General features: G+C 29.8%; 105 protein-coding genes, 1 tRNA gene and 1 pseudogene (2 of these 107 running past the window's edge). 19 read left to right on the top strand and 88 right to left on the bottom strand.

Going from position 1 to position 115,343, the window contains the following annotated elements:
- The 3 genes from BLU40_RS04250 to BLU40_RS04235 all read right to left on the bottom strand — a co-directional run.
- On the bottom strand, nt 1–302 hold the beginning of the coding sequence (locus BLU40_RS04250; RefSeq protein ID WP_090120046.1) for a M13 family metallopeptidase. The gene continues 1,795 nt to the left of window position 1, outside the view; only the first 302 of its 2,097 coding nucleotides appear in the window; it begins with the start codon at nt 300–302; its stop codon lies off the left edge, out of view.
- A 74-nt stretch (nt 303–376) separates the two neighbouring features.
- The gene (locus tag BLU40_RS04245) at nt 377–766 is read right to left on the bottom strand and encodes a pyrophosphohydrolase domain-containing protein (RefSeq protein ID WP_090120045.1); all 390 of its coding nucleotides are present in this window, start codon (nt 764–766) and stop codon (nt 377–379) included.
- Nucleotides 767–1,040: 274 nt separating this feature from the next.
- Nucleotides 1,041–1,958: an ion channel gene (locus tag BLU40_RS04235; protein ID WP_090120043.1), complete on the bottom strand. Its 918-nt coding sequence runs from the start codon at nt 1,956–1,958 to the stop codon at nt 1,041–1,043.
- Between the two features lie 68 nt (nt 1,959–2,026).
- Between BLU40_RS04235 and BLU40_RS04230 the strand changes: the two genes are divergently transcribed.
- Complete coding sequence (locus BLU40_RS04230) at nt 2,027–3,037, top strand: SRPBCC family protein (RefSeq protein WP_090120042.1); 1,011 nt, start codon at nt 2,027–2,029, stop codon at nt 3,035–3,037.
- Between the two features lie 37 nt (nt 3,038–3,074).
- Here the strand turns inward: BLU40_RS04230 and BLU40_RS04225 are convergent, their stop codons facing one another.
- Complete coding sequence (locus BLU40_RS04225; protein ID WP_090120041.1) at nt 3,075–3,638, bottom strand: DNA-3-methyladenine glycosylase I; 564 nt, start codon at nt 3,636–3,638, stop codon at nt 3,075–3,077.
- 67 nt (nt 3,639–3,705) lie between these two features.
- On the opposite strand from BLU40_RS04225, the gene BLU40_RS04220 reads away from it, so the two are divergent.
- Nucleotides 3,706–4,107: a DUF6146 family protein gene (locus tag BLU40_RS04220; RefSeq protein WP_090120040.1), complete on the top strand. Its 402-nt coding sequence runs from the start codon at nt 3,706–3,708 to the stop codon at nt 4,105–4,107.
- Between the two features lie 53 nt (nt 4,108–4,160).
- On the opposite strand, the gene pckA is transcribed toward BLU40_RS04220, so the two are convergent.
- The gene (gene pckA, locus BLU40_RS04215; RefSeq protein WP_090120039.1) at nt 4,161–5,780 is read right to left on the bottom strand and encodes a phosphoenolpyruvate carboxykinase (ATP); all 1,620 of its coding nucleotides are present in this window, start codon (nt 5,778–5,780) and stop codon (nt 4,161–4,163) included.
- A 297-nt stretch (nt 5,781–6,077) separates the two neighbouring features.
- A complete protein-coding gene (locus tag BLU40_RS04210) occupies nt 6,078–6,452 on the bottom strand; it encodes a DUF423 domain-containing protein (protein ID WP_090120038.1) in 375 nt (124 codons plus the stop codon).
- Nucleotides 6,453–6,528: 76 nt separating this feature from the next.
- On the opposite strand from BLU40_RS04210, the gene BLU40_RS04205 reads away from it, so the two are divergent.
- The 3 genes from BLU40_RS04205 to BLU40_RS04195 are packed head-to-tail and all read left to right on the top strand — an operon-like array spanning nt 6,529 to nt 8,702.
- Nucleotides 6,529–6,762, top strand: a complete 234-nt coding sequence (locus tag BLU40_RS04205) for a putative signal transducing protein (RefSeq protein ID WP_090120037.1) — start codon at nt 6,529–6,531, stop codon at nt 6,760–6,762.
- 46 nt (nt 6,763–6,808) lie between these two features.
- Nucleotides 6,809–8,179 carry a saccharopine dehydrogenase family protein gene (locus BLU40_RS04200; RefSeq protein WP_090120036.1) on the top strand — a complete coding sequence of 457 codons (1,371 nt, stop codon included), beginning with the start codon at nt 6,809–6,811 and terminating at the stop codon, nt 8,177–8,179.
- Nucleotides 8,180–8,231: 52 nt separating this feature from the next.
- Nucleotides 8,232–8,702, top strand: a complete 471-nt coding sequence (locus tag BLU40_RS04195) for a hypothetical protein (RefSeq protein ID WP_090120035.1) — start codon at nt 8,232–8,234, stop codon at nt 8,700–8,702.
- Between the two features lie 2 nt (nt 8,703–8,704).
- On the opposite strand, the gene BLU40_RS04190 is transcribed toward BLU40_RS04195, so the two are convergent.
- The 3 genes from BLU40_RS04190 to BLU40_RS04180 all read right to left on the bottom strand — a co-directional run bounded on the left by BLU40_RS04190 (nt 8,705) and on the right by BLU40_RS04180 (nt 12,855).
- On the bottom strand, nt 8,705–9,421 hold the full coding sequence (locus BLU40_RS04190; protein ID WP_175454742.1) for a tRNA1(Val) (adenine(37)-N6)-methyltransferase: 717 nt from the start codon (nt 9,419–9,421) through the stop codon (nt 8,705–8,707).
- A gap of 108 nt (nt 9,422–9,529) precedes the next feature.
- Nucleotides 9,530–12,268: a phosphoenolpyruvate carboxylase gene (locus tag BLU40_RS04185; protein ID WP_217633381.1), complete on the bottom strand. Its 2,739-nt coding sequence runs from the start codon at nt 12,266–12,268 to the stop codon at nt 9,530–9,532.
- 383 nt (nt 12,269–12,651) lie between these two features.
- Entirely contained in the window at nt 12,652–12,855 is a 204-nt protein-coding gene (locus tag BLU40_RS04180; protein WP_090120032.1) for a hypothetical protein, read from the bottom strand.
- A 159-nt stretch (nt 12,856–13,014) separates the two neighbouring features.
- On the opposite strand from BLU40_RS04180, the gene BLU40_RS04175 reads away from it, so the two are divergent.
- Genes BLU40_RS04175 through BLU40_RS04165 form a run of 3 tightly spaced genes read left to right on the top strand, consistent with a single transcriptional unit; the run spans nt 13,015 to nt 14,408 of the window.
- A complete protein-coding gene (locus BLU40_RS04175; protein WP_090120031.1) occupies nt 13,015–13,770 on the top strand; it encodes a hypothetical protein in 756 nt (251 codons plus the stop codon).
- Entirely contained in the window at nt 13,770–14,165 is a 396-nt protein-coding gene (locus BLU40_RS04170; RefSeq protein ID WP_090120030.1) for a DUF5675 family protein, read from the top strand. Before BLU40_RS04175 ends, BLU40_RS04170 begins: the two co-directional genes overlap by 1 nt.
- Before the next feature lie 3 nt (nt 14,166–14,168).
- Nucleotides 14,169–14,408 (top strand): hypothetical protein, encoded by a 240-nt coding sequence (locus BLU40_RS04165; protein WP_090120029.1) that lies wholly within the window; start codon nt 14,169–14,171, stop codon nt 14,406–14,408.
- A gap of 248 nt (nt 14,409–14,656) precedes the next feature.
- Here the strand turns inward: BLU40_RS04165 and BLU40_RS04160 are convergent, their stop codons facing one another.
- From BLU40_RS04160 to BLU40_RS04000, 33 genes are all read right to left on the bottom strand, one after another.
- Complete coding sequence (locus BLU40_RS04160; RefSeq protein WP_217633380.1) at nt 14,657–15,112, bottom strand: type II CBASS E2 protein; 456 nt, start codon at nt 15,110–15,112, stop codon at nt 14,657–14,659.
- On the bottom strand, nt 15,093–16,337 hold the full coding sequence (locus BLU40_RS04155; RefSeq protein ID WP_090120028.1) for a nucleotidyltransferase domain-containing protein: 1,245 nt from the start codon (nt 16,335–16,337) through the stop codon (nt 15,093–15,095). The genes BLU40_RS04160 and BLU40_RS04155 overlap by 20 nt, the downstream gene beginning before the upstream one ends.
- On the bottom strand, nt 16,331–17,353 hold the full coding sequence (locus BLU40_RS04150; RefSeq protein ID WP_217633379.1) for an SAVED domain-containing protein: 1,023 nt from the start codon (nt 17,351–17,353) through the stop codon (nt 16,331–16,333). The genes BLU40_RS04155 and BLU40_RS04150 overlap by 7 nt, the downstream gene beginning before the upstream one ends.
- 317 nt (nt 17,354–17,670) lie before the next feature.
- Complete coding sequence (locus BLU40_RS04145; RefSeq protein ID WP_175454741.1) at nt 17,671–18,024, bottom strand: DUF2493 domain-containing protein; 354 nt, start codon at nt 18,022–18,024, stop codon at nt 17,671–17,673.
- A 64-nt stretch (nt 18,025–18,088) separates the two neighbouring features.
- The gene (locus tag BLU40_RS04140) at nt 18,089–18,493 is read right to left on the bottom strand and encodes a DUF6943 family protein (protein WP_090120369.1); all 405 of its coding nucleotides are present in this window, start codon (nt 18,491–18,493) and stop codon (nt 18,089–18,091) included.
- 1,603 nt (nt 18,494–20,096) lie between these two features.
- Entirely contained in the window at nt 20,097–20,360 is a 264-nt protein-coding gene (locus BLU40_RS04135) for a heavy metal-binding domain-containing protein (protein ID WP_090120026.1), read from the bottom strand.
- Nucleotides 20,361–20,396: 36 nt separating this feature from the next.
- Nucleotides 20,397–22,163, bottom strand: coding sequence for an efflux RND transporter periplasmic adaptor subunit (locus tag BLU40_RS04130; RefSeq protein WP_090120025.1), 1,767 nt, complete (start codon nt 22,161–22,163; stop codon nt 20,397–20,399).
- Between the two features lie 4 nt (nt 22,164–22,167).
- Entirely contained in the window at nt 22,168–24,660 is a 2,493-nt protein-coding gene (locus BLU40_RS04125) for a heavy metal translocating P-type ATPase (protein WP_090120024.1), read from the bottom strand.
- A 9-nt stretch (nt 24,661–24,669) separates the two neighbouring features.
- Nucleotides 24,670–25,032: a heavy-metal-associated domain-containing protein gene (locus BLU40_RS04120; protein WP_090120023.1), complete on the bottom strand. Its 363-nt coding sequence runs from the start codon at nt 25,030–25,032 to the stop codon at nt 24,670–24,672.
- 10 nt (nt 25,033–25,042) lie between these two features.
- Nucleotides 25,043–26,269, bottom strand: a complete 1,227-nt coding sequence (locus BLU40_RS04115; RefSeq protein ID WP_090120021.1) for a TolC family protein — start codon at nt 26,267–26,269, stop codon at nt 25,043–25,045.
- On the bottom strand, nt 26,269–30,027 hold the full coding sequence (locus BLU40_RS04110) for an efflux RND transporter permease subunit (RefSeq protein ID WP_090120019.1): 3,759 nt from the start codon (nt 30,025–30,027) through the stop codon (nt 26,269–26,271). Before BLU40_RS04110 ends, BLU40_RS04115 begins: the two co-directional genes overlap by 1 nt.
- 105 nt (nt 30,028–30,132) lie before the next feature.
- Entirely contained in the window at nt 30,133–30,549 is a 417-nt protein-coding gene (locus BLU40_RS04105) for an HYC_CC_PP family protein (protein WP_090120016.1), read from the bottom strand.
- A gap of 60 nt (nt 30,550–30,609) precedes the next feature.
- Nucleotides 30,610–32,565: a heavy metal translocating P-type ATPase gene (locus tag BLU40_RS04100; protein ID WP_090120013.1), complete on the bottom strand. Its 1,956-nt coding sequence runs from the start codon at nt 32,563–32,565 to the stop codon at nt 30,610–30,612.
- A 29-nt stretch (nt 32,566–32,594) separates the two neighbouring features.
- Nucleotides 32,595–33,179 (bottom strand): methyltransferase family protein, encoded by a 585-nt coding sequence (locus BLU40_RS04095; protein WP_090120011.1) that lies wholly within the window; start codon nt 33,177–33,179, stop codon nt 32,595–32,597.
- Between the two features lie 60 nt (nt 33,180–33,239).
- Nucleotides 33,240–33,656: a Fur family transcriptional regulator gene (locus BLU40_RS04090; protein WP_090120009.1), complete on the bottom strand. Its 417-nt coding sequence runs from the start codon at nt 33,654–33,656 to the stop codon at nt 33,240–33,242.
- A 3-nt stretch (nt 33,657–33,659) separates the two neighbouring features.
- Nucleotides 33,660–34,859 (bottom strand): efflux RND transporter periplasmic adaptor subunit, encoded by a 1,200-nt coding sequence (locus BLU40_RS04085; protein WP_090120007.1) that lies wholly within the window; start codon nt 34,857–34,859, stop codon nt 33,660–33,662.
- Nucleotides 34,860–34,863: 4 nt separating this feature from the next.
- Nucleotides 34,864–39,198 (bottom strand): CusA/CzcA family heavy metal efflux RND transporter, encoded by a 4,335-nt coding sequence (locus tag BLU40_RS04080; RefSeq protein ID WP_090120004.1) that lies wholly within the window; start codon nt 39,196–39,198, stop codon nt 34,864–34,866.
- Between the two features lie 123 nt (nt 39,199–39,321).
- Nucleotides 39,322–39,633, bottom strand: a complete 312-nt coding sequence (locus tag BLU40_RS04075; protein ID WP_090120002.1) for a DUF6660 family protein — start codon at nt 39,631–39,633, stop codon at nt 39,322–39,324.
- A 298-nt stretch (nt 39,634–39,931) separates the two neighbouring features.
- Entirely contained in the window at nt 39,932–40,606 is a 675-nt protein-coding gene (locus BLU40_RS04070) for a P-loop NTPase family protein (RefSeq protein WP_090120000.1), read from the bottom strand.
- A gap of 53 nt (nt 40,607–40,659) precedes the next feature.
- Entirely contained in the window at nt 40,660–41,331 is a 672-nt protein-coding gene (locus tag BLU40_RS04065) for a hypothetical protein (protein ID WP_090119998.1), read from the bottom strand.
- Between the two features lie 47 nt (nt 41,332–41,378).
- Nucleotides 41,379–41,657 (bottom strand): helix-turn-helix domain-containing protein, encoded by a 279-nt coding sequence (locus BLU40_RS04060; protein ID WP_090119995.1) that lies wholly within the window; start codon nt 41,655–41,657, stop codon nt 41,379–41,381.
- Nucleotides 41,658–42,023: 366 nt separating this feature from the next.
- Nucleotides 42,024–42,869, bottom strand: coding sequence for an RteC domain-containing protein (locus tag BLU40_RS04055; RefSeq protein ID WP_090119993.1), 846 nt, complete (start codon nt 42,867–42,869; stop codon nt 42,024–42,026).
- Nucleotides 42,870–42,925: 56 nt separating this feature from the next.
- Nucleotides 42,926–44,194 carry a site-specific integrase gene (locus BLU40_RS04050; RefSeq protein ID WP_090119991.1) on the bottom strand — a complete coding sequence of 423 codons (1,269 nt, stop codon included), beginning with the start codon at nt 44,192–44,194 and terminating at the stop codon, nt 42,926–42,928.
- A gap of 335 nt (nt 44,195–44,529) precedes the next feature.
- Nucleotides 44,530–44,617 (bottom strand) — tRNA-Ser (locus BLU40_RS04045).
- A gap of 6 nt (nt 44,618–44,623) precedes the next feature.
- Nucleotides 44,624–45,154, bottom strand: coding sequence for a ribosome maturation factor RimM (gene rimM / locus BLU40_RS04040; RefSeq protein WP_090119988.1), 531 nt, complete (start codon nt 45,152–45,154; stop codon nt 44,624–44,626).
- A gap of 16 nt (nt 45,155–45,170) precedes the next feature.
- Nucleotides 45,171–45,749, bottom strand: coding sequence for a 30S ribosomal protein S16 (locus BLU40_RS04035; RefSeq protein WP_090119985.1), 579 nt, complete (start codon nt 45,747–45,749; stop codon nt 45,171–45,173).
- A 190-nt stretch (nt 45,750–45,939) separates the two neighbouring features.
- Complete coding sequence (locus BLU40_RS04030; protein ID WP_090119982.1) at nt 45,940–46,515, bottom strand: electron transport complex protein RnfA; 576 nt, start codon at nt 46,513–46,515, stop codon at nt 45,940–45,942.
- Complete coding sequence (gene rsxE / locus BLU40_RS04025) at nt 46,515–47,123, bottom strand: electron transport complex subunit RsxE (protein ID WP_090119980.1); 609 nt, start codon at nt 47,121–47,123, stop codon at nt 46,515–46,517. Before rsxE ends, BLU40_RS04030 begins: the two co-directional genes overlap by 1 nt.
- A gap of 2 nt (nt 47,124–47,125) precedes the next feature.
- A complete protein-coding gene (locus BLU40_RS04020) occupies nt 47,126–47,722 on the bottom strand; it encodes an RnfABCDGE type electron transport complex subunit G (RefSeq protein WP_090119978.1) in 597 nt (198 codons plus the stop codon).
- A 2-nt stretch (nt 47,723–47,724) separates the two neighbouring features.
- Nucleotides 47,725–48,735, bottom strand: coding sequence for an RnfABCDGE type electron transport complex subunit D (locus BLU40_RS04015; RefSeq protein ID WP_090120365.1), 1,011 nt, complete (start codon nt 48,733–48,735; stop codon nt 47,725–47,727).
- Nucleotide 48,736: 1 nt separating this feature from the next.
- Entirely contained in the window at nt 48,737–50,065 is a 1,329-nt protein-coding gene (gene rsxC, locus BLU40_RS04010; protein ID WP_090119976.1) for an electron transport complex subunit RsxC, read from the bottom strand.
- Complete coding sequence (locus tag BLU40_RS04005) at nt 50,058–51,062, bottom strand: Fe-S cluster domain-containing protein (protein WP_090120362.1); 1,005 nt, start codon at nt 51,060–51,062, stop codon at nt 50,058–50,060. The genes rsxC and BLU40_RS04005 overlap by 8 nt, the downstream gene beginning before the upstream one ends.
- 4 nt (nt 51,063–51,066) lie before the next feature.
- Complete coding sequence (locus BLU40_RS04000) at nt 51,067–51,513, bottom strand: SoxR reducing system RseC family protein (protein ID WP_090119974.1); 447 nt, start codon at nt 51,511–51,513, stop codon at nt 51,067–51,069.
- A 269-nt stretch (nt 51,514–51,782) separates the two neighbouring features.
- On the opposite strand from BLU40_RS04000, the gene dnaE reads away from it, so the two are divergent.
- The 4 genes from dnaE to BLU40_RS03975 are packed head-to-tail and all read left to right on the top strand — an operon-like array spanning nt 51,783 to nt 59,362.
- Nucleotides 51,783–56,426 carry a DNA polymerase III subunit alpha gene (gene dnaE, locus BLU40_RS03990; protein WP_245729891.1) on the top strand — a complete coding sequence of 1,548 codons (4,644 nt, stop codon included), beginning with the start codon at nt 51,783–51,785 and terminating at the stop codon, nt 56,424–56,426.
- An 11-nt stretch (nt 56,427–56,437) separates the two neighbouring features.
- Nucleotides 56,438–57,535, top strand: coding sequence for an acyloxyacyl hydrolase (locus BLU40_RS03985; RefSeq protein ID WP_090119972.1), 1,098 nt, complete (start codon nt 56,438–56,440; stop codon nt 57,533–57,535).
- 3 nt (nt 57,536–57,538) lie between these two features.
- Complete coding sequence (locus BLU40_RS03980) at nt 57,539–58,609, top strand: acyloxyacyl hydrolase (protein WP_090119969.1); 1,071 nt, start codon at nt 57,539–57,541, stop codon at nt 58,607–58,609.
- Between the two features lie 3 nt (nt 58,610–58,612).
- Nucleotides 58,613–59,362 (top strand): head GIN domain-containing protein, encoded by a 750-nt coding sequence (locus tag BLU40_RS03975; RefSeq protein ID WP_090119967.1) that lies wholly within the window; start codon nt 58,613–58,615, stop codon nt 59,360–59,362.
- Here BLU40_RS03975 and gldA read toward each other — a convergent pair.
- Nucleotides 59,355–60,248: a gliding motility-associated ABC transporter ATP-binding subunit GldA gene (gene gldA, locus BLU40_RS03970; protein WP_090119965.1), complete on the bottom strand. Its 894-nt coding sequence runs from the start codon at nt 60,246–60,248 to the stop codon at nt 59,355–59,357. The two genes, BLU40_RS03975 and gldA, sit on opposite strands and share 8 nt — an antisense overlap.
- 99 nt (nt 60,249–60,347) lie before the next feature.
- On the opposite strand from gldA, the gene BLU40_RS03965 reads away from it, so the two are divergent.
- The 3 genes from BLU40_RS03965 to lipB are packed head-to-tail and all read left to right on the top strand — an operon-like array spanning nt 60,348 to nt 61,937.
- The gene (locus BLU40_RS03965; RefSeq protein WP_090119962.1) at nt 60,348–60,506 is read left to right on the top strand and encodes a YqaE/Pmp3 family membrane protein; all 159 of its coding nucleotides are present in this window, start codon (nt 60,348–60,350) and stop codon (nt 60,504–60,506) included.
- 4 nt (nt 60,507–60,510) lie between these two features.
- The gene (locus BLU40_RS03960) at nt 60,511–61,245 is read left to right on the top strand and encodes a hypothetical protein (RefSeq protein WP_090119960.1); all 735 of its coding nucleotides are present in this window, start codon (nt 60,511–60,513) and stop codon (nt 61,243–61,245) included.
- Entirely contained in the window at nt 61,245–61,937 is a 693-nt protein-coding gene (gene lipB, locus BLU40_RS03955; RefSeq protein WP_090119958.1) for a lipoyl(octanoyl) transferase LipB, read from the top strand. Before BLU40_RS03960 ends, lipB begins: the two co-directional genes overlap by 1 nt.
- A gap of 70 nt (nt 61,938–62,007) precedes the next feature.
- Here the strand turns inward: lipB and BLU40_RS03950 are convergent, their stop codons facing one another.
- The 3 genes from BLU40_RS03950 to BLU40_RS03940 all read right to left on the bottom strand — a co-directional run bounded on the left by BLU40_RS03950 (nt 62,008) and on the right by BLU40_RS03940 (nt 64,329).
- Nucleotides 62,008–63,057, bottom strand: a complete 1,050-nt coding sequence (locus tag BLU40_RS03950) for a nucleoid-associated protein (RefSeq protein ID WP_090119956.1) — start codon at nt 63,055–63,057, stop codon at nt 62,008–62,010.
- Between the two features lie 55 nt (nt 63,058–63,112).
- The gene (locus BLU40_RS03945; protein ID WP_090119953.1) at nt 63,113–63,715 is read right to left on the bottom strand and encodes a ribonuclease HII; all 603 of its coding nucleotides are present in this window, start codon (nt 63,713–63,715) and stop codon (nt 63,113–63,115) included.
- A gap of 143 nt (nt 63,716–63,858) precedes the next feature.
- The gene (locus BLU40_RS03940) at nt 63,859–64,329 is read right to left on the bottom strand and encodes a RidA family protein (RefSeq protein WP_245729890.1); all 471 of its coding nucleotides are present in this window, start codon (nt 64,327–64,329) and stop codon (nt 63,859–63,861) included.
- Between the two features lie 277 nt (nt 64,330–64,606).
- Here BLU40_RS03940 and BLU40_RS03935 point away from each other — a divergent pair, with 277 nt between their 5' ends.
- Nucleotides 64,607–66,733 carry a putative porin gene (locus BLU40_RS03935; RefSeq protein ID WP_175454740.1) on the top strand — a complete coding sequence of 709 codons (2,127 nt, stop codon included), beginning with the start codon at nt 64,607–64,609 and terminating at the stop codon, nt 66,731–66,733.
- Here the strand turns inward: BLU40_RS03935 and nhaC are convergent.
- Nucleotides 66,726–68,213, bottom strand: coding sequence for a Na+/H+ antiporter NhaC (gene nhaC, locus BLU40_RS03930; protein WP_090119949.1), 1,488 nt, complete (start codon nt 68,211–68,213; stop codon nt 66,726–66,728). The genes BLU40_RS03935 and nhaC overlap by 8 nt on opposite strands.
- 111 nt (nt 68,214–68,324) lie before the next feature.
- Nucleotides 68,325–69,524 carry an aminotransferase class I/II-fold pyridoxal phosphate-dependent enzyme gene (locus tag BLU40_RS03925; RefSeq protein WP_090119947.1) on the bottom strand — a complete coding sequence of 400 codons (1,200 nt, stop codon included), beginning with the start codon at nt 69,522–69,524 and terminating at the stop codon, nt 68,325–68,327.
- Nucleotides 69,525–69,679: 155 nt separating this feature from the next.
- On the opposite strand from BLU40_RS03925, the gene BLU40_RS03920 reads away from it, so the two are divergent.
- Nucleotides 69,680–70,144: an Lrp/AsnC family transcriptional regulator gene (locus BLU40_RS03920; RefSeq protein ID WP_090119945.1), complete on the top strand. Its 465-nt coding sequence runs from the start codon at nt 69,680–69,682 to the stop codon at nt 70,142–70,144.
- Nucleotides 70,145–70,192: 48 nt separating this feature from the next.
- Here the strand turns inward: BLU40_RS03920 and BLU40_RS03915 are convergent, their stop codons facing one another.
- The 6 genes from BLU40_RS03915 to rsgA form a co-directional block, all read right to left on the bottom strand.
- Complete coding sequence (locus tag BLU40_RS03915) at nt 70,193–70,828, bottom strand: YceI family protein (RefSeq protein WP_090119943.1); 636 nt, start codon at nt 70,826–70,828, stop codon at nt 70,193–70,195.
- 45 nt (nt 70,829–70,873) lie between these two features.
- Complete coding sequence (locus BLU40_RS03910; RefSeq protein ID WP_090119940.1) at nt 70,874–72,892, bottom strand: transglutaminase domain-containing protein; 2,019 nt, start codon at nt 72,890–72,892, stop codon at nt 70,874–70,876.
- A 147-nt stretch (nt 72,893–73,039) separates the two neighbouring features.
- Nucleotides 73,040–75,055, bottom strand: coding sequence for a transglutaminase domain-containing protein (locus tag BLU40_RS03905; protein ID WP_090119937.1), 2,016 nt, complete (start codon nt 75,053–75,055; stop codon nt 73,040–73,042).
- A 6-nt stretch (nt 75,056–75,061) separates the two neighbouring features.
- Nucleotides 75,062–76,972 (bottom strand): DUF3857 domain-containing protein, encoded by a 1,911-nt coding sequence (locus tag BLU40_RS03900; RefSeq protein ID WP_090119934.1) that lies wholly within the window; start codon nt 76,970–76,972, stop codon nt 75,062–75,064.
- A gap of 77 nt (nt 76,973–77,049) precedes the next feature.
- The gene (dtd, locus tag BLU40_RS03895; protein ID WP_090119932.1) at nt 77,050–77,499 is read right to left on the bottom strand and encodes a D-aminoacyl-tRNA deacylase; all 450 of its coding nucleotides are present in this window, start codon (nt 77,497–77,499) and stop codon (nt 77,050–77,052) included.
- Between the two features lie 9 nt (nt 77,500–77,508).
- The gene (gene rsgA, locus BLU40_RS03890; protein ID WP_090119930.1) at nt 77,509–78,447 is read right to left on the bottom strand and encodes a ribosome small subunit-dependent GTPase A; all 939 of its coding nucleotides are present in this window, start codon (nt 78,445–78,447) and stop codon (nt 77,509–77,511) included.
- Between the two features lie 140 nt (nt 78,448–78,587).
- Here rsgA and BLU40_RS03885 point away from each other — a divergent pair, with 140 nt between their 5' ends.
- Nucleotides 78,588–79,049 (top strand): hypothetical protein, encoded by a 462-nt coding sequence (locus BLU40_RS03885; RefSeq protein WP_090119927.1) that lies wholly within the window; start codon nt 78,588–78,590, stop codon nt 79,047–79,049.
- Nucleotides 79,050–79,091: 42 nt separating this feature from the next.
- Here BLU40_RS03885 and BLU40_RS03880 read toward each other — a convergent pair whose 3' ends face one another.
- The 7 genes from BLU40_RS03880 to BLU40_RS03850 form a co-directional block, all read right to left on the bottom strand.
- Nucleotides 79,092–79,460 carry a hypothetical protein gene (locus BLU40_RS03880; protein ID WP_090119924.1) on the bottom strand — a complete coding sequence of 123 codons (369 nt, stop codon included), beginning with the start codon at nt 79,458–79,460 and terminating at the stop codon, nt 79,092–79,094.
- Between the two features lie 9 nt (nt 79,461–79,469).
- A complete protein-coding gene (locus tag BLU40_RS03875) occupies nt 79,470–80,177 on the bottom strand; it encodes a YiaD family glycine zipper/OmpA-like lipoprotein (protein WP_090119922.1) in 708 nt (235 codons plus the stop codon).
- Between the two features lie 7 nt (nt 80,178–80,184).
- Entirely contained in the window at nt 80,185–80,655 is a 471-nt protein-coding gene (locus tag BLU40_RS03870) for a lipocalin family protein (RefSeq protein WP_090119919.1), read from the bottom strand.
- Nucleotides 80,656–80,888: 233 nt separating this feature from the next.
- Nucleotides 80,889–81,962 (bottom strand): bifunctional 3-deoxy-7-phosphoheptulonate synthase/chorismate mutase type II, encoded by a 1,074-nt coding sequence (locus BLU40_RS03865; RefSeq protein ID WP_090119917.1) that lies wholly within the window; start codon nt 81,960–81,962, stop codon nt 80,889–80,891.
- Between the two features lie 22 nt (nt 81,963–81,984).
- Nucleotides 81,985–82,842, bottom strand: coding sequence for a prephenate dehydrogenase (locus tag BLU40_RS03860; protein ID WP_090119915.1), 858 nt, complete (start codon nt 82,840–82,842; stop codon nt 81,985–81,987).
- A gap of 1 nt (nt 82,843) precedes the next feature.
- Nucleotides 82,844–84,001 carry a pyridoxal phosphate-dependent aminotransferase gene (locus tag BLU40_RS03855; protein ID WP_090119914.1) on the bottom strand — a complete coding sequence of 386 codons (1,158 nt, stop codon included), beginning with the start codon at nt 83,999–84,001 and terminating at the stop codon, nt 82,844–82,846.
- Complete coding sequence (locus BLU40_RS03850) at nt 84,001–84,819, bottom strand: prephenate dehydratase (RefSeq protein ID WP_317040117.1); 819 nt, start codon at nt 84,817–84,819, stop codon at nt 84,001–84,003. The genes BLU40_RS03855 and BLU40_RS03850 overlap by 1 nt, the downstream gene beginning before the upstream one ends.
- Nucleotides 84,820–85,199: 380 nt before the next feature.
- On the opposite strand from BLU40_RS03850, the gene BLU40_RS03845 reads away from it, so the two are divergent.
- Nucleotides 85,200–86,594 (top strand): capsule assembly Wzi family protein, encoded by a 1,395-nt coding sequence (locus tag BLU40_RS03845; RefSeq protein WP_090119910.1) that lies wholly within the window; start codon nt 85,200–85,202, stop codon nt 86,592–86,594.
- Here the strand turns inward: BLU40_RS03845 and BLU40_RS03840 are convergent, their stop codons facing one another.
- From BLU40_RS03840 to BLU40_RS03710, 27 genes and pseudogenes are all read right to left on the bottom strand, one after another.
- Complete coding sequence (locus BLU40_RS03840; RefSeq protein WP_090119908.1) at nt 86,595–87,986, bottom strand: undecaprenyl-phosphate glucose phosphotransferase; 1,392 nt, start codon at nt 87,984–87,986, stop codon at nt 86,595–86,597.
- A gap of 163 nt (nt 87,987–88,149) precedes the next feature.
- The gene (locus BLU40_RS03835; RefSeq protein ID WP_090119906.1) at nt 88,150–89,208 is read right to left on the bottom strand and encodes a mannose-1-phosphate guanylyltransferase; all 1,059 of its coding nucleotides are present in this window, start codon (nt 89,206–89,208) and stop codon (nt 88,150–88,152) included.
- 39 nt (nt 89,209–89,247) lie between these two features.
- Complete coding sequence (locus tag BLU40_RS03830) at nt 89,248–90,330, bottom strand: GDP-L-fucose synthase family protein (protein ID WP_090119904.1); 1,083 nt, start codon at nt 90,328–90,330, stop codon at nt 89,248–89,250.
- A 5-nt stretch (nt 90,331–90,335) separates the two neighbouring features.
- The gene (gene gmd, locus BLU40_RS03825) at nt 90,336–91,469 is read right to left on the bottom strand and encodes a GDP-mannose 4,6-dehydratase (protein ID WP_090119902.1); all 1,134 of its coding nucleotides are present in this window, start codon (nt 91,467–91,469) and stop codon (nt 90,336–90,338) included.
- 34 nt (nt 91,470–91,503) lie between these two features.
- Nucleotides 91,504–92,268 carry a glycosyltransferase family 2 protein gene (locus tag BLU40_RS03820; RefSeq protein ID WP_090119900.1) on the bottom strand — a complete coding sequence of 255 codons (765 nt, stop codon included), beginning with the start codon at nt 92,266–92,268 and terminating at the stop codon, nt 91,504–91,506.
- 4 nt (nt 92,269–92,272) lie between these two features.
- Nucleotides 92,273–92,824, bottom strand: a complete 552-nt coding sequence (locus BLU40_RS03815) for a WcaF family extracellular polysaccharide biosynthesis acetyltransferase (protein ID WP_090119898.1) — start codon at nt 92,822–92,824, stop codon at nt 92,273–92,275.
- 15 nt (nt 92,825–92,839) lie between these two features.
- Entirely contained in the window at nt 92,840–93,868 is a 1,029-nt protein-coding gene (locus BLU40_RS03810; protein WP_090119895.1) for a glycosyltransferase, read from the bottom strand.
- A 6-nt stretch (nt 93,869–93,874) separates the two neighbouring features.
- The gene (locus BLU40_RS03805) at nt 93,875–95,137 is read right to left on the bottom strand and encodes a hypothetical protein (protein WP_090119893.1); all 1,263 of its coding nucleotides are present in this window, start codon (nt 95,135–95,137) and stop codon (nt 93,875–93,877) included.
- 20 nt (nt 95,138–95,157) lie between these two features.
- Nucleotides 95,158–96,306 (bottom strand): glycosyltransferase family protein, encoded by a 1,149-nt coding sequence (locus BLU40_RS03800; protein WP_090119891.1) that lies wholly within the window; start codon nt 96,304–96,306, stop codon nt 95,158–95,160.
- A 5-nt stretch (nt 96,307–96,311) separates the two neighbouring features.
- The gene (locus BLU40_RS03795; RefSeq protein WP_090119889.1) at nt 96,312–96,989 is read right to left on the bottom strand and encodes a CatB-related O-acetyltransferase; all 678 of its coding nucleotides are present in this window, start codon (nt 96,987–96,989) and stop codon (nt 96,312–96,314) included.
- Entirely contained in the window at nt 96,970–98,229 is a 1,260-nt protein-coding gene (locus BLU40_RS03790; protein WP_139170913.1) for an oligosaccharide flippase family protein, read from the bottom strand. The genes BLU40_RS03795 and BLU40_RS03790 overlap by 20 nt, the downstream gene beginning before the upstream one ends.
- Before the next feature lie 12 nt (nt 98,230–98,241).
- Nucleotides 98,242–98,832, bottom strand: a complete 591-nt coding sequence (locus BLU40_RS03785) for a CatB-related O-acetyltransferase (RefSeq protein WP_175454739.1) — start codon at nt 98,830–98,832, stop codon at nt 98,242–98,244.
- A 144-nt stretch (nt 98,833–98,976) separates the two neighbouring features.
- Nucleotides 98,977–99,552 carry an acyltransferase gene (locus BLU40_RS17825; protein ID WP_090119882.1) on the bottom strand — a complete coding sequence of 192 codons (576 nt, stop codon included), beginning with the start codon at nt 99,550–99,552 and terminating at the stop codon, nt 98,977–98,979.
- A gap of 1 nt (nt 99,553) precedes the next feature.
- Nucleotides 99,554–100,501, bottom strand: a complete 948-nt coding sequence (locus tag BLU40_RS03775; protein WP_090119880.1) for a glycosyltransferase family protein — start codon at nt 100,499–100,501, stop codon at nt 99,554–99,556.
- A 2-nt stretch (nt 100,502–100,503) separates the two neighbouring features.
- Nucleotides 100,504–102,057 carry a hypothetical protein gene (locus BLU40_RS03770; RefSeq protein ID WP_090119877.1) on the bottom strand — a complete coding sequence of 518 codons (1,554 nt, stop codon included), beginning with the start codon at nt 102,055–102,057 and terminating at the stop codon, nt 100,504–100,506.
- Nucleotides 102,058–102,062: 5 nt separating this feature from the next.
- Nucleotides 102,063–103,082, bottom strand: a complete 1,020-nt coding sequence (gene pseI / locus BLU40_RS03765; RefSeq protein WP_090119875.1) for a pseudaminic acid synthase — start codon at nt 103,080–103,082, stop codon at nt 102,063–102,065.
- A gap of 3 nt (nt 103,083–103,085) precedes the next feature.
- Nucleotides 103,086–104,552: a UDP-2,4-diacetamido-2,4,6-trideoxy-beta-L-altropyranose hydrolase gene (gene pseG / locus BLU40_RS03760; protein WP_090119872.1), complete on the bottom strand. Its 1,467-nt coding sequence runs from the start codon at nt 104,550–104,552 to the stop codon at nt 103,086–103,088.
- Nucleotides 104,536–105,372, bottom strand: coding sequence for a cytidylyltransferase domain-containing protein (locus BLU40_RS03755; protein ID WP_090119870.1), 837 nt, complete (start codon nt 105,370–105,372; stop codon nt 104,536–104,538). The genes pseG and BLU40_RS03755 overlap by 17 nt, the downstream gene beginning before the upstream one ends.
- On the bottom strand, nt 105,353–106,132 hold the full coding sequence (locus BLU40_RS03750; protein WP_090119868.1) for an SDR family oxidoreductase: 780 nt from the start codon (nt 106,130–106,132) through the stop codon (nt 105,353–105,355). Before BLU40_RS03750 ends, BLU40_RS03755 begins: the two co-directional genes overlap by 20 nt.
- The gene (locus tag BLU40_RS03745) at nt 106,120–107,004 is read right to left on the bottom strand and encodes an aldo/keto reductase (protein WP_175454738.1); all 885 of its coding nucleotides are present in this window, start codon (nt 107,002–107,004) and stop codon (nt 106,120–106,122) included. Before BLU40_RS03745 ends, BLU40_RS03750 begins: the two co-directional genes overlap by 13 nt.
- A complete protein-coding gene (pseC, locus tag BLU40_RS03740; protein ID WP_090119863.1) occupies nt 106,994–108,142 on the bottom strand; it encodes a UDP-4-amino-4,6-dideoxy-N-acetyl-beta-L-altrosamine transaminase in 1,149 nt (382 codons plus the stop codon). Before pseC ends, BLU40_RS03745 begins: the two co-directional genes overlap by 11 nt.
- On the bottom strand, nt 108,142–109,155 hold the full coding sequence (gene pseB, locus BLU40_RS03735) for a UDP-N-acetylglucosamine 4,6-dehydratase (inverting) (protein WP_090119860.1): 1,014 nt from the start codon (nt 109,153–109,155) through the stop codon (nt 108,142–108,144). Before pseB ends, pseC begins: the two co-directional genes overlap by 1 nt.
- An 11-nt stretch (nt 109,156–109,166) precedes the next feature.
- Nucleotides 109,167–110,279 (bottom strand): Wzz/FepE/Etk N-terminal domain-containing protein, encoded by a 1,113-nt coding sequence (locus tag BLU40_RS03730; protein ID WP_090119858.1) that lies wholly within the window; start codon nt 110,277–110,279, stop codon nt 109,167–109,169.
- A 9-nt stretch (nt 110,280–110,288) separates the two neighbouring features.
- Nucleotides 110,289–112,700 (bottom strand): SLBB domain-containing protein, encoded by a 2,412-nt coding sequence (locus BLU40_RS03725; protein WP_090119855.1) that lies wholly within the window; start codon nt 112,698–112,700, stop codon nt 110,289–110,291.
- A 14-nt stretch (nt 112,701–112,714) separates the two neighbouring features.
- Nucleotides 112,715–114,037: a UDP-glucose dehydrogenase family protein gene (locus tag BLU40_RS03720; protein WP_090119853.1), complete on the bottom strand. Its 1,323-nt coding sequence runs from the start codon at nt 114,035–114,037 to the stop codon at nt 112,715–112,717.
- Between the two features lie 53 nt (nt 114,038–114,090).
- A pseudogene (locus BLU40_RS17730) lies at nt 114,091–114,481 on the bottom strand (adenylyltransferase/cytidyltransferase family protein).
- Nucleotides 114,482–114,507: 26 nt separating this feature from the next.
- Nucleotides 114,508–115,343: the 3' portion of a Gfo/Idh/MocA family protein gene (locus tag BLU40_RS03710; protein ID WP_090119850.1), read on the bottom strand. Its footprint extends 133 nt past the window's final position; the window shows 836 of its 969 coding nt (coding positions 134–969); the start codon falls outside the window, past its right edge; it ends in the stop codon at nt 114,508–114,510.

Here is a 115,343-nt window from a genome sequence, read left to right as displayed (position 1 = left end):
GGAAACTCACCTTCAGCAATTGCTTCATTTAAGATTTTTAATACATCTTCGTCTGTTTTTTTACGTAGTTCGTTAAAACTTCCCCAAGAAGTTCTATCTGCCGGGATCTCAGTTTTATCTACCCAAGCTCCATTTACATACCTAAAAAAATCGTCGTTTGGACGAACAGATGTATCCATGTTTTCAACAATAATTCCAGGTATTTTTTCTTCTTCAACTTGTTTTTCACCTTTACAAGAAAAGGTTAAAGACAAAGCCGCTACTGAAGAAAACAGTACTACTTTTTTGATTGAATTTTTCATAATATTTGATTGATGATGTTTGAATTTAATTACTAAAATAGAAAGAATAAAATAAATTACCCTTCTAAATCATATTAAGATTTTTTTAATATAGCTTCAATATTTGGTTTAAAATAGCTTGGTCCTTTCATAACTTTACCATCTTCTCGATAAATTGGGTTTCCATCTGCGCCAAGTTTACTCATATTACTACGTTGTATTTCATTAAAAACTTCTTCTATTTTATGCTGCATACCATGTTCTAAAATAGTACCGCATAAAATATACAACATATCTCCAAGAGCATCTGCCACTTCAACTAAATCATTTGCTTTAGCAGCTTCTAAATATTCTAAATTTTCTTCTGCCATTAAATTGAACCTCAAATCTATTTTGTTAGCTGATAAGTTTGCAATTGGTTCATTTTTTACGCCCAATCCAAACGCGTTATGAAAAGTTTCTACTGCTTTTAATTTATTTTTCATTTTTTAGTTCCTAAATATTAATTGATTCTTTTTTTTAATGTATGTTATTTTAAAAAATAATGTACATTTGACTTTAAATATACACTTTTAATATGTTTACAAAAGGTCAGCTTTATTTTGCTGCTTGTTTTATAGTAGTATTCACATTAGCAATGATTTGGAGCTATAGAAAAGATATAAAAATTCACAAAAAACATTATAAAAATTCTTTTATAATACTGATATCTCTATTTTTAATAATAGCTGTATTTGCCATTATTACATTTTCTTTACACTAATTCATTTTCTCTACATCACTTAAAATACTGTGATCTAAAACTGTATAACCTTCTTCATCAAAAGAAAAAGATTTTTTAAACTTAACATCTACCAATAATCGATCTGCTTTATAAGAGTGCATTTGATTTACTTGTTGCGAAAAAGTTTCATCGTGATATTGAATTAAAACATATAATTCTGCGTCCAACATTTTAATTTCTGCTTTAGTCATTCCTGCAAACGGACTATCATTATCTATTTCATGAACAATTGTCCAAGTAGTAGTTAGGTACTTTAACTTATCCATTTGTAATTTTAATCTAAAATAATCCTTTTTAAAATTACCGTCTTCAGCTTTTATTGTATTTGAATATATTACTGTTACTTCTGGATCTATCATTATACTCGGACGATAATTCATTAACTTAAACATTACAGCCATACCGCCTTCATAATCTCTTAAAACAACATTATTACTAAACTTAACTGCTGCTTTGGGTTTAGAAAATCTACCATATAACAATCCAGTTATAAAAGAAAAACTTAACAAACCTGTTAAAGCTTGAAATGTTGATATTACATTACCAATAAAACCTTGAGGAGAAAGACCTCCATAACCAACCGTAGTAATTGTTTGTGCACTAAAAAAGAATGCATTAAAAAAGTCATCTATTTTACTTCCTGTTGAATTTGTTATTTGCTCAATACCAACTAATAAATATATAGTTGCAAAAATTGTATTAACTATAATGTATGAGATAAATACAAAAATGAAAAACTTGAACCAAGAAATATCTATCAAATAGGCATACGTATCATTAATACTTAACGACTTATTTTTATGTATAACATTTGAATGTCCTTTTTCATTAATCATACTTTGCGAATTCTTACTAGAAGAATACCCAAATCCAGGATCTTTAATTCTTTTCATTATAGAAATTGTAAATTATACACTAAAGTAAATTAATTTATTAAATTTAACACTTAATTCAAAAATTTATGAAAGCACTTAAGTATTTACTTCTTTTAATTTTAGTTTTAATTATTGGAGGCTCCATTTATATAGCAACTTTAAATGGAAATTACGATGTAAAAAGAAGCAGAACTATGAAAATACCTGCGGAAGTTATTTACAACAATGTAAACGATTATAAAAACTGGCAACATTGGGGACCTTGGTATGAGATGGACTCAACAATTGTAGCTTCATACCCAGCTAAAACATCTGGAGTTGATGCATCTTATACTTGGACAGGAAAAGATGGAGCTGGCTCAATGAAAACACTATCTTTAATTCCAAACAAACAACTAATACAAGAACTTCAATTCTCGCAAGGAAGCCCTTCTGAAATTACTTGGAATATTGAATATACAAATACTGGAAATAAAGTCACTTGGGGAATGAAGGGTGAAAATTCATTCAGCGAAAAAGCTTTTTGGTTAACTCAAGGTGGTATAGAAAAAAATATGGCTCCAATGTTTAGCCGAGGCTTAGAATTATTAGAAAAACACCTATTAAAAGAAATGGATAAACATTCTTTCGAATTTGTGGGTGAAGTTGACCACGGTGGTGGTTTTTATTTATACCAAACAACGTCTTGTAAAATAAACGATGCCGATAAAAAAATGGGAGAAATGTTTCCAGCAGTAGCAGAATATATTGAAAAAAACAAAATAGATACTTCAGGTAAACCATTTTTATTAACTCATAATTGGGACGAACAAAATAAAACAACTATGTTTTCTACTTGCGTTCCTGTAAAAGAAAGAATTGAGACTGAAGGAAATGTTTTAACTGGCTATTTACTACCTCAAAAAACATTTAAAACAGTATACAAAGGTAGCTACACAAATTCTTATAAAGCTTGGGAAGCTGCTTACAAAGAATTAGCTAAAAAAGGTTTTAAAGAAGTTGAAAAAGGCGAACCTTTTGAAGTTTATAAAATTAGGCCAACTGATAATTCGAATCCTGCAGAATGGATAACAGAAATTTATATACCTATTGAATAGTTATAAAAAAAAGGAGGAACTAAGTTCCTCCTTTTTTTTATACTTCATTATATCTAAAACAATCTGTTACGTGATCGTTAACCATACCTGTAGCCTGCATATGCGCATATATTACAGTTGAACCAACAAATTTAAATCCTCGCTTTTTTAAATCTTTAGAAATTTTATCTGATAGTTCTGTAGTTGCCGGAACTTCATCTAACGATTTTGCTTTATTTTTAATAGGCCTTCCATTTACAAAACCCCAAATGTATTTAGAAAATGAACCAAACTCTTTTTGTACCTCCATAAATGCTAAAGCATTAGAAATTGTTGCTTTAACCTTTAATTTGTTTCTAATAATACCTGCATTATTTATTAATTCGGTAAACTTAGCATCATTATAAGTTGCAATTATTTTGTAATCAAAATTATCAAAAGCCTCTCTAAAATTTTCTCTCTTTTTTAAAACAGTTATCCAGCTTAAACCTGCTTGAAACGTTTCTAAAATTAAAAACTCAAATAATTTAGCATCATCATACACAGGCACTCCCCATTCAGTATCATGATATTCGACATATAAAGGGTCATTACCACACCAAGCACATCTGTTTTTTTCCATGGTTCTATATTTACTGTCAAATATAATGGAATAATTTTTGTAGCTTTATTTTTAAAACATACTTATTATGAGAAACTTAATAGCAGCTTTTATTCTCGGGTTTATTCTTTTTGCTTGTGGTACAAGCAATAAAACTATAAACACTAACAATTTACCAGAACATGCAGTTAGAATTGCTAACGATAGTTTAGAGTATGAAATTATAATAGTTGATATTGGTTTTGACACTTATTTAGCAACAATTGCACAACCAATGAACTTCTATTCGCAAAACTACTACGAAGTAAAAAATAGATTTTATGTTACCGAATGGAACTATAGAGCAAGAACACCCTCAAGATTTAACACTTCAATTTATGAAAATGAAATAGATTACAATTCTCATACCGATTACGGATTAGAGGTAAACTATAAACTATTTAATTACTTTAAATTTGTTGAATATAAATATAAACAACAATTTAATTAAAAAAAAAGGCGGCTCATAAATGAACCGCCTTTTTTATTAAATAAAAACTACAATTATAATTGTGGACCAGCCGCAACTAATGCTTTTCCTTCATCGTTTCCAGTATACTTAACGAAGTTATCGATAAATAAACCAGCTAGTTTTTTAGCGTTAGCATCCCATTCAGAAGCATCAGCATAAGTATCTCTTGGATCTAAGATTCCAGTATCAACACCTGGTAAAGAAGTAGGTACTTCTAAGTTGAAAATTGGCATAACTTTAGTTTCTGCTTTTTCAATTGAACCATCTAAAATTGAGTTGATAATTCCTCTTGTATCTTGAATAGAAATTCTTTTTCCTGTTCCATTCCATCCTGTGTTTACTAAGTAAGCTTCAGCTCCGTGCTCTTCCATCTTTTTAACTAATTCTGCACCGTATTTAGTTGGGTGTAAAGTTAAGAAAGCTTCTCCGAAACAAGCAGAGAATGTAGGAGTTGGTTCAGTAACACCTCTCTCAGTACCAGCTAACTTAGCTGTAAATCCTGATAAGAAATGGTATTGAGTTTGCTCTGGAGTTAATTTAGAAACTGGAGGCAATACACCAAATGCATCAGCAGATAAGAATATTACTTTTTGTGCGTGACCTGCTTTAGAAGGTACTGCAATATTTTCGATATGGTTAATTGGGTAAGAAACACGAGTGTTTTGACTTACAGAACCATCAGTAAAATCAATTTTACCATCAGCATCAACAGTTACGTTTTCTAATAAAGCATTTCTTTTAATAGCTCCGTAAATTTCTGGTTCAGCATCTTTATCTAAATCGATAGTTTTTGCGTAACATCCACCTTCAAAGTTAAATACTCCATTATCATCCCATCCGTGCTCATCATCACCAATTAATTTACGTGAAGCATCTGTAGATAAAGTAGTTTTACCAGTTCCTGATAAACCAAAGAAAATAGCTACATCACCATCTTTTCCAACGTTAGCTGAACAGTGCATAGAAGCCATACCGTTTAATGGTAAGTAGTAGTTCATCATTGCGAACATACCTTTTTTCATTTCACCACCATACCAAGTACCACCAATAACTTGCATTTTTTCAGTCATGTTGAATACTGTAAAGTTTTCAGAATTTAATCCGTGCTCTTTCCAGTTAGCGTTAGATATTTTAGATCCGTTCATTACTGTAAAGTCAGGCTCTCCGTATACCTCTAATTCTTCAGCAGTTGGTTTAATAAACATGTTTGATACGAAGTGAGCTTGCCAAGCAACCTCTACTACGAAACGTACTTTTAATCTTGAATCTTCGTTAGCTCCACAAAAAGTGTCAACTACAAATAATTTTTGTCCTGATAATCTGTCAACAACTAATTTTTTTAAGTCATTCCAAACAGCTTGTGTAGTTGGTTTGTTATCATTAACAGCTTGTTCTGATGTCCACCACATTGAATCTTTTGTAGCATCATCCTTTACAATAAACTTATCTTTAGGAGAACGACCTGTAAATTTACCTGTCATTACATTAACAGTATCTAATTCTGTTAATTGAGCTTTCTCGTAACCTTCTAATGAAGGATTCATTTCTTCTTCGAATAATTCTTCGTAAGAAGGGTTGTAAACTATTTCGTTATTGTCTGTTAAGCCTATCTTTTTTAAGGCTTCTACAACTGAATCTCTTAATACTTGCATCTCGTTGTGTTTTTATTTATTGTTATTATGTTTAATTTTCTTATACAAATTTAAGGCATAATAGGGGGTATTTCATATGATAAATATCATCAAAAACCCACTATTTACTAAAACGTTTTCATAGATTAAAAACCTAAAAAACAGCTGGTTAACCACTTTTTCAAAACCCTATTTTTTCCGAAAACCTTTTCGAAAAACGCCTTTTACCACAATTATTTATTAGATTAATAAATATTCCACTAATATTTTACAATAATAGTGTTTCAACTTTAAAAAAAAGAGGTTATTTTATTAAATTTACATTTTATAACTTCGAAAAAGGCTAAAACCTAAGTAAATCCAACCTATAAATAGAAGCATACCTCCTAAGGGCGTAACAAACCAAATTTGTTTAGCACTTACACCAAAAGTTATTGCATAAATAGATCCTGAAAAACAACCAATACCAAGTAAAACTATTAGTGTAATTCTATTTTTATTTCTTTCTGATATTTTAGCAAATGAATTAACAAAAAGCAACATTAATACATGGTACATTTGATAACGCACAGCTGTTTCAAAACTTTTTAACTCTAAAGCAGAAAGCACTTTTTGTAAGGAATGTGCTCCAAAAGCGCCTAATAAAATAGTTATAGCACCTAACAAGCAAACAATTAACAAATTACGATTCATTTTTTTCAAACATTTTGATACAAATATATAATATTTATTTACTAATATTTTGTATCTTTAATTAAACACTTAAGTTATGGAAAACTCTAAAAAAACATTAATTACCATATTAGACACTAGTTTTATTCATAAAATTCAAATTGCAAAATCTTTACTAGAAAGTAAGGGGATTACAAGTTATATTTTTGATGAAAATATGACATCGATTATTGGTACTGCAATAAGTGAAGGTTACAAATTAAAAGTTAACCATCTAGATGCAGATTTAGCAATTACATATTTAGAATCTCTAACTGAGGTCGAAGAATAATACTCTTAATCTTTTTTGTACATTCGTAGTACCTAAAAATTAACTAATGCGAAATATATTAATAATTGGAGCTGGTAAATCATCAGCTTCATTAATTGCATATTTATTAAATAAATCGAATAGCGAAAATTTTACAATTACTATTGGCGATGTAAATTTAGATGCTGCAAATACTATAATAAACAATCATTCTAACGCAAATACTGTTCTTTTAGACATTTTTAATGATGAACAAAGAGAAAAAGCCATAAATAACGCCTCCGTTGTTATTTCTATGCTTCCTGCTCGTTTTCATTTAATAGTTGCTAAAACCTGCTTAAAACTAAAAAAACACTTGGTTACAGCTTCATATGTTTCAAATGAAATGAAATTATTAAACAAGGAGGTTATTTCGAACAATCTTGTTTTTATGAATGAAATAGGTTTAGATCCTGGAATTGACCATATGAGCGCAATGAAAGTTATTGATAGCATTAGAGATAATGGAGGTGAAATGCTCCTTTTTGAATCTTTTTGTGGTGGTTTAGTAGCTCCTCAGTGCGATGATAATTTATGGAATTATAAATTTACTTGGAACCCTAGAAATGTTGTACTAGCTGGTCAAGGTGGAACAGCTAAATTTATTCAAGAAGGAAAATATAAATACATACCATATCAAAAATTATTTAGAAGAACTGAAATTTTAAATATTGATGGTTATGGAAAGTTTGAAGCCTATCCTAATAGAGATTCTTTAAATTACAAATACGAATATGGGTTAGATAATATTTCTACTTTGTACAGAGGTACAATACGTCGTGTTGGTTTTTCTAGAGCTTGGAATATTTTTGTGCAATTGGGAATGACAGACGATACTTATACTATCCAAAACTCTGAAACTATTAGTTACCGAGAGTTTACAAATTTATTTTTAGCTTATAACCCGTATGACTCTGTAGAACTTAAACTTCGCCATTACTTAAAAATAGATCAAGACGATATTGTTTGGGAAAAACTTTTAGAATTGGATATTTTTAATTCAAAAAAAATTGTTGGACTAAAAAATGCTACTCCCGCCCAAATTCTTCAAAAAATATTACAAGACAAATGGACTTTAAATAAAAATGATAAAGACATGATTGTAATGCAACACCTTTTTGGATTTGAAAAAAACGGTAAAAAACAACAAATAGAAAGTAGTATGGTTTGTATTGGAGATGACCAAACTTATACTGCAATGGCAAAAACTGTTGGGTTACCGGTAGGTATTGCTGCATTAAAAATTTTAAATGGCGAAATAAGCTCACCTGGAGTTCAAATACCAACTAACAAAAATGTTTACAATCCTATTTTAAAAGAACTTGAAGAAAACGGAATTATTTTTAAAGAGAAAATGGTTCCTTATTTAGGTTACAATCCCGAACATATAGGTGGATAATTTTTTTTAAAAAGCTCTAAATAAACTATATTTGAGTAAATAGCCCTACACAATGAAAAAACAAACTTCTTTAATAATTGGCAGTATAATAATATTGGTACTAATAGTATCTCCATATCTATTATATATTAACCAATTTATACCCGAAGATTTAAAAACATACCCAACAATATTTGGCGAAATATCACCTGGTTATTTTGGTTCTATTAAAACTTTTGTTTATTGGATATTTGCCAAATTAGTTCCAATAATTCTGCTTTCAATATTATATATTACAAATAAAAACTGGTGGAGTTTAGCAATTCTAGTTCCAATATCCGTATACGTTTTTCAATTAATTAGTGTTATAAATGATAGTGCAGAAAACATAGATGAAATTGAATTTATTTACACATTACCATTATTAGTATTTGTTTCTATAGCACTTTTTTTAATTAGAAGAAAAATAATTATTTACATTAAGGCCAAAGATTTAAAAACTGAAATGGAAGAAGTAATTGAAAAATCAAATCGTAAAGAGTAAAACTACATTTTTAAGTAAAAATCTTCAACTAAATTTATATAATCTTTTGTATAAACGTGGCGATCTATTTCTATAATAAGTTCATTTAACTTTATTTCAACTTTATTAAATGAAAATTGAATTAAACTTCTTTTAATTTCTGAAGTTGGAGTGCCTTTTACTCTAGTAATTTTTGCTGGATACAAACCTATTTGTTCAGCTAATTTAATTATATTACTTTCTTCTGAATTTGGAAAAACAACACAAAAAGTTCCATTTTTTGAAAGTAAATTTACAACACCTCCAAATAACTCTTTATAATTTAAACTTTCAGAATGTCGCGCCATAGCTCTATCGCTATCAAGTTCTTTATATGTTGAAGTATAAAATGGAGGATTAGAAATTATTAAATCATATTCTTCACCTTCCATCTCATCTACAAATTGCTGAAAAGAAGCATGGTAGCAAAACAATCGATCTCCCCAATCGCTTTGTTCAAAATTTTCTACAGTTTGAATATAAGCTTCATCATTTAATTCTACAGCATCAATAGTTTCAGCAAAACTTCTTTGAGCCATCATTAACGAAATTACTCCTGTACCCGAACCTATATCTAAAATACTATTTACAGAATCTTCAATAGTTGCCCAAGCACCAAGAAGTACTCCATCCGTTCCAACTTTCATAGCTGTTTTATCTTGTTGAACCGAAAATTGTTTGAACTGAAAAGGTTTACTCATTTGGATACTTTTTTAAATAATGTGGTAAAATTAAATATTAACTACTATCTAGAACCAAAAAAGCTGAATAAAATTATTCAGCTTTCTATAAATTATATTTATTAAATATCAACCTGTTCCTTTTAATCCACCAGATAGTGCGTTTACTAATAATAGCAATTCCATTAAATAGTTATCGCTTTCTTTTGAATTTAACTCTTTAAGCGCTCTCCACTTTGTTAAATAATCTATTTGAATACTATGCAAAGCCTTTAGTGAGTTATTTCTTAACTTATTATCATCTAATTTAGAAATTCTTCTTAATTCAACAGAAGTTCCCATAATTTTGGCAATTTCATCTAAACCATTTTCATAATCAGATAAAACTAATCCCATCAATTCTTTTTTAACTTCAAGATTCTTAACAAAATCAGCAAAAGCATTCATTATTTCACTGTCAGAATTTAATAAGTTAGATTCAATTTGAATTAAACTATATTTTAAAAACGGCCAATCTTTAGCCAATTGTTTTAATTGATCAAAATCTTTTGGGTGTTGCTTTTGAAATTCAACTAAAGCAGTTCCAGTTCCAAACCAACCTGTTATATTAAACCTCGACTGGTTCCAACTAAATACCCAAGGAATTGAACGTAAATCTTCTAAAGATCGTTGCCCAGTTCTACGTACTGGTCTTGAACCAATTTTACTCTGCTCTAAAACATCAATTGGTGTTACAGCTGTATAGAATTCAATAAAGTTTGGATGCTCTAATAAACTAACATATGTATCTCTAGTAAGTTCAACTATTTGATCCATTATTTGGTAACGTTGCTCGTTTTTAACTTCAACCTCTTCTACCATAGATTGCCTTGCAGTTCCGGCAACAAACATTTCTAAATTATAAGTTGCAGTAAGCCTATTTGCAAATAAATTGGCAATAGTTTCTCCTTGAACTGTCATTTTTATATGCCCACTCATTGAACCTTCTGGCATACTATCTAAAAATCTATGAATTTTTCCTCCACCTCTACTAATTGTACCTCCTCTTCCGTGAAAAAAGCAAAGTTTAACATCAAACTCTTTTGCTGCTTTGGTAAGGTTTTCTTCTGCCTTATAAATACTCCATCTACTTGTTAAAATTCCACCATCTTTATTACTATCGCTGTAACCTAACATTACTTCTTGCGTAAAGCTTTCAGAATTCTCTCGTTGTTTCTTAACTATTGGATGATTTAAAAATCCTTTTAATATTTCTGGCCCAGCAATTAAATCATCTACAGTTTCTAAAAGTGGTACTACAGGTAGATTCGAATCTTGTAAACCAACTTCTCTTAGTAATAAAAATACAACTAATAAATCGCTTAAACTACGAGTCATACTAACAATTATAGAGCCTATTCCTTCTGTTCCATAAAGATCTACATATGTTTTAATTTCGCGTAAATAACCTAATACATTGTCTGCTTCTACTCCACAAGGTACACCTGCAACTAAAAAAGGACGCTTACTTTTTAACTCTTCATTTAAAAAAGCTAATCGCTTTTCTTCATCCCAACTTCCATAGTTACAATCAGTAAAACCAGAAGCTGTTAATATTTGACTAATTGCTTTTTCATGATATGCACTATTTTGTCTTATATCTAGCTTTGTTAAATAAAAACCAAAACACTGCACCAACCTTTCAATTGGAAATAACCATTGTTTTGCTATTTGTGTAGCTCCTAAATCTATAAGCAATAGCCTTAATTCTTTTAACTCAGCAGCTAAATCTATAGAAGATTTAAAATAACCTTTTTCACCTAAATTAAAATTACCTTTAATGGTATTGTTTAACCTAACCAGTAATAGATTTATATATTGACGTAAAGGTTCGGATGGGTTTCTGTCTAATGCTTTTTTCCCTTTTGAACCAAATAATTTTGCTTTTACTTCAAGTTCTGCAAGAAATACTTGAGAAATTGAATTTTGATAACTAGAGAAACTCAATTTCGCAGCTAAATCTATTAACTGTTTTTTTATCATTTCTAGAACTAACTTACGGTGTAAACGTAATGTTGATGCCGTAAATTCTGGAGTAACAAACGGGTGCCCATCTCTATCTCCACCAACCCAGCTACCAAACTGAATCAAAGGAAAATGCTCTGGCCATTCTAATAACTCTGGAGAAAACTCCATTTCTTTCCAGGCATCTTTTAATCGTTGATCTGTTAATTTAACAGCTTCAGGAAATACATTATTAAAATAATGCATTAAATTATTACGTTCATCTTCCAAGCGTGGCTTTTCTAGATAAATTTCACCCGTACGCCACCAACGCTCCATTAAACTTGTTATTTCTTCTTTTAGAAGAGACTGCTCTGAAGTAGACCAATTAGGATTCTCCTTTTTAACTAATAATAAATATAACTCACGGTGAATATCAATTACCGTTAATCGTTTTGCTTCTGTTGGGTGAGCAGTAAGCACTGGCGAAACCTTTACAGTTCTTAACTTCTCTGCAATTTTACACTCGTTTATTCCTTCTGTTTTCCATTTATCTAATGTATAACCCCAAGAACCTTTAGTAGATTTTATTCCGAATTGTGTTTCAGATTTTCTTCTATATTGGGTTGCCGCATTTTCTTCAACTAAGTTTAACAATTCAAAGCACATACCAATTGCTTGTGTAAACTTTTCATTAGAATAATTAGTTGTCTTTTTTACTGAAAAATTATCTATAGGTAATCCTTCTGCCAAATCCTGTTCTCCAATAGAAATTAGCATTTCTTTAAACAGTTCTATAAGATACTTATAGTCTTGTCGAATTTTTGTTAATCCTTCTTTTTGAAGTAGTTCACTAGTCATTTCTTTTAGTTTTGTAGTTTTCAAATAACTTAATAGAATTTTTACTTAGATAAATCAAGTAATAAACCCCTGATTAAGAATAGTTCAAAGTTATTGATTGCTAATCAAATTAACAATATTTGCAAAGTGTAGTTACTTAAATGTTTTCGTAGATTATAATAGATTTTAGAATATAATGAGCTATTATTAAAAAACCTCACATAAAATGTAAGGTTTTCTAGCAGAGAAGAAGGGATTCGAACCTTTGGAGATTTCTCTTTATTTATAAGGACTTCCCTACTCCATTAAATTTTTGTTGACCGATTTGTTGACCTAACCATTGATATCCATTGATTGGTTTTAACTCTCAATCTCACTAACAAATATACGATTTTAATACTACAAATAGCACCAAACAATGTCAAATACTATGATACTTTTCTCAAATAATCGTTTACAATTTCAAGCTTAATACCACTATATTCTGCAAATTCTTCTGAAGTAATGAATTGATGTTTTTGTTTTCCGAAATGTAATTTGATTGTATTCAATAATTTTCTTCCATAGCGTTCACTACGTCCAGTGATGCATTGAATGTCTTTTGGGTAAATACAAGCTCTTACTATCTTCATTTTAATACTCTATCTATACTTTATCCTACTAGTATTTATACTTTACCTATACACCCTTATTTGTTATAAAAAGGATGTTTTCGGAATGGATGGATTTCGGTTTTTTAATTCCTTTATAAAGATAGCTTCATTTGTTGAGAATTTAAAATTTATAACATTATGGCTAAACAAACCGGTATTATTAAATTAAAAGGAACCATTGGTGGAATTTCCTTTTACAAAACGAGTGATGGACACCTTGCTCGCGAAAAAGGTGGTGTTGACAAATCTAGAATTGCAAATGACCCTGCGTTTCAAAGAACGCGTGAAAATGGTTCTGAATTTGGAAGAGCAGGTAAAGGTGGTAAAGTTCTACGTAATGCAATTCGTATTCTTTTGCAAAATGCAAAAGACAAAAGAGTGGTTAGTAGATTAACTACTGACTTATTAAAAGTAGTTAAAACAGACACAACTAACGCTCGTGGATTGAGAACTATTCAAGATGGTGTTTTGAGTTCTTTGGAAGGATTCGAATTTAATTTGAATGGTAAACTTGGTTCTACGTTGTTTGCTCCATTTTCAACAACTTACGACAGAGTAAGTGGGGATATCTCTGTTGACTTGGCTGCTTTTGCTCCTGCAATAAGAATTGCTGCACCTTCTGGAACAACACATTTTAAAGTAGTTACAGGAGCTGCTGAACTTGATTTTGAAAATGAAGTTTCTTCTTTTGAAAATGATGAAACTGCTATTTTACCTTATGACAGTGCTAACACAGCTGCTATTGCTTTAACTGTTACTGCTCCAGCAAATTCAACACACCCTGTATTTATTGTATTGGGAATTGAATTTTATCAAGAGGTAAACGGACAAATGTATTCGTTGAAAAACGGAACCTACAATGCTTTATCAGTTGTAAAAATTGATACGGTATAATGGAATTGGTTTTACATAGAACCTATTTTGAAAAGGGCACGAATAGTGTCCTTTTCTTGAATTCTAAATTTCTAGGATTTACCATTGAATTGCCCTGGAGAAAAAACCAAAAATCTGTTTCGTGTATTCCAGAAGGAACTTACGTATTAAAACCTCGATTTTCTGAAAAGTTTAAACATCATTTAATCCTTGAAAATGTAATTAATAGAAGCTTAATATTAATTCATCCAGCAAATGATGCTTTAAAAGAATTACGTGGTTGTATTGCTCCGGTTACCTATTTATCTGGTATTGGAAAAGGAACTACTTCAAAACTATTATTTAAAAAAATTGTATCGCTATGCTACCAAGCATTTGAGCGAAAAGAAAAAGTAATATTAACTATTAAATCATAACTTATGAAACTTAAAGAACGATATAAAAAACCGACTCCTCCATTTTTTAGAAAATTAAGAAACATTGGAATTGCATTGGCCACCGCAGGTGGTGTTATTATTGCTGCTCCAATTTCATTGCCAGCTGCAGTAGTTACAGTTGCAACATACTTAACAGTTGCCGGAACAGTTGCTACGGCTGTAAGCCAAGCTGTTGTTTCTGATAAAAAGAAAGAAAAGGATCTAGATTCTAAAATTGACTAACTCTTAAATTTAGAAATTGAATTGGAAAACAATATTCAAATAAAGTCTGGGGTTATTGGTGGGACTTTGCTATCCACTGCACTAAACATTAGCATAAACGATGTAATTTTTACCGTTGTTATGGCTGTTATTGGTGCAGTGGTTAGTTTTTTTGTTTCTTATTTTTTGAAGCGATTATTTTCTAATAAATAAAAAAGCCTAGTTATTTTTTTAACCAGGCTTTTTTAAATATTGTTGTATGCAGTTTTTTATTCTTTTTCTGTTTTATCCTTTTCTTTATTTTTAGGCGGATGCTTTCCTCCTCCATTCCAAAACCCTGTAATTAACCATAATTCATAATGCATTAACCATTCAGAAGTCCAAGGTATAATAGAGTCAGTATATAACTGCTCAACAGTCCATTCTCTATACTTTGGGAAATATAAGCACAGTTTTTGCTTTTTTGTTGAGTAGACGTGTGGCAATTCTTTTTTACCATTGTATAACATTAATTCTTTAGGATTTGTAATATAAACGTCAACTCCTTTATTAATACGATAAACTAATTTAACCTCATATTCTTGACTCAATGGAGTTGGTTTTATAACGCCAACCCATTTTAAACTATTTTCTCTATTTCTACTTATTTTACTATTTGGATAAACAGATTTCAATTTACCTTCTTGTATAATTAGTGATACTCTTTTATTCTTTCTCTTCTGCACCGTAAAAATTATGATTTTTAATTTTAGTGCCAACAGCACCTATTGTTCCTGTAATAGAAGATACTTTTAGATTTCCATTTTCTCTATTAATTCTTTGTCTTTCGCCATAACTACTAAAAGTTTTAGTGGTCAATTTTTCTCCAAAAGGATTTTGCATCGATTCATTGATAAACTGTAATCCTTGACTTTTAGATAAAATATTTGAAAAATCAGCTTTAACTTTATCCAACCATAAATAAAAATTCTTTTCTCTTTGTGGATATTGAATCCATTTGTCAGCAAAATTCTCTTCTTCATTTACTGGATTTGGGATGTATTTTATTGTTTTGTTTAAATCATTATTATATCTCTCTTCGATATGGAGATGCATTTTATTAATTATATTTTTAATTGCATCAATCAAGTTTTCTTCTTGGTTATATGATTTACCTGATAGCGTAGTTATAATAATTGATATTGGTTTATCCTCATCACCATTAAACATTATATCTCTATGTCTTTTTAATATCTGTACTGCTCTTTGTAATGGGAGTTTATTCTGTTGATATTCTGGAGCAGGTTTTATAGATTCATTTAGAGAAAACATTTTTTTGATAGAAATTTCGGCTCTATTAAAAAACCATTTACCATAACCAAAAGGATTACTTTTTAACCAATTTTCTGTATTTGAGTCAAAATCATAATTATCAGACTCATTGTCCGTAATCCTTATTGCTAAATTGTCAACATTGCTAATATCTGTATGCGAAAATGCTTTTTCTAATATCATTGAATAGCCTTCACTAATAATTGAAGGAAGGATATCCATATGATACTTTTCCTTTAGGTTATCAGATTCTTTTCTGTATTCTAAAGTCCAACATCTACGACCTTCTTTGTCGAGCATTTCCTTATAAACATCATTTTGCTTTAATCTTGCTCCAACTATTCTTTTTAAGTCTTTTTGCGACCAATCTGCATTTTTCCCTGTTAGTTCACAAACAAGGTCAATATCAATATCATCAGTATCATTTATTGGTTGAATTACTGTGCCTAATAAAAAAGAACCTTGTGTTAATATTTGAGGTTTATATTTAGCCAATACAGTACCCTCTTGTGATAACCAATTTCCAACCGCTTGATAACTTTTAACAGCATTATTATGTTGAGTTTCCGAAATATCAAGATTATTACTTAATTCTTCGAAAATATCATTGAATTGTTTTTTTTGTTCTATTGTTAGCATATTTTTATTGTTTTATTAAAACCATCAAAAGTTTTGTTTTCATCATATATTGTTAAAGGCATATCTGCTTTTGGCATCCAAATTCTCCCTAATTCAATTGCTATAGCTATAGGCATAGCAGGGAATATGTGTAATTCAGTTTTTGAAGTATAATTTGATTTGATTTCATCAAAAAGATGCCTCATAGCAATACTAAAATCTTGAAGTTGTATTTTGGATTGCAAGTAATCATTAAATGGCTTATCAATTGTTAATGTATAAATTGAACAATCATCACCTAGTAATTTTGTAATTCTTTCGTTGTTGATTGTTGCACTTAATGAAATGTTTAAAGCAACTATCGGATTAATAGATTTTGGTTTGATTATTTTATAAATCGTATCAATTGAATCATTGGATAATTTCCAAGTCTTTGGATTACGGATTGGTTGATAAATCTCAACATTCTGTATGTCATTGATTAAAGTTCCTAATTTGACAAGTAAAGGCATTGGAGCAAATGCGAATAATGATATATGTTTAATATTTTGTTGTCTAATTGAATTTACTAAACGCTGATTGAAGTTTTCAATTAAAACCTTTACTTCAGTTATCCAAAATTCCTCATCTTTATCTCTAATGGGACTATCTGTCAGACCTAAATCAATTGTTTTAGATTGTGCAGGATAGTGTTCAGGCAGAAGGTATTCTACTACAGTTTCATATAGTAAAACAGGAGTATGTTCTCCTACATTTGCTTTGTATGTAATTATATGACTTTGGTTATTTGGGTTTATAGCTGTTATTCGTTCAATTCGTTCTTCTTGTTCTTTTTTCATTTCTAACAAAAGTGACTCTGGATGTTCATCAACTTCTATTCTGTCAATGAGTCTATGGTGTGTATCGCAAAGCAACATTATATTCGATAATTCTTTTGCAAGTAAGGTTGACCGAATTATATCTCCTCTTGGTCCATCTGGAGAATCTGCAACAATATGTGCTAAATATGCTTTATTGAAAAATCGTTTTGTTACCAAGTCCTGATATAATGAAATATTACAACCTTTATATTGACATCTTCCTCCCGATTTTATCAGAAGAAGTTTTATAATTTTATCAGGTATTTTTGTTGTACTCATAGTTTTTTTTCAAATAGAATAGAACTTGTTAATACAAATTAATTCCATTAGTTATTAGGTTAAAACCAGATATACATCTAGGCTACCTATTTTATTAAATTAATATGATATAGTTAGCAATTATTTTTCTACTAAATTACAGTAAATGAAATTATATAACAATAGAATCCGTTTATTTAAATTGATTATTAATATGGGTTATTTTAAAATGCTTATTAATAACAACTAATTTTCAAGTATAAACCCAATTGTTTCGATAAATCAATCATATTTTTTGTGCCTCTACTTTTTCCATCCCAAAAGGCAATTAATGCGTCAGCATAATTTGCCATTTGTTGGTTTCTCTTTGGTCCTGCAGCTCTTCCGTATTTATTCCAGTCTGCAGGAAATCTTATTATTTTATATCCTCTTTCTTTTGCGTATTGTTCTCCAAGTTTATCGGCTCCTCTGTAATAGGCTCCAGAAACAATTTCAATATTGTTTTGATCTTGGAGAATGTTGTCACATTCGGTGCATAGTTTTTTGTAGTCGTTGAAGGTTCTGGTTCCTGCAATTATTAGTTTCATCATTCTAGTTATTGGTTTTTTGTTGTTGGTTTGAATTCCTGCCTACGCAGGAATGACAAGAAAAAATTCAAGACCTCAACAAGGCAATTTTTAATTTTGAAATCGCTTGCAATTGCAATTCTAGATTTTGCTCAAAGGCTGTAATTTTTTTAAGCTTTTCAACTTTTAGTTCCCATTGCTGCAGCTCGTAATTTTGTAAGGCTGTATTTATTACCGTTTTTGCATCTGAAATACAGATAAACGGAATAACACTACCTTTTAAATAGTAGCCAAAGAATTGACCTGTTTTAAGTGATAAACATAGGTAATACAAAGACTCCCGAGTTTCTTCTGAAGCGGTTGTGATTACAAAACAGTTTGGGCAAGGTTGCTCCATTGGCCTACCACTATTTAAACCTTTGTTTAAAATAAAAAAGTGTGGTTTGTTGTAGGTTCTTCCTTCCTGGTGTGTCTTGATTTCATAAGTTGACATAGTTCTCCATTTAAAATTATGCGCTTCGCGCACATAATTTTTTCAGAAAACAAAAGAAAAAAGATAGCCACAGCTAGGTTGTGTGGATATGACTGTCAAGGTTTTTTGTAAAAAACACTACCTAAATTGATAGTTGAAATCATTACTAAAAATATTGTGAGGTGGAGGTTTTTTTCAAAACCCAACGGGCTTGACCTTGAAAGGCAGAAAGCGGCTGGAGATGGTAACAACCGATATTTGCTATGTTTTTTATTTTTACTTTGAACCTAAATACTTGTTTTATGTAAGAGATATTTTGAAGTTGTTTTTTAAAAAACTAACTGCTATTGATTGGAATCAAAAATATGTTTTTAACTACATTGAATAAATGTTGAAGAATTTAGATAATTTGTAATTATGTTATTTGTAGTATCGTTTTATATAATGTTTTTAAGTTTCTTTTAGCAGGTAATCGCGAAGCATTAAAGCGAGCCGCAGCGAGTTGAACGAGGGTGTTGGAGCAAGAGTACGTTGCCATCGGCATAAGTACGTGCTACGACTACGTGGAACACGCAAGGTTGGCGGAGTTTTTGAAGCGGTTGGAAAAACAAGTGCAATTTATGTAGTGATATTAATTGTTAGTCATATTCATTTTGCCTTGATGCAAAACGAAACAAAAAATCAAGACTTCTTAAAATAGCTTTGAATACTACGCTACCTCACTTTCGACTCCAGGCCGCTTCGCTCTTTGGATTACTCATACGTTTCGATAACTTGTATTTCTACAGCTATTTTAATAGGTCGTTTTTGTGAGTGTATTTTAAATACTAAATAATTATTAATCCTATAAATTTAATGGAATACTTTGCTCTTGTGCGTGTTTGCAATATGTAATAAATCCGCTAAATACCTATCGATGTAGAATCAAATAAAATTGAAGAATACATTTATAAGATACCCACATTCGTGAGGACAGGCGGTTTATTTTATATGCAAAATGGATGCCTTCAAAAACTGTGACAACCTGATTAGCCCGAAGTGAGCAGCAGGCGAGCGAAAATAGTGTAATAGCGGTTTACCCCTAATAAAAATGCATTTATACCTTATTGGGTTTTAGGGGTAAAAGATAGCTATGCGTGAGTGATGCGTGGAATGTGTGAAGTAAAATAAATGAACTAGTGCTAAATGAGGACTGTGGACGAATTAGTGCTATTTATGGTATATGCAAGGTTTTAAAACTATATCTATACTTATAGTGATGAGATTCTGAAACAAGTTCAGAATGACGTACTTTTCTGGATTTACCTTGCAGATATATTTTATGTAACAAAATGGTGCGTATTGCGAACACCTTATTACCTGCACGAATGTTTCTATTTTGTTCTATTGTTACTTATGGAAACGGATTTGAAAAGCGCAAAGGCAAAAAGTAAGTGCTTTTTTCAAGCTCTTACTGTGCGGAATTGGAAGCTGTATTTTTGGTTTGTTGTGAACTTGACTAACTTTTAAAGATGAGATTCAAAACAAGTTCAGAATGACGTAAAGATTAAAAAAATACTGCTGTAGATGGGGTGTTTATTATTTTATGAAAAAGAGCCCCTTTTGAGGACTCTTTTTATAGTTTCTAATGATTATGACCTGAATGATCTTCATCATTATGTTTAGCGTGTTTCTCTACCTTTTTTAAATCCATTTTACAAACTGGACAATTTCCTTTCTCATCGTATGTTTTGCCTTTTTCACAATCCATAGGACATTGGTAAACTTCCATTGCCATTTCTTTTTTGGCTTCTGTTTTTACAGGCTCTTTATCTTTTTTTGTTTCTGTTTTGCAGCTTGTAGCTACGAATAAAGCTACTACAGTTATACTTAAAATTACTTTTTTCATTGTTTTAAAATTTAAAATATTAATAATTGTTTTAATTTATTCTATTACTTGTTTTACTTCACCACATTTAAGCATTGCATCTCCAAAATAAGGGTTAAGAACTTTTTCTTCTTTGCTTAACCAATATGCACCGTTATTGTTATCTGCCATTGGACAAAATTCTACATATACTATTTCGTTGATTCCAAATAGTTGAATTGCCTTGGTTAAATGAGAAGATAAATGCTTAAAATGGTCTCTTTGAACTTTTATATCATCAGTATTTGAAATAGCGATTGTTGAAGATTTAATTTCTTTTTCTACAGTCATCCAATGCTTATGTGCTTCGCCTTTTAGTAATTTCATATTTATTTTATGAATGCTTGAAATTAACTTTTTGGCACTGTTTGTAGCTTCTTTTGAATTGTCTTCTACCAATGCATCTTTAAGAATGATATAGTTCTCATACACTGTTTTTAATTGATTTTGAAATTCTTTTGGAGCTTCTAATCGTTTATTAATTTCATAATGTTCTGTAGCATCTGAAATGTTATTTTCCATACCAAGATGCCCTTCGTGACCTGTCATTGTAGTTCCGCCAGTTTTATTCATCATACTTTTTTTACCTTGTAGTTGGGCAGCAGCATCTATGGTAAACGTACCATTTGATACTATTTCATCACCATTATTTAGACCTTTTAAAACTTGATAATTTGTTCCAATTTGGTTCCCTAAAACAATTTCTTTCATTTCAAAAACAGGTTCGTTAGGATTGGTTTTTACATAAACTATAGACCTTTCACCAGTCCAAAGAACTGCCGATGCAGGTATCATTAGTATATCATTTGTATTTGATGTGGCATTATTTACTTTACCTTCAACAAACATTCCTGGCTTAAATTCATTGTTTTTATTTTTTAATACAACTCTTAAAGTTACCGTACGGGTTTTAGTATTTAAAACGGGGTCAATAAAACTTACTTTTCCTTTAAACTCTTTATTAGGGTATGCGTTAGAAGTTATCGTAATTTCTTCACCTATTTTAAATAAGCCTATCTGGTTTTCATACACATCGAAATTTGCCCAAACTGTACTTAAGTTTGATATTTTCAGCAAAGGTTGTCCTTGTTTTATTGCTGAACCTTGTTCAACCAATTTTTCAGATACGGTACCTGAAACTGTTGCATACACAGGGAAAAATTCTTTTGCTTTTCCAGAGGCTTCAATTTGGTTTATTTGATTATCTGATAGTTTCCAGAATTTTAATTTGTTACGAACGGCATTGTACAATTCTGGTTGAGATTCTTTTAATGAAATTGCAGTTAATAATTCTTGTTGAGCAGCATATAATTCAGGTGAATAGATAGTTGCTAATAATTGTCCTTTACGAATTTCTTCACCAGTAAAATTTACATTTAGTTTTTCAATTCTTCCAGAAAAATAACTGACTTGAATTGAATTAACTTCTTCGTTTACTGCAATTTTACCAGATAATTTAAGCACATTATCTTCAGCTAAATGCTTACCAACTTTTGTTGTTTGAATGTTGGCTAATGCCATTGCATTTTTTGTTAACTTGAATTGATCTGCAGACAAACCATCAGCACCTGCTTCGGCAGGAATTAAATCCATACCACAGATAGGACAGTCACCTGCTTCTGGTTGCATTATTTGTGGATGCATTGAACACGTCCACATTTGATTTGTTTCTGTTGTGCTAGTATGATTATGTTCTGTTTTATTTTTTGAAGAATCATTGAACAGGAACTTTCCCAGAAGAAGTCCAACAGCTAATATGCCTATATAAATTATATATTTTTTCATTTTTTTAAATTTTAATATTTCTTAATCTTAATGCGTTTACAATTACCGAGACCGAGCTAAAACTCATAGCTAAAGCTGCAATCATTGGTGATAGTAATAATCCAAAAAATGGATATAAAATACCTGCTGCAATAGGAACACCTATAACATTATATATAAATGCAAAAAACAGGTTCTGTTTTATATTTTTTACAACAGCGTGACTTAATTTTTTAGCTTTTACAATACCTTGTAAATCGCCTTTTACTAATGTTATTGATGCACTTTCAATAGCAACATCAGTACCTGTACCCATTGCAATTCCAACATCAGATTGTGCTAAAGCAGGTGCATCATTAATACCATCTCCTGCCATTGCAACTATTTTCCCTTTATTTTGAAGCATTTTTATTTCATTTAATTTGTCTTGTGGAAGACATTCTGCTTTAAAGTGTTTTAGGTTTAGTTGTTTAGCTACAGATTTTGCAGTATTCTTATTGTCACCTGTTAGCATTATTACGTCAACGCCATTATTTTGTAATTCTTTAATAGCATTTTGACTTGTAGTTTTAATAGCATCGAAAATTGTGACATATCCTACTGCTTTATTATCTATTGCTATGTATGAAACTGTTTTACCTTGCTCTTGTTCTACTATAACTTTATTCGATAAACTTTCAGAAATAGTAATTGTGTATTGCTTTAATAAATTATCATTACCTAAAGCAATATTTTTATTTTCGACTTTACCTATAACTCCTTTTCCTGCCACAGCTTCAAAATCACTTACTTTAGTAATTGAACTGTTTTTTGATTTACCATAGTTTACGATTGCTGCTGCTAACGGATGCTCGCTATATTGGTTTAAAGATGTTATGTATTGTACTAAAATAGATTCATCTATAGAGTCTGTTGCTATTACCTTTTCAACTGATGGTTTTCCTTCTGTAATCGTGCCTGTCTTGTCAACAATAAGTGTATCTACTTTATTCATTTTCTCTAATGCTTCCGCATTTTTAATCAATACACCAGATTGAGCACCTCTACCAACACCTACCATTACAGACATTGGCGTAGCCAATCCTAATGCACAAGGACACGCAATAATTAATACAGCTATTGCATTTACAAATGCAAAAACATAAGCAGGTTCGGGACCAAATACAGCCCAAATGATAAATGTTATTACTGAAACAATCATTACTATTGGAACAAAGTATTTTGATATTCTATCAGCTAACTTTTGAATAGGTGCTTTAGAACGACTTGCGTTATTTACCATATGAATGATTTGAGAAAGTAAGGTCTCTGAACCGACTTTTTCAGCTTTCATTATAAACGACTTTGTACCGTTGATTGTACCTGAACTTACTTTGTCATCTACATTTTTATCTACAGGAATAGGTTCTCCTGTTATCATAGATTCATCAATACTACTATGGCCTTCAATAATACTACCATCAACAGGGATTTTTTCACCTGGTTTAACTCGTAATAAATTACCCTTTTCAATTTTATCAATAGCTATTACTTTATCAATTCCATCAATTACTAATGTTGCAGTGGAAGGAACTAATTTTAATAATTCCTTTATTGCTCCACTTGTTTGGCTATGCGCTTTTGCTTCTAACAATTGCCCTAGTAATACTAATGTTAAAATAACTGTAGTTGCTTCAAAGTATACAAATACGTTTCCTTCTGAAGTTTTAAAATCTTCAGGTAAAACATTAGGAAATATCATTGCAAAAACACTAAAAATCCACGCTATTCCAGAACCTATTCCAATTAGGGTAAACATATTTAGGTTCAATGTTTTTATTGATGTCCAAGCACGTTTAAAAAACATCCAAGTAGCATAAAAAACTACTGGAATTGATAATATGAATTGAATCCAATTCCATTGTTTTTGTTCTAAAACTGTATACAATGGATTATTTTCTAACATTTCAGACATAGCTATTAAAAAAATTGGAGCTGTAAATAAAACAGCAATCCAAAACTTATTTAGCAGCTTTTTATAAGTCTTATCTTCTTCAGATACATCCGCTTCTAATGGAATCAAATCCATACCGCAAATTGGACAAGATCCAGGTTCGTCTTTTATGATTTCTGGATGCATTGGGCAGGTAAACTGAATATTTGAAGAAACCATTTTTTTCTCTTCGATTAAATCCATACCGCATACTGGGCAATCACCAACTTTGTTATAAACTTTATCTCCCTCACAATGCATTGGACAATAGTAAGTACCACTTCCTTCTCCTTTCTGAAGTTCTTTTTCTTTTATTTTTATAGGTATATGAACTCCTAGTTTATGAATACTATACCTGCCACCATCATTTTTTAAGGCTTCTTGAAATGTTTTTAACGGAATATGTGATTCCATTTCAATTGTAGCTTCAGCTTTTTCTAAATCAACTGTTGCTTTTGAAACACCTTTTACTTTAGAAAGTGTTTCTTCTACGTGACTGCGACAACCGTTGCAAGTCATACCGTGTATGTGAAATGTGTGTTTCATAACGATTAATTAATTACAATGATTACATCCTTTTTTTGCATCTGTCAATTCGTATTTACAACAACTAGGTAGTGAATTATAAGCTTTTTTAGAAGCACTTACATATTTTGTGCTGTGTCCAACTTTTGCAACTGCTTGCTCTACTTCGTAGGCACTACTTTCTTTTAGATCAAATGTAATTTTCAACATTTTGCTTTCAACATTCCAATTAGCTGTTTTTATACCTTTAACTGATTTGGCTGCTTTTTCTATTCTGTTTTTGCACATTTCACATTTACCTTCAACCTTAAACTCTTCTGTTTTTAATTGAGCAAATGTTATGTTGATTGTAAATATGAATATGATTATTAGTATTGATTTTATATGTTTCATTTTTTAAGTTTTAATTTGAAATTAAATAATTGATGATTGTACTTTGATTGTAATAATTTTTAACTGATTCTATTTGATTTATTTGAAACTTTAGCTGTAACTCTTGTATGTCTAAAACATCATTAAAATCAATAGTTCCGGTTTCATAATTGCTAATTAGAATATCTTCAGCATTTTCGGCTTGCTTTAAGTTTTTAGCTTGAATATTGTAACTAATTTTTGCTGAAATTCTTTCATTAATAGCAGCATCAAGTAAAGATTGTAATTTGTTATAACGCTCTTGTTTTTCGTTTTTTATTTCAAGCTGCTGCAAGTTGTTTTGCTTACTTTTTGATTTGTATTTCTTATTAAATATTGGAATAGATACTGAAACCATTGGCATTAAAATATCTTTGCCATTATCGCTTATTGTAATATCTGGTCTTTCTTCTACATTGACATAGTCTAATCCAAAACCAATTAAAGGGTTGCTTTCTTTTTGATTTAATAATTCTGACTTTTCAACCGCATTGTACAATTTTTCATACTTTAATAATTCGGGATGTAACTCTAAACTATTTGTATTTAAAAAAGAATCATCAGCAGGTATTTCAAGATTGTTTTCAATACGAACTTCAATAGCTTTATCACGATTCAACAACTTGTTTAATGTTGTTTGTTCTGCAATATATTTCTGATGCAATAATTGTTTTAATTTATCTAGTTCATTTTGTCGCATTTGTAACCTTAATACATCTACTGCCGAGGCTTTATTTACCTCAACAGAAGTTAAAGCCATTGTTTCATAGTTTTTTAATAGTTCAATATTTTCAATCAAAACCTGTTGCTTTGCTTTATTTTCATATAAATTGTAATAGGATTGTGATACAGCTACTATTAATTTTCGTTTGGCAATAACTATATCTTCAAACGAAGCATCAGCTAACGAATTGGCATAATTTTCACGAGCGGTAATTGAGCCAAACCAAGGTAACATTTGTTTTGCTGAAATTTTAAAACGTTGTGCTCCTGTTCTTGTTTCAGGTTCACTTACAAAGTATCCAAGCCCAAATTCTGTATTTGGAAGTGTATTTACTTCGTTCGCTTTTTCTGCTTTAATTTTATATTGCAATTCAAACTTCTGAATTGTAGGACTGTTATTAAATGCCTCTTTTAAGAGCGTTTCTAATTGTTGTGCATTTGTGTTAACTGTGATAAGTAATACACTTAAAATAAAGGCTGTTTTTAGATTTTTCATTATGCTGTTTTTTTAAGTTTTAATTCTTCTCTCCAGCTATACAAAACAGGAACTATAAAGTATGAAGTAATGTCTATAACCATTCCACCAAAAATTGGAATTGCCATTGGCATCATAATATCACTACCTTTTCCTGTTGAAGTTAAAATAGGTAACAAGGCTAAAATTGTTGTTACTGTTGTCATTAAACAAGGTCTTATTCGTTTTTCAGCAGCTGCTAAAGCAGAACTTCTAATACTTTGTTTATTCGTAGGTTTGTCTCTATCAAAAGTTTGTGTTAAATAGGTTGCCATTACCACACCATCATCTGTAGCAATACCAAATAGTGCAATAAAACCTACCCAAACTGCCACACTTAAATTGATGGTTTTCATATTGAATAGCTCTCGCATATTTTCACCAAACAAACTGAAATTGAAAAACCAGTCTTGCCCATATAACCAAATCATTATAAAACCACCTGCAAATGCTACGGTAATTCCTGTAAATACCATTAAAGAAGTTGTTACTGATTTGAACTGGAAATACAATATCAAAAAGATAATGGCTAATGCTAATGGTACAACCACAGCTAGTGTTTTTTCAGCTCTAATTTGATTTTCATAAGTTCCGGTAAACTTGTAACTAATTCCTTTAGGGACTATTAATTCACCCGATGCTATTTTTTGTTGAAATAAGGCTTGTGCATTTTCAACAACATCTACTTCAGCAAAACCATCTAACTTATCAAACAGTACATAACCCACTAAAAAAGTATCTTCACTTTTAATAACTTGGGGACCTTGTTCATAGCGAATGGTTGCCAATTCGCTTAAAGGAACTGGACTTCCTTTTTCTACAGGAACATAAATTTGTTCTAAATCTGTTGGGTTTGCTCTTAACTCTCTTGGATAACGCACCCTTACGGAATAACGCTCTCTTCCTTCAACTGTTTGTGTTATTGGCATACCGCCAATTGCAACTTTAAGTATTTCTTGAACATTTTCTATAGAAATACCATAACGTGCAATTTTTTCTCTGTTAATATCAATAAGTAAATAAGGCTTTCCAACAATTCTGTCTGCAAAAACGGCTTGTTCTTTTACACCTTCAGTTTGTTTTAAGATAGCTTCTAATTCCAAGCCAAAAGCTTCAATTTGTTTTAAATCTTGTCCTTTTACTTTAATTCCCATTGGTGCGCGCATACCTGTTTGCAGCATTACCAATCGAGTTTCAATAGGTTGTAATTTAGGTGCTGATGTTACTCCAGGCAACTTTGTAACTTTGACAATTTCGTTCCAAATATCATTAGGAGATTTAATTTCAGGTCTCCAATTTCTGTAAAATTCACCATCATTATCTTCAATTAATTGAGAGCTTTGGACATTTAATAAAGTTGATTTTATAATCGCTTTGTTCTCGACTGCGCTCGAACTGACAGCTATATTTTCGTTATGAATTAATCGACCATCTTTTAATTCAAATAAGCCTTTGTCATTTACTTTGTATCGTTGTTTTTTACCTTTTTCATTCTTCATATATTCAGATTTGTACTGAATAATATTTTCGTACATAGATAATGGTGCAGGATCTAATGCTGATTCTGTTCTACCTGCTTTACCAACAACTGTTTCAATTTCTGGAATACTAGCAACTGCCATATCTAACTGTTGTAAAACTCTCTTGTTTTCATCAACACCTGAATGTGGCATTGAAGTAGGCATTAGTAAGAATGAACCTTCATTAAGAGAAGGCATAAATTCTTTTCCAGTGTTATTCATTATATAAATACCTGAAATAAGCACTGTAGTTGGAATGATTAAGAATGCTAATTTATTAGCTAAAGCCCATTTTAAAATTTGCGCATAATACTTTCTTAAAACAGAGAATATACCTAATATTCCAAAGCAAATAATTGCTACAAATAGTAAGTTTATAAGAATACTTCTTTCAACACCTAAAGGTCTCCAATATTCAGTTAATAAAAGCACTACTGATGCAGCCGCAATTATTATGTTGATTAAATTAACATTTTTTGGTTCAAGTTTTCCTTTTAAATTTAAGATCCCTGTAACTCCAAAAGCAATTAAAATGATTCCAAGCCAATAACCCAAAATTATAGCTGAAATTCCTGCAATAATTAGGGCAATATTTATAAAATAACTTACTGTCTTTTTTAATACCGTTTTTCTGAATAAAAAGGCCGCAAAAGGAGGTATTAAAAATAACGCGATTACTAACGATGCTGAAAGTGCCATTGTTTTTGTAAAAGCTAAAGGTCTAAATAATTTACCTTCAGCACCAATCATTGTAAATACTGGAACAAAACTGATAATTGTAGTTAGAACTGCTGTTAATATTGCTCCTGAAACTTCTGCAGTGGCATTGTATACAATTTCATTTGTTGTTAGTGGTGTGCCATCTTCATTTAAACGTAGTTTTTCTTCATCTAAATGCCGAATCATATTTTCAGCGAGAATTACTCCAACATCGACCATAGTTCCAATAGCAATTGCAATTCCCGAAAGCGCAACAATATTTGCATCTACATTGAAGAGTTTCATTGTAATAAATACCATTAATACAGCTACTGGTAATAAACCTGAAATTAATATGGATGCTCTTAAATTGAAGACCATTACAATAATTACTAAAATTGTAATTAATATTTCTAGTGTTAATGCTTCGTTTAAAGTGTGTAAGGTTTCTTCAATAAGTTCTGTTCTATCATAAAAGGGAACCAATGTTAATTGAGAAACTGTTCCATCAGCTAATTCTTTAGTAGGTAAGCCTCCTTTAAGTTCTTCAATTTTGGCTTTTACATTATTGATAACTTCCATAGGGTTTGCACCATAACGAGCTACAACCACACCACCAACTACTTCAGCACCTTCTTTGTCTAACAACCCTCTTCGTGTTGCCGGACCAAGTGATACTTTGCCAATATCTTTTATTTTTATTGAAGTGAAATTTTCAGAAGTTACAACGGCATTTTCTATATCGGCAATAGATTTAATATAGCCTAAACCTCTAACTAAATATTCGGCTTGGTTAATTTCTAAAGTTTGCGCTCCAATATCTCTGTTACTTTCTTTTACTGCTTTTACAATTTGATGTAAACCAATATTGTATTGACGCATTAATTCTGGATTTACATCTACTTGATATTCTTGTACATAGCCACCAATTGACGCTACTTCAGAAACACCGCTTGCAGAAGATAACGCATACTTCACATAGTAATCTTGAATACTACGTAATTCGTGTAAATCCCAACCACCAGTTACATTTCCGTTTTCATCTCTTCCTTCTAATGTATACCAATAGATTTGCCCTAATCCTGTGGCATCTGGACCTAATGAAGGGTTAACACCATCTGGCAATAAATTACTTGGTAAGGAATTTAATTTTTCAAGGATTCTACTACGACTCCAATAAAACTCAATATCTTCTTCAAAAATGATATAGATACTTGAAAAGCCAAACATAGATGAGCTACGAATGGTTTTTACCCCTGGAATACCAAGTAATGATGTTGTTAATGGATAGGTTATTTGGTCTTCAATATCTTGTGGTGAACGACCGTCCCATTTTGTAAATACTATTTGTTGGTTTTCACCAATATCGGGAATTGCATCTACTGCTACAGGATCGCTAGGAAGAAATCCTGTATTCCAATTAAAGGGTGCATTTACGATACCCCAACCTATAAACAGTGCTAGTAATAATACTGCTACCAGTTTATTTTCTATTAAAAATTTAATGCTTTTATTTAGCATAAGTTTGATTTTAAACAATTAGACAATGGTGTTAAAAACACCGAATACAACAAATTATCCTTATAACTTTACAGCCATAGGATAAAACAGTCAATTGTTTTAAAATCAGATTAAATATGTTTCGTCTAGTTTGTAGATTTTCCTGCAGACGAGAGGGGATTGATCTTCATCATATAAAGATACCTCGCTATCTATACTTTCGAAAAGATTTACGTACGTATAAATAAATGAAGTAATGAATACTTGTTGCTCAAAAGAAATAGTATCTATTGAAGATTGTAATTCATTTTGACCCTCAATTTTTTCAAATTCATCACTACAACAATTTTTCTTTGATACAGAACATTCATTAGTTGAAGTTGCTAATTCCATTTCCATTCCGCAAGTTTCTGCTTTTGAAAATATAGCTGAATCAACCAATTTATCTCCACAATAATGCGTATTAATAGTAAATGACATTGTAGAGCATAACACTACAAAAGCCATTAATATTGACATTATTTTATGGAAAATTTGTTTCATATTGGTAACAAAGGTAACAAATTATAATGATTCTAAATAAATTTAACAGGAGTTTAACGCTTAACTCCATTTCATTCGTTGCAATCTAACCGCATTTAAAATAGCTAATAAAGCTACACCTACATCTGCAAATACAGCTTCCCACATTGTTGCTAAACCACCTGTTCCTAGAATTAAAACAATAGCTTTAACACCAAAAGCTAATATGATATTCTGCCATACAATTTTACGAGTAGAACGACTTATTTTAATGGCTTTTACCACTTTTGAAGGTTGGTCGGTTTGAATAATAACATCTGCTGTTTCAATAGCAACATCACTTCCCAAACCACCCATAGCAATACCTACATCACTTGCTGCTAAAACTGGTGCATCGTTAATACCATCACCAATAAAAGCTATTTTATTTTCAGGATTTCTCTTTAAAGTTTCAACTTCATTTAATTTATCTTCTGGCAATAAACCACCTCTGGCCTTTTCAATATTTAATTCATTTGCTATTTGTTGGGTAATAGAATCTTTATCACCTGAAAGTATCATTATATTTTTAATACCTACTTTATGCAATGCTGTAATTGTTTCTTTAGCATCTTCTTTTAATTCATCTGCAATTACAACATAACCTGCGAATTTATTATCGATAGCTGCCAAAACAATGGATTCTACAATAGCTTCAGTTTCAGTTGGAACATCAATGTTATTTGTATGCATTAAGGCTTTATTTCCAACTAAAACTATTTTACCATTCACAATGCCTTTTAATCCTTTTCCTGCAACTTCAGATACTTCTACTGCTTTAAAATCTTTTCCAACTTCTTTATACTTCATTATGGCTTTTGCAATAGGGTGTGTGGATTGTCCTTCCATAGCCATTAGGAATTTCATAAATTCAGATTCTTCCCAGCCAACAGTCTTTATTTCCTTAATTTTGAAAACACCTTTGGTAACAGTTCCTGTTTTATCCATTACCAATGTATTTATTTTGGTCATAGCATCTAAAAATGAAGCACCTTTAAATAATATTCCATTTTTTGAAGCTGCACCTAAACCTCCGAAATAACCCAATGGGATAGATATTACCAAAGCACAAGGGCAAGAAATTACCAAGAAAATTAATGCTCTGTATAACCAATCTCTAAAAATATATTCCTCTACAAAAAAATAAGGTAGAAATGTAACAGCAATTGCTAAATACACTACAATTGGTGTATAGATACGTGCAAATTGTCTAATGAACAATTCTGTTTTCGATTTACGTGCTGTAGCATTTTGAACTAAATCTAATATTCTGGCAATTGAACTATCTTCAAACTTGTTTGTTACCTCAACTTCTATCACACTTTCTAAATTGATACTACCTGCATATACTTTTGCGTTTTTTGTAATCGTATCTGGTTTACTTTCACCTGTTAAAGCTGCGGTATTTAATGAGGCCTTTACTGATAGTAAAATACCATCTAAAGGAATTTTTTCGCCAACACGAATTTGAATTTTTTCGCCAATATTTACGTCTTCTGGTGAAACACTTGTATAATCACCATTCCGAAAAACGTTAGCTTCTTTTGGTCTGACATCTAATAATGCTTTGATATTTCCTTTGGCTCTTTTAACAGCAGCTCCTTGGAATAATTCTCCAACTGCATAAAATAGCATTACTGCTACTCCTTCAGGATATTCACCAATAACAAATGCTCCAATTGTAGCAATAGACATTAAAAAGAACTCTGTAAATACATCTCCTTTTTTAATGCTTTTCCAACCTTCTTTAACCACGGGAAATCCAACAGGCAAGTATGCAATTCCATACCAATTTATACGTAACCAATCTTTGAAAAAAGCTACATTAAAATAATCTAAAGCTATTCCGATCATAAGCATTAAAAAGCTTACGATTGCAGGGAAATAAATTTTGAAAGTAGCACTATTTACAATGCCGTGGTTATGACCATCATTGTGACTATGCTGCTTTGTAGATTTTGGCTTTAAATCTCTTAAATTGACTTTCTTTTTTTTCATTATTATTCTAAATTCTTCAAATTAAATATTTATATCCAACGTCTTACTTTTTTTGCATACTCTAAATAATCATTTCCAAATTCTTGTTTTAAGAATGCTTCTTCTAATCTAATTTGGGTATTTATACTTGTTGTTGATAATGCGATTATTACTAATGTAAAAGCGTTTGGAATCACTAAAAACAATCCAATATTTGCAATCATAATCCCAAGGAAAATGGGGTTTCTTGAAATCGAAAACAATCCTTTGGTAACTAACGATGTCTTGTTTTTTTCATCTATTCCAATTCTCCAAGAATTGGCCATATTAGATTGAGCAATCCATACTACAATTAGCGAAAGAATTAAGAGTCCCCAGCCTGTTTTTAATAAAGTAACACTTTCTAAATACCAAAAAGGGAGTAAATATTTGTACCAATCAAATTTAAAAGCATAAATACTTACAATAATTAGCTCTAAAAAAGAGATCAAAGTAAATACTTTACCATTATAACCGTGTGCATCATCTGTTTTGTTAAAAGTTAAAGGGTTTACTCTAGTTTTTATAAAGAGTGAAACTGACCTTATTACAAAAACTAGCAGAAAATATATTAGTAAGTAAATAAATAAAATCATCAAATTATAATTGCATATTCAAAGCAAATATGCTGAAAAAACAAATGCAATGGAAGTGCATTAATGACCGCTACATTTATCACAAATCCCTTTTACCACCAAGTTTACATTTTCTGCAACAAAACCATCAGGCACTTTAATTTGAGGAATTTTATGAGCTGTAAGGCATACTGTTTCATTGCAATTGTTACAATGGAAATGTAAGTGTAAATCATTTTCAATTTCACAATTACATCCTTTTTCACATAATGCATACTTTGTAATACCTGTACCATCATCTATTTGATGTACGATTCCTTTTTCTTCAAATGTTTTAATAGTTCTGTATAATGTAGTTCTATCTGACTTTTCAAAAGCATTTTCGATATCACTTAATGTTACAGCAACATCCTTTTCTACAAGAAACTTATAGATAAGTAATCGCATTGCTGTAACACGTATATTTTTAGATTCTAATAATTCCTCTATTGTTTTCATTATTTAATGTTCGTGTTCTGCTTCGCCTTTTTTCATTTCAGCAATCAGGTAATAAGCATTATTATAAGCAAATTTTGTGGTTTTATCTAATTCTTCAGTAAATTGAACTGCAATCCAATTGCCATCTTTTGCACCTAAAAGCACTTCAACAGGCTTAAAACTCCAGTCGTCATTTTCTTTTTCTACTGAAAATGCATAAAACCTATCTCCATCTTTTATAATTGCACTTTCAGGTAATGCTTTTGTTTTAGTTTTATTTACCTGAATTTTACCTTGAATGTACATACCAGGAATTAAGTTATCTCTTTTATTTTCAATTTCAGCGTGAACGTGTACAGCTTTTGGGTTGTCTTCAAATGTTTTACTTATTGAAAAGATTTCAGCTGTAAGTTCTGTATTTGGTATAGACTGCACTGTAAATGTCACTTTTTGACCTTTTTTTACTTTATAGGCATCTTTTTCAAACACCATCAAATCTGCGTGGACGTGAAGCGTATTAACAATTTCGAATAATTCTGTTTGCGGCTCTACATATTGCCCAATTTTCACCTCAACCTTTTGTACAAACCCTTCTATAGGACTACGTAATGATATACTTTGTGCAATTGTACCATTTCTTACCGATATTGTATTGATATTTAATATTCTTAATTGAGCTTCCAATCCATTTACCATAGCTTTTGATGCTTCATACTCGGCTTCTGCTTTTTGAAAATTTGCACCAGAACCAACACCTGCATCATATAATTTTTGTTGACGCTCATAGTTTTTCTTTAAAAAATTACTATTGCTAAAAGCATTCAAATAATCAGTCTGCAGTTTTATAATATTAGGGTGTGATAGATAAGCCATAACTTGGCCTTTATTAACTTTATTACCTTCAATTACTTTTATAGATACTACATTTGCACCAATAACTGAAGTTATTGCTGCTTCGTTTTGTGGGGGTACTTCTAATGTACCATTAGCCTCTACATTTCCACTCATATTTCGTAATGAAAGTGTGTCAATCTTCATTTTTAATGCATTATACTGCTGCTGCGAAAGCATTACTTCTTCGTTCTCACCGTGTTCTTCTTCATTTTTTGGTTTTTCACTATGTGAATGACCATCATTGTCACTATGACTTTCTTTGTTTCCGCAAGCAAAAACAGTAATGGATAACACTATAACAGTTAGGATTTTATATAATTTATTTTTCATTTTCTTATTGATTAAAATATTGTAGTTGAAATGTGCTTTCTAAATAGTTTATTAAAGCTGTTTGTGCATCTAGCTCGGATTGAATGGCTTCTTTTATTAATTGTGTGAAGCTAGTGTATTCTATTTCGCCTTCTTTGTACGCCAGTAAAGCACCTGTTTTTTGTTCCTTTGTTAATGGCAATACCTGGTTTTTGTAAAATTCCCAAGAGTTTTTCCATTTGATATAATTTTCTTTAGCCTGAACAAATTTTGATTGTACTTCTTGCTTTTTGAATAGGACATTGGCTTCGGCTATCTCTTTATCAATTTTGGTACTTCTAATTTGTGCTTTGTTAGTACCAGACAAAAACGGAATGGAAATACCTGCTTGATAACTGTAAAACCCAGAAATTCCTTCTACTTTTTGTAAACCACCTTGAAGATTGAATTTTGGTAAATTATTAGCTTTTGCAACTTTATAATTGGCTGCTGCTTCATCTACAATGTTCTGCGACATACTGTACAACGGATGGTTTTCAATATTGAACTTTTCAATGTTTAAATCTATTGCAGAATCAAATTCATCAGAAACAGTAAAAATTTCATCTGAAACCAACCATAAATTTAATTGCTGTAGAGCGATTAGATAATCACTATATGCTTGCATTTTTTTATTTTGAATTTGAAAAGCTTGGTTTTTAGCTGCTGAATATTCTAATCTTGAAATCGCTTCTACTTCATAATTTAACGCAACAGCTTGTTCGAAATTGGAATAAATGGAATCCAATTCCATATAAAGATTATAGTTTCTCTTCATTTGATAACATTTTGACCAGGCCTTTTTAACTTCTAATTCTAATTCTAATACAGAAAGTTGATAAGCTTTTTGTGCTAATTGTACTCGTTGTTTTTGTAACTTCCTCTTTGAACCAACACCAAAAATATTTATATCGGATTGGCCTATTCCAATGGTTGTGTAGACTCCTTCATCTCCATTAATTTCTTCACCACCTGTAAAGACTTCAGTTGTACCTAAATCATAAGCAGTAGCTTTTAATTGTTCCTGTTTTGTGATTTCTAACTGTTTTTGCTTTAACAATGGGTAATTCCTTTTAGATAGTTTTACCGCATCCATTAAGGTTATTTCAGGAAGTGTATTGTTTATCTGTTGTGCTTTACTTTGTTCAGAAAAACCAAACATTAAAAGCAAAACTGCTGTTGCTGTAACCAACTTTTTATTCGGAATAAATTTAAACGATTTGTTTTCTACCCAATGGTATAAAATTGGTAAAACGAATAAGGTTAGTAATGTAGAAGTTAATAAACCACCAATAACAACAGTTGCTAGTGGGCGTTGAACTTCTGCTCCGGCAGATGCCGAAATCGCCATAGGTAAAAAGCCTAATACATCTGTAAAAGCTGTTAGCATAATTGGTCTGATTCTTCGTTTTGTACCTTCAATAATTCTATCTTTAAGATTGGTAACACCCTCTTCTTTTAATTCATTCAAACCACTAACCATTACCAATCCATTTAAAACTGCAACCCCAAATAGTACTATGAAACCAACACCTGCTGAAATACTAAATGGCATATCACGTAACCATAAAGCTACTACACCACCAATGGTTGCCATAGGAATAGCTATGTAAATCATTAAAGTTTGTGGCAATGATTTCAATGCAAAATAAATTAACACAAATATTAGTAATAGTGCAATAGGTACAACCGTTTGTAATCGGTTACTTGCACGTTCCAAATTCTCAAAAGCACCACCATAACGAATGAAATAACCAGATGGTAATTCTAATTGTGCATCTAATTTTGATTTTATTTCATTTACTAATGATTTTACATCGCGACCTCTCACATTTACACCCACATAAGTTCTTCTGTTTGTGTTATCTCTACTAATTTGCATTGGTCCTGCTTTATAACTTACATCAGCTATTTCACGCAGTGGAATTTGAGTTCCCGAAGGTAGGTTGATGTACAAGTTTTGGACATCTGAAATATCTTTTCGGTTTTGAGAATTTAAACGAACTACTAAATCAAAACGTTTTTCACCTTCAAAAATAACACCTGCTACACCACCTGCAAATGCTGATTGTACTGTTTGATTTAAGGTATTTATATGAAGTCCGTATTGTGCTAATTTATTTCTATTGTAATTAATAGTCATTTGTGGTAAACCTGTTGTGGCTTCCGCTTTCATATCTCCAATACCTTCAGTACCTGCAATAATTTTAGATATTTCTTCTGCTTTTTGAGATAGAATGTCAATATCTTCACCATAGAGTTTTATGGCAATATCTTCTCGCACACCTTCAAGTAATTCATTAAAACGCATTTCAATAGGCTGGGTAAACTCATAATTAACACCTGGAACTATTTCAACAGCTTCTTTCATCATCTCTATCAATTCATCTTTTGAAGTTGTTGTGGTCCACTCACTTTTAGGCTTTAGAATTACAAAAACATCTGCTAAATCCATTGGCATTGGGTCTGTTGGAATTTCAGCTACACCAATACGACTGACTATTTTTTCAACTTCCGGAAATTTAGCTTTTACAATTTGCTCTATTTTTGTAGTTGTTTCAATGGTTTCTGTAAGTGAACTTCCTGGTTTTAATATGGCGTGAAATGCAATATCACCTTCATCAAGCTGCGGAATGAACTCACCACCCATTTTTGTAAATATAAAAACTGCAATTGCGAATAGCACAACTGCACTACCTATAATCCACTTTCCTTTTTGTAATGCTCTTTCCAATAAAGGTTGGTATTTGTCTTCTACCCATTGTACAAATTTATCTCCATAAGATTTTTTATTGTTTTTCGGAGCTCTTAACACTAGTGCAGACATCATTGGCACATAGGTAAGACAAAGCACCATCGCTCCAATCATAGCGAAAATGAAAGTCATAGCCATTGGTTTGAACATTTTTCCCTCAATACCTTGTAAAGCCAAAATTGGAAGAAAAACAATAAGAATAATGAGCTGACCAAAAAATGCAGCATTCATCATCTTTTTAGAAGCATTAGAAGCTACTTTGTCACGTTCTTTTGCTGTAAGACTCTTCTTTTTTAATAATTGGGATGTAATTAAGAAAACTGTACTCTCCACAATAATTACAGCACCATCTACAATAATCCCGAAATCAATAGCTCCCAAACTCATTAAATTTGCCCAAACATCAAATACATTCATCAATATAAATGCAAATAATAATGATAATGGAATTGTTGAGGCTACTATTAAACCACCTCGCCAATTACCTAATAAGAAAATAAGTACAAATATTACAATTAAAGCTCCTTCAACAAGGTTGTTTGACACTGTAGATGTTGTTTCGCCAATTAATTTACTTCGATCTAATAATGGCTGAATGATGATTCCTTCAGGTAATGACTTTTCTATTTGAGCCATTCGTTCTTTTACATTGTTGATAACATTATTGGAATTAGCGCCTTTAAGCATCATTACTAAACCACCAACAACTTCACCTTCTCCATCTTGTGTTAATGCACCATAGCGAATTGCAGCACCAAATTGAACTGTCGCAATATCACCAATAGTTACTGGAATATTATTAACGTTTTTGACTGTTATTTTTTTAATGTCTTCTAAACTACGCACCAAGCCTTCTCCACGAATAAAATTTGCTTGATGGTTTTTTTCAATGTAAGCACCACCTGTATTTTGATTGTTAGCTTCAAGTGCATTAAATACATCTGTAATAGTTAAACCAATAGCTTTTAAATCGTTTGGATCAACAGCTACTTCGTATTGTTTAATTTTACCACCAATGGCATTTACTTCAACCACACCTTCTACCATAGCCATTTGTCGCTGTACAATCCAATCTTGCATAGAACGTAGGTCTGCAATACTATATTTGTCTTTAAACTCTGGTGCTACTTTTAATGTATACTGGTAAATCTCTCCTAATCCAGTTGAAATAGGTCCCATTGATGGTTCACCAAAACCTGCAGGAATTTGTTCTTTAACTTCGTTTAGTTTTTCTGCTACTAATTGTCGAGGTAAATATGTTCCCATATCATCGTCGAACACAATAGTAACAACCGATAAACCAAAACGAGAAATAGATCTAATTTCCTGTACATTTGGAAGGTTGCTCATTGCGACTTCAATTGGGTAGGTTACAATTTGTTCAATATCTTCTGTACCTAAATTTGGGGCTTGTGTAATAACCTGTACTTGGTTATTGGTAATATCTGGAACAGCATCGATGGGTACTTGGGTCATACTCCATATACCTGCTCCAATAATGGTAAGCGTAAGCAAACCAATTATAAATTTGTTATTGATTGAAAAATCAATGATTTTATTAATCATAGAAAAGGTGTTAATTCAGTTAAACTTTTTGATTCAATTCTTCTAATAAAATTAGAATTACTCGAGTTGAAAAGAACCTTTAAAGGTTCAAAATTGGATATAATTATCCTAGATAAAACTGAATTATGCCCTTGGAGGCTGTAAAATAGAAGTAGAATAATTTGTTTCTAAACCGTTTAGGTAGAAGAAATTTTGAGTATAATAATTATTTACATCAAGTTTTGTATAAGTGAATTGAAACTGTATTACATTAATATGACAACAATGACACATACAAAAAGGGGAGCATAAATCTGAATCTTGATGTTGATGCTCGTCACCATTAGTTTGTGAAATTTCTGTTTTAACATTATCATCAATTTCACTATTATCTACACAAGGTGTAAAATTAAGTGCGAGAATATAAATTGATAATATGAATGCTATAAATTTCATTGTAGCAAATATATAAATTATTTAATGCAATGGCATTGCAAATAAGTTAACGCAATATATAAACTACTTTTTAAGGTAGTTTGATTTTGTTTGATACTACAAAATAGAAAAATGTTTTTTTTGATTTTAGGAAGATAATGCTATATTTGAGTATTAGGTTTTCATAGGCCTAATCTTTTTCATAGCAATTTTTTTTAACCCACTTCTCTTGAAGTGGGTTTTGTTTTTTCATTCCACAACAAACAACCTAATATAATTGGTGGGACCCTGAACCAAGTTCAGGGTGACGAATAAAAAGTTATTTTCTTTTATCAATTGAGTTTTCATCAAAGCTAATTAAATTAAACATTGTTCTCATTCTGCTTCTCACCCTGTTTCCGTAACGTTTTTCAATTTCTTGCGCGTTGAGGTTCGTGGTTATGTGGGTTAACACCTTCTGACTGCGTTCAGGACTACGCATAAATAAATCGTAACGAGAGAGCAAGATTTCACCTAATACATTGCACTCTTTTGCGTAGTGGCTACCTGTTGGTTCTACTCCTAAATCATCGAAACAATAGTTTTGAGTTTGATTGTATTTTTCAAAAACAGCATAACCTTTTGCATTGAAATTGAAAACAATATTCCTGGAGGGAATGAGTTCGTAATTAGTTTTGTGTGGCGCTAGATGTAAAAGTAATTTCATTAGTGATGTTTTTCCACAACCTACTGGGCCAGATAGTAATAATCCTTTATTGGTGTCTATTCCCATTTGTGCACAACTATAATGATCCTGGATAAAGTAATTGCATAGTTTGAAAAGTAGAGGTTCGTCTTCATTGTAGATTTTGAAATTTTTACCGAATAGTATGTGACCTTTGATGTTGAGGTAGGTTTTTATTTTTTCAAAATCGTAATGGACTGTGTTGTTTCTTATTTCTCCTATTTGGAATTTTGATGTTCCTTCGATTTTTATGTGTGGTTGTGGTTTCATAGTTTTTATTTTCCAAATGATGAGATTCCTGCCTACGCAGAAATGACAGAATCTTATAAAGGTTCGTTATAGTTTTTGTTTTGGTTGGTGTGGAGGTTGTCTTGAAAATGGTCAAGTGGTAAATCTGTGTTTTGATTTGTTTTTGATTCTTTTTGTTTTGAAATAGTAAATTCGTCTATTTTTAACATCCAACTCTCTGCTGCAGCTTGCCAATTTTCAATTGGATTGTTTCCTTTTTTCCATCCTACAGATTCGTAGTAATTGAAAAATTTTTCTGCTTCTTTTTCTGACCAATCCTTTTTTTTAAAAAAATTGAAAACCTTTTTTAGAGAGAGAGGTTTATTTATGTTTATAGTATGTTTATTAATGTTTATATTAGATACCAGCGCTTGTTCATTTATGGTAGAGTCTAAATACAAATCTTGCTTATCACTTGTACTGAAATTAAACAACTTCACTTTACTGCCTTTAAACGGATTGTGAGAAGGACTATAAATAATGTATTTCCAATGACTTAACTCTTTAATACAACGATGATATGTTGTGTTAGAACCGATTTTAGAAAACTTCATAACTTCTTCTCGATTTATATAAAATTCATCTGGAAATCGATTGTAATTCCAAATCTGAAATAAAGCAATATATAGGCTAATATGTGTTGGATTTAAACGAGTATCTTTTGAAAATTGATGAAAGATACCGTTGAGATGTTTTATGTAATTCATAGGCTCTAAATAGTAAGATTCTGAACAGGTTCAGAATGACGTTATTCTTAAAATTTGTTATGAATACTGTTTTCTTTCATTACGTTTTCAATTTCTTCTGCATCGTAGAAAATGATCCCTCCAATTTTTGTGTACGGTAGTGTTCCGTTAATTCTTAAAGTTTGAAGTGTTCCCGGACTTACTTTCAATATTTTCATTAATTCTGCTGATTTTAAATATTTTTTTTGAGGTGCAGCAGTCGTTTTTTGAAGTAAACTTTTAATGTCATCTAATAGTTCAATTTTAAACTCTCTTAAATCATCAGTTGTTATAATTTGTGTTGGCATTGATTAAGTATTTTTTAAATTAATAATTGTTTATAGCGATTTGACTTTCGTGCTACAAAGCTTAAAAGTTTTATTGAGAATCTTTAGGTAGTCATTAGGTAGTACCTAAAAAATTTAACATTTTAAAAATTTTAACTTACTGAATGACAAGAGTTTAAAAACTTTGCATTTTAAAAAAAGTTAGAATTTATAATCACACTGGATTCAATTTCAATAAAAAGGTATGTTTATAAATAAAAAGAGATGATTTTTTAATAAAAAATCATCTCTTTTTTTCAATTTTAGGTAGTCGTTAGGTAGTCCTATTTATTATAGAACATATAAAAACCATAACCAACACTAAAACAGTAATTTAACAACAATACTTTAATTAGATTCAATTCTATTAATGAGTCCAATTTTTAAAGAATCTATAAATTTTGTTTGATCTTTCTCTCTAGCTTTAATTTGCTCAAAAACTTTATAAATATTACCTAATTCAATTTCAAAAAGTAGTTCAATTACATTTTTAATTTTTTTTAGTTCTGCTCTTCCATTTCTTAAAACACCTGACTCTTTTAAAGCGAAAATTAATTCAACTAAATCCGTTTTAGTTCCTGTCCAATTTAGATCTCTTAAAATGGCTGGTTTAACCTCTTCGATAACTACATCATTTGATTTCTTGTTTTTAAGTATTTTCAACTCGTTAGAAAAAAATGCAATTAATAAATCGTGTGCAATAATTTTTGATACAAGGTAATCGTGACTGGTTGTAAATTCCGGATCTTTAAAGTGATGCGAGCTATCGATAAATAAATCTAATTGTTCGATATCTCTTAAAAAATAAAGGTGGTCTAGTTTATCTTCTTTTAACCTATAATACTTTACAAATTCCAACTGTTTCCATTTTCTGCTATCTAACCTATCAAGTTCATTGCTAATGTACTTCTGTTGTTTTGAGTTACCAGAAATTGGTTTTTCAAGTAAATAATTATGTAACCATTTAAAGTACTGGAGTCTCCCTTCTACATACGGTTTTTGATATTTAAAAAATGTTATTTCTTCTTTTTTTGAAGGGAATTTTTTAGTCCTTACAAGTGTGCTAAATTCATTTAGACACGTTCTTGAAAGTACAATACCTTGTTTTAAAATTGTTAGATCTTTTAAATTAGATTTTTCAATTAATACAATAGATTTTTTATACCGATTAAAGGCAATAGTAGTTTTTTTCATATAGGTTTTTCAATTTTTTTAAGCATTTAAAAATAATAAAAAAACCTATAAATTAGTTAGCTGTTAGATTTCTTCTGAACTACTTCTGAACCTTGCTCTGATTTGGTATTTAATAACACTTTTAAAGCATTCATATCATCACTTACTTTTCTTTCAATTACTCTAGCATAAATTTGAGTTGTAGCAATTTTTGTGTGTCCTAAAATTTTAGAAACGGTTTCAATTGGAACGCCATTTGTTAGCGTTACTGTAGTTGCAAATGTATGGCGCGCCATATGAAATGTTAGGTTCTTTTTAATCTTACAAGCATCTGCTATTTCTTTTAAATAACTATTTAATTTTTGATTTGATAACGCAGGAAAAACGGTACCATTTAGAGCTGCTCTTTCATTATTTCTGTATTTATCAATTAAGTATTGAGCTTGGTCTAGTATTGGTATTTTCACTGGTGTATTTGTTTTTTGTCTTTTGGTAATTATCCATTTATTACCATCAATCCCAAAAACCACATTGTCTTTTTTAAGCTTCATAATATCAACATATGCAATACCTGTGTAGCTGCTAAAAATAAAAAGATCCTTTACTAAATCTAAACGTTCAATATCTGTGCTATAGTTTTCAATACTTTCAAGTTCTTCTTTTGATAAAAACTCACGTTCCTTTTTAATAAATGAAGGTTTATATTTAACAAATGGGTCTCTTTCTATCCATTCCATATGAAAGGCCATAGTTACCATTTTTCTTAAGCGTTGAATGTGTTTTATGATGGTATTATTACCTATTCTTTTCTTATTTCTTGAAAGTTTATAGCCTCTTAAGAAATTGTCAAATTGCACAACAAATGAATAATTTAGGTCTCTCAAGTAAATATCTGAAGTTTTGTATTCTTTCAGTACGAACTCCATTAAATAACTCTGGGTAGTTTTATAAAGGCCAAGTGTGGCTTTATTTAACTTGTGAGCAAAATTAGTATTATGATAATCAATAATATTTTGAAGCGAATAATATTGTTGGTCGGTTCCTAAAAATCGAGCTTTAATAGCTTCAGCTGTTATTAATTTTCTTTCATTAACTAATTCCTGGTATGCTTTGAAAATTGAAGCTTGTGTTTGGTCAATATAATTATTGATAACTCTAGCCTCTTGACTGTTTCCTTTAATTTTGGATTTAGATTTATCCCAAGATTCTAAAAGAACTTTTCTTTTTAGGCTAATATTAACTCGTTTCTGATTAACCGTAATTCTTGCGAATAAATCCGCTTCGTTATTTTTGGCACGTGAAGCATTAATCCAAATTAGGATTGAAAAAGTGTTTTGGGTTTTCATAGTTGTCGTCTTTTTAAGTTTAACTTTTTTTAAAGACGAAAGTCAAATCAACTATGGATATTGGCCCTAGTAACAAATGTATAAGATTTGTTGACCAAATCCTACCTTATTCTCATTAAATTATGTACTGTTTCACCGTTTTTAAAAATACATTTTATCAGTATTTACAGTATCTACAGCAATAATTCGGTCAACAAATTTACTTTTTTTATTTGTTGACCGATTTGTTGACTTATTTAATGAATTTAAATCAATATATCTGTTAACTCCTAAAATTCAAAACCCCTTAAAACCTATGGTTTGCTGTGTTTTGATTCAATTTGTGTTCATTTTCGCAGAGAAGAAGGGATTCGAACCCTCGATACCCTTTTGAGGTATACACACTTTCCAGGCGTGCGCCTTCGACCACTCGGCCACTTCTCTAAAGTTTTAATTATCTAAATAAAGGTTTATTAAACCTTCTGGAGTTTCAACAATAATTTTATTATTAGTTCTATCAACTACTTTAATAAAATCATCTATCATAGGTATAAATACTTCTTTACCGTTTGCATCAACTTCGAACAAAGGTTGAGCTGAAGAATCATTAACAGCTACAATTTCACCAACTTTTCCAAAATTTACATCTTCTATTTGAAAACCTATAATTTCGTGAAAGTAAAACTTATTACCTGTTAATTTGGGTAAAAATTCAAGTGGTAAATATAAACCTGAACCTAAAATATTATCTGCATCATCTTCGGTAGAAATATCTTCAAAAGCTAATCTAAGTTGATTCCCTTTTTGCAGTAAGCTTTTTTCAATAAAAAAAGGAACCAGATTATTGTTTAATTCAACAAATACTGATTCCAATTCTTTATACAATTCTGGTTCGTCTGTATCTAATTTTGCTACAACCTCACCTCTAAAGCTATGTTTTCTAACGATTTTGCCTAAATAAAAACAATCTTCTTTACGCATTATCGAATAAAATTTATTAAGCTTCTTCTCCTGCAGCAGCTTGCGCGTCGTCGATAGACTCAGGTCCTTTTTCTTCAACTGGCTCTGCAGCTTCAGCAGCGGCAGCAGCTTTTGCGTCAGCTTCAGCTTTAATAGCAGCATCAGCAGCTTCTTTTACAGCAGCAGCACGATCTTCATTAATTTTAGCTTCAACTTCTAATGCTTTTGCTTTAACGTCAGCTTTAGCTTGTGCTAAACCTTCTTTTTTAGCATTTACTTTAGCTTCTTTTTCAGCTAACCAAGCTTGGAATTTTTCTTCTGCTTGCTCTTCAGTAATAGCACCTTTTCTAACACCACCTACTAAATGATTTTTTAGCATAGCTCCTTTATAAGATAGAATTGCTTTTGCAGTATCAGTTGGTTGTGCACCGTTTTGTAACCATGTTACAGCTCCATCAACATCTAAATCAATTTGTGCTGGGTTTACGTTAGGGTTGTAAGTACCTAATTTTTCTAAGTATTTACCATCTCTTTTTGAACGTACATCTGCTGCAACTATCCAATAGAATGGTTTTCCTTTTTTACCGTGTCTTTGTAATCTAATTTTTACTGGCATCTTTTTAAATTTTAAGGTTCTCGACCTTGATTATTAATTTTTGAGTGCGCAAATATAGTGTGTTTTTTTGTAATAAATCATTCTTTTTAAGTATATTTTCAATATTTTTCAAAAACTTAACAAACTGAAAATCAAAAGGTCGAAAACCTATATGTATAGATTTTCGACCTTTTAATTTTATAATCTTTTTTTAAACTAATCCTGTGAATCCTAAAAATGCTAATGAAAGTAAACCCGCTACTAATAAGTTAATTGGCACACCTTTCATTCCTTTAGGTAAATCAGCTAATTCTAAATGTTCTCTAATGCTTGCAAAAAGAATTAATGCCAATCCAAATCCAATAGAATTTGCAACAGCGAAGAAAACTGCTTTTAATAAACTTGCATTCTCCATTCCTAATGCTAAAATAGCTACACCTAACACTGCACAGTTTGTTGTTATTAGAGGTAAAAACACACCTAAAGCTTGGTATAATGGCGGACTCACTTTTTTCAAAATAATTTCTACCATTTGAACCAATGCTGCAATTACTAAAATAAATGTAATGGTTCTTAAATATTCTAAGCCTGCAGGCACTAATATAAACTCGTGTAACATATAAGTTGCCATTGTTGCAATTGTCATTACAAACAATACAGCTCCTGACATTCCAACTGATGTGGAAACCTTATTAGAAACACCTAAAAAAGGACAAATTCCTAAAAACTGTGATAATACAATATTGTTAACAAATACCGCTCCTATTAATATAATTATATACTCCATTATTTAGCTTCTTTTGTTGAAATTTTATTAAAAAACACTGTTAAATATGCCAAAGCAATAAATGCTCCTGGAGGCAAAATAAACAGAATAAATGTGTTTGCATTTTCAGCAACAAATTTTATATCAAAAATACTTCCGCTCCCTAATATTTCACGGGCAGCACCTAAAGCAGTTAACGCTATTACAAACCCTAATCCCATTCCTAACGCATCTAAAATAGATGACATTACATTATTTTTTGAAGCAAAAGCTTCTGCTCTACCTAATATTAAACAGTTTACTACAATTAACGGAATAAAAATTCCTAATTGTTCGTATAAAAAAGGTATAAATGCTTCTAATACCATTTCTACAATAGTAACAAACGATGCTATAATTATAATAAATGCTGGTATTCTAACTTTACTTGGCACCTGAGATTTTATTAATGAAACAACAATGTTCGACATCAATAACACAAACAATGTTGCAACTCCCATTCCTAATCCATTAAATGCAGATGAAGTTACACCCAACGTTGGACACATACCTAACAGCATTACAAATACTGGATTTTCTTTTATAATTCCTTTTAAGAAATTATCTTTTTGATTTAACGCCTCTGCCATAACTAATCTTTTTTAGTTTTAGTAGTTGAACCTTCTTTCATAAAAATATCATAAGCCATTTGAGTAGCTTCACCAAAAGCTCTAGTTGTAATAGTTGCTCCTGTTAAGGCATCAACTTCACCTAAATCTTTTGTAGGTTTTAAATTAAATTCTGAAGGGTTTTTACCTCTAAATTGTTCGATAAATTTATCATCCTTCATTTTTGTTCCTAAACCAGGTGTTTCTTTCTGCTCTAACACTTGAATGTTATTAATACTTCCATCTGATTTAAAACCAACCATAATTTTTATTAAACCACTAAATCCTTTTTCTGAAGAACCAATAACTGCTGTTCCAACATTATTTTCTCCCTTTTTAGCCACATACATTTCTACACTATCTTTAGCTAAATCAGATTTTATCATTTTTACATCTTCAACCGGATTGTTATCAAATTCTGGCAACACCAATTTTAATGCGTTTATTTTTCGTTCTATTTTCCCTTTTTGAATAGGTCCAACAGTTAATTCGTTAACAAATCCTAACGATAGACCTGCAACTATGGTAATCACAAAAAGTGAAACTACCATATTTATAAATGTGTCTTTCTTTTTAGCCATTGTTATACAATTTTAGATTTAATTTTAGAACCAAAACGTCTTGGTTTAAAATAAGTGTTAATTAATGGTACAAATGCATTCATAATTATAATTGCAAATGAAACTCCCTCTGGATACGCTCCAAACAATCTAATTACAACAGTAATAACACCAATACCAATAGCAAAAATTATCATTCCTTTTTTCGTCATTGGACTCGTAACTAAATCCGTTGCCATAAAGAAAGCTCCTAATAAAGCTCCACCAGATAAAATATGAATTAATGGATTTGCATAATGTTCACTATCTACTAACCAAAAAATACCAGTCATAACCGCCATTGTTACTAACATAGTAACAGGTATATGCCAAGTAATTACTTTTCTAACCAATAAATAAACACCACCAATTAATAAGGCAATCGCAGACATTTCTCCAATAGAACCTCCAGTAACACCTAATAACATATCTAATGTCGATGGAATTTTAGAAGCCAAATCTGTCATTGTTCCTCCAAAGGTTAAACCTTCTTTTATAATACCTAAAGGTGTTGCACCTGTAACGGCATCTGCTAAAGCTGTTTGATTTTCAACAGCGGTTGGCCAAGTTGTCATTTGTATCGGAAACGAAATCAATAAGAAAACACGACCAATTAATGCAGGGTTAAATATATTAAATCCTAAACCTCCAAATGATAATTTTCCAACACCAATAGCAAATAAACTACCAACTACAATCATCCAAATTGGAATTCCTGACGGTAAGTTAAATGCTAATAGTAACCCTGTAATTAAGGCTGAACCATCACCAATGGTAACTTCAGATTTTAATAAAAATTTCTGAATTAAATATTCGAATAATAAGCAAGATATTACTGCTGCTGCAGTAACTATAAAGGCACCAATTCCAAACACATAAAGTGAAACTAGAAAAGCTGGAATTAATGCTATCACTACATCGTACATCAATTTTTTTGATGTTCTGTCTGAATGTACGTGTGGTGAGGCTGATATAATAATAGATTGTGCGCTCATATTAATTTTTAGCGGTTTGTAACTTTTTAACAATATTTTTACCGAATCTAATGTAGTCTAGTAAAGGACGATGTGATGGACAAACATAGCTACAAGAACCACATTCAATACACGTCATAATATCTTCGTTAGAAGCTCTTTCGTACAACCCTTTTTCAGATAGATTCATTAACAAGTGAGGTTCTAATCCCATTGGACAAACAAAAACACACTCTCCACAACGGATACAGTTTTTAGGTTCACCTCTACTCGCTTCATTTTGGTCAATTACTAAAATTCCTGAAGTTCCTTTAGTTACAGGTACATCCGTATTTTTAATAGCTTTACCCATCATTGGGCCTCCATTTACAATTTTTCTAGTTCCATCAGGTAAACCTCCAACTTGTTCAACTAAATCTTTAATTGGAGTACCTATTTTAACCCAAAAATTTGAAGCATTCTCTATTTTTTTACCAGTTACTGTAACAACTCGCTCTGTTAAAGGCTCGTTATATTGAACAGCTTGATAAATTGCAAAGATTGTCCCAACATTGTGCACTATTACACCAACATCCATTGGTAACCCCCCTTTAGGAACCTCTCTTTTAAGTATCGCTTTTATTAATTGTTTTTCACTTCCTTGAGGATATTTAACTTGCAATGCTGCAACTTGAATTCCTGTATCTCCTTTCGAGGCTTCTTTCAATACTTTAATGGCATCTTTTTTATTATTCTCGATACCAATAACAGCTTTTTTAATATGTAAAGCGTGCATAAGAATTTGAATACCAACAATTATTTCATCCGCCTTTTCCATCATTAATCTATGATCGGCAGTTAAATAAGGTTCACATTCTACACCGTTAATAAGTAAACAATCTACGTGATTATCATTCTTAAGGTCTAATTTTACATGTGAAGGAAATGTTGCCCCTCCTAAACCAACTATACCAGAATCTATTACATGTTGAAGAATATCTTTTTGAGATAAAGATATTTCTCTAATTAATGGATATTCTTTTTCTTCAAAATTAGATTCGTCTTTTTGATCCGTTCTAATTACAATACATTGCTTTTTGTATCCACTACTATCAATCATCATATCTAATTTAGTTACTGTTCCAGCAACAGGAGAATGAATGTTTGAAGATACAAATCCACTAGTTTTTGCAATAACTTGACCCTTTAAAACTTTATCTTTTCGGTCAACTATTATTTCTGAAGGTATACCTATATGTTGTGCAATAGGAACATACACTACTTTTGGCACAGGCATTCTTTTTATTTCCTTGCCTGATGTTATTTTATTTTCAGGAGGATGAATACCTCCTTTTGGAAATGTTTTAAGCATCTGTTTTAGGGTTTTCAGGTTCAACTTTAGTTGCTACTACATTTTCTTTTACTACTGCAACTTTTTCAACCTCTTTCTTTACTACTTCTTTTTTTTCCTCTACTTTCTTTTCTAATACCTTTTTAGCTACAGGTTTCTTAGCTATTGGTTTTTTCTCTACTACCTTTTTAACTTTTGGCGGTGGAAAATTGGTTTCTATAATAGAATGAGTAGGACAAACTGGTACACATTTTCTGCACAACGTACAAAGTTCTGCATCTATATATGCTAAATTATTATTCATTGTAATGGCATCTTTCGGGCAAACATCTTCACATTTAGAACATCCAATACATGCAACATCACAAGCTTTTTTAGCAATTCCTCCTTTATCTTCATTTAAACAACCTACAAATATTTTTAAATCACGTTTGTTTTTAGGTCGCATTTCAATAATATCTCTTGGGCAAGCTTTAACACAAGCACCACAAGACGTACATTTATCTGAATCAATTACAGGCAACCCTGTTTCCTCATCCATATACATGGCATCAAAATCACAAACAGCAACACAATCACCATCACCTAAACAACCATATTGGCAATCTGTTTCACCACCATAAACCAACGATGAAATTGCACAAGAACGAGGCCCTTGATATTCTGTTGTTTTTGGTCGAACATCACAACCTCCTTGACAAAGCACCACGGCTACAGTTGGAGCTTTTTCAGCAACTTCTTTTCCTAAAATACTAGCAACTTGTTTCATTACTTCATTTCCTCCTACCGGACAAAACAACTCCGAAATATCTTCTGTATTAACTAGCTTTTCAGCAAAAGATTTACAACCTGGAGAACCACAACCCGCACAATTTGCACCGGGAAGTACTTCATCAACTTCACCTATTAAAGGGTTTTCGTACACATAAAACTTCTTTGAAACTATATACAGCACAACAGCTGCAACAACTCCCAACGAAGCCAATAGTAAAACACTATATAAAACCGAATCTGTCATTATATTAATTATATTTAAATATTGAAACACTAAATGCTTTCTCAAATGTATCTTGCATTAAATAAAGCACTAAATAATATGGTATTAAAACAGCAAAAGCCAATAAGCCTGCCATCCACTCTTTTACAAAACTTGAAGAGATAAGTAAAACTGAAATCATTAAAATAAAAGGAAAAACATACGCCCAAAAAACAGCTTTTAAACCTAATTCTTTTTGAAGCACAACATTAACTGGCTCATTTACTTTATAAGAACCATTATTATCTACAATAATCTCTTTTGTATCTCCTTCAGAAACCCCACAAGCACCTTTTGCATTGCAAGCTTCACAATGAACATTTCCCATTAACGCAACCGTAATATTTTTATCCGTAACTTTAGCAATAACTCCATCATGAGTTATCACTTTCCGATCTCCATTTTTATATATATCTAAATCTAACTTCTCCATCTACGAGATTGAATAATTGGTTAACCACGTAAAATTAAGTCTAATAAGTCATATAAAATATGATTAATGTTAGGGTTTTAAATATCGCAACAATTGTTACAACTTAAAATTAGAACCACAAAATTTCAACTAACTGATAATTAAGATGTTTTAATCTTTATTTATATTTTGAACACAATATTTGTTAATAAAAAAAAATATTTTAAATCATTAACATGCTTAAAATTTATATTTTTATCCATTCTTATTTCACTCGTAAAAATTTCTAAATGTTTTTAATATTTGATACTGAAACTACCGGTTTACCAAAAAATTGGAACGCTCCAATTACTGATACAGATAACTGGCCTAGATGTATTCAAATAGCTTGGCAATTACACGATAAATATGGAAAATTAATAGAGCATCAAGATTATTTAGTAAAACCTGACGGCTTTAATATACCTTACGATGCTGAGCAAATTCATGGTATTTCTACCCAATTAGCAGAAGAAAAAGGTGAAGATTTAGAAAAGGTACTATACCTATTTAATGAAGCTTTATCAAAGGCTAATTACGTAGTGGGTCAAAATGTTGGTTTTGATGTCAACATTATGGGTTCTGAATATTATAGAGCTGGTATAGAATCGACAATGACTACTTTACCAGTTCTAGACACTTGTACAGAAAAAACTGCTCAATTATGTCAAATACCAGGTGGTAGAGGAGGTAAATTTAAATTACCAACATTAACTGAATTACATCAACATTTATTTAACGCTCCTTTTGCTGAAGCACATAATGCAACTGCAGATGTTGAAGCAACAACACGTTGTTTTTTAGAGTTAATTCGTTTAAATAATTATACCCAAGAAGAAATAAATATTGAAGAAGATTTTCTTCAAAAATATAAAAGCTTTAACCAAGAGCTTACACAAATAATAGGCTTAAAACATTTAAACCTTAAAAAAGAAAGCGATAAGCTAAAAGCAAAATCTAAAAACAAAAAAAATAGTTCTCAAACTGTTGAAATTTCTGAAGATTTAGCTAAAGCTAATTTCTCGCACTTACATTGCCATTCTCAGTTTTCAATTTTACAATCTACTTCTAGTATTGGAGATTTAATTAATTCAGCCATAAAAGGAGGTATGAATTCTATTGCCATAACAGATACTGGTAATATGATGAACGCATTTAACTTTGTAGAAACTGGATTTAAACATTACTCTAGCGCAGACGCTCACAATAAAAAAATTGATTTTACAAAAGAACTAAAGAAAAGAATTGCTGAAGGGGAAGACATAGTTTTAGAATACAATGCTAAAGCAAAAAAGGAAAAAGGTAAAGAAGAAGAAAAAGATAAAAAACCTGAAAAAGTAAAAGTCGACCTTCAAAATTTAATGCAAGAATGGGAAACCATTAAAACTAGAATTGAAAACAAGGAAGATGTAGTTTTAGAATTAGTAACTACAAAAATTAAAGAAAAAAAACAGGAAGACGAGAAAGAAGAAATAGAAGAAGTTAGAACTGCTATTGATTTAGACTACGATCAACAAGAATACAAAACTCCTTTTAAAGCAATTGCTGGATGCGAGTTTAATGTTTGTGAAGACCATACTAATAAAAAGCAAAAAGACAATGGTTACCAAATTGTTATGCTTGCTAAAAACAAAAATGGTTATCTAAACTTAGCCAAAATGTCTTCTCAATCTCATACCGATGGTTTTTATTATGTACCTCGTATTGATAAAAAATTAATTGAAGAATATAAAGAAGACGTTATAGTATTATCTGGAAATTTATATGGTGAAATTTCCAACAAAATTTTAAATATTGGTGAAGCTCAAGCTGAAGAAGCTGTAATTTGGTGGAAAGAGCAATTTGGAAACGATTTTTATTTAGAATTAATGAGACATGGTCAAGAAAATGAAGACCACGTTAATGAAATACTAATAAAGTTTGCAAAAAAACACAATATTAAATTAATTGCAACTAATAACACTTTTTACACCAAACAAGAAGAAGCACATGCGCACGATATTTTATTATGTGTAAAAGATGGTGAAAAAACTGCTACTCCAAAAGGAAAAGGCCGTGGCTTTAGATACGGTTTACCAAACGATCAATACTACTTTAAGTCGCAAGACGAAATGAAGGAATTGTTTAAAGACATTCCTGAAGCCATTTTAAACATACAAGAAATTGTAGATAAAGTCGAAGTTTTTAAATTAAGTAGAGATGTACTTCTTCCTAAATTCGATATTCCAGAACAATTTGTAGACCTTCAAGATGAAATTGATGGTGGTGTAAGAGGAGAAAATGCTTACTTAAGACACTTAACATACGAAGGTGCAAAAATTAGATATGGAGATGTACTAGATGAAGATACTATTGAAAGACTAGATTTTGAGCTTGAAATTATTCAGAAAACTGGATATCCAGGATACTTTTTAATTGTGTGGGATTTTATTTTAGAAGCACGTAAAATGGGCGTTTCGGTAGGTCCCGGACGTGGTTCTGCCGCAGGTTCAGTAGTTGCATACTGTTTATGGATTACTAATATAGATCCTATCAAGTACGATTTACTTTTTGAGCGTTTCTTAAATCCCGATCGTGTATCAATGCCCGATATTGATATTGATTTTGATGATGAAGGAAGACAACGAGTAATTGACTTTGTTATTGAAAAATATGGAGCACCACAAGTAGCACAAATTATTACTTATGGTAGTATGGCTGCTAAATCTTCTATTAGAGATACAGCCAGAGCGTTAGATTTACCATTAAATGAAGCTGATAGAATTGCCAAATTAATTCCCGGCGTTAAACTTCAACATATATTTGGTGAAGACGCTAAAAGTGTTGGAAAAATAAAAGGTTTAAAAGCCGAAGACCTAGAAATGGTTGAGGAGTTAAGGCGCCTTTCAACAGGAAATGATTTAGAAGCTGAAACAATAAACCAAGCAAGAAACCTAGAAGGTTCAATTAGAAATACAGGAATACATGCCTGTGGAGTAATTATTACGCCAGAGCCTATTACCAATTTAGTTCCTGTTTCTACGGCAAAAGATTCTGACATGTATGTTACACAATTCGATAATGGAGTTGTGGAAGATGCTGGTTTACTAAAAATGGATTTCTTAGGGTTAAAAACTTTAACCCTTATTAAGGATACTGTTAAAATTGTTAAAGCCAAACATGGCATTGAATTAATTCCAGACGATTTTCCGCTAGATGATGAGAAAACATATGCTTTATTCCAACGAGGGGAAACTATAGGTATTTTTCAATACGAATCTCCAGGTATGCAAAAGCATATGAAATCGTTAAAACCTACAGAGTTTGCCGATTTAATTGCAATGAACGCCTTGTACCGTCCAGGTCCTATGGAATATATTCCTTCATTTATTGATAGAAAACATGGACGTGAAGAAATATCGTACGATTTAGATGGTATGGAAGAATACCTTAAGGAAACTTATGGTATTACGGTTTATCAAGAGCAAGTAATGCTTCTTTCTCAAAAATTAGCAGGTTTTACAAAGGGTCAAGCAGATATGCTTCGTAAAGCAATGGGTAAAAAAATATTCTCCATGCTAGAGAAACTAAAACCAAAATTTATTGATGGAGGAAAAGCAAAAGGTCATGATGAAAAAATTTTAAATAAAGTTTGGGGAGATTGGGAAGCTTTTGCTGCCTACGCATTTAACAAATCTCACTCTACTTGTTACGCTTATATTGCGTATCAAACAGCTTATTTAAAAGCGCATTACCCTGCTGAATATATGGCGGCTGTACTTTCGAATAACATGAGTGATATTAAGCAAATTACATTTTTTATGGAAGAATGTAAACGTGCAAATATTCCTGTACTTGGGCCAGATGTTAATGAATCTTATTACAAATTTTCTGTTAATAAAGAAGGTGCTGTGCGTTTTGGTATGGGAGCCATAAAAGGTGTTGGTGGTGCTGCAGTAGAATCTATTATTAATGAACGTAAAGAAAACGGAAACTACACTTCTATTTTCGATTTAACTAAAAGAGTTGATCTAAGAGCTTGTAATAAACGTGCTTTTGATGGTTTAGTTAAAGCTGGTGGATTAGATTCATTTAACACCGTTCATAGAGCTCAATACTATGCGCTCGATGAAAAAGGAGCTACATTTCTTGAAAGAGCTATTCGTTTTGGTAATAAATACCAAGAAAATAAAAACTCTGCTCAAATTTCTATGTTTGGCGAAACATCTGAAGTTCAATTTCCTGAACCCGAAATTCCACACGCTGAAAAATGGGGAATGATGGAAGAGCTTTCTAAAGAAAAAGAGTTAGTTGGAATATATATTTCTGGTCATCCATTAGACGATTTTAAAACTGAAATAAAATACTTTTGCAATTGTAAAGTAATTGAATTTCAAGACCAAGCTAGTATGATGAATAGAGAGGCTTCTATTGGAGGAATTGTTACTGCTGTAGAACATCGAATCTCAAAAAACGGAAAAGGTTGGGCTTCTTTTACATTTGACGATTATTCTGGAAGCTATGAGTTTAGAATTTTTGGTGAAGAATACTTACGTTTTAGACACTTTCTAGTTCCTAGCGCATTTTTACACATTAAAATATTTGGTAGAAAAGGTTGGAATGAAGGCGATGTGCGATTGTCTTTTACAAGCATGCAATTATTACATGAAGTTTTAGATACTTATTCTAAGAAAATAACAATAAACATTGACATTAAAGATGTTAATGAACAAACAACAAAAAAATACAACGAATTATTAAGTAGATTCACAGGCTCAAAAAATGTTACATTTGTGGTTTATGATGCAAAAGAAAAAATTCAATTAACTATGCATAGTAGAACTAGAAAAATTGATATTTCTAACGAGTTTTTAAACGAATTAGTTGACAAACAAATTAATTTTAAACTTAATTAGTTGTAATACCTATGAAAAAAATATTTATTCTATTGTTTATAACCTATTGTTTTGGTTATTCTCAAAATAAATCTAGTTATATACAAACCGATTATTTTTATGGAAATGTTTTAACTGCAAATGCAGATACAAAAGCATTTTTAGAAGGTCATCCAACAGGTTATATTTTTAGCTATAATAAACGTAATTTTGGCAACGAAAAATGGCATGAACATTATAACTACCCAGATTTTGGATATTCATTTGCCTACCAAAATTTTCATTCAGATATTTTAGGTGAAGTGTTTTCTGTCTACGGACATTATAACTTCTACTTCTTCAACAGAAAAGCAAAAAACAAGCTAATTCTTAGAACCGGTATTGGTTTAGCTTATGCCAACAAACCTTACGATAGAGTGAGTAACAATAAAAATATTGCCTTCGGAACTCACCTTAACTCCTCAACCTATTTTAAATTATACTATCAACGAGAAAATATTTTTAAAAGAATTGGTGTAAATGCAGGACTTACATTTTTACACACATCTAATTCTAATGTAAAATCGCCCAATGCTGGTGCTAATATTTGGGGTGTAACCGTTGGTGTAAACTATAATTTAGATAACACAAACCAACCTATTGAATTAGTACCTTCTTCAGAAAAAATTAAATTTACCCAACCTATTAAATACAATTTAGCAATTAGAGGTGGTATTAACGAATCAGAAATAATTGGCACTGGACAAAAGCCATTTTTTGTTGTATCGGCTTATGCAGATAAGCGAATCAATAGGAAATCTGCTATTCAATTTGGGGCAGATTTATACATTTCGCCAATGCTTAAGGATTATTATGAAGTAACAAATCAAAGACCTAATAGTAATCTTGGTGAAGTTAATTCATTCTCAAGAATTGGAGTTTTTGTTGGACACGAATTATTTTTAAATAAATTATCTATTGAAACTGCTTTAGGATATTATGTAAAATATCCATTTACATATGAAAATAGAATTTACGAAACACTGTCTTTAAAACGTTATATAAATGATAGGTGGTTTGCGAGTGTAAGATTAAAAGCACATATAGCAAATGCTGAAACTGTTGAATTTGGAATTGGGGTAAGATTATAGCACATGAAATTAAATATATTTATAATATTATCAATACTTAGCTTATCTCTTTCAGCTCAAAACTCTAACAAAGTATTTAGCAATTTTCAAACTGATTTTTTTATTGGTGAGCATTTAGAACACGACAAATCTTTGAATGAAGCCATTCAAGGAAAATCATATGGAGTTCTTTTAAGCTACAATTACCTCAACACTAAAAAATCAACTTTCAATAGTTTATTCAACAATCCAGAAAGAGGTTATTCTTTCATGTACCAAGGTTTAAATTCTGACATTTTAGGTGAAGTTTTTGCAGGTTATAGACATTTCACTTATAACTTAACACCTAACAGAAAAATAAATTTACATTTAACTACAGGGTTTGGAGTTGGTTACGCTACCAAAAAATACAATAAAATTAGTAACCCAAAAAACTTTGCAATAGGTTCTAATATTTTAGCTTCGGGTTATTTAAAACTTCAATATTTACAGTTTTTAAAAGGCACTAATTTCAGTATAAATTCTTCTGTTGGATTAATTCATTTTTCAAACGTTGCATTTAAAAACCCAAACTTAGGCCTAAATACTGTTACATTTAACGTTGGTTTAAATTATAGTTTAAATTCAACAGAACAAAAAACAGTTGTTGTTAAAAGTAATGTAGACAAAAAAATAGACTACAATTTAATATTAAGAACTGGTTTTAACGAGAGTAAACAGGTAGGTTCTGGCCTACACCCTTTTTACACAGTAGGTTTTTATGGAGCCAAAACAATAAATAACTATTCTACGCTTACTGCAGGAACAGAACTTTTTATTTCAGAATTTTTAAAGCATTATACAGAAATTGAAAGCGACAATAATAATATAGTTAGAGGTGGTATTTTTATAGGGCACGAATTAACTCAAAACAATTTTGCCTTTATATCACAAATTGGAGTATATCTATATTACCCTAAAGAATATGAAAGTAGAGTTTACGAACGATTTGGTTTTAAATATAATTTAGGTAAACATTTGTTTTCTGAAGTTACACTAAAAGCAAATTTATTTAGAGCAGAAGGATTAGAATTAGGAATTGGTTATAGATTTTAAAAAATGAAAAAGTATATATACATATTAATTATCTTATTGAGCTTTAATAGCTGTAATAATGAAGATACAGGAGATTGTTTTCAAACAGCTGGAACTACAATTCAACAAGAATTTAATGTTGATTCTTTTGACAAAATACTAATTCACGAAAGAGCTGGACTGATAATTGAACAAGGCCCAATTCAAAAAGTAATTATTGAAACTGGAGAAAACCTATTACCAGATATTACTGTTGAAGTTGTAAATGGTGAATTAATTGTTAGAGATAATAATGCTTGTAATTTTGTAAGAGATTACGGTACTACTAAGGTTATTGTAACTTCTCCAAACATTACCAGAATTAGAAATGCATCAGAACAAGATGTTGCTTCCAAAGGAACGTTAACTTACCCTTCACTCTACTTAATGTCTGTTGGAGATAAAACAAAATATTTACCTGTAGGAGATTTCTATCTAGACATTGAAAATGAAAACCTAAAGGTTTGGAGTAATGGAGTTGCTAATTTTTACATAACTGGAACTTGTAACAAATTAGATGTAAACCTTTCTAATGGAGATACTCGTTTTCATGGTAAAAACTTAATAGTAAAAGTTGCTATTGCTAGAAATTTAAGTTCTAATGATATTGAAGTTTTTCCTACAGAGAGTTTAACAGGAGAAATTCTATCAACAGGAAACATTATTTCTTACAATAAGCCACCAATTGTTAATATTGAAGTTCAAGGAGATTTTGGTAAACTTATTTTTAAGTAGTTAACTCTCTAAATAAACTTTCTAAGTTTTTATTTTTAGTGTTTAGTTGCAGTATTTTTAATCCGTTTTCGTGTGCAAAATCAAACACTTTAGATCGCATATCAGTTGTAGTATTGAAAGTTAATGTCCAACTTGTATCATGAAAATTATCTACCTCAACAATATGTTCAATTCTTTTAACAAATTGTTTTTCAATTTTTAAATCAAATTCAACCTCTATAACTTGTGCCTGATTCTCCTTAAGTTCTTTTAAATTTTTATCAGCAACAATTTCTCCCTTACTAATTAAAATTACGCGATCACATACTGCTTCAACCTCTTGCATAATATGAGTCGAAAACAATACTGTTTTATCTTTACCCACTTCTTTTATTAAACTTCTTATTTCAACCAATTGATTTGGGTCTAAACCTGTAGTAGGTTCATCTAAAATTAAAACTTCTGGATTATGCAATAACGCAGCAGCAATTCCAACACGCTGACGGTAACCTTTAGATAATTGACTAATTTTTTTATGCGCTTCTGGTGTTAACTTCACCTTTTCAATAATTACATCTACTTCACTTTTAGGCACTTTGTATATAGAAGCATTAAATAACAAATACTCCTTTACATACATATCTAAATATAAAGGATTGTGCTCTGGCAAATATCCAATTTGCTTTTGCGCTTCTATTGTTTGTTTATTAATAGCTAAACCACAAACATTAACTTCACCTTCAGAAGCTGAAACATATCCGGTAATTATTTTCATTGTAGTAGATTTTCCAGCACCATTTGGACCTAAAAACCCAACAATTTCACCTTTATTAATTTTAAAATTGATAGCGTTAACGGCTTTTTGATTTCCGTATAATTTGGTTATATTTTTTACTTCAATAGACATAATTACGTTTTAACAAAAATACATTTTAATTATAATTAATTGTAACTATTTAACGTTGTATGCTACATATAATTTTAAGACATTTGTAAATTATTAATTATGGGCTGCTTTAGAGTTTTTTTATGTATTATTTTCCCACCGTTAGCTGTTATAGATAAAGGCTGCGGAAGTTTAATTATTGTTTTTATATTAACCTGTTTAGGATGGATTCCTGGCGTTATTGCAGCATTAATTATTAATAACAATCCAAACAATTAATTTTATGAAGCAAACTTTTGCGATTATTGCGTTAATAAGTATTTTATTTACTAGTTGTACTTTTACTGAAGAAATAACATTTGATAAAAACTTTAAAGGAACCTATAACTTAGGTGTAGATATGAGTAAACTTATGTCTCTTAAAGGAGATCACAAACAAGACTCTATACCTTCTAAAAAAATTGATTCTGTTATTAATTTTAGAGATATTTTAGAACAAAAAAAAGACAGTATATCTAAGCTTAGTGATGAAGAAAAAGAAAAAATAGAAGCTTTGAAAGATTTACGAATGGAAATGCATATTGATGAAGCTGCTAATAAAATGGCTATGAATTTTTTACTTGATTTTGAAAGTCTCGAAGATTTAAAAGGAATTAACAAAAAATTAAGTCAAGCCAACGATTTAAATAGTAAAAAGAGTAAACCCAACAAAAACTTTACACCTAACTCTGAAGTTGAATATAGCTTTAAAGGAAATACTTTTAAAAGAGTATCAATTGCAAAAGAGTTAACGCCAGAGTTAAAAGAAAAAAACGATACATTTTTAACTCAAAGTGCTGCAATATTAGAAGGCTCTACATATAAAATAATTTATCATTTCCCTAAAAAAATTAAAAGTGTTTCGGTTGAAAACGCTCAAATTAGCGAGGATAAAAAAACTGTTACAATTATATCTAATTTAGGTGCAATTTTTAAAGATCCAAAATCGTTAGATTTTGAAGTAAAACTAAAAAACTAATGCAAAAAGTTAAATTACAAGATTTAGGTTTAAAAGATTATAAGGAAACTTGGGAATTTCAAGAAGACTTATTTCAAAAAATTATTGATATAAAAATTAATAATAGAAGAAACGAAACTTCGAACCCAACACCTAATCATTTCTTGTTTGTTGAGCATCCACACGTTTACACTTTAGGTAAAAGTGGAGATATGTCTAACTTATTATTAAATGAAGAGCAATTAGCTTCTAAAGGTGCTACTTTTTATAAAATTAACCGAGGTGGAGACATTACATACCACGGTCCTGGTCAGCTTGTTGGTTACCCTATTTTAGATTTGGATAATTTTTTTACTGATATTCATAAATATTTACGTTTTTTAGAAGAAGTAATTATTAAAACTTTAGATGAATATAATATAACTGCAGTAAGAAGCGAAGGTGAAACTGGTGTTTGGCTTGATGTTGGAACACCGTTTGCACGTAAAATTTGTGCAATGGGAGTAAGAACAAGTCGCTGGGTAACTATGCACGGTTTTGCTTTAAATGTGAATGCAAACTTAGGTTATTTCGATAATATTATTCCGTGTGGAATAAAAGGTAAAGCTGTTACATCAATGGAAGCAGAACTAAATAGAAAAATAGATATGAATGAAGTTCAACAAAAAATACTAAAGCACTTTGCTGAACAATTTGAAGTTGAATTTATTTAAATATCTTCAAACAATAAAAAAAGCCTTCATATAAAATATGGAGGCTTTTTTTATTCTAACGAATTTAATATTAATCTTCTTCGTTAAAATAAACCTTATAGAATTTCATTTTCTTTTCCTCATCATATCCTTTTTCCAAATATTCTTCAGGAGCATCAGGAGCATCAATATCTAATTTAATTTGAATATTAGTATCTAACTTTATTTCAGTTTTTAAACGTTGTTTTTGTTTTTTTAATACAATATCAGAAATTGCAAATTGGTTCCTTAGCAGTAGATCATTATTCTCTTCAAACTGTTTTTTATAATCCTCGAACAAATCTTTATGATCATCTTCTTCAAACAGTTCTTCTTTAAAATCGTGATAATCTACAGAATCATTTTCTTTCATATAATCAACAGTTTTTGCTAAAAACTTACTTTTTTCTTGGTTACCAAAATCTTCTTTTATAACATCTTCAGCAAAATCTGTACACATTTCAATGTAGTTTTTTGTGTGCTGATTACTATCATCGGCATACTTTACATTTAAAAAATGGTTTACCCAGTATTGTGCATCATAATTATTGTTATCTACACTTAAAACGGTTCTTCCTTCATCATCTGTATAATTAATAATTAGGCAACCTTTGTCTAATTTTTTAGTACTAATACCTTTTTGAACAAAAACATCAAGGGTATCCGTTTCCATATAAGTTTGAAAAAAGTCTACTTTATTTTCAATTTTAAAAATACCTATTGCTGGTGTAATAATATCTTTATATTCAATATCCTCAAACAAAGCAACTATAACATCACCCGTTTTTATTTGAGCTGAATTTGATTGTTCAAATAAATGCGTAACAATATGTTTAGATACTTCTACAAACGACTCTTCATTTGTAAAAATTTCATTCGCATAATTATTAATTTCATTTAATTCAATATTTGCGTGGTGGTTAAAACGATAGCTCTCTGCAACATTAGCATAAGGTTTTAATAAAAAAGGCAACATTAAATTGTAACTTTCTTCATCAAACTTCACAGTGTTTTCTGAAAAAACATTGGTAGCACTATTAAATTTGTTACCAACTTTATGTACAATAAATTTTGAAATTGCGGCTCTCGTTCTTTTTATCATTTTTTACATTTTTTTATACTTTGACAAATGTAAAATATTTAATGATTTTTTTGAACTACAATTCTAATTTTAATTGTTCTGGTAATAATTTAAATGTTTTTCGGTGGTATTTTGTAACTCCAAACTCTCTAATAGCGTCTCTATGTTGCTTAGTTGGATAACCTTTATTTTTTTTCCAAAAATAATTTGGTAATTCTTCATCTATTTTCTGCATAAAATCATCTCTATACGTTTTTGCTAGTACCGAAGCCGCAGCAATACTCATATATTTAGCATCTCCCTTTACAACTGTTTTATAGGGAATATCTCCTAAAGGTTTAAATTTATTGCCATCTACAATAATATGTTCTGGTTGTGTTTTAAGCTTTTTAATAGACTCGTGCATTCCTAGAATTGAAGCTTGTAAAATATTTATTTCATCAATTTTTTCTTCGGAAACAAAAGCAACTCCGTAAGCTAAGGCGTGCTCTTCAATAAAAGGTCTCAATAATTCTCGTTGTTTTTCTGTAAGCTGCTTAGAATCGTTTAATAACGGATGTTCAAAATCTTCAGATAAAATTACAGCAGCAGCAACTACAGGACCAGCCAAACAACCTCTACCCGCTTCGTCTGTTCCAGCTTCTAATACGTTTTTTTTGAAATACTTTTTTAACGCCATAATCGGTTTTTGGTAGGTTTTATTTCGAAATAAATTTGGTGTAATTTTCTTAAAAACAAAGTTAATAAATTGGATTGATTTCCTTTAGAAAATAAGCCTAGCATTAAAACACACCTGTATTACGTGCGGTTTCTATACAGCTATTAATCATTTTTAATTGTAAATGTAGCTGTTAATCCGGCACTAAAATTTCTTGGTAATTTTTCAACTCCGAATATTGCTCTCGAATGTTCTCCTTTTTCTTCTAATACTTTTACAAATAGATCCGAAGCTCCATTGACAACTATTGGTGAATCGTCCCAATTCTCTTCAGATTGAAAATAAGCATCAAAGTGATTTAGCCCAACAATTTTATCAAATCCTATTTTATTTTCGACTTGAGCCAACACATTCAAAGCACATAATTCCATTGCAATGTATCCTTGCTCAGTTCCGATTTCATTTCCTAAACGCCCTTGATAAAAATACTCTTCATTTAAAATAGGAAATTGTATTGCGATATAAGCAATATTTCCACGCACATTTACCGATACGTAATTTCCTCCTGGTGTGGAGATTTCTGGAAGTTCTAGTTCGAGTTTTTTTAGATTTTCTTTCGGATTTATATTTTCCACTTTTGCTTTACTCTCTTTATGTTTAAATAATTCGATTTATTTTTATTACGTGTTTTTTCTTATTGGTATCACTGCATAAAACCTCTGTTTGCCAGCAAAAAACAATCCAAATCTCAATATTTTGTTCATCTTACGTACGTTTGTTTTAATTGCTTACAACTACTATTGAAAAAACAAACTTAGTATTTATTAATTAACATGTTAATTTTAATGGGTTCTAAAATATAATTGATTGCAATTCGTTCAAATATTTTACCTTTGCTGCTTTATGTATTTTATGAAAAACAATATACTTATTATAATATTATTTTTTTTAACTGTTTCTGCAAACAGTCAAATTATAAGACCCGAAAAAGGAGACTCTTTTTATAAAGCAGATAGTACACGATCTAATAAAGAAATAAAAGTAATACTTAGCGATAAAACTAAATATACCGATTACAAAGTAATTTCAGCTTCTAACGATACTACTTTTATAGATACAACATTAACAATTCAAAAAGATTATAAGTTAAATTATACTAGAAAAGATGATTTTGAATTATTACCTTTTCATAATCAAGGGCAAACTTATAATAAACTAGGTTACAACTTTGAAAACAATTCCATTTTTCCAGAAATGGGAATTACTGCTAAACGTTATAATTACAAAACTATTGAAGATATTAAATACTACTATGTACCTACACCTACAACAGAACTTAGTTACAGAACAGGTTTAGAACAAGGCCAAATGTTAGATGCGTTGTTAACTATGAATTTTTCTAAACAAACCAATATTTCAATTGCATATAAAGGTTTACGTTCTTTAGGAAAATATAGAAACTCATTAGCTAGCCACGGTAATTTTAGAACTACTTTTAATTATAGTTCAAAAAATAGCAAATACTTTTTAAGAGGGCATTTTTCTTCATTTGATTTTTTAAATAATGAAAATGGAGGATTAACAGCTACTTCCATAGAGAATTTTGAAAGTGGAAATACAAATTATGTAGAAAGAGCTAGGTTAGATGTAAATTACACGAACGGTTCTAATATGTTTGAAGGTAAACGTTATTATTTTGACCATAACTACACATTAATTTCAAAAAACACCACATTACAACAGCAAAACGATTCTTTAAAAACACAGTTTGCAAAAAGAAACAGATATAACACTACAATTAAACGCTTAAAAATTGACACCCTTAATTTAGCAAGTAACCAAGCCAAAATAGATTCTTTAACATTTTTAGCAACTGCAATTACAGCAGATTCTTCAATGTTTAAAGATGTTATTGCCTCTAAAGAAGTTAGTTTAAAAATTGGACATTCTTTTCAATACGAAACAAAACATTATAGATTTTACCAAACAAATAATTCTATAACAAGTGGCTTTTATGGTAATGCACATAGCTCAGAAATTGAAGATCATACATCTTTTCAAAAATTAGACAATCAGCTTTTTGCAGAGTTTAAATCGCCTATAATTGGTAAATTAAAAGCTTCTCTTAACTATTTCGATTACAACTACCATTACAATAGTGTTATTTTTGAAGACAACAACAATTTGGCTATTCAAAATAAAATTAAAGGAAATGCTATTGGCTTTGGTGCTGATTGGATTACCAACTATAAAAACTTTTTTATTACCGCCAATGCTTCAACTATTGTTTCTGGAAACATTACTGGTAGTTCGTTAAAAGCTTCAGCATATATAAAAAAGGATAGTATTTTTAGCTTTAAAGGTTATGCTGAATTTACCACTAAAACACCTCAGCTAAACACTCAACTTTATCAAAGTGATTATGTAGATTATAACTGGAGTAACAATTTTAAAAATGAAGATATAACCAATATTGGTGTAGAGTTTAAATCCAACAAATGGGGTAATTTAAAAGCTAGTTACAATTTGGTAGATAACTACACTTATTTTAACGAAAACTCGACTCCTACACAAGCAAGTGAAACTTTAAACTATATAAAAGTAAAGGCTAGCAAAGCTATTAGTTATGGTAAATTTACTTTAGACAATACGGTTATGTACCAAAAAGTTGCTAAAGGAGAAAGTTTTTTTAATGTACCTGAAATTGTAACTAGAAATTCACTTTTTTATACTGATTACTTATTTAAAGGAGATCCGTTATTTTTACAAACTGGTGTAACTTTAAAATACTTTACCAAATTTAATGCAGGTGCTTACAACCCGCTACTAAGTGAATTTACTTTACAAAACGATACTGAAATTGGAAATTACCCAATATTAGACCTTTTTGTAAACGCTCAAATTAGACGTACAAGATTGTACTTTAAAGTAGAAAACTTTACAGCTAGTTTTACTGGTAGAGATTACTATGCAGCACCTTCTTACCCATACAGAGATTTAACTGTACGATTTGGTTTAGTTTGGAATTTCTTTATTTAGTAGTTGCTAATTCTTTTATTTTTATTCTGAAAGCAGCAAAAATTAATGTCATAAATGGACTTAACCAATTAAATATGGCATACACAAAGTAATCTGCAACACTTACACCTAACACCCCAGATTGGTATGCTCCACAGGTGTTCCAAGGTATTAAAACAGATGTTACAGTTCCAGAATCTTCTAATGTTCTACTTAAATTTTCAGGCGCTAACCCTTTATCTTTAAATGCCTTTGCATACATTTTTCCTGGTACAACAATTGCTAAATATTGATCTGAAGCTGTTGCATTTAAAGTAACACAACTAAATACTGTACTTGCAAATAACCCAAAAATAGAATCGAATAAGTTTAACATTGCTTTACTAATTCTTGCCAATGCTCCAATAGCATCCATAACACCTCCAAAAACCATAGCACAAATAATTAACCAAATTGTACCTAACATTCCTTTCATTCCGCCAGAGCTAAATAAATCATTTAATTCCGCACTTGATGTTTCTACAGCTGTATCTACCGTAATTGCATTCATAACTCCCTTATAACCTGCAATAAAATTTAACTGATCCAGTCCAGAAATTTTCAGAACAATATCTGGTTGAAAAATTAAAGCAGCAACACCACCTAATAATGTACCACCTAATAAAGCAATAAGAGGTGGTGCTTTTTTAACAATTAGAAAAATAACCAATACAGGCACAACAAATAACCAAGGTGTTATATTAAAAGCTCCATCTATTGAAGCTAACTTATCTGTTACATCTGCAGTTCCAACAGTATCTATACTAAAACCAATTATTATAAATACAATTAAAGTTACTGTAATTGTAGGTACTGTTGTATAAGTCATATACTTAATATGGTCGAACAACTCTCCTCCTGCCATTGCTGGTGCTAAGTTAGTAGTATCACTTAATGGAGACATTTTATCTCCAAAGTATGCTCCAGAAAGTACCGCTCCGGCAGTCATTCCTAAAGAAATACCAAGTGTTTCTCCAATTCCTATTAACGCTATACCTACGGTTGCTGAAGTTGTCCAAGAACTTCCAGTAGCAATAGATATTACTGCACAAATAACAACACAAGCCGCTAAAAATATGGTAGGATTTAAAATTTGAAGTCCATAATAAATCATTGTAGGAATAATACCGCTTATTAACCAAGTTCCTGCTAAAGCACCAACCATTAATAAAATTAGAATTGCACCAGCTGTAGATTTAATATTTTCAGCAATTTCTTCTAACATTATTTTATAAGAAACCTTGTTAAAAAAACCAACTATTGCTGCAATAGAAGCTCCAATTAATAATATAAATTGGTTACTTCCACTTAAGGCATCATCTCCGTACACATACACATTAAAAAAAAGCAAAATTACCAATGCTAAAACAGGAATTAAAGCTTCCCCAATATTCAATTCTTTATTGCTAATTATTTTTTGATCTTCAATCTTAATTTCTTCAATATTCGAGTCTTCGTGCATGCTTTTTATTGTTTGAAATGTAATGATACGCAAATTTGAAATTTTACACAAATGAAAAAGCCTTACTCTTAATAAGAGCAAGGCTTTCAAACGAATAATTGAACATTACTACTATAACACTCCAACTGTTGTCATACATTTGCGCATTGCTCTGTATGTTCTTTCAATATCATTATCTAGTCCAATAGAAAACCTAATAATCCCATCAGACAATCCCATTTTAATTTGCTCTTCTTCAGGTATTTCTGAAGATGTACTTGTACCTGAAGCACTAAACAATGTTTTATAAAAACCTAAACTTACTGCTAAGTAACCTAAATTATTGTGTTGCATTAATTCCATTAACTCATTGGCTTTAGCTAAATTTCCTACATCAATAGTCATAATTCCTCCAAAACCATATTCTTTATTATACATTTTCTTAAACAATTTATGGTCTGGATGACTTTCTAAACCTGGATACACCACTTTTAAACCATCTTTTTCAAAATGCTCCGCTAAATATGCAGCGTTCTCACTATGTTTTTTCATTCTTAAATGAAGCGTTCTTAGGTTTTTTAAAATACTTGCAGATCTAACACTATCCATAACTGGCCCTAATAACATTGCTGCCCCATCATTTACACTACGTAAACTATCTATAAATTCTTGAGAACCACATACTACACCTCCAACAGTATCATTTGTTCCATTTATAAATTTTGTTAAACTATGTATTGTAACATCAGCTCCAAGTTTTTGTGGAGACATAATTAGTGGTGAAAATGTATTATCTACTACTAACTTAATATTGTGCTTTTTTGCAATTTTAGATAACGCTTCAACATTAGCAATTTCTAACAATGGGTTACTTACAACTTCGCAATAAATAACTTTTGTATTTTTATTTATTGCAGCTTCAATACTTTCCAAAGAAGTAATATCTACAAATGATGTTGTTATATTAAATTTAGGTGCAAAATTTTTCAAAAATGCATAGGAACCTCCATAAATTGTTCTACTTGATACAATATGGTCTCCTGCACCACACAACTGCATTAAAACCGATGTAATTGCTCCCATTCCTGAAGCTGAAACATTTGCTGTTTCTGTAAATTCCATTGCAGCTAAAGCTTCACTTAAATATAAATTACTAGGGCTTGTATGCCTAGAATATAAATAACATCCTTCTGCATGACCTTCAAAAGTGTCTAGCATTGTTTTTGCGTGTAAAAAGGTATAGGTTGCAGAATCTGATATTGAAGGGTTTACACCTCCAAACTCACCAAAATATTGTAAATCTTGAATTTTATTAGCTGGTTTATTACTCATAACATATAATTTATCTTATAAAATTAAACCATTACACTCTATATTACTGAATAATTAAATATATACAGAAATTTAAAAAACTAATTCGCATACATTAAAGAATAATATTCTAATTAATCTATTTTAATTAACTATTTTTAGAAAAATTTACTTTTATGATATCTCTAGATAAAACCGATAAAAAAATATTAATGCTATTACAAGATAATTCTAAAATGAATATTAAAGAAATTGCATTAAAAATTGGGTTAACAAACTCACCAACTCATGATAGAATTAAACGATTGGAAAAACTTAATGTTATTAAAAATTATACCACCATTATTAATAAAGAAATTATAGGGCTAGATTTGGTTGTGTTTTGCCAAGTTACACTTCAGGCACATTCTAAAAAATTAATTACTCAGTTCGAAAATTCTATTTCCAACATGCCAGAAATAATGGGTTGTTATCACGTTGCTGGTAATTTTGATTATTTGTTGAAAATTGTAATACCTAATATAAAAGCTTATCAATTATTTTTAAAAAACAAACTATCGGTATTAGAATCGGTTGCCAATGTGCAAAGTAATATTGTTATGAGCGAAGTTAAAGAAAGTTCTATATTGCCTATAAACTAAAAAAAGCGACTTGTTAAGTCGCTTTTTTTAGTTTATATATTTGATTTTTTATTTAGAAGCCTGCACTTTAAATGAAATTTCAAATTTATCTTTAATAAATTTATCTGCTAAATTTTCAAAGAATTTTTTTGACTTATATTGAATATCAAATTCAGTTCTATCAATTTTAAATGGCTCTGCAATAAACTCAACACCAGATGCCGTTTTAGCCAATTTAGTTTCAAAAGCTACAGGTTTAGTAATATCTTTAATTGTTAAATTACCTTTTACTAAACTACCTTCTACAGATGTAATTACAAAAGTAGCAACAGGAAATTTCTCAACATTAAAAAAGTCTTCATTTTTTAAATGACCAACTAATTTAGCATTAAATTTATCATCTGCAGGAATATCAGATACAGTTATACTACCCATATCTAAAGTAAATTTACCAGCAATTAAATTTCCTTCTTTTACTTCAAAAGATCCTTCTTTTAACTTAAACTCACCATCGTGAGATTCTGTAGGTTTAAAACCTTTCCATTTTAAAACTGAAGCATCTACATTTGCAATATACACTCCATTTTCAACTACAGCTACTTGAGTTTTGTTTTCTACAACAGTTGGTTTTGGCTCTTTTTTCTCTGTCTTACAAGCTAATAAAGACATACTTAACACTAATGTTAGTAAAACTATTTTTTTCATATTATTTAGATTGATTATAATTAATGCAAGTATACTAAATTGTTTTTAAACTTTCTTTAAAACTACCTGTTCTGCATTCTTTTTAACAATTAATTTGTAAAACTCTTTTAACTCTTGATAATATTTAGCTGGATAAATTACTGTATTAATAGACAAATCTGAAATTGTATTTATTTTATTACCTACCTTAACTACTTGAAACTTATATACACCATAATTTTCTGGTAAACCTATTCCAATATTTTCTGGTAAAGATTCTACTTCATAACCTTCGGGTATTGTAATACTTGTTGAGTATCTTTTAGATGATTTAGTGGTAAAATCTACTGGATAATCTCTACTTTTCAATTTAAACTTGTTTTCCGTTATACAATTAAACAACATTGGTTTTACAAAAATCTTATTGTTTGAAGTGGTAACTAAATCTTCCGAAGTAAATGAGAACATTTCTGAAAGAGGTTTATATATCTCTTTTTTATTTTGCACTTTAATTTTTTCAATCTCAATATTGTCATTTGCTTCTTCTAGTTTAAACAACAAATCTTCTTCATTTAAACTTCCATATACATCTCTGTAAAGCATTTCATAATAATTAGTATACTTAGTTCTACACATTCCATTTATTTCTCCATCAGCATCAAGTTTAGCTGATATGGTTGAATTTACTCCTGCCTTCTGAGTATTCAATAGTGAAACTTGATCAAAATTACCTTTAGCACCAACTAGAAGTCCATTCCAATTAATTACTCTTTGAGGTAAAATATTTGGTTTAGAATTTTTTTCACTTGCATCAAACAATACTACTTCTCCATTTATTTTTGCTGAAGCTAACACATAATTTAAACCACTTAGTGTTGGGAAAATTGGAATTCCATGATTTCGCGTACTCGAAACAACTGGGTAAGCATTTAAACCAGCTTCTTGTAACATAGCGGTAAGCATTAAATTAATATCTGCTATATTTCCTGTTCCTTTTTTATAAGCTTGTTTTACTCCTTCATCGGTAGTTAATCCAAAATAGTTATTCCATTTAACCTTTTGCTTTACAAACTCGAAAATTAACAAGGCTTTTTTTGTTTCGTCTGTTTCTCCTTTAACTAAATCTTCTAAATCATTTTTAAAATAATTTCGCTTTTCTATCTCTCCACCAAAATCACTCTCTTTATACAGAGTTTTAGCTACTGCCTCCCATGATGTAGAATATGATTTAAGCTTGTCATTTGGAAATTTAACACTTGCTAGCTCGTAATGTATAGCAGTCTTATAATTGTTAATATTATCTACATAATCTTCTTCTAAAATAGCAGGTACATTTTCCATGTCAATTTCTGAAACTTCATTAATTAACCGAACCGTTTCAGTTGAATTATTCTCTCTAGAAGTGTGATTATACCCCACTTGTCCAGTACGTACTTTATGAACTAATGTAATTTCATCGTTCTGATAACTATCTTTTTTATTTATTTCTAAATAACCCAAGTGCTTTACATTATACTTAAAGTATTCTGGTATAGATATTCTACAAACCACCTTTTTAATTGGTATAGCATATTGTAATTCCACTTTACTTATTCCTCTGTATGGCGAATTAATATCATATTTCCATTCAATTATACATCCATCCGATAAGTTTGGCATAGTAATCTTTTTTTGAGCCCAATACTTATTCTTTTTCTCAGTAAAAATTTGATTTTTTTGAATTTTATACTCTTTTATTTTACCGTTTTCTAAAACATATGTTTTTGCTATTAGTTTAGAAACATTTTCCTTTTCTCCAGAATCTGGTGAATAGTATTTTATTAATTTAGTTGCCCATTTATAACCTTCCTTATTATAAATTTTTATACGTTCATGTATTTCTGTTTTTTGTTGAAACCCTTCTCCTTGCAAATAATTAAATGATGTTCTTCTACTTTTATACAATACTACTGCATTGGCAGAAGAATCTAACGGATATACTTTTTCTTCTAATTCAGCTTTAGAAACTTTTCCAAATTTATAATCTTGTGCTAACATTGAAGTTGTTAGCAAACCAATAAAAATTAAAACTAAAATCTTTTTCATATTTAATTACTTTTTCACATTTTTTTTTCACTCTTTATTGAAAAGAGTTTTATTGTTTTTATCTTTTTTTAAGTCTATTTAAATAGTTAACTAACCATCATTACAATAACTTTTAAATCAGCCAAAAAGTAAGTTTATACTTGTTTTTTAAACTTTCTTTAAAACCACCTGTTCTGCATTCTTTTTAACAATTAATTTGTAAAACTCTTTTAACTCTTGATAATATCTAGCTGGATAGATTACTGTATTAATAGATAAATCTGAAATTGTATTAATTTTATTACCTTCTTTAACCACTTTAAATCTATAAATACCATAATTATCTGGCAAACCTATTGCAATATTTTCAGGTAAAGATTCCACTTCATATCCTTCAGGTATTGTAATACTTGTTGAGTACCTTTTAGATGATTTAGTGGTAAAGTCAACCGGATAATCTCTACTTTTTAGTTTAAACTTATTTTCGGTTATACAATTAAACAACATTGGTTTTACAAAAATCTTATCATTAGAAGTTGTTACTAAATCTTCTGAAGTAAATGAAAACATTTCAGAAAGCGGCTTGTATATCTCCTTTTTGTTTTGAATTTTAATTTCTTCAATTTCAATATTGTTATTAGCCTCTTCTATTTTTGACAATAATTCTTCTTCATTTAAATCTCCATAAACATCTCTATAACGCATTTCAAAATAATTAGAATATTTTGTTCTACACATTCCATTAATTTCACCTTCGTTATCTAATGTAGCTAATATGGTTGAATTAACCCCTGCTTTTTGAGAATTAGACAGTGAAACTTGGTCAAAATTACCTTTTGACCCAACAAGAAGTCCGTTCCAATTTATTGCCCTTTTTGGTAATATATTTGGCTTCGAATTTTTAACACTTGCATCCAATAATATTACCTTTTCATTAATTTTAACTGAAGCTAATACATAATTTAAACCACTTAATGTTGGAAAAATTGGAATTCCATGATTACGAGTACTCGAAACAACAGGATACGCTTTTAAACCAGCTTCTTGCAACATAGCTGTTAGTATTAAATTAATATCTGCAATATTTCCTGTTCCTTTTTTATACGCTTGTTTTACACCTTCATCCGTAGTTATACCGTAGTATTTATTCCATTTTACTTTTTGTTTTACATACTCAAAAATTAACAAAGCCTTTTTTGTTTCATCCGTTTCTCCCTTAATTAAAGCTGTTAAATCTTCTTTAAAATAATTACGTTTTTCTATTTCTCCTCCAAAATCACTTTCTTTATATAGAGTTTTTGCTACAGCTTCCCAAGAAGTAGAATATAATTTAATTGGATCGTTTGGGTATTGTACACTTGATAATTCGTAATGTATAGCTGATTTATAATTAGCTATATTATCTACATAATCTTCTTCTAAAATAGCTGGAATGTTTTCCATATCAATTTTAGAAATTTTATTTGTTAACCTAACCGTTTCTGTAGAATAATTAGTTTTTACAGGATCCCAAGCGCCATTTTGAGACCTCGATTTATACTGTAAATTTATTTCATCATTCTCATAACCATCTATTTTATTTATATCTAAATAACCCAACTGCTTTTCATTATACTTAAAGTACTCTGGCATAGAAATTCTACAAACTACCTTTTTAATAGGTATAGCATATTGTAGTTCTACTTTACTTATACCTTTATATGGTGAGTTAATTTCATATTTCCATTCTATTACGCAACCATCAGATAAGTTTGGCATTGTAATTTTTTTTTGAGACCAATACTTATTATTTTTCTCAGTAAAAATTTGATTTTTTTGAACCTTATACCCTTTTACTTTACCATTTTCTAATACATATGTTTTTGCCGAAAGCTTAGAAACATTCTCTTTATCGCCAGTATCTGGTACATAATACTTTATTAATTTAGTTGCCCATCTATAACCTTCTTTATTATAAATTTTAATGCGTTCATGTATTTCTGTTTTTTGCTGAAATCCTTCACCTTGTACATAATTAAATGAAGTTTTTCTGCTTTTATACAATACTACCGCATTAGCTGACGAATCTAAAGCGTATACTTTTTCTTCCAATTCAGCTTTAGAAACTTTTCCAAATTTATAATCTTGAGCTGAAATTGAGGTTGTTAGAAACCCTATAAAAATTATAACTAAAATCTTTTTCATATTTTATTATTTAGTAATTATTATTTTTCTGTTATCGTATTTTCTAATTTTCTTTCTAAAATCTCTATAAGCATCAAACTGATCTTTAGTATATTCGCCATCGTAAATTGTTAACTTTCTTGAATACTTATATTCTAACTCATTTACTTTTTCGACTTCTATTTTATATACACCAAAATCTGATTCCAATTCAATAGAACTAGGAATGTATTCAACTTTAAAACCTCTTGGCAATTGCACATCCACCATATCAACATCAAAATAGCCTCTCGAAATTTTAAATGGCAACTTTCTATTTCTTACTCGCTTAGGTACATATGTACTGTTGGTAAATGCATTTAAAGGAATAAACATTTGATCTCCACTTTTTGAAGCATAATCTTGAGCTTTAAACTCTAAATTCTCTTCAAAAACAGCTTTCTTTTTATTATTAGAAATATCAATTTTCGAAAACTCTATATTGTTAATATGAGAAAAATAATCTTTAAACTCTATGTCTAAATCTTTTTGAGTTTTACCTAAAAACCAGCCCAAATGATCGTCGTATTGAATTCCTTTGCTAGAAATTTCAACCTTAGCTTCTATAGATCCATTATCGTTAATTTTATAATTACCAACAGTAGTTTGTTGGCTTTCTAATGGTTTGTACTTTTTAGTATGTTTTATAACTCCACCTTTTGGTGTAATAACCAAAACATCTCTATCATCGGTAAAGTCTCCTAATTCACCAAAAGCAACATCTTGCGATGTACATTCTAACCAAATATCTTCTTTATCGGTTGGCAGGTTTAAAATAATATGATTTCCTTGCATAGAAAAGAAATCTTTATCTACACTTTTTTTAGTTTTCCCTGCCCAAATAACTGAATAATAAGATTCTACGCCAACAGCATCTAGCAATGCTTTTGTGTAATTTGTTAACCCTTTACAGTCTCCATAACCTAACTGATCTACAGTATTTGCATTTGCAGGTTTCCAACCTCCAATTCCTTCTTGAACACTTATATACCTAGTTTTTCCTTGTACATAATCATAAATAATTCTTGCTTTTTCTAAATTATCATCAACACCAGCAACTAAACCTTCAACTCTAGCTTTTATGCCTTCATCTACAATATCGTTTCCATTTTTTAAAAAATCGTATCTCCATTTACCAAACTCTTCCCAATTTTCGGCTTCTCCCTTAATTCCTTCCAAACAAAACTTATAAAGCCCTACCATTAACTTTGGAGTATATGTATTTATTCCCGGACTTAACGTTTCGTGTTTTATACTAGGTTGGTTAGTTAAACTGTAATTAATAGCATAATCATTTACTGTTTTTGAAATGTTATAGCCTTCAAAATTAAATTCTTTAGTTCTAAGTTTCATATCGTTTTGAGAAACGACTTTATATTCACTTTTTTCTACTGAAGTTTCAAAACGATCGAAAGGTGTCCAAGTAGGAATAAAACCTGTATTAACTGTTGCTATTTCGTACTCGTAATAAATAGTATAAGGATACTGAATTGGTATATACTCGAAGTACTTTAATCTATTGTCTGAATATAAAGAAAAACCATCATAATTGCTTATATCTTTAAACTCTTTAGATTTTACTTTTTTTAAAACACCTCCAAAAGCGTTATAAATTGTAGTTTTTAATTTAGTTATTTTAGTGTTTTTGTCGTAATTAACAACAACGTACCTAAACTTATCTCCTTGATTATTTAAAACAGTTACTGCTCGTTTTACATTCAAAGTCATAGAAGTTTGCGATTTAATATTTACAAACAAACTTTCGCTTCTAATTATTGAATTAGCATCTTTTTTTAAATCTTCAGAAATTGTAAATGTATTAAAACTAATATCTTGTGCGTATACAATAGAAGTAACAAGCAATAGAAATTGCAAGGTAATTATTTTAAGGGGCTTCATAGCGTTTATTTTTTACTAAAATAATAAAAAATAAAAAAGCTTCATATGATTAAAATCATTTTTTAAAAAACAGTTATTTATCTGTTTTTAGAGTCTATTAATATTGTAATAGGGCCATCATTAATTAAAGAAACTTTCATATCTGCGCCAAACTCTCCAGTACCAATTGGTTTTCCTAACTTTTGTTCAAAAATTTTAATAAATTTCTCGTACAAAGGTATTGCAATATCTGGTTTAGCCGCCTTTATATATGAAGGTCTGTGTCCCTTTTTGGTACTTGCTTGCAGTGTAAACTGACTTACTAAAATAGCATCTCCATTAACGTTTATCAAAGAGTTATTCATAACTCCGTTATCATCATTAAAAATTCGAAGGTTAACAATTTTATTTACCAACCATTCAATATCCTCCATTCCGTCAGCTTCTTCAATTCCTAAAAGAACTAAAACTCCTTGTTTAATTTCACTAACTTTAATTTGATTAATAGTAACAGAGGCCTCTGAAACTCTTTGAATTACAATTCTCATTTGGTAAGCTTAACTATAAATATCTGTTCTGTAATGTTCTTCATCTCCTTCAATTATTTGCAAATAGCTATTGTATCTTGAGTAAGCTATTTCACCATTTTCAACAGCTTCTTTTATAGCACATTTTGGTTCGTTTATATGTTTGCAATTTCCAAATTTACAGTTAGATTTCAATCTAAAAAACTCAGGAAAATAATCAGTTATTTCTTCTGGTTCAAAATCTACAACGCCAAAACCTTTTATACCTGGTGTATCTATTATAAAACCTCCAAAACTTAACTTAAACATTTCAGCAAATGTAGTTGTGTGCATTCCTTGTTTATGCTGTTTAGAAACTTGTGCTGTTTTTAAATTTAAATTTGGTTCAATTGCATTTATTAATGTTGATTTTCCTACTCCTGAATGTCCAGAAAACATTGTTGTTTTTCCTTTCATTAACTCTTGAACCTCATCTATTCCAATATTTTTAGTTGCCGAAATTGCTAAGCATTGATAACCTATTTCGGTATAAATATCATCTAAAATAGCTAGTTTTTCTAACTGCTCATCATTATAAGAATCTAACTTATTAAATAATAATACAGCTTTTATACTATAAGCTTCTGCAGTTGCTAAAAAACGATCTATAAACCCAGGAAATGTTGGGGGATTATCTATAGTTACTACTAAAAAAGCAATATCAATATTTGCTGCAATAATGTGCGTTTGCTTAGATAAGTTTACAGATTTACGAATGATATAATTTTTTCGATCTAAAATTTCATTTATAACTCCTGTTTCTTTTCCTTCTTCAAATTCGAAACTAACAAAATCACCTACTGCTACAGGGTTTGTACTTTTAATTCCTTTAATACGAAATTTACCCTTCAATCTACACTCTACAACTTCTTTTTCATTGTAAAAAACTGTGTACCAACTACCTGTTGATTTTGTTACAATTCCTTTCACTTAATTTATTATTTAAATGTTTTTTCTATTTACTAAAAACAGTACATTTGACTTAACTACAAACGACAGTAGTTAACAAAGATAGTTTAAAATACAACTACTTTAAAAAACATTTTTAACCCAATTAAATTAAAATTTAAATGAAAAAATTTTTATTAGTAATAGCTATTACTGTTACATCAATTATTGAATTAAACGCTCAAACTTTTGAGTACAAGCAAATTACAAGTATCGAATCTATTGTACCAATGGGACTTGGTAGATCTAGAATTATTTCTTCTGATGAAAATAGAAACTATCAAGATTTTACTTCAAAAAGAACAGAAGACAATAAAAAACAAAATAAATCTAAAAGAAAAGATGCAAAAATTGATCAGTTTGAAGAAACTAAATTGGTAAACTTTTATAGTATTGCTGGTATTAATTTTCAAAATGTAGCTTCTAATGATGCTTTATTATCTTCAAAAATAAATACAATGGTTACTGAAGGTTGGGATTTAGCTTTTGTAACAAGTGCTGTAGAAAGTGATGCTGGTAAAGGTGATGGTAAAGGTATATTTGTAACTAGATATATTTTTAAAAGACCTAAACCTCAACAATAAAACATAAAAAAAGGGAAGTTAATAACTTCCCTTTTTTTATATCTAATCTGCAGATAAAACGGTGAACGACAATCCGCTACATCCCATATTACCAACAGTTATAACACCTGTCCAAGTATAACTAGTACAACTTGCAGAATAATTATATGAGCCAGCTACTAGGTTATCGAATTTTGCTAAGTTTATATGCGTGTCATTACAAATATCTAATCCAATTGGAGTAGCTGTTGATGGTATTATTTTATTACCAACACCTTCTAAACTCACTGTAATATCGCCACAATTAATGTTTTCAAAAGAACTAAATACAATTTTACTATCACCTGTTGTAACCTCTTCCTCATTATCATCACTACTACAAGATGATAAAAATGTTAGAACTATTATTAAGCTATAAAATAATTTATTCATATTAATTGATTAGTTTTTTGTGCTAGATTTTGCATTGTTAATCATAGTTTCATCTGGAATAATAGTAACATTAACACGTCTATTTTTTGCTCTTCCGCTTGCAACGGAATTATCACTAATTGGGTTATTTTCTCCGTGCCATTTAGTTGTAAACCTACTTGAGTTTAATTTTTTTGAATGAATAAAATAATTTGTTACTGCATATGCTCTTTTTTTAGATAATTCAAAATTTAAATTATCAGCACCTGCACTATCTGTATGACCCTCAACTAAAATATTTGTATTTGGATATTCAATTAAAACACGAGCTAATTTATTTAAGCTTTCTCTAGAATCTGTATTAATTACATACATACCAGAATCAAAATGTACACCGCTATTATCATCAAAAGTAATTACAATTGCATCATCAATTCTATCCACCGTAGCTCCTGGAATTTCTTCCTCAATTTTTTGCGCTTGTTTATCCATTTTATTCCCAATAAGCAATCCTGCAGCTCCACCAACTACGCCACCAATTAAACCTCCAAGTTTTCCTTTTCCACCTCTTCCTAAATTATTTCCTAAAACAGCTCCAATTCCTGCACCTGCTGTAGTACCAATAACAGCTCCTTTTTGTTTGTTATTTGCATTTTTTACTGCATTACAACTTGTAAAATTAATTACAACAAGTAACGCACATAATCCTAACCCTATTTTTTTAACTATATTTTTCATTGCTATATTATTTTATAAAATTCATATTAATTATTTCTGTTTTACCACTTACATTAACTGCTAATTGCCATTGCATATTAGTATCTGACAATTGAGATAATCGCAATCTAAACCCTTGGTTATTTTCGCTTTTTCCTTTTGAATTTGTTGGCTTCAATAAGAAATCATACAACCCGGTTTCTGGGTCTATTTCTTTTATTGTAAAAATGAAGTTTCTAAGTTTTGCGTCGCAATTTGAGTTATTAAAAGCATAGTTACCTGAATTATTATTTGGAATAAATTTCCACGAACTACCTTCAAAACAACTTTTATCGGCCACATTAAATAAACTAATATTATAATTCCCTTTTTGCTGAAGCGCCACTGTGTTTAATGTCCAATTACCTTTAATTACTTTTTTAGATTTTCTAACTACTTTTGAAGAACCGCAAGATGCCATTAGTACAGAAAGAGTTAAAATAAAAATGATTTTTTTCATGTTTGTTAATTTTTAATGATTGTTACTTATATATAAGCGACCTACTTATTTTGTTACCCTTAAATTTTTAGAAATTTTTATTCTTATAATTTTTTGCTAATATTCTTTTAAAAAATAGCATTGTAAATAACGAGTTTATAAAAGGTAGTTTTCATTTGATGAACTGTAACTCTAAAACAAAAAAAGAGGCTACCTTTTCAGATAGCCTCTTTTAATTTTAAAAATATATGTTATTATACTTTATGCTGAATGTTAATAGATTCAACGTGAATAGCTTTAAAAACTTCTTCAACAAACTCTTTGCTTAAACCTTTACTTTGACCAGTTTCGATCATTGCTTTTAAAATATCTGACCAACGACCACTTTGTAAAATAGCAACGTTTTCTTTATGTTTTAATTTACCAATGTTCTCTGCAACTCCCATTCTATCACTTAAAATATCGATAATATTATTATCTATTAAATCAAGCTCTTTACGGTATAGGTTTAATTTACTTTGGAAACTTTCCTTATCGCTACTTTTTTGACGAATTTTTAAGTCTTGAGTAATTTGGTCTAATTGAGCTGGTGTAATTTGCTGTGCAGCATCACTCCAAGCATTATCTGGATCAATATGAGTTTCAATCATAAAACCATCAAAATTTAAATCTAATGCCGTTTGAGAAACATCTAAAATAGTATCTCTACGACCACAAATATGAGATGGATCTAAAATTAAAGGTAAATCTGGAAATTCTTTTTTCAACTCAATAGCAATATGCCATTTTGGTTTATTTCTATAATGACCAGTATTGTATGCAGAAAATCCTCTATGGATAACACCTAATTGGTCAATTCCATTTGCTTTAAAACGCTCTACACCACCTAACCATAAAGGTAAATCTGGGTTTACTGGATTTTTAACTAAAACAGGCTTATCTACACCTTTTAATGCATCTGCAATTTCTTGAACAGCAAATGGATTTACAGTTGTACGTGCACCAATCCATAAAATATCAACATCTGCTTTTAAGGCAAGTTCTACGTGGTTAGCATTACCAACTTCAGTAGTAATTTTCATTCCAGTTTCTTCTCTAACTCTTTGTAACCAAGGTAATCCAACTGCACCTACACCTTCAAAACCACCTGGTCTTGTTCTTGGTTTCCAAATACCAGCTCTAAATACATTTGTATCTGTCTCTTTTAATAAATGAGCTGTTTTTAATACTTGCTCTTCAGTTTCTGCACTACATGGGCCAGCAATTACAATTGGATGATCTAACCCCATATTGTCTAACCACTTTCTGTTTTGTTTAGTTATTTCCATTTTTAAATAATTATCTTATTAATTAGTTGTTTTGTTCTATTCCGTTTAATACTTTCTTAATATAATTTGTATTATTCATTGTTTTATTTAATCCTTCCGCATCTTCATTTTCGAGCATCTCTTTAAATTCAGATAGATTTTTAATGTATTCTTTTAACGATTGTAACACGTTTTCTTTGTTACCTAAAAATATAGGTGTCCAAGTTGATGATGAACTTTTTGCTAACCTTACTGTTGAAGCAAAACCAGTACTTGCCATATCAAAAATAGCTTGTTCATTTTTTTCTATTTCTAAAACCGTTTTTCCTAACATAAATGAACTAACGTGAGAAAGATGTGATACATAAGCAATATGTCTATCGTGTTCTACCGGGTTCATCATTTTAATATGCATATTCAGTTTTTTAAATAAGCTTATAGCGTTATCTAAAATTCTCCAATCTGTTTTATCGGCCTCACAAATTATATTCACCTTGTCGTCAAACAAATCTAATATTGCTGCTTCAGGCCCAGAAAACTCGGTTCCTGCTAATGGGTGAGCTGCAACAAAATTTTTACGATTTGGATGATATTCAACAGCTTTACATATTTCATTTTTTACTGAACCAACATCAAAAACCAATGTTTCTAACCCAACTTTATCTAAAACTTTTTTTATTACTTCTGGCATTACATTTACAGGTACAGCTACAATAACAACTGAAGCATCTGCAACATCGTTCAAACTTCCTTCTTCATCAATAATACCAAGTTCAATTGCTTTATTTATATGATTTATGTTGTTATCAACACCATAGACCTTATAATCCATTCGTAATTTTAAATCTCGTGCTAATGAACCTCCTATTAGTCCTAATCCTACAACTACTAATTTTTTCATATTAATTATTGGTTGTAGTTAAACGACTTAATACTTCTTCTAAAACTTTTTCTGCAACACATAGTGATGAACGTATGTATCCTTCTCCATTTGTACCAAAAATTATTCCTGGAGTAATAAATACATCTTTTTCATATAATAATTCATCGGTAAACTCTCCAGCTTTTCTTCCTTCCGGCAACTTAGCCCAAACAAATAACCCTCCTATTTCAGTATCGTAAGTGCAACCTAAAGCGTCAAATATTTGCCAAACTAGTTTTCTTCGTTTTACATAAATTGCATTTAACTCATTAAACCAATCTTTACTGCAATTTAAAGCAGCAATTGCTCCTTTTTGAATACCTAAAAACATTCCAGAATCCATATTACTTTTTACTTGTAAAATGGTTTTTATTATTTCCGAATCACCAACTACCATACCTACACGCCAACCCGCCATATTAAATGTTTTACTTAAAGAATTTAATTCTATAGCAACATCTTTAGCTCCTTCAACCTCTAAAATACTAATAGGATTGTCATTCAAAATAAAACTATACGGATTGTCATTTACAACTAAAATATTGTGCTTTTTAGCAAATGCTATTAATTGTTTAAAATTTTCTTTTGAAGCTACAGCTCCTGTTGGCATATGTGGATAATTTACCCACATAATTTTCACTTTAGAAAGATCTTCTTTTTCAAGTTCTTCAAAATTTGGTAACCAATTATTAGCTTCATTTAAATTATAGGCTAGCGCTTCTGCTTCAACTAATTTGGTTACAGATGCGTATGTTGGGTAACCTGGATTTGGAATTAATACTTTATCACCTTTATTTAAAAAAGCCATAGAGATATGCATAATTCCTTCTTTAGAACCCATTAATGGTAAAATTTCATTTACTGGATTTAAGGCAACATTGTAATGTTTTTTATAAAAACCAGCTACAGATTCTCTAAATTCTGGAATACCTTGATAACTTTGATACTGGTGAGATGTTGGCAAAATTGAAGTATTTGCTAATGCTTCAATTACAGTTTTTGGCGGAGCTAAATCTGGACTACCAATTGCTATGTTTATTATTGGTTTACCTTCATTTCGTAAAGCTGCTACTTCTCTTAATTTTGTAGAAAAGTAGTATTCTGTTACACTATTTAATCTATCAGCTTTTTGTATCATTATCTTTTACTTTTGGTGTATTCACCTAATACTTTTATTGTTTCAACTTTTTCTTTTATTTCTTCCAATGCATCGTAATAATCTGCATAACTATTAAAAATAAAATCTGCAAAAAATGCATATTTCCAAGGAGTCTCGATAACAGGCATAGATTGTATTTTAGACATATTTAAATTATGCTTAGCCAAAATTGATAATACTTCAGCCAAACTACCTGCATCGTGACCTACTACAAATTTTATAGAAACTTTGTTAGCAGATAAGCTTTGTTTACGCTCTTCATTAGAAAGAATAAAAAACCGTGTTGAGTTATCTTTTATAGTTTGTATTTCAGGAGCAATTATTGTTAAATTATATGTTTCTGCAGCTAACGAACTAGCAATTGCTCCAACACCTAACAATTTATTTTCTTGTATTCTTTTGGCAACATTTGCTGTATCGGTATCTTCAATTAATTTAATATGCGGATAATCTTTAAAAAATTTATGACACTGTAGTAAGGCCATTGGGTGCGAATAAACTTCTTTAATATCTTCAATTTTTTGACCATTAAACACCATTAAATTATGATGAATTGGTAAGTGAAATTCCCCACAAATATTTAAATTATTGTTATCTATTAATGCATAATTTGGCAAAATAGCTCCTGCTATAGAATTTTCAATTGCCATAATTAAAACTTCCGCTTTATCATCTGTTAACAACAATGGCATTTCACTAAACGACAAGCATTCAACTAAGTCAATATTTTTACCAAAATACTGTTCTGCAACTATATGATGAAATGACCCTTTAATTCCTTGTATTGCTACTCTCATTTTAATTTTTATCTAAAAAAAAAGTCTCGATTTTTATCGAGACTTTTTAAATATTTTATTGTTAAATAATATACACTAAGCCTCTCTTTTATTAATAAAATAAAAGTAAAAATAGAAGCGGTTGAATGTATTAGTTAATCTCATTAATCGTAATTTTCCTGACAAATCTATATATTATTTTGTTAATAGCCATACTATTCAATAAATTTATAAAATTTATATCCTTTTATAAGAATAGAAGCAATTCCATTGAATTATTCATATTCAAAACAGTAATTTATCATTTATTCTCAAATACTTTAATTCTAAATACTTTATAAAACCAAGTGTTTTAAACAAAAATAGTACATTTGCTAAAAAAATAGCAGTAAAACTTATCTATGAAATTATCCTATTTATTTTCAATCGTTATTTCTCTGATCGTTATTGATTCAATAGCTCAAAACAACTCTTTTTTTTATGAAGTTGAATTAAACTCAGGAGTAAGTTCTGAAAAAACATTACCATTTTGGATGACAGCTAATAAATTTGGGAAAATTCCTAATTCTAATTACGCATTAACAACTGCAACATTTGGTAAAAGTTTTAGTAATAACAATTCTAATAAAATAGATTTTGCTTTTAAAGGAAGTATAACTGGTTCAATTGCTGAAGAAAATGACGCAATAATTAATGAATTATATGCTAGTTTAAAATATAAAAAAGTTAGGCTAGATATTGGAAGTAAAAATGATGAAATTGTTTTTGAGGGTTTATCTTCTTCAAACGGAAACTTTATGAAGTCCACAAACTCAAGAGCAATTCCTGGCTACAACCTTAGTACAGTCGATTTTATTGAACTTCCTTTTGCTAAAAATTGGTTAAAATTCAAAGCTACGTATGGAGATTTCTGGATGAATGATGAAAGATATGTTGATAATACATTGCTACATCAAAAAAGTCTTCATTTTAAATCTAAAATTAACAACAAACTAGATATTATTACTGGAGTTAATCATTACGCACAATGGAATGGCACTTCATTAAGCAGCGGCAAACAACCTAGTGGATTTAAAAACTATATTAAAACTGTGACTGGAAGCTCTGGAGGTTCTGAAGCTTCAATACTCGAACAAATAAATGCTCTAGGAAACCACTTAGGTTCTTATATTTTACAATTCGATTATAAAGGAACTAAAACAAATTGGAACTTTTATATATCTCATCCTTTTGAAGATCGCTCAGGAAGAGAATTAATGAATTATCCTGATAACCTATATGGGTTCTTTTTAGATCTCAAGAAAGAAAAAGCTTTAATAACACATGCGCTTGCTGAAATTACGTACACTAAGCATAGAAGCGGAAATGCACCTCATTACACCGATGAAACAGGGTACCATGCAGCTAGTGGTAGAGATGAATATTTCAATAATTTTGTATATCTTTCTGGATGGAGCTATTTTAAAAATGTAATTGGAACGCCATACATTTTAACAAACGATAAAGAATATGGAACAGATTTAAGTTTAAATAGGTTTGTTGCTTTACATGTTGGAATTAAAGGTTTTGTTAAGAATATAGGTTATAAAATGAATATTGACTATATAAATTTTGATAATTGGTATGATTCAAATGAAAACATGGACTACAATCAATTCTCAACATACTTTGAAATTAATCCGAAATTAGATAAAATTCCTTTTGAATTTTATCTAGGTAGCTCAATAGACTTAGGAAATTTATCTAAAAATAATATTGGTGGTTTTATAAAAATAATTAAAAAAGGAAAATTTTAATTAATATGCATTTTTATCTCTCTTAAAAAGCATACCAAATACAGTTCTAAAAATTATTTTTAAATCTAGCATAAAGCTCCAATTTTCAATATACCAAATATCTGCATTAGCTCTCTTTTCCATATCTTTCACAGTCTTTGTCTCACCTCTAAAACCAAGTATTTGAGCCCAACCTGTTACACCAGGTTTAGCAAAATGGCGCACCATAAACTTATTAACTAAAACTCTGTACTCTTCAGTATGCTTTAACATATGTGGTCTTGGGCCAACTAAAGACATTTGATTAAATAATACATTTATAATTTGTGGAAGCTCATCTATACTAGTTTTTCTCATAAATGAACCAAAAGGAGTTACTCTAGAATCGTTTTTTGTTGCTTGTAAATTATCTGAATCTGTATTTACAACCATACTTCTAAACTTCAAACACATAAAAGACACATTATCTTGTCCTGTTCTTTCCTGACTAAAAAACACAGGCCCTTTACTTGTTAATTTTATAATCAAAGCTATAATTGGAAACAACCAAGAAAAAATGAATACTACTGCCATTAAAGAAAAAACAATATCAAAACTTCGTTTTAAAATTCTATTAGATAAACTTTGCATTGGCTCTTTTCTAAATTTCATAACCGGAACATTCTCCACATATTTAATTGAAAAACGCTGTGACAAATACTCTGAAAACTCAGGAACCACTCTAACCCTAACTAAATTATTATCTGCTATATGAATTAATTCATCAATATAATCCCCGTAACTATGAGGTAATGAAATAACGACCTCTTTCGGGTTATTAGTCAATAAATAGTCCTTTACATCATCTAATCCGCCTTTATGGTTATTTTTTAATCTACCTTTTAATTTTGTATCTGTAAATATCCCTTCAATAAAAAAAGCATATTGAGGACGGCTATAAACTCTAGATATTAGCCTCTGAATATTTTGGTTCATACCAACAATAATAACCCCTCTTTTTCTAAAATCTTTTTTTAGCCTTTGGCTTTTTACCAAATACAAAAAAAGAATCCTAAAAATTAGTAAAAGAAATGAAAATAATGAAACTACCGTTATAAAAAATATTCTTGAAAACTTATAACTAGTAAAAAAATAAATTGCCGCAGCACTTAAAACAATAAATACAGTAATAGCACTAAAGTTTTTTGACAATACTTTATCTACATATAGTATTCTAGGTACTTCATACAAGTTGTATTTTAAAACTACACCTACCCATATAATACCCCAACCTAGCAATAATGAATAATAGTAATAATTTGGATTAAAATCACCAAAACTTATAAAACTAGCTAAATAAAAACTACTAATAAGGATACTTAAATCAAGTATAAATAAAAGTATAGATTGAAATCTATTTTTTCCTTTAAACATATTGCAACTTTAAAAATGCTTTAACAGATTAAATTTTAAATTCCACTATTTAAGAAAAAAATACAAGTTTATATTTAAAGTAATAATATCCTTTTCCCAACATACAAACTTACAAAAAACTACTAATATGTTAGGAAAAAGATTTATTCTTTAAGTTGAGAATTTATTTATCTAAGACTGCAGATCTAAACTCTTTAATTCTCTGTTCCTCCTGTTTCTTACAGATTAACAAGGTGCCATTTTCCTCGACAACAATAAAATTATCTAACCCCTGAATAACAACTTTTTTATCATTTGGAACATGGACAATAGTATTTTTCACTTCAAACAAATGTGTATTCTCTCCAATAACAGCATTTTGGTTTTCACATTTAGATTGTTTTTCCCATAATGATCCCCAAGTACCTAAATCTGACCATCCAAAATCTGCTGGTTGAACAAAAATGTTATTTGCTTTTTCCAAAATTCCGTAATCTACTGATATATTTATACAGTTTGGAAATTCTATATCGATAAAAGCTTGCTCTTTTGGTGTATTATATATCTCTTTTCCTTTTTTGAAAAGTTCAGCTACTTCTGGCAGGTTAGCTTCAAAAGCTTCTAATATTGTATCTAGTGACCAAAGAAATATTCCTGAATTCCAAAAATAATTACCTTCATTTAAATAAGACTTAGCCGTTTCTAAATTTGGTTTTTCTTTAAAAGCTGCGACCTTCAATGGTTGCTGGTTATTATTATTTGCTTGAATATAGCCATAACCTGTTTCAGGCTTATGCGGCATAATTCCTAAAGTTAACAATGCTTTATTTTTACTTGTAAAATCTAAACCTTCCTTAATTACTCTTACAAATTCTGTTGTATTAGTAATTAAATGATCGGAAGGTGCTACAACAATATTTGCTTCGGAATTTAACTCTTTTATTTTATAAGAAGCATATGCAATACAAGGAGCTGTATTTCGCATACAAGGTTCTAAAAGTATATTAGATTCTAACAACTCTGGGCATTGTTCTGAAACTAGTTTTTTATACTTTGAAGAAGTAACAACCAAAATATTTTCAGAAGGACAAATCTCTTTAAACCTATCTACCGTTTGTTGTAATAATGTTCTTCCTAAACCTAAAACATCTAAAAACTGTTTTGGTTTTTGCTCTGTACTCATTGGCCAAAATCGAGATCCAACTCCACCTGCCATTATTACTAAATAGTTATTACTTTTCATATATTGTATTTTATTAAAATATTATTAGTTAATTTATTTCTAATTTAAATAATACTTATACATTAACTTAATACCTTCTTTCAATTCAATATTATGTTTCCAGCCTAGAGAATGTAGCTTAGAGGGATCAGTTAATTTTCTCATTGTACCATCTGGTTTATTTATATCAAAAGTTAAATTTCCTTTAAAACCAATTTCACTTTTAATAATATCTGCTAACTCATTAATTGAAACTTCTTTTCCTGTTCCAATATTAATATGAGTATTTTTAATTTCTTTATTGTTTTTTGAAGATACAATATCTTCAAAATTTCTATTTTCTAATAAATAGACACAAGCATCAGCCATATCCTCACTCCATAAAAACTCTCTCATTGGTTTACCTGTACCCCATAATTGTAAAGTTACACCATCTTTATTTAAAATGCCGTACTTTTCAAAAACATTAATAATATTTTCTTTACTAGCCCCCCCATTAACTCCTTCAATTGGTCTTAAAGATAAATCTTTCCTGATAGCTTCCCAATTATTATCTTCTAAACATTTAGATAAATGAATTTTTCGAACCATTGCTGGTAATACATGTGATGTTTCTAAATTAAAATTATCGTTTGGCCCATATAAATTTGTAGGCATAACAGAAATAAAATTTGTTCCATACTGCAAGTTATATGATTCACACATTTTTAACCCTGCAATTTTGGCTATTGCATAAGGTTCATTTGTATATTCCAATTCATCCGTTAATAAACAATCTTCTGGCATTGGTTGTGGTGCCATTTTTGGATAAATACATGTAGAACCCAAAAACAATAGTTTTTTTACACCATGAACATATGATTGATGAATAACATTATTTTGAATCTGCATATTTTCATATATAAATGCTCCTCTATATGTATTATTTGCTACAATACCACCAACTTTAGCTGCTGCCAGCACAACATATTCTGGTTTTTCAGATTCAAAAAATAATTCTACTGCAGATTGGTTAATTAAATCTAGTTCCTCTAACTCTCTAGAGACTATATTAGTATAACCTTTTGCCTCTAAGTTTTTAACAATTGCAGAACCTACCAAACCTCTATGCCCTGCAACATATATTTTACTATCTTTTTGCATAACTATTACTCTGCTTGTTTCAATATTTCATGACCTGCTTTTAACAAGTCAACGTCTTTTTTCATAAGTTGAACATCACCTTCCATCATGTCTTGAACTAAGTCTCTTAAGTCATGCTCTGGCACCCAACCTAATTGCTCTTTTGCTTTTGTTGGATCTCCAATTAATAAATCCACCTCCGTTGGACGGAAATAAGATGGGTCAATAGACAAAACTTCTTTACCAATTTCTACTTGATAATCTTTATTCGAACAAGCTTTAACGTAAGCCTTCTCATCAACACCTTCTCCTTTAAATTCTAATTGAATGCCTACTACTTCAAAAGCCATACGTACAAAATCACGTACCGTAGTTGTAACTCCTGTTGCAATTACCCAATCTTCAGGTTTTTCAGCTTGTAAAATCATCCACATCATACGAACATAATCTTTAGCATGTCCCCAATCACGTTTTGCTTCTAAATTCCCTAAATATACTTTCTCTTGTAAACCTAAAGCTATTTTTGCAACGGCACGAGTAATTTTACGAGTTACAAAAGTTTCTCCTCTTCTTGGTGATTCATGATTAAATAAAATACCATTACATGCAAACATATCATAAGCTTCACGATAATTTTTAGTTATCCAAAAACCATATATTTTTGCTACACCGTATGGTGAACGCGGATAAAACGGTGAAGATTCATCATAAAAACCTCTTTCATTTTTATTCTCAGGCATACCCCCATATAATTCTGAAGTCGATGCTTGATAAATTCTAGTTTTCTTTTCTAATCCTAAAATTCTAACTGCTTCTAAAATTCTTAAAGTACCCAATCCGTCAACATTCCCAACATATTCAGGAGTATCAAATGAAACAGCAACATGCGACATGGCCCCTAAATTATATATCTCATCTGGTTGTGCCTCTTGGATAATTCGAGTCAAATTCATTGAGTCTGTTAAGTCTCCATAATGCAATTTCAATCGTTGATCTGGGTCGTGAGGATCTTGATATAAATGATCTATACGATCTGTATTAAACAATGAAGATCTTCTCTTTATACCATGTACTATATATCCTTTTTCTAATAACAATTCTGCTAAATAAGATCCATCTTGACCCGTAATCCCTGTGATTAATGCTACCTTGTTTTTCATACTCTACTTAAATTTTTGTCAAAAATAACGTTTTTTATACTTTATATGTTATTATTCTAGGTAAAACATACTGTGGGACTTTTCTTGCTATTTTAAATAACAGAGTAATTCCCCCTAGTAATTTATGTTTTTTTATAATTTCTAAATCTTCTGTTGATTTTCTTTTTTGTAGTGATGCTGTGGTACTTTTACCTCCTAACCTCATTTTCACCAACCATTCATTTAAAAACACTTTTTTTAATTCTCTATTTTTAAACCACCTTAATGAAATATCATAATCACTTGCTATGCTATAAGACTCATTGTACATTCCTTCATATTTAAATACTTCTTTTTTTACAAAAATAGTAGTATGTAATGGAATCCATCCGAAATTTAGATATCTTCTTTTAAATGGCTTCGATTTATAAATTCTTTTTACTTTGTTTGTGTCATCTCTTTCAACGTACATTCCATTTGCATAAACAATATCAGCATTTTTGGATTGAAATACTTTAACTACTTTTTCAATACTATCTGTACTATAAAAAACATCATCAGAATGTAAAATTCCAATCACATCTCCTGTAGCCTTTTTAATTCCTTTGTTTAAGGCATTGTACAAGCCTGAATCTTTTTCAGAAATAAAATAACCTAAGCTGTTTTTATAAGGTTCTATTCTATCTAATGTTCTGTCGATTGAACCACCATCAATTACAATATGTTCAATATTTATATATGTTTGATTTTTTACTGAATTTAAACAGTTGTCAATACAATCTTCATTATTAAAAACAATGGTTATAATAGAAACCTTCATTAACTTACTTTTTTAGTTTTCTTTTTCGAATTTCTTTTGCTGGATTTCCTTGATAAATTGTAAACTCTGCTAAATTTTTTGTAGCAATTGACCCAACTACTAATATGCTATGGGATTTACAAATTACTCCTGGACAAACTACTGTTTTTGCTCCAATCCATACTCCTTCTTCAATTACAATCGGAGCATTTTTATAGTCAAAGGTAGTTAAAGTATAATCATGATTTCCGGTTAGCAACATTGCTCCTTGAGAAATACAAACATTACTTCCTATTTTAACTTCATCTAAATTATCTATCCAAATACTTTCTCCTAACCAAACATTGTCTCCAATTGTTAATTTCCAAGGAAATTTAATATTAACAGCTGGTTTTATTACCAACCCTTTTCCTATTTTGGCTCCAAACAATCTCAATAAAAAAGCCTTAACTCCCATAAACGGTAACCAAGAAGACTTAATAAATATTGCATTTAATACCAACCAAGTAATTTGCTTTATTTTACTTGCTCCTTTACAAAAAGTAGAATTATCAAATAATTCGAGATTAGCTTTCATATTAAATTTTAATTATTAATTTAAATCAACATCAAAAATTGAAATAATTTTTTCGACCCAGTTACTATCTTCTTCAACAAAACAATATTTATCGTCTCTTAATTCTTTTTTATAACCTTCAAAACCAAATGGAGTACTTATAAAAGGAATCCCTTCTTCTAAATAAGTTGAAAGCTTTAGTTTTACACCTCCACCTATTAGATCAGGGTTAATGTATAATGCTTCGGTTGAAAAAGGAAAATCTTCCTTTAAATAAAACCCGTGGCCAAAAATGCTTTTTTGTGGTAAATTAAAATCTTCGGTCCCTCTGCCATACAAATGAAACTCCATTTTTGGATAATGATTCTTAATTTCAGGAAAAACTTTAGTAACAAACCATTCTACAGATTTCTTTTTATGAGATTCAATTCCTCCAAACCAAACTATCTTATTCTTCAGAACATAGTTTTTTCGGTTAGCATTCATTTTCTCTAAATCAATTTTAAAGCTCCAAACCTCAGAATCATAATTATTTCCGATATTAGCTTTATAATAATCTCTATCCTCATCAGATAAAAATATTTTATAGATATTTTTATCCCTAAAAATTTTTCTTTCTAACATAGCCAACACCTTCATTTTTAACCAAAATCTAAAATCTAGTTTAATGTTTAGAAGTTCCTTTCTATGTAAAATTCTACTAAAACAATTATGAAAACGAACATTTATTAATTTATCTGGAAACAACGTTCTTAATGCTCTATAAAAAACAACTTCATCACAATGAATATTATTAAAATCATATTTTTTTAGAAAAATTAAATCATTTACTGACAACTCTTTACTAAACCTACCAGATAATATATTTTTTATGTTTTTTATTGATTTTAAGCTTGCCTGTGGTAAAACTATATCTTGCTCTCTTAAAAAAGGAATTTCAGTAGAATTTGTATACCAGATAACAACATCTTCCTCTTTAGGTTTTAATTTTTTATACGCATGATAAACGGCAATCTCATACCCTCCTGAAAAAGAAGCTATAGCCGGAAATATAAACAAATTCATTTTATTTTATTTTAAATTAAATTCCGTTTTTTTTTGATTTAACAACCTTCTTTTAGAAACAAATAACAAAATTATTATTGGCACAAATTGTGTATAGTAATATGGTAACCCAGTAAAAAATTGATCAAATAAAATTTGCACACAAAATAACTTAATAAACAAATAAACATCATTAAATCGCGTTTTAAAAACATTACTTTTAAATGGGAAAACTATTGTGAAAATAAAATAAATAAAACCAAAAATACCTAGATCAAAAAAAACTTGAATTAGAGGTATATCAATGTAAAACCCCATATATCCATTTCCAAAAACAAAATTATGAAATTCAAAATCATTACGCATAATTTCTAAAGCTTTATTAAATGTTCTATATCTAACAATTGTTGAACCATCAACTCCTAAATTTGAATTTCCTAAAAAATATGTTGCAACACCTCTTTCAACTGCTTCTATAATGTAATCAACCTTTTGCGAAAAAAAATCATTTTTCAAATACAGAAAAATTAACACCAATGTTATTAAAAAAACATATGAAACAATACGGAAAAAATCTTTTGTAGTGGTAATTTTCAAGATTTGCTTATTCCATAAAAATAGAGTGAAAACAATTATTGAAACTACAATAGATGACCGAGTACCAAAACCAAGAAGACCTATTATGCTTGTTACCAAAAACACATATCTCATTATTTTTTCAAAGGGTGAATTCCCTTTATAAACCATGACTACTATTATATTAACCAAAAGAGCCCGCGCCATATTTATTGGGTCCCCTCCTTCTACTAGCCATAGTCTACCTGTTCCAACATACCCTCCACCAATCAATTGAGTTAACCCTAAGGTTGCTTGATAGAAAACAACAAAGGAAATAAACCCACTAAAGTAAAAAATAATCCTTAAAAAACTATAAAATGTTTTGGTTCTACTTTGTGTAGACAACCCAATTAAAATTAATATTAAATAAATATGATAAAAATAAAAATCATTTACCTTCTCTATAGTAGCATATAAAATTTCAATAATTTGAAAAATAATTAATATAATAAACCAGAAGCTTAAAAATGGCAGCTTTAAATTAATTAAGTTTTTATAATCTATTACTAATAGAAAACTTAAAAACATAATAAAATTTACTAATTCCAGATTTGGAAGCACATTTCTAATTGCGGTTCCTAAGGGCATACCTATAAGTATTAAAGCTAAACCTATCTCAAGTTGTAAACTATAATGCTTATTTTTATCTCTATTTTTTAATACCCCTAACATTCAGATTCAGACCTTAGTAACTATTCTATAAAATTTTCTATAATACATTTAGTAAAAGATTCCACATTATTTTCAATTAAATAATTACTTTTATTTGGTTTATATGTGTAATTACTTTTATAAAAATCTGACAAATAATTTTCATCAACTTTTTCTAGTGTATATCCCAGTTTATTTTTACGTATCAGTTTACCTAACAAGCCCTGTTTTGGACCAACTACAGGCCTGCCAAATTGAGCAGCATACCCCAATACACCACTACTTTGAGAAATATTAGAATAAGGTATTAAAATATAATTAGAAGCTCTACAAAGTGCACCTAAAAATTCATAACTACAAAACTCATCAAAGACCAAAATTTGTACTCTTAAATTTATTCTTTTTAAAAGCTCACTAAATTCTTCTTTTATATCTTTTGAAATTCGTCCAGCAAAAATAAAACAGTTTTGTTTCCCTTCTTCTTTCGTTAAAAATTCTATTGATTTTAGTATCGTTAGAGTTCCTTTTCTTTCTGTCAAATCACCAAAATGAATGTATATTTTTTTTTCATTTGAGATATTATATTCATTTCTAATATCTAACAACCCGTCATTTTTTATTGGAATAAAAGGGTCTGGTAAATTTTTAAATTTGCTAGTTTTATAAAGGTGATTAAAATAGTTTGCAGAAGAATTATCATTTAAAACAAATACTGACTCAAAAACTTTTGCTCTCCCAATAATTAAATATTTAAAAATATTAAACATTTTAATTATAAAATTTGACTCCTTCCATTTATATAAATAAACAGCGTATATAATTCCTGAAATTTTCACTCTTGCATTTAACATAAAAGCTATAAATGGTAGAAATTGCATTATCATAATCAAAAACAAAGAACTACAATTATGCTCCTTAAGCTTTCTTTTTACTAATCTAGACTTATAATAAGCTCCAATAAATAAGTTTACATTGTTACATTTAATTAGTTCTCTAGATGATAAGTAATCAAATTCAATATTTGATGAATCATTCCAATTAAATTTATCTTTAATATTTACAAATTCTTTTGGTACAACAAAAATAAACTTGTGATTCTGTTTTTTTAAAGCAATATTATATAAATGATTTATATATTCTAAATGATGCCCTACAATTAGGTTATCAAAAACCATAACTCTACGTTCCATAAAAACTAATTTATATTACTTTTATTATAGAAAAAATCCTTATTTTCAATAATCTTATTAACTTCCCATTCCCACCATTTACTTTGTTCAATAATATCAATTTTAGAATTTTCAAACCTTTTCTTTATCTCCTTTGCTGGATTTCCTCCGTAAATTGAATATCTTGGAACATTTTTTGTAACTATTGATCCCGCAGCAATAACTGAACCTCGTCCTATTCTAACTCCTGAAAGAATTATCGAATTTGAACCAATCCATACATCTTCTTCAATAATAATATTCCCTTTACTAATGAAATCATCACTATCATTATCTTTCAAAATATTCTTCCCAATTAAATAACTTGACACATTATTATAATTATGATATGACTCTTGAATACTAACATTTTGACCAATAGAACAAAAACTTCCAATTTTAATATGCCCTTTAATAGCACTCAACACTGTACCAGGACCAAATATTGAAACAAATCTTCCTAATTGAACTTCACCTAAGCATAAGCAATTATTTAATTTACAACCTAAACCAAAACTAGTATTGTTAAATGTAGAGTTTACAATTGAAACTGGATATCTTGAATCTTTATCTTTCACTATAATATTTAGTGGTATTTTAGAATTAAAATCTACTTTTATTCCTTTCAAATTATTATATAAATACTTAATTATTTTTTTTATCATATTTTTTAATAATTTTTAAAGATTTCACACCATACAATACATATACTACAAATATTGAAAGTGAAAACAAAGATAATCCTAATATATAATTATTAAGAATAATTGCAATTGAAAAAGAAATTATCGATAAACATAAGATTCCCGCTTTCATTTTAAATAAAAACTCTTGTTTTTCAAACACTGAATAAACACTAAAAATAGGATTAAATACTATTATGGCTAAGGCATATGGCAACAATGAAATAATAACATAATACACTTCTTCAAATTCATTTCCTAATAAAATATTTATCATCCATTTACCAAAAACAAAATAAATACTAAAGCCTATAATGGTTGCAATAGATAATAATTTCAATAAATTAGCAGTAAGAATCATTATCTTTTTATTTTGCTTTTTAAAATTAGAAATTCTTTCTATATAAATTTGACTAACAGTACCTACAAAAATTAAAATAGGCATTAATACAATTCTATTTGCAATACCGTAAAACCCAGCAACTTCTTTACCAAAATATTTTTCTAAAACAATTGTAGGACCTCTAAATGCTATAGTTCTCATTAACTCACCTGTCATACTATATTTAACAAATTTAAAATATCTTTTTATTAATAAGTTATAGATTTTAAATTTAAACAACTCATAAAACTTAAATTTAATTTTAAATGAATTTAAGGTAACTATTGTAATTATTATTGCAAATAAAAGGTTACAACAACTACTAATTAATATTAAATAAATTTCTTCAGCTCCAAACATTTTATAAAAAACAAAATATAAACCAGGTATAATTGGTGCTAAAACTAACCTTGAATAAGAAATAAATAAAATTTTATTATTAGCTATATTATAAGATGTTATTGTTTTTAACATTGATTCTGAAAAAATATTTATTGCAATAAAAAATATATACGAAACATTTAAAACATATAAAAAAACACTAGAAGCTAGAGTAACTAGTGTAGACAAATACAGAATACTTATCATCAAATACTTGTAGAGCCCTTCATTTTTTTTTACAAAAAAACTTTGCTCTAAATACCCTGTAGACAAAATAGAAATAATAGAAGAATAAGATAAAACAACTACAAAACCTCCAATAACTTCTGCTCCATACAATTTTGAATTAATACTAAAGCCAATTACTGATATTAATTGAGCCAAAAGATTAATTATAGTAATCTTAGATATTTTAGCAAATAAACCTGATTTACTCATTTTAGAATCTATCTTTTTCACAAGTGTAAAATATTAAAATTCAGAAGTATCGTTTAAAAAACTTTCTATATTCTCAAATTTAATAGAATCTAATTCTATTTGGGTAAAAGATTTATCCCACCATCTAACTTCTAACAATCTTTCAATTTCTTCATCTGTAAAGCGTTTTCGAATAAATCTAGCTGGATTACCTCCCCAGATTTCATATGGAGGAATACTCTTAACAATATTTGAATTACTAGCAATTATTGCTCCATGTCCAATTGAAACACCTGCCAAAATTGTAGCATCCCCTCCAATCCACACATCTGATCCAATGTCAACATAATATTCTTTTTGTTTTTCAGAATACTTATATTCTTCAAAAATCGTCTCACTTACAAATGTAAATCCACATTGTTTATCTATAGAAAAAAAACTTGGGTGGGTACTTACAAATTTTTTGGATGGATGCATCCCCTGAATAACTCTAACTCTAGGCCCAATTGAACAAAACCGACCAACATAAGTGTAATTAATATTTGTTTTTGGACCAATATATGATGCTAAACCAACATGAGCATTTTTAATTTTAGCATTACTGTAAATAATATTTTTACCTTTTAAAACTGTTTGATTATTCAAAGAAACTTTTTTCTGTATTCGAACACCTTTTTTGAAAAATTTAAGTCTAAACTTATTTATTAAAATAATATGCTCAATACACCTATAGATACCCCCTAAAATTAACTTAATATAAAATATAATAATAGCTTTCATTTAGAATAATTATAGATTTATTTTTTTAATGAATTTAGCTGGATTTCCAGCCCAAACTTCTCCTGAAGGGATACTTTTAGTTACTACACTTCCTGCTCCAACAATTGAGTTTTCACCAATAACAACTCCTTTTAAAACTATTGAATTAGCACCAATAAATGCGTTCTTTTTAATATAAACAGGCAATGTATTAGGCAGGTCATTAATAGTACCTCTTAATTTTGAATCTAATGAATGAAAGTCTGTATCCCAAATTTTACAACTACCACCAATATACACACCTTCATCAATTTTTATTGAATTTTCACAAAATATAGTAGAATTAGATATACCTACATTATCTCCAATTATCAACTTACCTTGTTCTTTAACAATAAATCTTGTAATAACATCTCCTCCTATAGGGTTATTATTTTTTCCAGAATTAACAATCAAGTTTTCACCAAGTTTTAATTCTCCATAATTTCTAATAGCCATAAAACCATTAATAGTAAATGAACTATAAGAAACCTTAAAATATTTTAACTGAAAAATGTGGTATAAATTAGAAATTACACCTAGTAATAAATTATAAATTCTTTTCATACTACTTGCTAATCACTTTTTTTACTTTTTTATAGCCTTCTAAACCAAATATCTTAATTACTAAGTTAATTATATATTTTTCAAATTTACTCTTTTCAACTCTATCAAAAAACTCTTTAAATGAATTATTACTATTTTCAAATTCTTCAATCTTACTTGGAAAAAAATCTATATCTCTTGTATTTAATTCAGAATAATAAACATTTCCATTTTGAGAATTTGTTCCTGTTCCATCCAAACCAATATTTTGAGTGTATGTGCTTTTTGGATATAAACAAAGTCCATTGTTTATATAAATTGTACCATACCAATAAATAAACCAGGTTTTTAATTTTTTCTTTTTATTTAATATCAATTGTTCCCAATAGGTAAAATTACTTGAAACAATAAATTTATCTTTTCCTTTCTCAGTTATTTTATTTTCTAATAATTCAATATTATTTTCAAATTTATCCCAAGCTCTCTTCCAAGTTGCCCACCCCCAACAAGCAGACATTGAGGAAAAATAAGACGATTCAAATTCACTATTGTTAATTGGATAATTAAAACCTGAAATATGCATAACTCTCTCTTCATTAGCGTAAATTTGCAATGCTTTATTCATATAACTCAAAAAAAAGGGAGACGTAACAATATCATCCTCCAAAACTATTACTTTACCGTAACTTTCAATTACACTAGAAACCCCCTCTTTTATAGACTTTGCGAGCCCATAATTTTGCTCTCTCTCTATAATTGATATTGATTTAAAGCCTGTGACAGTATAAACAAAATCTTTTACCTTTCTTACATCTTCCTCATCTTTAATCTTTAGGTAATTATCACAATAAATAAATAAATCAGTTTTATCTGAAAATTTATTCTTTTTTAAAGATTCTATTGTTTGTTTTGCATGATCTAATCTATTAAATACGAACAAAACTACTGGAGCATATTGAGAAATATTCATTTTTAGCTTGATAAGTTAACACCTTTTTTTAACACTTCTACCATTTTAACTATTTGGTTTCTTGCTTTATCACACAGATCTGTTTTAAATAAAAGAGAATTGTAACATGAATTATGCAAAAATGTAAATTCAACTATTTCTCCTATTTCATTTATAATTTGTAAATACTTTGCACAACTTTCAAAATTATCAATTTTAGAAACGCCTACAAATTCTTTCTTTATAATCCCTGGAAGTGCCAATAAGCTTTTACATTTAGTTATTCCGTTTATCATTTCAAATGGAACTGTCCCAAGAACAATGGCTGGCTTCCCTAACATTACAGACTCAAATGCTGATGTTCCTGTTAAAGTTATTACTCCTTGTGATTTTAATATCCAACTCTTAGGATCCGAATGAGCATCTAATTTTATAAATTCTACATTTGACAAACGAGAGATTTTCTTATAAAATTTTAATGGCCTTTCACCTATCATAGCTCCATGCTCTTTAATATAAAGTTTCCACCCTAAAGGTAGTGCTTTTGAAATAAAAGCAATTACACTTTCTTCATTTGGGTAAAAAGGAGCCTTTATAAGAGTACTCGACTCAGGAACTAAGTGTAGAGGAAAATATATATATTTCTCGCCTTCTACGGGGTTTTTAAAAAAAGGATTTAAACTTGAAAGTAAATATCGTTCTCTTAAAACCATTTCTAAAAAAAAGAAAAAGATACTTGGAAAATGAGCAATAAACGGAAATCTAAAATTAGATTTTAAAAAACGAATTTTAGATTTCATTTTTTTTATTGCACTAATTTCATATGTGCCTAATCTTTTTAAATCTTTAAATAATGAGTTGTTGTTTTTTTTTAAAGTTTTATTATTCTTATAATCTTTATTAGCTATTTCGCTTTTATTTCTATAAGAAATCACCTCAGTTTCAAAACTAGAATCAGCTTTTTTTATAGACAAAAACTTCTCAATGAAAAAGTCATCAACTTTTCTACCTAAATTAAAATTGGGTATTAAGTATCCATTATACCTTGTATGTTCAATAGTTATATAAGGAATGTTAAAAAAATCTGCAACTAACCACAATACAGACCTTCCAATTTCTGAATTATCAAAATCAAAAATAAAATCAGGTTTTGATGTTTTAACTAAATTCTCCATATATTCAAAAAGAAGCAAAACCCAATAATTTTTCTCTTCATCTGTTAAATCTTTAAAAAAATATCTATAGTGATAAGGAGTTGTAAAAATTTGAGAACTCATTAATAAAGTTCCCCAATCTACTTTCTTGCAATATTTTTCTTCAAACCCTTGAAGTTTATTAGTACTCTCTTTTGATAATTTATCAGAAATATTATCTGAATACACATGAGCAATCTTGTCTAATGTGTGTATTTTTATATCATTATTATTCTTTTTAAAATTGACAAAAGTAGTATCTCTTAGTAAAGACTCTGTTGGATGAATAAAAATTGCTTCATTTTTATATTCGTTAAAATATGGAATACAAAAATTAGTTAAACTGGTAAAGGATTCTTTACAAACCCATAAAATTTTCCCCATAAAAACTATTCTTTAATTAATTCCCAAGATAGCGGTGTTCCTTTACTTATATTTTTTGAAACTACACGACCTATAATTTCATTGAAATGTTTAGGATGCATTCCAAAACCTGGGCGGATTGATTTGACATTATCTTCATTAATAACATCGCCTTCAAGCAAATCTTCTACTACAAATAACGACCTTGAAAACTCCCTACTTTTTAATTTTGTATCCGTTAATTCGTAATCTACCTTTCCAAGAAATTTTTCGGCAGTTCTAACAGCATCAACCATTTCTTTAAATTCTTTTTCATCAAGTGAAAAATGAGCGTCTGGTCCTCCAACACCCTTATTTAATATAAAATGTTTTTCAATAAATTTAGCACCTAAGGAGACAGCTACAATTGCACCTTCAATACCCTTAGTATGATCTGACAACCCTGATTTCACCCTGAATTTCTTCACAATATCTGGAATAGTCAATAAATTAGCATCTTTTGGATCTGCAGGATAAGCTGAAGTACATTTCAGAATTGTAATATTTGTATTCCCCTCTTCTTTACACGTCTTAATTGCTAATTCAATATCTTGTTCAGAAGCTATACCTGTTGAAATTACAATAGGCTTTTGCTTTGAAGCAACATATCTAATTAAAGGGATATCTGTTATTTCAAATGAAGCTATTTTATAAATTGGATTATTTAAACTTTCCAATAAATCAACTGCGGTTTTATCAAAAGGTGAAGAGAAACATACAAGTCCTTCTTCCTCTGCAAGTTCAAATAATTCTTTATGCCATTCCCATGGCAAAGAAGCTTTTGTATATAAATCATGTAGGTATTGCCCATCCCAAGCTGTACCTTGATTTATTTTAAAAAAATTATTTCTCACATTGAGTGTTATAGTATCTGCTGTATACGTTTGTAGCTTTATTGCATCCGCACCAGCTCTTTTCGCTGCTCTAATTGTTTCTTTAGCAATACCAATATCGCCTCCATGATTTGCTGATAACTCAGCAACTATAAAACATTTACCTGTATCCATTATTTACTTTTCTAATTTGTATACATTACTCAAACTACCATTAACATTTTCTTTCTTCAAGAAAGTAAAACCTGACTTTTCAAAAGATTTTATAGATGCAACATTAGCCTCTTTTATATAAGCAAGAATAGGCTTTTTATTAATTCTAAAATAAGCATTTATAGCTTTGTTTAATAATAATGAGGCTAGTTTTTCACCTCTAAATTCTTTTGAAATAGAGATCCCAATAATTGAATAATCAACATACTTCTCATACCTAACAACACCAAAGGGTTTTGAATTATACTCTCCAATATACATAAGTACATTCTCATCGTTTAATTTTGAATTAAACCACTTTTTATGATTTTCAAATAATATTATATCAGAGTTAAAAGAATTATTTCTAACTAACATATCATTAGACAATTCATATAAAAAATGAATATCTTGTTTTTTAATATTTCTAATTGTTAAAAACAGGTTATTAATTAAGTTAAGAAAATTGATTTGACTCTCTCCATTAAATAATTGTTGTTGTTTATCTATAAAAGTTTTGTAATTTTTATTTAAAATAATACTTTGTATTTTAGATTTAAAAATTTCTACTGTATATGTTGAAAAATTGCCACCTGAAAACACAACTTTCTTACTAGAAAAATAGTTGTAAATATGTCTTTGATTATCAACAAAAAATCCAGATAAAACAGGAATTTTTATCGAACACAATTCATATAAAATAGTACTAGCTGGAGCAATTGCAAAATTACACTGTTTCATTATCTGAAATAGTTCTGCTTCCCCTAAGTTCTGATATAAATTTATTTCAGGATAATCTTTTGCAAGTTTAAAAATTTCAGATGACTTATATGCACCTCCTAATATCACATGTATTTCAGTAACCTGACTAATTTCTAATAATGCTTTAGTTGCCTTTAATGACAAATCTAAATAATCAGCACCTCCAAAACAAACAAAGGCTTTATCTATTTTTGTTATCTCTCTATAAACCAATGATTCTGCTAAAAACTTAGGTCTAAGCATTGCGTAATTAATACCTAATGCATATTTCGTGTAAAATTCGCCTTTAAAATTTGATTTAGTTAACCCTGGAGAATGGTTAACAACAACATCTGCAAACATATGTTCAGATGTTAAATCGTCAATATAAACAAGGAGATAACCATGTTTTTTTAATAATTTTTGATATGTTGAAACAAACTGATAACCATCCGCTATTATTAAATAATTCTTAGCTTTATAATTATTTGACAACCATTTAGGTTCTTCGTTTATAGTAATATTTTCAGGAATAGTCTTTAGCCTAAAATTCTTAGGTATAACATCTAGAAAAGAATCTGACTTTGTTAAAAAAACAAAATCAAAATAATCTTTACACATTTCTGCAACAGCAAGAAGCCTATATAAATGCCCTAAACCAATTTCTGAATTTCCATCAGCTCTAAAAAGTATTTTATTTTTCTTTAGCATTTAACAGTAATTTTTCAATGAATAATAATTCTAGTTCCCTCACTTTAGGTAAAATATAATTAACCTCCTCTTCTAATGAATCAAATTTATTTTTTTGAGTATTTTCTTCATTTACTTTTAACAACCAAGGATTTTTGTCAATTAAATCAATAAAGTCTAATAGCTCGAAACTAGCCTTATTTTCTAACATACTATACATTAAACTTAATAAAGCATAATCACTTGGATAATCTACTGTAAATCTATATTTTTTAAATTTTTCAGAAACAGAAAAATTAAAAGTTTCAATAAGCTTAAAATTTCTTTTTATAAATGGTGTTACGTGCTCACGATCATAAGAATCCGTAGACTCCTTGTAAGCTATTTTTAATACTTCAGTACTAATCATTTCAAAATTACAACCTAGAGGCAAACCCTCAGAATAAGAATAATTTAACGACTTTTCTAAGTGATTTTTAATAAAAACATCAAGGTGCTTAATATCTAAAATTGGGTTATCCCCGGTGAACCTTAAAACAAAATCATAATCACTATCTTTTATAACCTCATAAAATCTTGACAACACATCATTTTCACTCCCTCTAAAACATGATACATTTAGCTTGCCGCAAATATTTTCAATATCATCATTAATTTTATTTGTTGAAGTTGCCACAACTACTTTTGATATTTTCTTTTCTAAATACAAAGCATCAATAATTCTTTGTAAAATACTTACCTCACTATTCGCAGGCATTGACATCAACACCTTATTCGGCAATCTTGTTGAACCTAATCTTGCCTGAATTACAGCTAATATTTTACAATGTCCATCCACCATCAACACTAATATTTTGTCCTGTTATATAATTTGATGAATTAGAAGCCAATAAAAGAATTACTCCTTTTAAATCATCTGGTTCACCAATACGTTTTAATTTAGTTTTATCCTTTAACCTTTGTACAAACTCAATATCTTTCTGCACTTCTTTTGAAGGGAAAGGCCCAGGAGAAATCGTATTAACATTTATCTGATACTTTGACAAATACATTGCATAGTATTTTGTTAAATGAATAATAGCCGCCTTTGAAGTTCCATAATTTGCTGGGTTTAAAAACTCTTCTCTTCCATTATAAATAGCTAGATCTGGAACAACTACCCCATACATAGAGGCAATATTAATAATTTTACCAAATTTTGATTTTTTTATATAAGGTATTGAAGTCTTTATCATATCAAAATATTGATTCACTCCACCTTCCATACCCATGCGCCACTCATCTGAAGTCAATTTTTCTGGATGATTAGCTGCTCCAAAATATGCATTATTTATTAATACATCTATTTTTTTTTCTTTTTCGAATATCCTCTGAAAAGACAATTCAATTGATTCCATATCAGAAACATCTAATTCAATAAATTTAATAGAATCATTGTTTTTAAATTTTTCATTAAATTTTAGAATGTTTCTTCCCCCAACATAAACTACTGCCCCATAATCAGCTAAAATTTCGCTTATGGCAGATCCTAAATAACCATACCCCCCCGTTACCAGCACAACTTTATCTTTAATGTCTGCAAATAAATTTACTTGTCCCATTTTGATGGATTTAATAATTGATTATCTTTTATTTTTATGTTATCTATTTTCTTCCAGACTTTTAAATCAATACTAGAATTAATTGATTTTATATTTTCTTTTAGTTGCTCTAAACTATCTACACCTATAAGAACCTTACTAATATATTTTTTAGAAAGGGGATAGTTAAGCGCTAGTTCTACTTTTTTTAGTTCATTTTCATCACTTATTGAGTTTATTAGCTCTAGTTTCTCTTTAAACTCAATTAAATTTCCAGTTAAACTTTTTACATCTTTAAAAAATAATCCTTGTAAAAAAACTGATCTAGTATGAATTTCAACACCTTTGGCATGCAGTTTTGACAAAACTTGCCCTCTTTGGAAATCATTGTCTAATAAATTATAAGGAACCTGAACTATTTTCACAAAGTCATAATTTAAAACATCCTCTAATTGCTCATTAGAATATACAGAAACTCCAACCTTAGTAACTAAAGGGTTATTAATAATAGTATCAAATCCATTTAAGTTATAATCTACCACTTTTTTAAATTCTTCATAAGAATGAAATAAATAAGCATATAAATAATCTACATCAAATAACTTAACAAGTTCTTTAATCCTATCCAAAAAATTAATTGAATAATTTAGTTGAGATGCAGAATATTTAGTTATAATTTTGAATCTATTGTTGGATACCTCATGGTATCTAGAAATAACATTATGTGAATCACCATAAACTTCTGCAGTATCTAAAAATTTAATACCTTTTTTAAATGCCGTATCTAGAATATGTTTTACAACATCGAAGTTTGGTTTTCCAAATTTATTATTAATTCCATAATTTAAACCAAACTGTACAGTACCTAGTATTATTTTTTTATCACTGTGCAAATTCAAAAACTTTTTTTATAACATATTTTTGTTCATCTTCGGTAAGAGTAGGGTACATAGGCAAACTAAGACACCTTGAATAATATTTTTCTGCATTTTTCAAATTAGCTGAGTTGTAGCCAATCTCGTTGTAATATGGTAATTTATGCACTGGGATGTAATGTACTTGGGCATATATCTTATTCTCTCTCAAAAAATTATACAACCCTAATCTATCTTCTACCTCTATTACAAATAAATGATATGCATTATAACTATTCTCAAGATTTTTTTGGTATTTCACCAGTCCTTGAAAAGCTTTCTTATATTCTTTTGCTATTTCATTTCTTCTTTCAACTCCTTTATAATTTTTTTCTAATTGAGTAATTCCAAGTGCAGATTGAATATCTGTTAACCTATAATTATATCCCAAATCTTGCATTTCATAATACCACCCTCCATGGTTCTCTATCATTCCTTCTTTTGTAATACCATGTGTCCTTAATAAAGAAAGCTTTTTATATAACTCTTCTGAATTTGTGGTAAGCATTCCTCCCTCTCCACAAGCAATATGTTTAACAGGGTGAAATGAAAAAACTCCTATATCAGCATAATTTCCATTACCACAGTGTTGTTTCTTTTCATTTGAATCAATAAAATATCCTCCTGGAGCATGACAAGCATCTTCTATAAGCCATAAACTATGCTTCTCTGCTAATTTCTTGAACTTTTCCAAATCTACAGGAAGTCCTGCAAAATCGACAGGAATAATCCCTTTAAAAAAACCTTTGGGTTTACTCTCTATCAATTCTTTTGTCTTCTCATAAGACAGCAAATAAGTCTCTGGATCTATATCTGCAAACCACACTTCTCCTTCTCCATACCTAACACAATTTGCAGATGCTGCAAAAGTTATTGGAGTTGTAATTACACGATCTCCAGGTTGAATTCCTAATGCTAGTACTGATAAATGTAAACCGGCCGTTGCATTACTAACAGCAAGCGCATACTTTGAACCTACATATTCAGCAAATTTCTCTTCAAACTCAGTAACCTTCGGACCTTGAGTTAAAAAATCCGCCTTTAATGTTTCTACCACAGCATCAATATCTTCTTCACTTATATTCTGCCTACCGTATGGAATCCCTTTAATATTCATTATACTTCAAATGTGATATCTACATGTGATTTAATTAACTCTCTCAAACTTTCTACAGTTTCCCATTCCGTATTATTTTCAGAATTATAACTAAAACCATTAACTACCTTTACAGCTCCAAATTTTTCAATAAATTCTTCTAAATTCCAATGTGGAGTTGTTGGTACAATTGCATAGTACTTACCTAAATCATAGGTGTAAAAGGAATCTGATGGTGTTATCATTTCCTCATGAATTTTTTCTCCCGGACGAATTCCAACAACAGGTTTTTCACATTTTGGCCCAATTGCTTCAGCTACGTCAGTTATTTTATAAGAAGGTATTTTAGGAACAAATAACTCCCCTCCCCAAGCGTGTTCCAATGCATGCATTACCATATCAACTCCACCTTGAAGCGAAATATTAAAACGAGTCATATTTGGATCAGTAATTGGTAGTACTCCTTCTTTTTTCTTTTTTTCGATAAAAAATGGTATTACAGAACCATTTGAGCCCATTACATTTCCATATCTAACTACTGAAAACTTAATTGGATTATTACCTCTTATATTATTAGCAGCAATAAATAATTTATCAGAAGTTAGTTTAGTGGCTCCATATAAGTTTATTGGCGCACAAGCCTTATCTGTTGATAACGCAACAACTCTTTCAACGCTTGTTTGCAAACTAGCCTCCACCACATTTTCGGCTCCTCCAATATTGGTTTTCACACATTCATCTGGATTATATTCAGCAATATGAACGTGTTTCATAGCTGCAGCATGAATTACGTAATCTACCCCCTGCAAGGCTCTTATTAACCGTTCTTTATCACGAACATCTCCAATAAAATATCTTATTTGAGGATATTTATCTGAAGAATACTCCTGAGCCATTTGAAACTGTTTTTGCTCATCTCTTGAGAAAATTACCAATCTTTTAACTTCTGGATAATTAGTTAAAATGTGCTTAGTTAAAGCTTTTCCTAATGATCCTGTTCCTCCTGTAATTAATAATGATTTATTTTTCAGCATACTACTTTTTTTTATGATTTTCTCCAATTCTCCTTAAAAATAGGTGAATAAAGTTTAAAGAATACAAATATTACTCCAAGAAAAGCTCCCAGAAATGTATAAACTATAACTATAAAACCCCTTCTTGGTTTTGACTTTTCTAAGGGAATCGTTATTTCCTCTAATACTGTAAATATTGGAGTATCCTCTTTAACTTTTATTTTTTGATTTTCTAATTGTTTAGCTAATTCAAGATAAATCTCATACGCCATATCATTTTCCGATTTTAATCGCGCTTTCCTAGTACTTACTAGAGCTGAATTTGTATATTGATTTCGATCCTGAAAACTAGCAAATTTATCTTGAGATTTTTTAAATATTTTCTCCCTTTCATTATATTGTTTTTCGATAAACAACAACTTTTCTTGAGATTTTTGAATTTTTAACGCTATAATATATTTTTGCAATAATAACTTAAAATTACTCACCAATTCAGCTGAAGCCCTTGCTTCTGGCATAACAGCAGAAATTGTAATATAACCATCAATTGTATTAACATCCATTGATACTCTACTATTCAATTGTTTAATCCTAGAATTCTCATCTGCAGAAACTTGAATTAGATTAATTTCTTTTGATTTTTCTATTTGGTTATTATTCGACTCCTCGTTATTAACACCTTTAATAAGCCCAATTAATATACCTGGTAGGCCAATTGTATATTTTTTCATAGTTGAAATTACACTCGGCTTGTAAATATCTCTAAAATACTCCTCAAAACTCACCTTTTTATCTAATTCTGAAAATGTTATCTCTGTTTTCAATAACTCTTTCTTAAATCCAATGCTATTTACAATCTTAGGAAAAAGAGATGGCGGAATATCTGTATTAGATGACCCTGACAATTTTACTCCAGCGATTGCTGCTAATCCTCCTAATCCACCCGTACTTCCAGACTCAGATTGAGGTAAAATTGTTGTCTTTGCTGTGTATTCATTTTTTGTAAAAATCGCTACAAAAAAACCAATAAACATAAACACTAAAATAAATAAGTAAATAGTTCTCCTATTCACCCATAGCTTTTTAGCCCATTTTATTACATCTATTTCCTCTTCTTCAATAAAAACCTTATTATTAATGCTCATTTTTCACTTTTAATTGTTAAATGAATTTATCAATAAACCTAATGTCCCTAATGCTGTACTAATACCAATAATCTCTTGTATAGATGTCCCTCTTTTCGCTGCCTTATGTGGAACTAAAATTACAGCACCTGGCTCGATTTTAGGGTACGATTTAAAAAATAAAAAATTTCTTGTAGATTTCACATCTCCATTAGCATAAACAACGTATGTTTTACTTTTTTTAGCACTTTCTGAAAAACCTCCTGAACCATTAATATATTCTTTAAAAGATTGCTTTTTATCAAACCGAATAATTGTTGGTGCTAGAACTTCTCCTCTAACCTCTACAGTTTGTTTTTCTGTTGGAATAAATAGGACATCCCCTTCTTCTAAAATTAAATCATATTTAGATTTCTTACCTTTAGCATTCATTATCTCTTTCAGGTCAACACCAATACTTAATTCTTTTTTATGTACTTCCTGTTCCACTAATGAATCTTTAGCTCCTATTTCATTTAATAAATTTAGTTGCTCTTTTTCAATTAACTTATTTGTCTTTCTAATTAAAGTAGCACCTTTTATGTATGCGTAAGGTGATAACCCTCCTGCTTTTTCTAGTAAATCAGATACCCGTTCATCTTTATTCCCAATTGAATATGCACCAGGGTATATAACTTCACCTTTTACACTAACATTTCTTTGTTTTGTATACCCTTTTAAATACCTTACAGAAACTTTATCAAATGGTTCTAAATAAAAGTCATCTTTACTATTTAATTTTTTTGTAGTTGATTTTGAAATATTTTTGCTAATCGTTTCAAATCTATCATCATTTATTCTTCTTGATATATCAATTACATTTACATCAGCACCTTCGGTAAAACCACCAGATACTGCAATAAAATCTTCAATCTGCATTTTCTCAATAAAAGGAATAGTTTGAGGGTTATTAACTGCTCCATCAATTGATAAAGTATATTCCTCTTTTAAATTCTCATTTTTAAATATATGCACACTATCCTCTCTTTTTAAATTCAAATCCGAAGCTTTAGACAAAATATCTTTTACTGAAAATGACACCATCTCTTGATTTACATCATCTATTGTTCTGTAAATAATCCCTCTACCTGTAAAAGCATTCTCTTTAACCCCCTCTGCTTTATTTATTAAGGCTGATAATTTTAAGTCTTTAGTTAATTCAAAATAGCCAGGTCTATAAATTGCTCCTCCAATACTTACTCTATTTTCAAACCTGTTTACAATTCTACCTATAGTTATTTTATCTCCATCATTCAATAAAAAATTAGGGGTTTCTTTAAATACAACCTCACTAATTTCTTTTTGTGTTCCATTAACACGTTCAACAATAATTCTATTTTTATACGCATTAGAAGTAAACCCGCTAAAGTAGCTTACTAAGTCCGAAATAGTTTCGCCTTTTTTCAGTTCAAATACACCAGGTCTTTTTACACTTCCTTCAACCTTAATTTTACTTACATATGGCTGAACAATGATAATATCTTGGTCTCTTAATAAAACATTTCCTTCTTCATCTCCCTGAATTAAATACTTATAAATATCAAAATTTGGAAGTGTTTGTCCACTTCTTACAATTTTAATTTCTCTAAATGTTCCATTTTCTGTAGGACCTCCAGCAGCATATAATGCATTTAACACTGAAGACAATGCACTTAAAGAATAAGTACCTGGCACTTTAACCTCACCTATAATGTTCACTTGTACTGTTCTTACGTTTGCTAAAGAGATTTCAGCATACACCTTATTATAACTTCCGTTAGAAGCACTTATACCACTATAAATTCTTTTTAAATAAGATGTAATCTTAGCTTTTGCCTTATCTATAGATAAACCACTCACATAAACAGGACCAATACTTTCAATTCTAATAGCTCCGTCTTTACCTACAACCTTTTTATAAGTATTCTCTGCAGCACCCCAAATATCTATCATTAATTCGTCTCCAGGACCAATTTGATAAGATGCTGGTGTAGCAACATTTAAATTAGGTGTAAATGAAATATTTGGATTGCTAAAAAAGTCGTAACCAAATAGCAATGATTTTTCCACATTTTTATCCTCTCCTCCTGTTAATCCAAATTTTTCCAAATCTGATACAGGAACAGTAGTTTCAATTGATACATTTGAGTTTTGAATTATAGAACTTGATGTACCTAAGCTATTAATTCTTTGCTTTAATTTTGAAATTTGAGTAGCAGACATTCCTTTTGAAGCTGCAATAACTTCAAGCTGGCTTATAGAGTAACCCTGTTCTTTAGCTCTATTCCAATAAGATTCAATTTGAGCATCCGATAAATCATCTACATTAATTTTTGACAACTGACTAGCATCAATTCCTTGCGCTATCATAAATTGACTCACAAAAAGAAATGCAACAATTATTAAACTTTTTAAATACTTCATATAAACTTATCTATTTACTTTTTGCCAATTTGGTAATATTCAAATCCTTTTTCATCTAATTTGAAAATATTATATTGATTTCTACCATCAAAAATAATTGGAGATTTTAATTGCATTTTAATTTCTTCAAAATCAGGAGAACGAAACTCTTTCCACTCTGTTAATAAAATTAAAGCATCGGTATTTTCTATTGCTTTGTATTTTGAATCTACATATTCAACAGCCACATCTTTCAAATAAAATTCTTTTGCTTCTTCAATAGCCTTTGGATCATAAGCTTTAATTTTTGCTCCTCTTTTTACTAGTTCTTTAACTACATATATTGCAGGTGCTTCTCTCATATCATCTGTTCCTGGTTTAAATGCTAATCCCCATAAACCAAATGTTTTTCCTTTAAGATCTTCTCCAAAACGCTTTACAACTTTTTCTGCAATTACAAACTTTTGAGCATCATTTACTTCCTCAACAGCAGTAATTACTTTTGCATCGTAATTAAATTCTTCAGCTATTTTTTTAAGAGCTTTTACATCTTTTGGAAAACACGAACCTCCATAACCACAGCCAGGATAAATGAAACTATATCCAATCCTTGCATCTGAACCTATTCCTATTCTAACCTGATTAGCATCTGCTCCAACACGTTCACAAATATTCGCAATTTCATTCATAAATGAAATCTTAGTTGCCAGCATAGCATTTGCTGCATATTTTGTCATTTCAGCAGATTTAATATCCATACCTATAAAACGGTCGTGATTCATGCAAAATGGAGCATATAATTGCCTCATAGTTTCCATTGCATAATCACTCTCTGCACCAATCACCACTCTATCTGGCTTCATAAAATCCTGAATAGCAGCCCCTTCTTTTAAAAACTCAGGATTCGAAACTACATCAAACTCTAAATCTAAATTTCTTTTATCCAATTCAGCTTGAATTGTTGCTTTAACTTTATCTGCTGTTCCAATTGGCACTGTAGATTTATCTACTATTATCAATCTTTTTTGCATAGACTGTCCAATTTCTTTAGCTACTGACAACACATATTGTAAATCGGCAGAACCATCAAGTCCCATAGGTGTTCCTACTGCTATAAAAACAATTACGGCATCTTTTATTGCTTCAGGTAAGCTTGTTGTTATTTTTAAATTCCCATTTTTTACATTTTTTAAAACCATTGGCTCTAAACCTGGTTCATAAATTGGAATTATTCCTTTCTTAAGTTTTTCAACTTTCTCTATATCAATATCTACACATGTTACCTTATTTCCCATCTCTGAAAAACAAGTACCCGACACTAAGCCTACATAACCTGAACCTACTACTACTATTTTCATATATTAATACTAAAAAAACAATTATTTTTTTTATTATTCTCCTTTTGATGTACTTATTTTCTTAATCCACTACTAGAAAAGCGGCGATTTCTAATATTAAAATACAATTCTATTTCTTTTTTCTTACTATATTTTCTACCATTAAAATCTTTGGTTTTGTATTCACCTTCTACTATACCCTCATCAACTTTATACGCTCGTTATACTCTTTCCAAACCTTACTCTGCATAATGGTACTATTTCATCTATAAACCTACACCCTTTTAATTGAATATATCGTTCAATTATAGAGAGAACAGATCTATTTTTTCTAGACTATATTATTATTGAATCAGTTTGCAATCCACAAATAAGAAAATTGCATTGATATTTAGCTTCTTCTAACATTTTTACATACCCTATATAAAGTAAATTAAACAAACTAAAAATAATACCTATTTTCATGATTTATTTTTTTACAAATGTAATCATTAAAGATTAAATGGATGCTTCTCCAATGGTTTTTTGACAAATGGATGATAATCTCCCTTTGCACCAATAGGGTCTGAATGCCTTACTTGATGAACAATTTCAATAGCTTGTCTTGGAGCTTCAATTCCATAACCATTTCCTTTTAATATTTCTTGATAAGAAACAGTATGTAAATCTGTAAACCCACCACTAAATTCAAGCTCTTCACCTTCAATAGTAATTGACCTATAAGTTCTTTGCCCTTTTTCTTTTATTGCCTCAGGCAATACATTGTAATTAATAGATAAAAACCAACGCACCCTTGCTCTTTCAAATTCTAAATATCCAGCAGATCTATCATGTGTATTTACGTGAATAACATTTTGTTTTAATTCACCAAAAATCCAAGATAGCATATCAAAAAAGTGAACTCCAATATTAGTTGCAATTCCTCCAGATTTTGATACATCTCCTTTCCAAGAAGTATAATACCAATGACCTCGAGATGTTAAATATGTTAAATCAACATCATAAATTTTATCTTTAGGCCCGTTTTCAATCTTTTGCTTCAAAGCAATAATGCTAGGATGAACCCTCAACTGAAGAATATTATATATATTTTTCCCTGTTTCTTTTTCAATTTTACTTAACGCATCGATATTCCAAGGGTTCAAAACTAAAGGTTTTTCACAAATAGCGTCTGCCCCTTGCCTTAAAGCAAATCTAATATGAGCATCGTGTAAATAATTCGGAGTACAAATACTTACATAATCCAGCACTACATTTTGATCGTATTTTAATTTTGATATATGGCGATCGAATCGTTCATATTCAGTAAAAAAATCTGCATCTGGAA

Source organism: Lutibacter oricola (assembly GCF_900106565.1).
GTDB lineage: Bacteria > Bacteroidota > Bacteroidia > Flavobacteriales > Flavobacteriaceae > Lutibacter > Lutibacter oricola.
This window is presented reverse-complemented; position numbering and strand designations above follow the sequence as displayed.

Coding starts and splice junctions, on each gene's coding strand:
- BLU40_RS04245 (WP_090120045.1), bottom strand. CDS start 766: ATGAAAAATAAATTAAAAGCAGTAGAAACTTTTCATAACGCGTTTGGA.
- BLU40_RS04235 (WP_090120043.1), bottom strand. CDS start 1,958: ATGAAAAGAATTAAAGATCCTGGATTTGGGTATTCTTCTAGTAAGAAT.
- BLU40_RS04230 (WP_090120042.1), top strand. CDS start 2,027: ATGAAAGCACTTAAGTATTTACTTCTTTTAATTTTAGTTTTAATTATT.
- BLU40_RS04225 (WP_090120041.1), bottom strand. CDS start 3,638: ATGGAAAAAAACAGATGTGCTTGGTGTGGTAATGACCCTTTATATGTC.
- BLU40_RS04220 (WP_090120040.1), top strand. CDS start 3,706: ATGAGAAACTTAATAGCAGCTTTTATTCTCGGGTTTATTCTTTTTGCT.
- pckA (WP_090120039.1), bottom strand. CDS start 5,780: ATGCAAGTATTAAGAGATTCAGTTGTAGAAGCCTTAAAAAAGATAGGC.
- BLU40_RS04210 (WP_090120038.1), bottom strand. CDS start 6,452: ATGAATCGTAATTTGTTAATTGTTTGCTTGTTAGGTGCTATAACTATT.
- BLU40_RS04205 (WP_090120037.1), top strand. CDS start 6,529: ATGGAAAACTCTAAAAAAACATTAATTACCATATTAGACACTAGTTTT.
- BLU40_RS04200 (WP_090120036.1), top strand. CDS start 6,809: ATGCGAAATATATTAATAATTGGAGCTGGTAAATCATCAGCTTCATTA.
- BLU40_RS04195 (WP_090120035.1), top strand. CDS start 8,232: ATGAAAAAACAAACTTCTTTAATAATTGGCAGTATAATAATATTGGTA.
- BLU40_RS04190 (WP_175454742.1), bottom strand. CDS start 9,421: ATGAGTAAACCTTTTCAGTTCAAACAATTTTCGGTTCAACAAGATAAA.
- BLU40_RS04180 (WP_090120032.1), bottom strand. CDS start 12,855: ATGAAGATAGTAAGAGCTTGTATTTACCCAAAAGACATTCAATGCATC.
- BLU40_RS04175 (WP_090120031.1), top strand. CDS start 13,015: ATGGCTAAACAAACCGGTATTATTAAATTAAAAGGAACCATTGGTGGA.
- BLU40_RS04170 (WP_090120030.1), top strand. CDS start 13,770: ATGGAATTGGTTTTACATAGAACCTATTTTGAAAAGGGCACGAATAGT.
- BLU40_RS04165 (WP_090120029.1), top strand. CDS start 14,169: ATGAAACTTAAAGAACGATATAAAAAACCGACTCCTCCATTTTTTAGA.
- BLU40_RS04155 (WP_090120028.1), bottom strand. CDS start 16,337: ATGCTAACAATAGAACAAAAAAAACAATTCAATGATATTTTCGAAGAA.
- BLU40_RS04145 (WP_175454741.1), bottom strand. CDS start 18,024: ATGATGAAACTAATAATTGCAGGAACCAGAACCTTCAACGACTACAAA.
- BLU40_RS04140 (WP_090120369.1), bottom strand. CDS start 18,493: ATGTCAACTTATGAAATCAAGACACACCAGGAAGGAAGAACCTACAAC.
- BLU40_RS04135 (WP_090120026.1), bottom strand. CDS start 20,360: ATGAAAAAAGTAATTTTAAGTATAACTGTAGTAGCTTTATTCGTAGCT.
- BLU40_RS04130 (WP_090120025.1), bottom strand. CDS start 22,163: ATGAAAAAATATATAATTTATATAGGCATATTAGCTGTTGGACTTCTT.
- BLU40_RS04125 (WP_090120024.1), bottom strand. CDS start 24,660: ATGAAACACACATTTCACATACACGGTATGACTTGCAACGGTTGTCGC.
- BLU40_RS04120 (WP_090120023.1), bottom strand. CDS start 25,032: ATGAAACATATAAAATCAATACTAATAATCATATTCATATTTACAATC.
- BLU40_RS04115 (WP_090120021.1), bottom strand. CDS start 26,269: ATGAAAAATCTAAAAACAGCCTTTATTTTAAGTGTATTACTTATCACA.
- BLU40_RS04110 (WP_090120019.1), bottom strand. CDS start 30,027: ATGCTAAATAAAAGCATTAAATTTTTAATAGAAAATAAACTGGTAGCA.
- BLU40_RS04105 (WP_090120016.1), bottom strand. CDS start 30,549: ATGAAACAAATTTTCCATAAAATAATGTCAATATTAATGGCTTTTGTA.
- BLU40_RS04100 (WP_090120013.1), bottom strand. CDS start 32,565: ATGAAAAAAAAGAAAGTCAATTTAAGAGATTTAAAGCCAAAATCTACA.
- BLU40_RS04095 (WP_090120011.1), bottom strand. CDS start 33,179: ATGATTTTATTTATTTACTTACTAATATATTTTCTGCTAGTTTTTGTA.
- BLU40_RS04090 (WP_090120009.1), bottom strand. CDS start 33,656: ATGAAAACAATAGAGGAATTATTAGAATCTAAAAATATACGTGTTACA.
- BLU40_RS04085 (WP_090120007.1), bottom strand. CDS start 34,859: ATGAAAAATAAATTATATAAAATCCTAACTGTTATAGTGTTATCCATT.
- BLU40_RS04080 (WP_090120004.1), bottom strand. CDS start 39,198: ATGATTAATAAAATCATTGATTTTTCAATCAATAACAAATTTATAATT.
- BLU40_RS04075 (WP_090120002.1), bottom strand. CDS start 39,633: ATGAAATTTATAGCATTCATATTATCAATTTATATTCTCGCACTTAAT.
- BLU40_RS04070 (WP_090120000.1), bottom strand. CDS start 40,606: ATGAAACCACAACCACACATAAAAATCGAAGGAACATCAAAATTCCAA.
- BLU40_RS04065 (WP_090119998.1), bottom strand. CDS start 41,331: ATGAATTACATAAAACATCTCAACGGTATCTTTCATCAATTTTCAAAA.
- BLU40_RS04060 (WP_090119995.1), bottom strand. CDS start 41,657: ATGCCAACACAAATTATAACAACTGATGATTTAAGAGAGTTTAAAATT.
- BLU40_RS04055 (WP_090119993.1), bottom strand. CDS start 42,869: ATGAAAAAAACTACTATTGCCTTTAATCGGTATAAAAAATCTATTGTA.
- BLU40_RS04050 (WP_090119991.1), bottom strand. CDS start 44,194: ATGAAAACCCAAAACACTTTTTCAATCCTAATTTGGATTAATGCTTCA.
- rimM (WP_090119988.1), bottom strand. CDS start 45,154: ATGCGTAAAGAAGATTGTTTTTATTTAGGCAAAATCGTTAGAAAACAT.
- BLU40_RS04035 (WP_090119985.1), bottom strand. CDS start 45,749: ATGCCAGTAAAAATTAGATTACAAAGACACGGTAAAAAAGGAAAACCA.
- BLU40_RS04030 (WP_090119982.1), bottom strand. CDS start 46,515: ATGGAGTATATAATTATATTAATAGGAGCGGTATTTGTTAACAATATT.
- rsxE (WP_090119980.1), bottom strand. CDS start 47,123: ATGGCAGAGGCGTTAAATCAAAAAGATAATTTCTTAAAAGGAATTATA.
- BLU40_RS04020 (WP_090119978.1), bottom strand. CDS start 47,722: ATGGCTAAAAAGAAAGACACATTTATAAATATGGTAGTTTCACTTTTT.
- BLU40_RS04015 (WP_090120365.1), bottom strand. CDS start 48,735: ATGAGCGCACAATCTATTATTATATCAGCCTCACCACACGTACATTCA.
- rsxC (WP_090119976.1), bottom strand. CDS start 50,065: ATGCTTAAAACATTTCCAAAAGGAGGTATTCATCCTCCTGAAAATAAA.
- BLU40_RS04005 (WP_090120362.1), bottom strand. CDS start 51,062: ATGACAGATTCGGTTTTATATAGTGTTTTACTATTGGCTTCGTTGGGA.
- BLU40_RS04000 (WP_090119974.1), bottom strand. CDS start 51,513: ATGGAGAAGTTAGATTTAGATATATATAAAAATGGAGATCGGAAAGTG.
- dnaE (WP_245729891.1), top strand. CDS start 51,783: ATGTTTTTAATATTTGATACTGAAACTACCGGTTTACCAAAAAATTGG.
- BLU40_RS03985 (WP_090119972.1), top strand. CDS start 56,438: ATGAAAAAAATATTTATTCTATTGTTTATAACCTATTGTTTTGGTTAT.
- BLU40_RS03980 (WP_090119969.1), top strand. CDS start 57,539: ATGAAATTAAATATATTTATAATATTATCAATACTTAGCTTATCTCTT.
- BLU40_RS03975 (WP_090119967.1), top strand. CDS start 58,613: ATGAAAAAGTATATATACATATTAATTATCTTATTGAGCTTTAATAGC.
- gldA (WP_090119965.1), bottom strand. CDS start 60,248: ATGTCTATTGAAGTAAAAAATATAACCAAATTATACGGAAATCAAAAA.
- BLU40_RS03965 (WP_090119962.1), top strand. CDS start 60,348: ATGGGCTGCTTTAGAGTTTTTTTATGTATTATTTTCCCACCGTTAGCT.
- BLU40_RS03960 (WP_090119960.1), top strand. CDS start 60,511: ATGAAGCAAACTTTTGCGATTATTGCGTTAATAAGTATTTTATTTACT.
- lipB (WP_090119958.1), top strand. CDS start 61,245: ATGCAAAAAGTTAAATTACAAGATTTAGGTTTAAAAGATTATAAGGAA.
- BLU40_RS03950 (WP_090119956.1), bottom strand. CDS start 63,057: ATGATAAAAAGAACGAGAGCCGCAATTTCAAAATTTATTGTACATAAA.
- BLU40_RS03945 (WP_090119953.1), bottom strand. CDS start 63,715: ATGGCGTTAAAAAAGTATTTCAAAAAAAACGTATTAGAAGCTGGAACA.
- BLU40_RS03935 (WP_175454740.1), top strand. CDS start 64,607: ATGAAAAACAATATACTTATTATAATATTATTTTTTTTAACTGTTTCT.
- nhaC (WP_090119949.1), bottom strand. CDS start 68,213: ATGCACGAAGACTCGAATATTGAAGAAATTAAGATTGAAGATCAAAAA.
- BLU40_RS03925 (WP_090119947.1), bottom strand. CDS start 69,524: ATGAGTAATAAACCAGCTAATAAAATTCAAGATTTACAATATTTTGGT.
- BLU40_RS03920 (WP_090119945.1), top strand. CDS start 69,680: ATGATATCTCTAGATAAAACCGATAAAAAAATATTAATGCTATTACAA.
- BLU40_RS03915 (WP_090119943.1), bottom strand. CDS start 70,828: ATGAAAAAAATAGTTTTACTAACATTAGTGTTAAGTATGTCTTTATTA.
- BLU40_RS03910 (WP_090119940.1), bottom strand. CDS start 72,892: ATGAAAAAGATTTTAGTTTTAATTTTTATTGGTTTGCTAACAACTTCA.
- BLU40_RS03905 (WP_090119937.1), bottom strand. CDS start 75,055: ATGAAAAAGATTTTAGTTATAATTTTTATAGGGTTTCTAACAACCTCA.
- BLU40_RS03900 (WP_090119934.1), bottom strand. CDS start 76,972: ATGAAGCCCCTTAAAATAATTACCTTGCAATTTCTATTGCTTGTTACT.
- dtd (WP_090119932.1), bottom strand. CDS start 77,499: ATGAGAATTGTAATTCAAAGAGTTTCAGAGGCCTCTGTTACTATTAAT.
- BLU40_RS03885 (WP_090119927.1), top strand. CDS start 78,588: ATGAAAAAATTTTTATTAGTAATAGCTATTACTGTTACATCAATTATT.
- BLU40_RS03880 (WP_090119924.1), bottom strand. CDS start 79,460: ATGAATAAATTATTTTATAGCTTAATAATAGTTCTAACATTTTTATCA.
- BLU40_RS03875 (WP_090119922.1), bottom strand. CDS start 80,177: ATGAAAAATATAGTTAAAAAAATAGGGTTAGGATTATGTGCGTTACTT.
- BLU40_RS03870 (WP_090119919.1), bottom strand. CDS start 80,655: ATGAAAAAAATCATTTTTATTTTAACTCTTTCTGTACTAATGGCATCT.
- BLU40_RS03865 (WP_090119917.1), bottom strand. CDS start 81,962: ATGGAAATAACTAAACAAAACAGAAAGTGGTTAGACAATATGGGGTTA.
- BLU40_RS03860 (WP_090119915.1), bottom strand. CDS start 82,842: ATGAAAAAATTAGTAGTTGTAGGATTAGGACTAATAGGAGGTTCATTA.
- BLU40_RS03855 (WP_090119914.1), bottom strand. CDS start 84,001: ATGATACAAAAAGCTGATAGATTAAATAGTGTAACAGAATACTACTTT.
- BLU40_RS03850 (WP_317040117.1), bottom strand. CDS start 84,819: ATGAGAGTAGCAATACAAGGAATTAAAGGGTCATTTCATCATATAGTT.
- BLU40_RS03845 (WP_090119910.1), top strand. CDS start 85,200: ATGAAATTATCCTATTTATTTTCAATCGTTATTTCTCTGATCGTTATT.
- BLU40_RS03840 (WP_090119908.1), bottom strand. CDS start 87,986: ATGTTTAAAGGAAAAAATAGATTTCAATCTATACTTTTATTTATACTT.
- BLU40_RS03835 (WP_090119906.1), bottom strand. CDS start 89,208: ATGAAAAGTAATAACTATTTAGTAATAATGGCAGGTGGAGTTGGATCT.
- BLU40_RS03830 (WP_090119904.1), bottom strand. CDS start 90,330: ATGCAAAAAGATAGTAAAATATATGTTGCAGGGCATAGAGGTTTGGTA.
- gmd (WP_090119902.1), bottom strand. CDS start 91,469: ATGAAAAACAAGGTAGCATTAATCACAGGGATTACGGGTCAAGATGGA.
- BLU40_RS03820 (WP_090119900.1), bottom strand. CDS start 92,268: ATGAAGGTTTCTATTATAACCATTGTTTTTAATAATGAAGATTGTATT.
- BLU40_RS03815 (WP_090119898.1), bottom strand. CDS start 92,824: ATGAAAGCTAATCTCGAATTATTTGATAATTCTACTTTTTGTAAAGGA.
- BLU40_RS03810 (WP_090119895.1), bottom strand. CDS start 93,868: ATGAATTTGTTTATATTTCCGGCTATAGCTTCTTTTTCAGGAGGGTAT.
- BLU40_RS03805 (WP_090119893.1), bottom strand. CDS start 95,137: ATGTTAGGGGTATTAAAAAATAGAGATAAAAATAAGCATTATAGTTTA.
- BLU40_RS03800 (WP_090119891.1), bottom strand. CDS start 96,306: ATGGAACGTAGAGTTATGGTTTTTGATAACCTAATTGTAGGGCATCAT.
- BLU40_RS03795 (WP_090119889.1), bottom strand. CDS start 96,989: ATGATAAAAAAAATAATTAAGTATTTATATAATAATTTGAAAGGAATA.
- BLU40_RS17825 (WP_090119882.1), bottom strand. CDS start 99,552: ATGAAAAGAATTTATAATTTATTACTAGGTGTAATTTCTAATTTATAC.
- BLU40_RS03775 (WP_090119880.1), bottom strand. CDS start 100,501: ATGAATATTTCTCAATATGCTCCAGTAGTTTTGTTCGTATTTAATAGA.
- BLU40_RS03770 (WP_090119877.1), bottom strand. CDS start 102,057: ATGGGGAAAATTTTATGGGTTTGTAAAGAATCCTTTACCAGTTTAACT.
- pseI (WP_090119875.1), bottom strand. CDS start 103,082: ATGGATACAGGTAAATGTTTTATAGTTGCTGAGTTATCAGCAAATCAT.
- pseG (WP_090119872.1), bottom strand. CDS start 104,552: ATGCTAAAGAAAAATAAAATACTTTTTAGAGCTGATGGAAATTCAGAA.
- BLU40_RS03755 (WP_090119870.1), bottom strand. CDS start 105,372: ATGGTGGATGGACATTGTAAAATATTAGCTGTAATTCAGGCAAGATTA.
- BLU40_RS03750 (WP_090119868.1), bottom strand. CDS start 106,132: ATGGGACAAGTAAATTTATTTGCAGACATTAAAGATAAAGTTGTGCTG.
- pseC (WP_090119863.1), bottom strand. CDS start 108,142: ATGAATATTAAAGGGATTCCATACGGTAGGCAGAATATAAGTGAAGAA.
- pseB (WP_090119860.1), bottom strand. CDS start 109,155: ATGCTGAAAAATAAATCATTATTAATTACAGGAGGAACAGGATCATTA.
- BLU40_RS03730 (WP_090119858.1), bottom strand. CDS start 110,279: ATGAGCATTAATAATAAGGTTTTTATTGAAGAAGAGGAAATAGATGTA.
- BLU40_RS03725 (WP_090119855.1), bottom strand. CDS start 112,700: ATGAAGTATTTAAAAAGTTTAATAATTGTTGCATTTCTTTTTGTGAGT.
- BLU40_RS03720 (WP_090119853.1), bottom strand. CDS start 114,037: ATGAAAATAGTAGTAGTAGGTTCAGGTTATGTAGGCTTAGTGTCGGGT.